Source organism: Homoserinibacter sp. GY 40078, assembly GCF_008017545.1.
Taxonomy (GTDB): Bacteria; Actinomycetota; Actinomycetes; order Actinomycetales; family Microbacteriaceae; genus Homoserinibacter.
Genome location: NZ_VRTZ01000002.1, coordinates 565,657 through 680,999 on the forward strand (window position 1 = coordinate 565,657; position 115,343 = coordinate 680,999).

At 67.8% G+C, this 115,343-nt stretch carries 99 protein-coding genes, 5 tRNA genes and 1 other RNA gene (2 of these 105 only partly in view); 67 read left to right on the forward strand and 38 right to left on the reverse strand.

The window, feature by feature from the left end; all coding sequences use genetic code 11:
- Both FVQ89_RS11475 and FVQ89_RS11480 read right to left on the reverse strand, forming a co-directional pair.
- Positions 1-513, reverse strand: partial view of a carbohydrate ABC transporter permease gene (locus tag FVQ89_RS11475; RefSeq protein WP_255513573.1) — the 5' portion only. 396 nt of this gene lie to the left of the window's left edge; only the first 513 of its 909 coding nucleotides appear in the window; it begins with the start codon at positions 511-513; its stop codon lies off the left edge, out of view.
- A 70-nt stretch (positions 514-583) separates the two neighbouring features.
- Positions 584-1,873 carry a sugar ABC transporter substrate-binding protein gene (locus tag FVQ89_RS11480; protein WP_147902072.1) on the reverse strand — a complete coding sequence of 430 codons (1,290 nt, stop codon included), beginning with the start codon at positions 1,871-1,873 and terminating at the stop codon, positions 584-586.
- 239 nt (positions 1,874-2,112) lie between these two features.
- Here FVQ89_RS11480 and FVQ89_RS11485 point away from each other — a divergent pair, with 239 nt between their 5' ends.
- Positions 2,113-2,937, forward strand: coding sequence for a DeoR/GlpR family DNA-binding transcription regulator (locus tag FVQ89_RS11485; RefSeq protein ID WP_147902073.1), 825 nt, complete (start codon positions 2,113-2,115; stop codon positions 2,935-2,937).
- On the opposite strand, the gene FVQ89_RS11490 is transcribed toward FVQ89_RS11485, so the two are convergent.
- Positions 2,906-4,084: a CdaR family transcriptional regulator gene (locus tag FVQ89_RS11490; RefSeq protein WP_147902074.1), complete on the reverse strand. Its 1,179-nt coding sequence runs from the start codon at positions 4,082-4,084 to the stop codon at positions 2,906-2,908. The genes FVQ89_RS11485 and FVQ89_RS11490 overlap by 32 nt on opposite strands.
- A gap of 12 nt (positions 4,085-4,096) precedes the next feature.
- Positions 4,097-6,823, reverse strand: coding sequence for a pyruvate dehydrogenase (acetyl-transferring), homodimeric type (aceE, locus tag FVQ89_RS11495; RefSeq protein ID WP_147902075.1), 2,727 nt, complete (start codon positions 6,821-6,823; stop codon positions 4,097-4,099).
- Between the two features lie 115 nt (positions 6,824-6,938).
- On the opposite strand from aceE, the gene FVQ89_RS11500 reads away from it, so the two are divergent.
- On the forward strand, positions 6,939-7,412 hold the full coding sequence (locus FVQ89_RS11500; RefSeq protein ID WP_147902076.1) for a peroxiredoxin: 474 nt from the start codon (positions 6,939-6,941) through the stop codon (positions 7,410-7,412).
- A 12-nt stretch (positions 7,413-7,424) separates the two neighbouring features.
- Here FVQ89_RS11500 and FVQ89_RS11505 read toward each other — a convergent pair whose 3' ends face one another.
- Complete coding sequence (locus tag FVQ89_RS11505; RefSeq protein WP_255513574.1) at positions 7,425-8,108, reverse strand: hypothetical protein; 684 nt, start codon at positions 8,106-8,108, stop codon at positions 7,425-7,427.
- A gap of 38 nt (positions 8,109-8,146) precedes the next feature.
- Here FVQ89_RS11505 and FVQ89_RS11510 point away from each other — a divergent pair.
- The 7 genes from FVQ89_RS11510 (at position 8,147) to rnpB (ending at position 14,268) form a co-directional block, all read left to right on the forward strand.
- A tRNA-Val gene (locus FVQ89_RS11510) sits at positions 8,147-8,219 on the forward strand.
- Positions 8,220-8,260: 41 nt separating this feature from the next.
- Positions 8,261-9,175, forward strand: coding sequence for a DMT family transporter (locus FVQ89_RS11515; protein ID WP_255513575.1), 915 nt, complete (start codon positions 8,261-8,263; stop codon positions 9,173-9,175).
- The gene (locus tag FVQ89_RS11520; RefSeq protein ID WP_147902077.1) at positions 9,172-11,847 is read left to right on the forward strand and encodes a cytosine permease; all 2,676 of its coding nucleotides are present in this window, start codon (positions 9,172-9,174) and stop codon (positions 11,845-11,847) included. Before FVQ89_RS11515 ends, FVQ89_RS11520 begins: the two co-directional genes overlap by 4 nt.
- Before the next feature lie 4 nt (positions 11,848-11,851).
- On the forward strand, positions 11,852-12,670 hold the full coding sequence (locus FVQ89_RS11525) for a Nif3-like dinuclear metal center hexameric protein (protein WP_147902078.1): 819 nt from the start codon (positions 11,852-11,854) through the stop codon (positions 12,668-12,670).
- A 36-nt stretch (positions 12,671-12,706) separates the two neighbouring features.
- Positions 12,707-13,447, forward strand: coding sequence for a zinc ribbon domain-containing protein (locus FVQ89_RS11530; protein ID WP_147902079.1), 741 nt, complete (start codon positions 12,707-12,709; stop codon positions 13,445-13,447).
- A complete protein-coding gene (locus FVQ89_RS11535) occupies positions 13,444-13,869 on the forward strand; it encodes a reverse transcriptase-like protein (protein ID WP_147902080.1) in 426 nt (141 codons plus the stop codon). The genes FVQ89_RS11530 and FVQ89_RS11535 overlap by 4 nt, the downstream gene beginning before the upstream one ends.
- A 21-nt stretch (positions 13,870-13,890) precedes the next feature.
- An RNA gene (rnpB, locus tag FVQ89_RS11540) (RNase P RNA component class A) lies at positions 13,891-14,268 on the forward strand.
- Between the two features lie 64 nt (positions 14,269-14,332).
- Here rnpB and FVQ89_RS11545 read toward each other — a convergent pair.
- The 3 genes from FVQ89_RS11545 to map all read right to left on the reverse strand — a co-directional run bounded on the left by FVQ89_RS11545 (position 14,333) and on the right by map (position 16,326).
- The gene (locus tag FVQ89_RS11545; protein WP_147902447.1) at positions 14,333-14,536 is read right to left on the reverse strand and encodes a cold-shock protein; all 204 of its coding nucleotides are present in this window, start codon (positions 14,534-14,536) and stop codon (positions 14,333-14,335) included.
- Positions 14,537-14,669: 133 nt separating this feature from the next.
- On the reverse strand, positions 14,670-15,419 hold the full coding sequence (gene ppgK, locus FVQ89_RS11550; protein ID WP_147902081.1) for a polyphosphate--glucose phosphotransferase: 750 nt from the start codon (positions 15,417-15,419) through the stop codon (positions 14,670-14,672).
- A 22-nt stretch (positions 15,420-15,441) separates the two neighbouring features.
- Positions 15,442-16,326, reverse strand: coding sequence for a type I methionyl aminopeptidase (map, locus tag FVQ89_RS11555; protein WP_147902082.1), 885 nt, complete (start codon positions 16,324-16,326; stop codon positions 15,442-15,444).
- 32 nt (positions 16,327-16,358) lie between these two features.
- Between map and FVQ89_RS11560 the strand changes: the two genes are divergently transcribed.
- From FVQ89_RS11560 to FVQ89_RS11575, 4 genes are read left to right on the forward strand one after another with little or no spacing between them, the layout of a single operon-like run.
- Positions 16,359-16,529, forward strand: a complete 171-nt coding sequence (locus FVQ89_RS11560) for a methionine aminopeptidase (protein WP_147902083.1) — start codon at positions 16,359-16,361, stop codon at positions 16,527-16,529.
- Between the two features lie 40 nt (positions 16,530-16,569).
- Positions 16,570-17,505, forward strand: coding sequence for a helix-turn-helix domain-containing protein (locus FVQ89_RS11565; RefSeq protein ID WP_147902084.1), 936 nt, complete (start codon positions 16,570-16,572; stop codon positions 17,503-17,505).
- Positions 17,506-17,553: 48 nt separating this feature from the next.
- On the forward strand, positions 17,554-18,270 hold the full coding sequence (locus FVQ89_RS11570) for an alpha/beta fold hydrolase (RefSeq protein ID WP_147902085.1): 717 nt from the start codon (positions 17,554-17,556) through the stop codon (positions 18,268-18,270).
- Positions 18,263-19,618 (forward strand): amidase, encoded by a 1,356-nt coding sequence (locus tag FVQ89_RS11575; RefSeq protein WP_187265018.1) that lies wholly within the window; start codon positions 18,263-18,265, stop codon positions 19,616-19,618. Before FVQ89_RS11570 ends, FVQ89_RS11575 begins: the two co-directional genes overlap by 8 nt.
- On the opposite strand, the gene FVQ89_RS11580 is transcribed toward FVQ89_RS11575, so the two are convergent.
- Genes FVQ89_RS11580 through FVQ89_RS11600 form a run of 5 tightly spaced genes read right to left on the reverse strand, consistent with a single transcriptional unit; the run spans position 19,534 to position 24,273 of the window.
- Positions 19,534-20,178, reverse strand: a complete 645-nt coding sequence (locus FVQ89_RS11580; protein WP_147902087.1) for a GNAT family N-acetyltransferase — start codon at positions 20,176-20,178, stop codon at positions 19,534-19,536. The two genes, FVQ89_RS11575 and FVQ89_RS11580, sit on opposite strands and share 85 nt — an antisense overlap.
- Positions 20,175-20,990: a DUF72 domain-containing protein gene (locus FVQ89_RS11585; RefSeq protein ID WP_147902088.1), complete on the reverse strand. Its 816-nt coding sequence runs from the start codon at positions 20,988-20,990 to the stop codon at positions 20,175-20,177. Before FVQ89_RS11585 ends, FVQ89_RS11580 begins: the two co-directional genes overlap by 4 nt.
- A gap of 38 nt (positions 20,991-21,028) precedes the next feature.
- On the reverse strand, positions 21,029-21,844 hold the full coding sequence (panB, locus tag FVQ89_RS11590; protein WP_147902089.1) for a 3-methyl-2-oxobutanoate hydroxymethyltransferase: 816 nt from the start codon (positions 21,842-21,844) through the stop codon (positions 21,029-21,031).
- Between the two features lie 9 nt (positions 21,845-21,853).
- Positions 21,854-22,543, reverse strand: a complete 690-nt coding sequence (locus FVQ89_RS11595; RefSeq protein WP_147902090.1) for a lysoplasmalogenase — start codon at positions 22,541-22,543, stop codon at positions 21,854-21,856.
- Positions 22,540-24,273: an NAD+ synthase gene (locus tag FVQ89_RS11600; protein ID WP_147902091.1), complete on the reverse strand. Its 1,734-nt coding sequence runs from the start codon at positions 24,271-24,273 to the stop codon at positions 22,540-22,542. Before FVQ89_RS11600 ends, FVQ89_RS11595 begins: the two co-directional genes overlap by 4 nt.
- 46 nt (positions 24,274-24,319) lie before the next feature.
- Between FVQ89_RS11600 and FVQ89_RS11605 the strand changes: the two genes are divergently transcribed.
- The 5 genes from FVQ89_RS11605 (at position 24,320) to FVQ89_RS11625 (ending at position 33,375) form a co-directional block, all read left to right on the forward strand.
- On the forward strand, positions 24,320-25,657 hold the full coding sequence (locus tag FVQ89_RS11605; RefSeq protein WP_147902092.1) for a glutamine synthetase family protein: 1,338 nt from the start codon (positions 24,320-24,322) through the stop codon (positions 25,655-25,657).
- Entirely contained in the window at positions 25,654-28,578 is a 2,925-nt protein-coding gene (locus FVQ89_RS11610; protein WP_147902448.1) for a bifunctional [glutamine synthetase] adenylyltransferase/[glutamine synthetase]-adenylyl-L-tyrosine phosphorylase, read from the forward strand. The genes FVQ89_RS11605 and FVQ89_RS11610 overlap by 4 nt, the downstream gene beginning before the upstream one ends.
- Positions 28,579-29,002: 424 nt before the next feature.
- The gene (locus tag FVQ89_RS11615) at positions 29,003-30,502 is read left to right on the forward strand and encodes a glycosyltransferase family 2 protein (protein ID WP_147902093.1); all 1,500 of its coding nucleotides are present in this window, start codon (positions 29,003-29,005) and stop codon (positions 30,500-30,502) included.
- Positions 30,495-31,937, forward strand: a complete 1,443-nt coding sequence (locus FVQ89_RS11620; RefSeq protein WP_147902094.1) for a glycoside hydrolase family 26 protein — start codon at positions 30,495-30,497, stop codon at positions 31,935-31,937. Before FVQ89_RS11615 ends, FVQ89_RS11620 begins: the two co-directional genes overlap by 8 nt.
- A gap of 22 nt (positions 31,938-31,959) precedes the next feature.
- Complete coding sequence (locus FVQ89_RS11625) at positions 31,960-33,375, forward strand: UDP-glucose/GDP-mannose dehydrogenase family protein (RefSeq protein ID WP_147902095.1); 1,416 nt, start codon at positions 31,960-31,962, stop codon at positions 33,373-33,375.
- An 87-nt stretch (positions 33,376-33,462) separates the two neighbouring features.
- Here FVQ89_RS11625 and glnA read toward each other — a convergent pair whose 3' ends face one another.
- Positions 33,463-34,887 (reverse strand): type I glutamate--ammonia ligase, encoded by a 1,425-nt coding sequence (glnA, locus tag FVQ89_RS11630; RefSeq protein WP_147902449.1) that lies wholly within the window; start codon positions 34,885-34,887, stop codon positions 33,463-33,465.
- Between the two features lie 144 nt (positions 34,888-35,031).
- On the opposite strand from glnA, the gene FVQ89_RS11635 reads away from it, so the two are divergent.
- Positions 35,032-35,454, forward strand: coding sequence for an RDD family protein (locus tag FVQ89_RS11635; protein WP_147902096.1), 423 nt, complete (start codon positions 35,032-35,034; stop codon positions 35,452-35,454).
- Between the two features lie 30 nt (positions 35,455-35,484).
- Here the strand turns inward: FVQ89_RS11635 and FVQ89_RS11640 are convergent, their stop codons facing one another.
- The 3 genes from FVQ89_RS11640 to lipB are packed head-to-tail and all read right to left on the reverse strand — an operon-like array spanning position 35,485 to position 37,852.
- The gene (locus tag FVQ89_RS11640; RefSeq protein WP_147902097.1) at positions 35,485-36,186 is read right to left on the reverse strand and encodes a DUF4191 domain-containing protein; all 702 of its coding nucleotides are present in this window, start codon (positions 36,184-36,186) and stop codon (positions 35,485-35,487) included.
- 20 nt (positions 36,187-36,206) lie between these two features.
- Entirely contained in the window at positions 36,207-37,196 is a 990-nt protein-coding gene (lipA, locus tag FVQ89_RS11645; protein WP_147902098.1) for a lipoyl synthase, read from the reverse strand.
- Complete coding sequence (lipB, locus tag FVQ89_RS11650) at positions 37,193-37,852, reverse strand: lipoyl(octanoyl) transferase LipB (RefSeq protein ID WP_147902099.1); 660 nt, start codon at positions 37,850-37,852, stop codon at positions 37,193-37,195. Before lipB ends, lipA begins: the two co-directional genes overlap by 4 nt.
- 216 nt (positions 37,853-38,068) lie before the next feature.
- On the opposite strand from lipB, the gene FVQ89_RS11655 reads away from it, so the two are divergent.
- Positions 38,069-39,304 carry a hypothetical protein gene (locus tag FVQ89_RS11655; RefSeq protein WP_147902100.1) on the forward strand — a complete coding sequence of 412 codons (1,236 nt, stop codon included), beginning with the start codon at positions 38,069-38,071 and terminating at the stop codon, positions 39,302-39,304.
- On the opposite strand, the gene sucB is transcribed toward FVQ89_RS11655, so the two are convergent.
- The 3 genes from sucB to FVQ89_RS11670 all read right to left on the reverse strand — a co-directional run bounded on the left by sucB (position 39,301) and on the right by FVQ89_RS11670 (position 43,752).
- A complete protein-coding gene (sucB, locus tag FVQ89_RS11660) occupies positions 39,301-40,731 on the reverse strand; it encodes a 2-oxoglutarate dehydrogenase, E2 component, dihydrolipoamide succinyltransferase (RefSeq protein WP_147902101.1) in 1,431 nt (476 codons plus the stop codon). The two genes, FVQ89_RS11655 and sucB, sit on opposite strands and share 4 nt — an antisense overlap.
- A 49-nt stretch (positions 40,732-40,780) precedes the next feature.
- Positions 40,781-42,151, reverse strand: a complete 1,371-nt coding sequence (gene lpdA / locus FVQ89_RS11665) for a dihydrolipoyl dehydrogenase (protein ID WP_147902102.1) — start codon at positions 42,149-42,151, stop codon at positions 40,781-40,783.
- Between the two features lie 107 nt (positions 42,152-42,258).
- Positions 42,259-43,752 (reverse strand): leucyl aminopeptidase, encoded by a 1,494-nt coding sequence (locus tag FVQ89_RS11670; protein WP_147902103.1) that lies wholly within the window; start codon positions 43,750-43,752, stop codon positions 42,259-42,261.
- Between the two features lie 102 nt (positions 43,753-43,854).
- Here FVQ89_RS11670 and FVQ89_RS11675 point away from each other — a divergent pair, with 102 nt between their 5' ends.
- The 4 genes from FVQ89_RS11675 (at position 43,855) to FVQ89_RS11690 (ending at position 48,382) form a co-directional block, all read left to right on the forward strand.
- Positions 43,855-44,769 carry a proteasome assembly chaperone family protein gene (locus FVQ89_RS11675; protein WP_147902104.1) on the forward strand — a complete coding sequence of 305 codons (915 nt, stop codon included), beginning with the start codon at positions 43,855-43,857 and terminating at the stop codon, positions 44,767-44,769.
- Positions 44,770-44,778: 9 nt separating this feature from the next.
- Entirely contained in the window at positions 44,779-46,119 is a 1,341-nt protein-coding gene (locus tag FVQ89_RS11680) for a nitrate/nitrite transporter (protein WP_147902105.1), read from the forward strand.
- 132 nt (positions 46,120-46,251) lie between these two features.
- A complete protein-coding gene (locus FVQ89_RS11685; RefSeq protein WP_147902106.1) occupies positions 46,252-47,658 on the forward strand; it encodes an RNA polymerase sigma factor in 1,407 nt (468 codons plus the stop codon).
- 7 nt (positions 47,659-47,665) lie between these two features.
- Positions 47,666-48,382: a coenzyme F420-0:L-glutamate ligase gene (locus FVQ89_RS11690; RefSeq protein ID WP_147902107.1), complete on the forward strand. Its 717-nt coding sequence runs from the start codon at positions 47,666-47,668 to the stop codon at positions 48,380-48,382.
- Between the two features lies 1 nt (position 48,383).
- Here the strand turns inward: FVQ89_RS11690 and FVQ89_RS11695 are convergent, their stop codons facing one another.
- From FVQ89_RS11695 to FVQ89_RS11705, 3 genes are read right to left on the reverse strand one after another with little or no spacing between them, the layout of a single operon-like run.
- Complete coding sequence (locus FVQ89_RS11695) at positions 48,384-49,451, reverse strand: alanine racemase (protein WP_147902108.1); 1,068 nt, start codon at positions 49,449-49,451, stop codon at positions 48,384-48,386.
- Positions 49,448-50,116, reverse strand: coding sequence for an alanine racemase (locus FVQ89_RS14730; protein WP_370454467.1), 669 nt, complete (start codon positions 50,114-50,116; stop codon positions 49,448-49,450). Before FVQ89_RS14730 ends, FVQ89_RS11695 begins: the two co-directional genes overlap by 4 nt.
- 25 nt (positions 50,117-50,141) lie before the next feature.
- A complete protein-coding gene (locus FVQ89_RS11705) occupies positions 50,142-50,369 on the reverse strand; it encodes a hypothetical protein (protein ID WP_147902109.1) in 228 nt (75 codons plus the stop codon).
- A 245-nt stretch (positions 50,370-50,614) separates the two neighbouring features.
- Between FVQ89_RS11705 and FVQ89_RS11710 the strand changes: the two genes are divergently transcribed.
- From FVQ89_RS11710 to FVQ89_RS11750, 9 genes are all read left to right on the forward strand, one after another.
- Positions 50,615-51,049, forward strand: coding sequence for a CAP domain-containing protein (locus tag FVQ89_RS11710; protein WP_255513620.1), 435 nt, complete (start codon positions 50,615-50,617; stop codon positions 51,047-51,049).
- A 64-nt stretch (positions 51,050-51,113) separates the two neighbouring features.
- Entirely contained in the window at positions 51,114-53,186 is a 2,073-nt protein-coding gene (locus tag FVQ89_RS11715; protein WP_147902111.1) for a type IIA DNA topoisomerase subunit B, read from the forward strand.
- Positions 53,187-53,361: 175 nt separating this feature from the next.
- Positions 53,362-54,954, forward strand: coding sequence for an ABC transporter substrate-binding protein (locus FVQ89_RS11720; protein WP_147902112.1), 1,593 nt, complete (start codon positions 53,362-53,364; stop codon positions 54,952-54,954).
- Between the two features lie 37 nt (positions 54,955-54,991).
- The gene (locus FVQ89_RS11725) at positions 54,992-56,365 is read left to right on the forward strand and encodes a M14 family zinc carboxypeptidase (protein ID WP_147902113.1); all 1,374 of its coding nucleotides are present in this window, start codon (positions 54,992-54,994) and stop codon (positions 56,363-56,365) included.
- Positions 56,362-57,288 carry an ABC transporter permease gene (locus FVQ89_RS11730; protein WP_147902114.1) on the forward strand — a complete coding sequence of 309 codons (927 nt, stop codon included), beginning with the start codon at positions 56,362-56,364 and terminating at the stop codon, positions 57,286-57,288. Before FVQ89_RS11725 ends, FVQ89_RS11730 begins: the two co-directional genes overlap by 4 nt.
- Before the next feature lie 58 nt (positions 57,289-57,346).
- On the forward strand, positions 57,347-58,168 hold the full coding sequence (locus tag FVQ89_RS11735; protein ID WP_255513578.1) for an ABC transporter permease: 822 nt from the start codon (positions 57,347-57,349) through the stop codon (positions 58,166-58,168).
- Between the two features lie 28 nt (positions 58,169-58,196).
- Positions 58,197-59,582 carry a serine hydrolase gene (locus FVQ89_RS11740; protein ID WP_222706087.1) on the forward strand — a complete coding sequence of 462 codons (1,386 nt, stop codon included), beginning with the start codon at positions 58,197-58,199 and terminating at the stop codon, positions 59,580-59,582.
- 74 nt (positions 59,583-59,656) lie between these two features.
- Positions 59,657-60,190, forward strand: coding sequence for a GbsR/MarR family transcriptional regulator (locus tag FVQ89_RS11745; protein WP_255513579.1), 534 nt, complete (start codon positions 59,657-59,659; stop codon positions 60,188-60,190).
- Positions 60,187-61,848: an ABC transporter ATP-binding protein gene (locus FVQ89_RS11750; RefSeq protein WP_147902116.1), complete on the forward strand. Its 1,662-nt coding sequence runs from the start codon at positions 60,187-60,189 to the stop codon at positions 61,846-61,848. Before FVQ89_RS11745 ends, FVQ89_RS11750 begins: the two co-directional genes overlap by 4 nt.
- A gap of 15 nt (positions 61,849-61,863) precedes the next feature.
- Here the strand turns inward: FVQ89_RS11750 and FVQ89_RS11755 are convergent, their stop codons facing one another.
- Positions 61,864-64,320, reverse strand: coding sequence for a DNA topoisomerase (ATP-hydrolyzing) subunit A (locus tag FVQ89_RS11755; protein WP_147902117.1), 2,457 nt, complete (start codon positions 64,318-64,320; stop codon positions 61,864-61,866).
- A gap of 12 nt (positions 64,321-64,332) precedes the next feature.
- Here FVQ89_RS11755 and FVQ89_RS11760 point away from each other — a divergent pair, with 12 nt between their 5' ends.
- A complete protein-coding gene (locus FVQ89_RS11760; protein WP_147902118.1) occupies positions 64,333-65,442 on the forward strand; it encodes an alkaline phosphatase family protein in 1,110 nt (369 codons plus the stop codon).
- Between the two features lie 10 nt (positions 65,443-65,452).
- Here FVQ89_RS11760 and sepH read toward each other — a convergent pair whose 3' ends face one another.
- The gene (gene sepH / locus FVQ89_RS11765; protein WP_147902119.1) at positions 65,453-66,484 is read right to left on the reverse strand and encodes a septation protein SepH; all 1,032 of its coding nucleotides are present in this window, start codon (positions 66,482-66,484) and stop codon (positions 65,453-65,455) included.
- 207 nt (positions 66,485-66,691) lie between these two features.
- Here sepH and FVQ89_RS11770 point away from each other — a divergent pair, with 207 nt between their 5' ends.
- Positions 66,692-66,982: a DUF4193 domain-containing protein gene (locus FVQ89_RS11770; protein ID WP_147902120.1), complete on the forward strand. Its 291-nt coding sequence runs from the start codon at positions 66,692-66,694 to the stop codon at positions 66,980-66,982.
- Between the two features lie 9 nt (positions 66,983-66,991).
- On the opposite strand, the gene FVQ89_RS11775 is transcribed toward FVQ89_RS11770, so the two are convergent.
- A complete protein-coding gene (locus tag FVQ89_RS11775; RefSeq protein ID WP_147902121.1) occupies positions 66,992-67,450 on the reverse strand; it encodes a DUF3093 domain-containing protein in 459 nt (152 codons plus the stop codon).
- Between the two features lie 33 nt (positions 67,451-67,483).
- Here FVQ89_RS11775 and dut point away from each other — a divergent pair, with 33 nt between their 5' ends.
- The 6 genes from dut (at position 67,484) to FVQ89_RS11805 (ending at position 75,844) form a co-directional block, all read left to right on the forward strand.
- A complete protein-coding gene (dut, locus tag FVQ89_RS11780; RefSeq protein ID WP_147902122.1) occupies positions 67,484-67,936 on the forward strand; it encodes a dUTP diphosphatase in 453 nt (150 codons plus the stop codon).
- Positions 67,933-68,553 (forward strand): DUF3710 domain-containing protein, encoded by a 621-nt coding sequence (locus FVQ89_RS11785; protein WP_147902123.1) that lies wholly within the window; start codon positions 67,933-67,935, stop codon positions 68,551-68,553. The genes dut and FVQ89_RS11785 overlap by 4 nt, the downstream gene beginning before the upstream one ends.
- Complete coding sequence (locus tag FVQ89_RS11790; RefSeq protein WP_147902124.1) at positions 68,550-69,281, forward strand: DUF3159 domain-containing protein; 732 nt, start codon at positions 68,550-68,552, stop codon at positions 69,279-69,281. Before FVQ89_RS11785 ends, FVQ89_RS11790 begins: the two co-directional genes overlap by 4 nt.
- Positions 69,282-69,374: 93 nt before the next feature.
- On the forward strand, positions 69,375-72,263 hold the full coding sequence (locus FVQ89_RS11795; RefSeq protein WP_147902125.1) for an aconitate hydratase: 2,889 nt from the start codon (positions 69,375-69,377) through the stop codon (positions 72,261-72,263).
- 35 nt (positions 72,264-72,298) lie between these two features.
- The gene (gene dxs, locus FVQ89_RS11800; RefSeq protein WP_147902126.1) at positions 72,299-74,242 is read left to right on the forward strand and encodes a 1-deoxy-D-xylulose-5-phosphate synthase; all 1,944 of its coding nucleotides are present in this window, start codon (positions 72,299-72,301) and stop codon (positions 74,240-74,242) included.
- Between the two features lie 114 nt (positions 74,243-74,356).
- A complete protein-coding gene (locus tag FVQ89_RS11805; RefSeq protein ID WP_147902127.1) occupies positions 74,357-75,844 on the forward strand; it encodes an MDR family MFS transporter in 1,488 nt (495 codons plus the stop codon).
- Between the two features lie 40 nt (positions 75,845-75,884).
- On the opposite strand, the gene FVQ89_RS11810 is transcribed toward FVQ89_RS11805, so the two are convergent.
- The 4 genes from FVQ89_RS11810 to FVQ89_RS11825 all read right to left on the reverse strand — a co-directional run bounded on the left by FVQ89_RS11810 (position 75,885) and on the right by FVQ89_RS11825 (position 81,177).
- Positions 75,885-78,041 (reverse strand): 3-hydroxyacyl-CoA dehydrogenase NAD-binding domain-containing protein, encoded by a 2,157-nt coding sequence (locus tag FVQ89_RS11810; protein WP_187265020.1) that lies wholly within the window; start codon positions 78,039-78,041, stop codon positions 75,885-75,887.
- A 2-nt stretch (positions 78,042-78,043) separates the two neighbouring features.
- Complete coding sequence (locus tag FVQ89_RS11815) at positions 78,044-79,297, reverse strand: thiolase family protein (protein ID WP_147902128.1); 1,254 nt, start codon at positions 79,295-79,297, stop codon at positions 78,044-78,046.
- A gap of 61 nt (positions 79,298-79,358) precedes the next feature.
- A complete protein-coding gene (locus tag FVQ89_RS11820; protein ID WP_255513581.1) occupies positions 79,359-80,588 on the reverse strand; it encodes an HRDC domain-containing protein in 1,230 nt (409 codons plus the stop codon).
- Positions 80,581-81,177, reverse strand: a complete 597-nt coding sequence (locus tag FVQ89_RS11825; protein ID WP_147902130.1) for a DUF3000 domain-containing protein — start codon at positions 81,175-81,177, stop codon at positions 80,581-80,583. The genes FVQ89_RS11820 and FVQ89_RS11825 overlap by 8 nt, the downstream gene beginning before the upstream one ends.
- A gap of 68 nt (positions 81,178-81,245) precedes the next feature.
- Between FVQ89_RS11825 and FVQ89_RS11830 the strand changes: the two genes are divergently transcribed.
- On the forward strand, positions 81,246-82,427 hold the full coding sequence (locus tag FVQ89_RS11830) for a S9 family peptidase (protein WP_255513582.1): 1,182 nt from the start codon (positions 81,246-81,248) through the stop codon (positions 82,425-82,427).
- On the opposite strand, the gene FVQ89_RS11835 is transcribed toward FVQ89_RS11830, so the two are convergent.
- From FVQ89_RS11835 to FVQ89_RS11845, 3 genes are read right to left on the reverse strand one after another with little or no spacing between them, the layout of a single operon-like run.
- Entirely contained in the window at positions 82,403-83,122 is a 720-nt protein-coding gene (locus FVQ89_RS11835; RefSeq protein ID WP_147902132.1) for a dihydrofolate reductase family protein, read from the reverse strand. The two genes, FVQ89_RS11830 and FVQ89_RS11835, sit on opposite strands and share 25 nt — an antisense overlap.
- Positions 83,119-83,553, reverse strand: a complete 435-nt coding sequence (locus tag FVQ89_RS11840; protein WP_147902133.1) for a SufE family protein — start codon at positions 83,551-83,553, stop codon at positions 83,119-83,121. The genes FVQ89_RS11835 and FVQ89_RS11840 overlap by 4 nt, the downstream gene beginning before the upstream one ends.
- 18 nt (positions 83,554-83,571) lie before the next feature.
- The gene (locus tag FVQ89_RS11845) at positions 83,572-84,471 is read right to left on the reverse strand and encodes a sulfurtransferase (RefSeq protein WP_147902134.1); all 900 of its coding nucleotides are present in this window, start codon (positions 84,469-84,471) and stop codon (positions 83,572-83,574) included.
- A 134-nt stretch (positions 84,472-84,605) separates the two neighbouring features.
- Between FVQ89_RS11845 and zapE the strand changes: the two genes are divergently transcribed.
- Positions 84,606-85,619, forward strand: coding sequence for a cell division protein ZapE (gene zapE, locus FVQ89_RS11850; protein ID WP_147902135.1), 1,014 nt, complete (start codon positions 84,606-84,608; stop codon positions 85,617-85,619).
- On the opposite strand, the gene FVQ89_RS11855 is transcribed toward zapE, so the two are convergent.
- Positions 85,609-86,751: a Na+/H+ antiporter NhaA gene (locus tag FVQ89_RS11855; protein ID WP_147902136.1), complete on the reverse strand. Its 1,143-nt coding sequence runs from the start codon at positions 86,749-86,751 to the stop codon at positions 85,609-85,611. The two genes, zapE and FVQ89_RS11855, sit on opposite strands and share 11 nt — an antisense overlap.
- 223 nt (positions 86,752-86,974) lie before the next feature.
- On the opposite strand from FVQ89_RS11855, the gene FVQ89_RS11860 reads away from it, so the two are divergent.
- Together FVQ89_RS11860 and FVQ89_RS11865 are read left to right on the forward strand one after the other, a co-directional pair.
- Entirely contained in the window at positions 86,975-88,234 is a 1,260-nt protein-coding gene (locus FVQ89_RS11860; RefSeq protein WP_147902137.1) for an ammonium transporter, read from the forward strand.
- A 95-nt stretch (positions 88,235-88,329) separates the two neighbouring features.
- Complete coding sequence (locus FVQ89_RS11865) at positions 88,330-89,358, forward strand: hypothetical protein (protein ID WP_147902138.1); 1,029 nt, start codon at positions 88,330-88,332, stop codon at positions 89,356-89,358.
- A 14-nt stretch (positions 89,359-89,372) separates the two neighbouring features.
- Here the strand turns inward: FVQ89_RS11865 and FVQ89_RS11870 are convergent.
- A tRNA-Val gene (locus tag FVQ89_RS11870) sits at positions 89,373-89,445 on the reverse strand.
- A 136-nt stretch (positions 89,446-89,581) separates the two neighbouring features.
- Between FVQ89_RS11870 and FVQ89_RS11875 the strand changes: the two genes are divergently transcribed.
- The 18 genes from FVQ89_RS11875 to FVQ89_RS11960 all read left to right on the forward strand — a co-directional run bounded on the left by FVQ89_RS11875 (position 89,582) and on the right by FVQ89_RS11960 (position 109,381).
- Positions 89,582-89,654 (forward strand) — tRNA-Gly (locus tag FVQ89_RS11875).
- 52 nt (positions 89,655-89,706) lie between these two features.
- Positions 89,707-89,777, forward strand: a tRNA-Cys gene (locus tag FVQ89_RS11880).
- A 32-nt stretch (positions 89,778-89,809) separates the two neighbouring features.
- Positions 89,810-89,884 (forward strand) — tRNA-Val (locus tag FVQ89_RS11885).
- A gap of 63 nt (positions 89,885-89,947) precedes the next feature.
- On the forward strand, positions 89,948-91,840 hold the full coding sequence (locus FVQ89_RS11890) for a glycosyltransferase (RefSeq protein WP_147902139.1): 1,893 nt from the start codon (positions 89,948-89,950) through the stop codon (positions 91,838-91,840).
- Between the two features lie 77 nt (positions 91,841-91,917).
- Complete coding sequence (locus tag FVQ89_RS11895; protein WP_147902140.1) at positions 91,918-93,018, forward strand: hypothetical protein; 1,101 nt, start codon at positions 91,918-91,920, stop codon at positions 93,016-93,018.
- Between the two features lie 29 nt (positions 93,019-93,047).
- Positions 93,048-95,006 carry a threonine--tRNA ligase gene (thrS, locus tag FVQ89_RS11900; protein WP_187265035.1) on the forward strand — a complete coding sequence of 653 codons (1,959 nt, stop codon included), beginning with the start codon at positions 93,048-93,050 and terminating at the stop codon, positions 95,004-95,006.
- A gap of 160 nt (positions 95,007-95,166) precedes the next feature.
- Entirely contained in the window at positions 95,167-98,571 is a 3,405-nt protein-coding gene (locus tag FVQ89_RS11905) for a S8 family serine peptidase (RefSeq protein ID WP_147902142.1), read from the forward strand.
- A gap of 59 nt (positions 98,572-98,630) precedes the next feature.
- The gene (locus tag FVQ89_RS11910) at positions 98,631-99,194 is read left to right on the forward strand and encodes an HIT domain-containing protein (protein WP_147902143.1); all 564 of its coding nucleotides are present in this window, start codon (positions 98,631-98,633) and stop codon (positions 99,192-99,194) included.
- 98 nt (positions 99,195-99,292) lie between these two features.
- Positions 99,293-100,207, forward strand: a complete 915-nt coding sequence (pdxS, locus tag FVQ89_RS11915) for a pyridoxal 5'-phosphate synthase lyase subunit PdxS (RefSeq protein WP_147902144.1) — start codon at positions 99,293-99,295, stop codon at positions 100,205-100,207.
- On the forward strand, positions 100,197-100,796 hold the full coding sequence (pdxT, locus tag FVQ89_RS11920) for a pyridoxal 5'-phosphate synthase glutaminase subunit PdxT (protein WP_147902145.1): 600 nt from the start codon (positions 100,197-100,199) through the stop codon (positions 100,794-100,796). The genes pdxS and pdxT overlap by 11 nt, the downstream gene beginning before the upstream one ends.
- Before the next feature lie 74 nt (positions 100,797-100,870).
- The gene (locus FVQ89_RS11925; protein WP_147902146.1) at positions 100,871-101,638 is read left to right on the forward strand and encodes a YebC/PmpR family DNA-binding transcriptional regulator; all 768 of its coding nucleotides are present in this window, start codon (positions 100,871-100,873) and stop codon (positions 101,636-101,638) included.
- A 9-nt stretch (positions 101,639-101,647) separates the two neighbouring features.
- Positions 101,648-102,217, forward strand: a complete 570-nt coding sequence (gene ruvC / locus FVQ89_RS11930; RefSeq protein WP_147902147.1) for a crossover junction endodeoxyribonuclease RuvC — start codon at positions 101,648-101,650, stop codon at positions 102,215-102,217.
- A gap of 3 nt (positions 102,218-102,220) precedes the next feature.
- Positions 102,221-102,829 (forward strand): Holliday junction branch migration protein RuvA, encoded by a 609-nt coding sequence (gene ruvA / locus FVQ89_RS11935; protein ID WP_147902148.1) that lies wholly within the window; start codon positions 102,221-102,223, stop codon positions 102,827-102,829.
- Positions 102,826-103,866, forward strand: coding sequence for a Holliday junction branch migration DNA helicase RuvB (gene ruvB, locus FVQ89_RS11940; protein WP_147902149.1), 1,041 nt, complete (start codon positions 102,826-102,828; stop codon positions 103,864-103,866). The genes ruvA and ruvB overlap by 4 nt, the downstream gene beginning before the upstream one ends.
- A 78-nt stretch (positions 103,867-103,944) precedes the next feature.
- A complete protein-coding gene (gene yajC / locus FVQ89_RS11945; RefSeq protein ID WP_147902150.1) occupies positions 103,945-104,343 on the forward strand; it encodes a preprotein translocase subunit YajC in 399 nt (132 codons plus the stop codon).
- 3 nt (positions 104,344-104,346) lie between these two features.
- A complete protein-coding gene (gene secD, locus FVQ89_RS11950) occupies positions 104,347-106,065 on the forward strand; it encodes a protein translocase subunit SecD (RefSeq protein ID WP_147902151.1) in 1,719 nt (572 codons plus the stop codon).
- Positions 106,065-107,078: a protein translocase subunit SecF gene (secF, locus tag FVQ89_RS11955; RefSeq protein WP_147902152.1), complete on the forward strand. Its 1,014-nt coding sequence runs from the start codon at positions 106,065-106,067 to the stop codon at positions 107,076-107,078. Before secD ends, secF begins: the two co-directional genes overlap by 1 nt.
- 53 nt (positions 107,079-107,131) lie before the next feature.
- The gene (locus FVQ89_RS11960; protein ID WP_147902153.1) at positions 107,132-109,381 is read left to right on the forward strand and encodes a bifunctional (p)ppGpp synthetase/guanosine-3',5'-bis(diphosphate) 3'-pyrophosphohydrolase; all 2,250 of its coding nucleotides are present in this window, start codon (positions 107,132-107,134) and stop codon (positions 109,379-109,381) included.
- Here the strand turns inward: FVQ89_RS11960 and FVQ89_RS11965 are convergent.
- The 3 genes from FVQ89_RS11965 to FVQ89_RS11975 form a co-directional block, all read right to left on the reverse strand.
- Positions 109,368-109,907, reverse strand: coding sequence for a hypothetical protein (locus FVQ89_RS11965; RefSeq protein ID WP_147902154.1), 540 nt, complete (start codon positions 109,905-109,907; stop codon positions 109,368-109,370). The two genes, FVQ89_RS11960 and FVQ89_RS11965, sit on opposite strands and share 14 nt — an antisense overlap.
- An 84-nt stretch (positions 109,908-109,991) precedes the next feature.
- Positions 109,992-111,221, reverse strand: coding sequence for a DUF349 domain-containing protein (locus FVQ89_RS11970; protein WP_187265021.1), 1,230 nt, complete (start codon positions 111,219-111,221; stop codon positions 109,992-109,994).
- 53 nt (positions 111,222-111,274) lie between these two features.
- On the reverse strand, positions 111,275-112,075 hold the full coding sequence (locus FVQ89_RS11975) for a peptidylprolyl isomerase (RefSeq protein WP_147902155.1): 801 nt from the start codon (positions 112,073-112,075) through the stop codon (positions 111,275-111,277).
- Between the two features lie 125 nt (positions 112,076-112,200).
- Here FVQ89_RS11975 and FVQ89_RS11980 point away from each other — a divergent pair, with 125 nt between their 5' ends.
- From FVQ89_RS11980 to alaS, 4 genes are all read left to right on the forward strand, one after another.
- On the forward strand, positions 112,201-113,565 hold the full coding sequence (locus FVQ89_RS11980) for a replication-associated recombination protein A (RefSeq protein ID WP_147902156.1): 1,365 nt from the start codon (positions 112,201-112,203) through the stop codon (positions 113,563-113,565).
- A gap of 148 nt (positions 113,566-113,713) precedes the next feature.
- Complete coding sequence (rpsD, locus tag FVQ89_RS11985; protein ID WP_147902157.1) at positions 113,714-114,343, forward strand: 30S ribosomal protein S4; 630 nt, start codon at positions 113,714-113,716, stop codon at positions 114,341-114,343.
- 120 nt (positions 114,344-114,463) lie between these two features.
- Entirely contained in the window at positions 114,464-114,694 is a 231-nt protein-coding gene (locus tag FVQ89_RS11990) for a hypothetical protein (RefSeq protein ID WP_147902158.1), read from the forward strand.
- A 64-nt stretch (positions 114,695-114,758) separates the two neighbouring features.
- Positions 114,759-115,343 carry the beginning of an alanine--tRNA ligase gene (gene alaS / locus FVQ89_RS11995; protein WP_147902159.1) on the forward strand. Its footprint extends 2,073 nt past the window's final position, so only the first 585 of its 2,658 coding nucleotides appear in the window; it begins with the start codon at positions 114,759-114,761; its stop codon lies beyond the right edge, outside the window.

The following is a 115,343-nucleotide window of genomic DNA, read 5'->3' on the forward strand; positions in this document are numbered from 1 at the left end:
CGACCCGAGGGCGAGACCTGGGTCGGAGAGCCACTCGGTCGTGCCGTCGCCGAAGCCGAGCGCCCCGAGCAGGTAGTTCACCACCCCGTTGGGCGACAGCAGCATGCGCCACAGAACGGCGACGATCGCCGCGGTGAAGAGCCACGGAAGGATGAAGATTCCCCGGAAGGCGGCGAGCACTCGCGGCCCGAGCAGCCGTGAGTTGAGCATCATCGCGAAGGCGAGCCCGATGAGCAGGTGGGCCGCGACGCTCGCGGTGACGAAGACGAGGGTGTTCGCGATGGCCGTCCCGAAGACCGGATCGGTGATCACCTCGATGTAGTTGTCGAGACCGACGACCTCGGGATCCTTGTTGAGGATCACGTTGTCGAGGAACGAGTAGCCGATGACCATCGCGATGGGCACGAGCATCAGCACGATCATGAGGGCGGCCGTCGGCGCCACGTAGGCGTAGGGCTCGAGCCGCCGTGCCGCTCCGATGCGGCGGGGCGTTCGGGGGAGCGTGGCGCTCACCGGGTACCTCCGAGTCGATGGGGAATGCGGGGTCGCGCCGCCTGCGGATGCGGCGCGACCCCGACGTGGGTCAGAACTCCGCGGTCCAGGAGTCCTGGACGGTCGAGAGCATCTCGTCGACCGATTCATCTCCGGAGAGGTACTTCTGCAACTCGGTGTCGAACTGGCGCATCAGCTCCTCAGAGACCGGGAGTCCCGTGAACTCGTTGGCCGGGTAGCCGCTCTGGTAGATCTCGAACGCCTTCTCGAACAGCTCCTTGCCGTCGCCGAACTCGGGAGTCGAGTCAACGTTGCCGGGGAAGGCGTTGGCGATCGTCGAGAGCTCCGAGTTCACATCGGCGCTCATGAGGTACTCGACGAGCTTGAGCGCCTCGGCCTGGTGGTCGCTGCCGTCGGCGACTCCGATTCCCCACGAGGCGTAGGGGATGCCCCGCGACCCGTCATATCCATCTTCCGCGGGGATCGCGGCGATGTCGAAGTTGAGGTCGGGGTTGTTCTCCTGGATGAGGTTGATGTGCGAGAGGGAGTCGATCATCATGCCGACACGGCCGTTGGTGAACTCCTCGACCTTGTCCTGCTCCTTCATCGTGAACGAGCCGGCGGCGATCACACCGTCGTCCCACAGGGACTTGACGTATTCGACTGTGCTCGCGACGTCCGCGTTGGTCACGTCGGGCTGGCCGCTGTCGGTCAGCATCGATCCGCCGGATGCCCAGTTCCACGACATGACGTCGTTCTGGATCCCGTTGGGCGCTTCGAGCGAGAGGGGGAGCACCCATCCGCTTGCGCCGCTGCCGAGGTCGGTGATGGCCTTCGCCGCGGTCTCGAACTCGGTCCGCGTGCTGGGGACCTGATCGATCCCGGCCTCGCTCAGGAGGTCGGTGTTGACGAAGAGCGGGTAGACGAAGTTGACGACGGGGATCATGTAGGTCGCGCCGTCGATCTGAATCTGGCTGGCGAGCTTGCTGTCGTCCATGCCCTGCTCGTTCATGAGCGAGGTGAGGTCGGCGATGGCGCCCTGCTTGGCGAAGTCGCTCACCCATGCGCCGTCGAGACCGACGACATCGGGCATCGTGCCGGATGCGGCACCGGCGAAGAGCTGCTCCTTGGTGGAGGCGTACGGGCCGCTGATGAGCTCCACCGTGATGCCGGGGTTGGCCGCCTCGAAGTCGTCCATGATGGACCGCAGCGCGCCCTCGGGCAGCTCGGGCTCCCACCACTGCGCGAATTCGATGGTCACGTCGCCGTCGGCGTCGCCCGAGTCGGCCGAGCAGCCAGCGGTCATCAGGACCGCGGCGGCAGCGGTCATCGCGCCGACCGCGGTGAGGGCGGTGCGACGCCCCCGTGTGGATCTGGACATCATGTCTCCTCTTTGAGAATGCTGTTTTACGCGCTTCGATGCGCGTTTCTGCAATGTCTTGTGATCGTATGCCGGGTTTTGCGGTCAGTCAACGACCCTGTGGGGAGAAATCCCGGCATTCGGGCCAGTGAATGCCGAGCTGTTACCCAATCGTGACCGTTTGCCGTTTTCTGCTGATTTCTCGTCATTCGGCTGAGGTGATGTCGCTTTCCTGCGGTTATGTGCTAGGCATGTCCAACATGAGCGAGTCCACTGAGAAGGGTCGGCGACTGCCCGCCGGGCGCAAAGCGGACCTCGCCGCGTACGTTGCGGCCGCGGGCCAGGTCACCGTCGGCGACCTCGCTGCACGGTTCGGAGTCTCCATCGACACGGTGCGCCGTGACCTCGATCAGCTCGACCGCGAGGGGGTTCTCGTCCGTACGCACGGCGGGGCCGTGAGCGTGCAGGAGGGTGAGCGCAACGACCGCGAGCTCGACGTGCGCCTCCGGATGCACCCCGCCGAGAAGGAGAAGATCGCGCGGGTCGCCGCGGGTCTCGTCGAGAACGGTTCCGTGATCATGCTGAACGGGGGCACCACGACCATCGCGGTCGCGCGGGCCCTTCGTGATCACCGGGATCTCACGATCGCCACGAACAATCTGCGGATCCCGTCCGAGGTGTCGCCCAAGGCGTTCCGTGATCTCTACATCTTCGGCGGCGCCGTACGCTCGATCACCCAGGCGACGACCGGACCTGTGGCGTTCACCATGACGCCGGGCGGCCTCGAGGTCGAGATCCGGTGCGACCTGGCGCTGATCGCCGTCGGAGGCGTTGCCGAGTCCGGATACTCTACGAGCAACCTCGGAGACGGGGCGATGATGTCGGAGATGATCCAGCGGGCCACTCGGACCGCGATCCTCGCCGACTCGAGCAAGTTCGGCCGTCGCCTCTTCGCACAGGTCGCTCCGCTCGACGGCGTGGATTATCTGATCAGCGACCTCATGCCGGAGCCCGATCTCGCCGCGGCCCTTCAACAGGCCGGGGTGACGATCCTCACCCCCGAGAGCGCGACGACGGCGCGATAGCACCCATGATCAGGGCCGACTGAAGGATCAGCGCCTCTCGCGCCCCGGTCGCATCCCAGCCGATGATCTCGCTGATGCGCTTGAGGCGATAGCGAACGGTGTTCGCGTGCACGAAGAGCTCCCGCGCCGTGGCCTCGAGCGAACGGCCGTTGTCGAGATAGGCCCACAACGTCTGCAGGAGTTCGTGCGAGTGGTTCTCGAGCGGGCTGTAGATCCGCTCGATCAGGGCGACGCGCGCGAGCGGATCGCCCGCGAGCGCACGTTCCGGAAGGAGGTCATCGGCGAGCACAGGTCGAGGCGCGTTCCGCCACGCCCGCGCGACGGCGAATCCGGCGAGCGCGGCCTTCGCACTTCGGGCGGCTTCGACGAGCGACGCCACCTCGTGCCCGAGCACGAGATGACCGGCACCGAACCCGGGCTCGAGCTGACGTGCGATCTCGATGAAGGGAAGCGGATCGTGGACCTCGCCCTCCTCGGGCGGATCGACCCGCCCGATCACGAGGACGAGACGCGATCCCTGCACTCCGATGAGCACATCCGCGTCGAGGTGCCGGGCGGTCCGGCGGAGCTGGTCGACGTCGAGCATCCGCGGCGCCGTGCCCACGAGCACCGAGACGGCGCCGTGTCCGTTCCAGCCGAGAGCCGCGACGCGGCTCGGGAGCTCGCTGTCGTACTCGCCCGTGAGGATGGAGTCGACCACGAGCGCCTCGAGCCGCGCATCCCACAGCCCGCGGGCCTCGGCAGCCCGGGCGTACACGTCGGCCGCCGCGAAGGCGATCTCGCGCGAGTACAGCAGAATCGCCTCGCGGAGGTCGTCACCGGCGTCGCGGACGCGATCCTCGACGACTTCGACCGTCACCCGGATGAGTTGCAGCGTCTGCTGGAGGCTCACCGAGCGCAGCAGCTCGCGAGGCGCGGCACCGAACACGTCGGCCGCGATCCACGGGGTCGAGCTCGGGTCGTCGTACCAGGAGATGAACGAGGTGATGCCCGCCTGGGCGACGAGGCCGACGGCGCTGCGGCGCCCAGGAGGCATCTCGCGATACCACGGAAGGGTCTCGTCGAGGCGCCGAAGCGTCGTCGTCGACAACTCACCCGACAGCGTTCGCAGCCAGGCGAGCGTCTGTGCCTTCGTCCTCTCCGCCACCGTGGACCCGGGTCAGCTCTCGCCGCCCGCCGATCCGGTCGTCCCGGCGGTGACGTCGTGCAGCTTGTACTTGTCGATCGCCTGCAGGACGTACGCCGGGTCGATCTGGCCGCGACGGGCGAGCGACTGCAGGGTGCGCACCACGAGCGACGGGCCGTCGATCTTGAAGTACCGGCGAGCGGCGGGTCGCGTGTCGCTGAAGCCGAAGTCGTCGGCGCCAAGCGTCGCGTACTCGCCGGGTACCCACGCGCGGATCTGGTCGGGAACCGCGTGCATGTAGTCGGTCACCGCGAGGAACGGACCCTCCGCGCCGCTCAGCTTCTGCCACACGTAGGGCACCTTCGGCTGCTCGGTGGGGTTCAGGAAGTTGTGCTCGTCTGCAGCGATGCCGTCGCGGCGCAGTTCGCTCCACGAGGTCACGCTCCATACGTCGGCAGCAACGCCCCAGTCCTTCGCGAGGAGCTCCTGGGCTTCCAGCGCCCACGGAACCGACACTCCGGATGCGAGCAGCTGGGCCTTCGGGCCGCGCACGGTGGCTTCCTTGAGCTTGTAGATGCCCTTGAGCAGGCCCTCCACGTCGAGCTCCTCGGGCTCGGCCGGCTGGAGGATCGGCTCGTTGTAGACCGTCAGGTAGTACATGACGTTCGGGCGATCGTGCTGCCCGCCGTACATGCGCTCGAGGCCGGCGCGGACGATGTGCCCGATCTCGTAGCCGTATGCGGGGTCGTAGCTCACGACCGCCGGGTTCGTCGAGGCGAGCAGCGGCGAGTGTCCGTCGGCGTGCTGCAGCCCCTCGCCCGTGAGCGTGGTGCGGCCGGCGGTCGCCCCGATGATGAAGCCGCGCGCCATCTGGTCGCCGGCTGCCCACATCGCGTCACCGGTGCGCTGGAAGCCGAACATCGAATAGAACACGTACACCGGGATGAGCGGCTGGCCGTGCGTCGAGTAGGAGGTGCCGATCGCCGTGAACGCGGAGAACGCGCCCGCCTCGTTGATCCCGACATGCACGATCTGCCCCTGCGGGCTCTCCTTGTAGGCCAGGAGCAGCTCGCGGTCGACCGAGGTGTAGTGCTGACCGTTGGGGTTGTAGATCTTGGCCGTCGGGAAGTAGGCGTCCATTCCGAAGGTGCGCGCCTCATCCGGGATGATCGGCACGATGCGCTCGCCGATGCCGGGAGCACGCAGCAGGTCCTTCAGGATGCGCGCGAACGCCATCGTGGTGGCGACCTCCTGCTTGCCCGACCCCTTCTTGGCGACGGCGTAGGCGGAGTCGTCCGGCAGCTGGATGTCCACGTGGCTGCTGCGCCGCTCGGGGAGGTAGCCGCCGAGCTCACGTCGGCGCTCCTGCAGGTACTGAACCGCCGGGTCGTCCTGACCCGGGTGGTAGTACGGCGGCAGGTAGGGGTTCTCTTCGAGTTGGGCGTCCGAGATGGGGATGCGCAGCTCGTCGCGGAACTGCTTGAGGTTGTCGAGCGTGAGCTTCTTCATCTGGTGGGTCGCGTTGCGTCCCTCGAAGCTCTTGCCGAGCCCGTAGCCCTTGATGGTCTTCGCGAGGATGACGGTCGGCTGACCCTCGTGCTCGACGGCAGCCTTGAAGGCCGCGTAGACCTTGCGGTAGTCGTGCCCACCGCGCTTGAGGTTCCAGATCTGCTCGTCGCTGTAGCCCTCGACGAGCTTGAGCGCCTCGGGGTCGCGGCCGAAGAAGTTCTCACGCACGTAGGCGCCATCTTCGGTCTTGTAGGTCTGGTAGTCGCCGTCGGGCGTGACGTTCATCAGGTTCACGAGAGCGCCCGTCGAGTCGCGCGAGAGCAGCTCGTCCCACTCACGACCCCAGACGACCTTGATGACGTTCCAACCTGCGCCGCGGAAGAAGCTCTCGAGCTCCTGGATGATCTTGCCGTTGCCGCGCACCGGACCGTCGAGCCGCTGCAGGTTGCAGTTGACGACGAACGTCAGGTTGTCGAGCTTCTCGTTCGCGGCCCACTGGAGCGCACCGCGGCTCTCGACCTCGTCCATCTCGCCGTCACCGAGGAACGCCCACACGCGGCTGTCGCTGCGGTCCACGATGCCGCGGTTGGTGAGGTACTTGTTGTTCTGCGCCTGCCAGATGGCGTTGATCGGCCCGAGGCCCATCGACACGGTCGGGAACTGCCAGAACTCGGGCATGAGGCGCGGGTGCGGGTACGAGCTGAGCCCGTGCGGCGCCTTGGACTTCTCCTGTCGGAAGCCGTCGAGGTCGTCTTCCGAGAGACGCCCCTCGAGGAACGCGCGCGCGTACATGCCGGGGGAGGCGTGGCCCTGGTAGAAGATCTGGTCACCGCCGGAGGGGTGATCCTGTCCCCGGAAGAACCAGTTGTGACCCACCTCGTAGAGCGACGAACTGGAGGCGTAGGTCGAGATGTGACCGCCCACGGCGATCTCCGGCCGCTGGGCTCGATGCACCGTGATGGCGGCGTTCCAGCGGATCCAGCGCCGGTACTGCCGCTCGAGGTCCTCATCTCCGGGGAAATCGGGCTCGTTCTCCGGCGCGATCGTGTTGATGTAGTCGGTGGTCGGCACCATGGGAACACCCAGGTGCAGTTCCTTCGATCGCTTCAGCAGGCTGAGCATGACCTCACGGCCACGCTGGTTGCCCTTCTCCTCGACGAGTGCGTCGAGGGACTCCTGCCATTCGGCGGTCTCTTCCGGATCCTGGTCGGTGTTGTTCACCGAGTACGGGTCCTGGTCGTTCACCGTCACCCTTGACCTCTTCCTGATCGTGTCTGGCCGTGGACGAGTCTATTCCGCTGCGCGAGCGACGGCCTGCACGGCACCGTCAGGCGGCGGCAGCAAACCCGGCGTATGATCCCTCCTCGTGGCTTTGGAGAACGACACGCAGGCACCCGACTTCGACCTGCCCAACCAATACGGCGAGCATGTGCGGCTGAGCGACTTCCGCGGACGGAAGCCGGTCGCGCTGGTCTTCTTCCCTCTCGCCTTCTCGAGCACCTGCACGGGTGAGCTGTGCGCCCTCCGCGACAACCTCGCGCTCTTCGCGGATCACGGGGTCGAGCTGCTCGGCATCTCGGTGGACTCGAAGGCGACGTTGCGTGCCTGGGCTGAAGAGGAAGGCTACGACTTCACGCTGCTGGCCGATTTCTGGCCGCACGGTGCGGTTGCCAAGGAGTACGGCGTGTTCCTGGAGGAGAAGGGCTTCGCCAACCGGGCGACCTTCGTGATCGACGAGACGGGCATCATCCGGGCCTCCTTCATCACGGCCCCCGGCGAAGCGCGCTCGCTCGAGGACTATCGCGCCGCGCTCGACCTCGTTCGCCCGGTCTCGGTCTGAGATCGGGGCGGGTCAGCCGATCACGCTGACCGCCCGCGCGATCACGAGCGCGAGGATCACGAATCCCGACAGCGCCTCCACGAGCATGAGCGACTTCGCCCTCGTGGTGAGGGGCATGGTGTCGGTCGGGCTGAACGCCATCGTGTTGGTGCTCGAGAAGTACAGGTAGTCGATGAATGCGGGCGTCCAGCCGCTGTTCTTGGACGACCCGGCCGCGACCTCGGCCACGGTGTCGTGGTCCTCGTCCTGCGGGAAGCGGAAGTCCGCGAGGGGCAGCGCGTCGCGCGGCTCGCGGCGTCGCACGACCGGCCCACCTCGATCGATCTCCCAATAGACGAATGCGTACGCGATCACGTTGGTGACCCATACCTGCACGGCTGCGAGCAGGATGCGGCCCGCATCCGAGGAATCCGAGTAGAGGAGGTCGATGATCAACTGGACGAGCGCGACCTGATTTGCGAGCAGCAGCAGCAGCGCGAGGCTCAGCCCGGCGACGCGCGACCATCGCGTCTCTCGATTGAGGCGGTGGGGGTTGAGGGTCACGAGCGCCGCGAGGATGCCGAGGCCGAGAGCGGCGACCACGACGCGGATCCAGATCAGCACGCCGGGCCCCGTGAGGTAGAGGGCGAGAGCGAGAGCCATCGCCGCCGCCACCGGCCAGCGGTGCTCTGGCTGGGTGCGGAAGCCGTGACTCACGCTCGGAGCCTAGCCCTCGGCGCTACGATCGGAGATCCGGGCCCTTAGCTCAGCTGGAAGAGCACCTCGTTTACACCGAGGGGGTCGGGGGATCGAAACCCTCAGGGCCCACGACAGGCGCAGTGGCGCGTACTCGGACGGAGAGGATCTCTGTGGAGGCAGGTCGTGCGCGCGCGACGAGTGCGATCGCAGTCGCTGCTCTGCTGTGGGGAACCACCGGGACGGCGGCGAGTTTCGTCGATGGCTCGGTGAGCCCGTTCGCCATCGGTGCCGCCACGATGGGGTTCGGTGGATTGCTCCTCGCCCTCACCGCTCCGCGAGCCACTGTGGCGGTGCTCCGCGACCCGGGATCGCGCCGGTGGGTCGCACTCGGGGCCCTCGGTGTCTTCGTCTACCCGCTCGCCTTCTATTCCGGCATGGATCTCGCGGGAGTCGCCATCGGCAATGTCGTCGCTCTGGGGACGGGACCGGTGGTCACGGCGGTGCTCGAGCGTGCGATCGACCGGCACCCGCTCTCGCGCGCGTGGGCGATTGCCACAGCGTTGGCGATCGCGGGGATGATCCTGCTCGCGACCGCCCGCCATCCGAGTGCGGGCGAAGACGTCGTCGCAGGCGTGCTCCTCGGCCTCACCGCGGGCATCGCGTACGCGCTTTACACGTTCGCGTCAGCGCGCGCGATCGGCGCCGGGCATGCGTCGCGCGGTGTGGTCGGGGCCGTTTTCGGATGCGGCGCTGTCGGCCTGGTCCTTGTCCTGATCGTCACGGGCGGGCCGTTGCTCGATGCGCCCGGCTCCTGGCCGATCGTCGGATATCTGGTGCTCGGTCCGATGTTCGTGGCATATCTCCTGGTGGGGTTCGCGCTGCGGACCCTTCGCTCGTCAGCCGTCGCGACCATCGCCCTCCTCGAGCCCGTGACGGCGACGGTGCTCGCTGTCGTCGTGGTGGGGGAGCGGCTGGAGCCACTCGCGTGGATCGGAGTCGCGTCGATCCTGATCGGCATCGTCCTCCTGGTCTCGGCCCGTCCTCCCCGGATGCGCGAAGGTGCGGGCCTAGACTCCGAGCCATGACCGACGTGCCATCGAGCGGGGCCGAACACCCGCCCGGGGAGGACCCGGACGCGGGGACGTCGCGGCCTGGAATCCCCCCATTCGCGCGCGGCTCGTATCCCGCTCCGTTCGGCAATGACGCACGGACGAGCGACGACGAGCTCGCTGCAGCTCTCGCGGCGCAAGCCGCTATGTACACCGGGCCGATCTCGCTCCCGGTGGTCAACGAGGAGCCGGCGATGCGGCCGAATCCCGCCGACGCCGTCGTGGGAATGCCCCCGCCCGCCTCGCTTCCTCCCGTGCCTGTTCCGCCGCCACCCGCGCCCGCCGAGTACGTGGCGCCGGATGACATCGCCGCTGATCCCGAGCCGGGCGCGCCCGCTACCGGCGTCGGTCTCGGCGACGACGAGTTGAGCCGCACCGTAGAGAACGAGGCGGCGTCATCGTCGACTCTCGACGCGATCCTGCTTCTCGAGAACGAGCTGAGGCGGAGGCAGGGGCTGGCCCCCGTGAGCCCATCGGATGAGCCTCCTCTGAGCGCGGGCGCGGCGATCAGCCAGAGCGAGGCGTTCCGGTCTCCCGTGAGCGCCCCTCCCGTGACGGCGTCGCCGGCTGTGAGTGCGGAGGAGTCCGGGCCGAGCACGGATGAGGGGCGGATCCCGGGCTGGACTCCGGCGCCCGATCCGGAGCGCGAGGGGATGTCGGGTGACGATCCGTCGGCCGACATCTACGCCCAACCGCTCGTGGTGGCCGGAGACGAGTTCCACGACGAGGCCGTGCCAGCCGCGCCCACCGAAGCCGACGACCTGCTGGACGACGCACCGTGGCGCAGCGCGCCGCCGCCCGTCTTCGAACCCACGCCGCTTGTGGAGCCGGAGGCGGCTGCGACCGGAGCACTGCCGACGGGTGCTCCTGTCGTCGCGGATCCGCCGAATCATCCGATCGGGACGGGTGAACAGGTAGACGTCTCGACGTTGCCGCCGCCGTCACCGGATACGGCGGTCGGCCAGGTCCCGCCGACATCGCTCGACACGCCCGCGAGCCCGGTGGATCTGCAGGATGCCCCGCCCCCCGTGGTTCCGGCAATGCCTCTCGCGCCGCCCGTCGTGGATGCCTCGGATGCCTCGGATGCCGCCGAGACGGCAGACGACGTTGCGCATGACGCGCCACCGCCTGCCGAGCCGATCTCGGATGCGGGCGCGGGTGGCGCGTCGACCGTCGAGGATTCGGACGACACCCTCTCCGTCGAAACGGCAGGGGCGGAGCCGACCCCGATCGAGCAGCGTGCAGGCGTCGCCGCGCGCATGTTCTGGATGTGGTTCGCCCCGAACTCCTCGTTCGTGATGATCGCGGTCGGTGCGACGCTCGTCACGCTGGGGATGAGCCTTCGGCAGGTGCTGGTCGCCATCGTCGTGGGCGTCGGCTTCTCGGCGTTGCCCCTTGGTCTCGGCACCCTCGCGGGGCGCTGGAGCGGGCTCCCGACCATGGTGATCTCGCGAGCGACGTTCGGCGTGCGGGGCAACCTCGTCCCGGCGCTGCTCGCGGTGCTCGGCCGCGTCTTCTGGGCCGCGGTCATGCTGTGGCTGCTGGCTGTGGCGGTTGCGGGGACGCTCGATCACGGCGAACCTCTCGCACAGGTGACGGTCATCGTCGTGGTCGCGGCGGGGACGGTCGTCGCCGGCCTCGTCGCGGTCGTCGGCTATGGGGTGCTGTACCGGCTGCAACGCATCCTCACCCTCCTGGCCGCCGTGCTTCTCGCTGTCACCATCGCCGCGACCTGGGAACGCCTCGATCTCGCGACCGCCATCGCCAAGGATGACGGCTCGTGGGTGCTCGTGATCGGCGGGGCGGCCCTCGTGTTCAGCGTCGTCGGGTTGGCGTGGGCGCAGTCGAGTTCCGATGTCGCCCGCTACCAGCGGCCCACGAGCTCGGGCGGGGCCAACATGATCTGGGCTGCCGTGGGAGCCATGCTCCCGGCGCTGGGGGTGCTCGCCTGGGGTGGGCTCCTCGCCGCCTCCGATCCGGAGCTCGCGGCGGCATTCGCCGCGGCGCCTGTGTCGACGGTGTTGGGTATGGCTCCCGGATGGCTCACTGTGCCGCTCCTCGCGGCAGCCGGACTCGGTCTGCTGTCGGCCGCAACGCTCGCCATCTATTCGGCGGGTCTCGCGGTGGTCTCGACGGGGGCCAAGCTGCCACGACCCGCGGCGGCTGCTGTCGGGGCGCTGGCGGCGGGTGTGCTGGCTGCCACCTTCGTCGGATTCGGCACGGGGATGGGCGGGGTGCTCCGCGACCTCGCAACGACGCTCGCTGTGCCCGTCGCGGCATGGACGGGAATCTTCGCCGCTGAGATGATGCTGCGCGAGCGTCGGTTCCACACGCCATCGCTGCTCGCGACGGGTGGCGTCTACGCGTCGGTGCGCTGGGTGAACGTCGTGGGGCTCGTCCTCGTGTCGGTCGTCGGATTCGGCCTCACGAGTGCGACCGTGTCGGGACTCGACTGGCAGGGCTATCTGTTCCGCGCGATCGATGCTAACGAGCCCTGGATGTCGAGCGACCTCGGCGTGTTCGTGGCACTCGGCCTGGGGCTGCTGCTTCCGGTCGTCGCAGGCATCCCGGCCATCCGTCGCCAGGAGCGTCCTCTCGAGCGGACTCCCGCCGGCGGGATGCCGACCGTGGACGCGCTCGTAGACTGAGGACGTGACCCCCACCCTGTCCCACGTGGTCGACGTGGCCCACGAGCTGTGGCCGCTCGACGGCGCGGAGCCGTGGGACGCGCCCGGGCTGGTCGTCGGCGACCCCGCTGCCGAGGTGCTGCGGATCCATCTCGCCGTCGATGCGGTCGCAGAGACCGTCGATGAGGCGCTCGAGGTGGGCGCGCAGCTGCTGCTCGTGCATCATCCGCTTCTGTTGCGGGGCGTGACGAGCGTCGCTGAGGACCGCTACAAGGGCAGCGTGGTCGCACGACTCATCCGGGGCGGATGCGGCCTGCTCGCCGCGCACACCAACGCGGACATCGTCGAAGACGGCACGTCGGCGGTGCTCGCCCGAGCTCTCGGCATGCTCGATGCGCGACCGATCGTTCCGTCGTCCTGGAATGCCGCGCGGGGGCTCGGGCGCGTCGGAGAGCTGGAGACTCCGATGGCGCTCGGCGATCTGGCTCGCAAGCTGATGGATGTGCTTCCCCCGACGGCCCAGGGCATCCGCGGTGCCGGTGACTTCTCGACGCCCATCCGGCGGGTGGCGCTGTGCGCGGGTGCGGGCGACTCCTTGATCGAGAACCCCGCCGTGTCGGGAGCCGACGTCTACATCACGAGCGACCTGCGCCATCACCCTGCCTCCGAGGCGCGCGAGAACGCCCGCGTCGCTGGTGGTCCGGCGCTGCTCGACATCTCGCACTGGGCCGCCGAGTGGCTCTGGCTCGAACCCGCAGCTGCGGCGCTTCGCGACGCCCTGCCCGGCGTCGAGGTGACGGTGAGCGAGCTGCGCACCGACCCCTGGGATTTCGCCCTCATCTGACTGCGGCCTCGCCGCTCGAACGAAACGGATTTGCTGATGGGCCTCAAGGCCGCCCCCGCCGACCAGGCGCTCCTTCTCGACCTGCAGGAGTTCGACACGCGTCTCCAGCGTCTCGGCAATGTCGCCCGATCCCTGCCCGAGGCGGCAGCCCTGGCGGCACTGGAGGCCGAGCTCGAGGCGGCGCGGCGTCTGGCGTCGGAGCGCTTGGGGATCGAAGAGGACATTCAGGCCGAGCTCGGCCGTGTCGACTCGGATGTGAAGGTCGTCGAGGCGCGAATCGAACGCGACCGGGGGCGTCTGCAGGGCACGAGCTCGGTGAAGGACGTACAGGCGCTCGAACAGGAGCTCGCCGCGCTGGCGAAGAGGCAGGACGAGCTGGAAGAGATCGAGCTCGTGGTGATGGAGCGCCTCGAGGAGGCCCAGACCGCCCTTTCCTCCGCGCGCGCCGAGGTCACCGAACTCGAGAGTCGCGTGGGCGAGACCGCGGAGAACCGCGACCTCGCCGTGACCGCGCTCGAGACCGAGCGCCGAGCCGTCGAAGAGAGCCGGGAGGCACTGGCCGCGCGCATCCCCGCGGATCTCCTCGCGCTGTACGAGAAGCAGCGCGCGCGGTACGGCGTGGGCGCGTCGCTTCTCCGCGGCGGGGTGTCCGCGGCCAGCGGAGTCGCGCTTACTGCGACCGACCTGGGAGCTGTACGGACAGCGGCCCCAGACGACGTGCTGCTGTGCCCTGACTCGAGCGCGATCCTCGTGCGCACCGCGGAGTCCGGCCTGTGAGCCCGCGCGAGCTGATCGTCGAGGCCGACGGGGGCTCTCGTGGGAATCCCGGTCAGGCGGGATCCGGTGCCGTCGTGATCGATGCGACGAGTGGGGAGATCCTCGCCGAGATCGGCGTTTACGTGGGGGTGGCGAGCAACAACGTTGCCGAGTACCGCGGGATGCTCGCGGGCGTCGGGCGCGCGATCGCCCTCGACCCGGAGGCGGTTCTCCGAGTGCGAATGGACTCGAAGCTCGTTGTGGAGCAGATGTCCGGCCGCTGGAAGATCAAGCACCCGGCGATGGCGGAGCTCGCGGCCGAGGCGCGGGAGCTGTTGACGGGGACGCCGGTGCGGTTCGAGTGGGTGCCGCGCCTCGAGAACGCCCGCGCCGACCGCCTCGCGAACGAGGCGATGGACCGCCGCGAGAGCTTCGAGCGCTGACCGGTATCCTGGGGGCGCGAACGGGTCGGCCAGACGGTCGCGTCGTGCGCCTTCGGGCGTACGCCGAGGAACGTCCGGGCTCCACAGAGCAGGGCGGTGGGTAACGCCCACCCGGAGTGATCCGCGAGAAAGTGCAACAGAGAGTAGACCGCCTCCGTCGTCCTTCGGGATGGCGGCGGTAAGGGTGAAACGGTGGTGTAAGAGACCACCAGGGGTCCGAGCGATCGGATCCGCTGGGTAAACCTCGCCTGGAGCAAGGTCAGACAGACGCCGATGAGGCTGCTCGCCGAGGCGTCGGGTAGACCGCTGGAGGGCTGCGGCAACGCATCCCCGAGAGAGATGGCCGTCCGGTCGGAGAGATCCGACCGACAGAACCCGGCGTATCGGCCGGCCCGTTCGCATCCATCTCGCCCCGGACATGACGACGCCCCCGGAACGGATTCCGGGGGCGTCGATACAGGGGTCAGGCGACGCGGATGTTTGCGGCCTGCGGCCCCTTGTCGCCCTGTGCGACCTCGAACTCAACCCGCTGACCCTCTTCGAGAGTCTTGTAACCCCGGCCGTCGATGGCCGAGTAGTGCGCGAAGAGGTCCTGAGGGCCATCGTCGGGGGTGATGAAGCCGAAACCCTTTTCGGCATTGAACCATTTGACGGTTCCAGTGGGCATGTGACTGCTTTCGTCGAACTGCATGCCCCTTATGGGGCATTCGCCCACCGTAGTGCACCTCCGCGTGGTTTGGTCAACGGCTGACGACAGATGTCATCGAACCGAAACCCGTCGGCAACCTGGGCAGCAGGCGTCAGTGACGTGCCGCAAGCCACGCCGCGCCGAGGATGCCGGCGTTGTTCCGCAGCACCGCGGGGACGATCGGCGTCTGGATGTCGAGGAGGGGGAGGAACTCTTCGTGATGCTTCGAAACCCCGCCGCCGACGATGAGAAGCTCCGGCGAGAACAGGTATTCCACGTGTCCGTAGAAGCGCTGGAGCCGCGCCGCCCAGTCGGGCCAGTCGAGCTCCTCGCGCTCCTTGGCCGCGTAGGAGGCACGATGCTCGGCGTCGGTGCCGTCGATCTCCAGGTGACCGAGTTCTGAGTTCGGGATGAGCACCCCGTCATGAAGGAATGCGCTCCCGATGCCGGTCCCAAGCGTCGTCATGATCACGAGTCCGTCGGTGTCGCGGGCTGCCCCGAAGCGCACTTCGGCCACCCCCGCGGCATCCGCGTCGTTGACGAAGTGGATGCCCCGGCCGAGCTTCTTCTCGAACAGCGCTTCGGCCTCGAGTCCGATCCAGCGATCCGAGACGTTGGCGGCCGAGAGTGTCCTGCCGTGGCGCACGATCGCGGGGAAGCACACGCCCACCGGAAGACCGCTCGCCTCCTCGCCGAGTCCGTCGACCATCTCGGCGACCGCATCGAGTACCGCATCCGGGTCCCCGCCCTCTGGCGTCGGGACCTTCACGCGCTCGCTCGCCAGCTCACCCGCCGAGACATCGACGAGTGCCCCCTTGATGCCGGTTCCTCCGATGTCGATGCCGACGGCGAGCGTGCTCATGGGGTTACCTCCGGGGTGCGGGTCACGGCAGGGTCAGGATGTCGGCACCGTTCTCGGTGACGACGAGGGTGTGCTCGAACTGTGCGGTGAGGCTGAGGTCGCGCGTGGTGATCGTCCAGTCGTCGTCCCAGGCGTCCCACTCGGCGGTGCCCGGGGTGTCGGGGGTGCCGAGGGTCAGCATCGGCTCAATCGTGAACACCATGCCCACCCGCATCTCGGTGGCGTAGCGGGGGGCCGCGTCGTAGTGCGGGATGATGAGGCCGGTGTGGAACGCACTGCCCACACCGTGGCCGGTGTAGTCGCGCACGACGCCGTAGCCGAAGCGGCGCGCGTAGCTCTCGATCGTGCGCCCGATGACGTTCACGGCGCGGCCGGGCGCGACCGCCCGGATGCCCCGCCGGAGCGCCTCCTCGGTGCGCTCGACGAGATCGCGGGCTTCGGGTGCGACGTCACCCACCAGGAAGGTGCGGTTGAGATCGCCGTGCATGCCGTCGTGGAACGCGGTGATGTCGATGTTGACGATGTCGCCGTTCCGCAGGGTGGTGTCGTCGGGGATGCCGTGGCAGATCACCTCGTTGAGCGAGGTGCACGACGACTTCGGGAAGCCCCGATAGCCGAGAGTCGACGGATAGGCGTCGTGCGCGATGAGGAACTCGTGGGCGATCTGATCGAGCTCGTCGGTCGTGATGCCGGGCCGGATCGCCGCGCCGACCGCCTCGACCGCCTGAGCCGCGATCCGGCCGCTGACGCGGATGCGCTCGATCTCCTCCGGGGTGTACACATCAGAGCCGGTGAAGGGCCGCGGTCCCGGGCGCCCGACGTACTCGGGTCGGGGAATCGATGTGGGGACGGCACGCAACGGAGAGATCCGGCCCGCGACGAGGTGACCGGCAGCGTCGCGAGGCATAGGCTCAAGAATACCGAGCGGAAGGCGGCCAGATGTCCGAGTGGTGGTACAACCACAAGACCGGCGAGGTCGAAGAGGGCCCGCAATCTCTTGGATCGGACCGGGACGGCCCCTTCGCGACACGCGAGGAGGCGGCACGCGCACCGGAGATCGCCCGAGAGCGTGCTCGCGCCTGGGCCGCCGAGGAGGAGGGCGACCGCTGACGTAACGCGATCGTCACGAGCGTCGGCGTACTCTGACGACGTGACGCCCGCGGCGGTCCGTTCGTTCGCCGGCGAGCAGGGCCTGCTCGCCTTCAATGACGCGCTCGTCGACACCCTCGTCGCACAGCGTGTCGAGGGCATCCGGGATTCCGCATCGTTCGGCGCTCGGCTGATGGCATCCGAGGTCGCCGGCGTGGGGCTCGTCGACGCGCGTGTGTCGGCGGTCCGGTCGACGAGGCGAGCCTCGACAGATGACGACGACGGGAGCGTCTTCGTGCTGCTCAGCCGTCACGCCGACGGCTGGATCGAGCACCGCCGAGGGCGCGAGCGGATCGCGCGCGACAGGATCGTGGTGGTTCCGGCGGGGGAGTCGTTCGAGGTGGCATACGCCGGGACGGCCGAGGTCACCTTCGTCGTTCTGCCCCCGGGGGTCGTGGGGGGCCGCTACGACGGTCTCAGGGGTCCGATCCGATCGCGCCCGCTGACCTCGGTGGGGCTCGCAGTGGCGAGTGTCGTCCGCTCTGTCGTCGCGGGCGCGGGCGATGCCGGAGAACATACGGACGAGGCCCTAGGGCGCATCCTCGTGGGTGCTCTCGATGCTCTCGCGGGTGACGGGCTCGTCGATGAGAGCTCCCGCCTGCGTCTCGCCATCGAGCGGATGATCGACGACGACCTCGAGAATCCCCGACTGGGCGTGCCGTGGCTTGCGAGGCGCCTCGCGGTCTCGCCCCGGACCCTGCAGCGGGCGTTCTCGGCGTACGGCGAGAGCATCTCGACTCGGATCCGCGAGCGTCGCCTCGATCGGGCGGCAGAACTGTTGCGGTCGCGTCCGGATCTCACCGCGACGGAGGTGGGTGCTCTCCTCGGGTTCGCGACGCCGTCGCAGTTCGGCGCCGCCTTCCGCGCGCGCTTCGGGGCGCCGCCCTCCGCGTGGCGCGCATCCGAGATCGACCTGTCGTCGCCTCGACAGTCCTGAACGCCCGGGTTTCCTACGGTGGTCGCCATCGACCCCAAGGAGGCTCACATGCGTTTCGTTCTGATTCACGGTTCCTGGCACGACGGCTCGGGCTGGGACGGCGTGCGCGCCGCTCTCGAACGTGACGGTCACGAGGTCCACACGCCCACACTTCCGGGCAATGGGGCGGGTGGGGATCCGACCGTCACCATGAGCGAGACCGTGCAGGCGGTGGTCGACCTCTTCGAGAACCTCGACCTGCGCGACGTTGTTCTCGTCGGCCACAGCTTCGGCGGCGCGGTCGTGCAGCTCGCGGCGCTCCGGGTTGCGGATCGCCTCCGCCGCATGGTCTTCCACAACGCCTACGTCATCGCCGATGGGCAGGCGGTGTTCTCGTATGTGCCCGAGTCGATCGCGGGAGCCTTCACCGCCCTCGCCTCGCCCGACGGCACGCTGTCGCTGCCGTATGCGTACTTCCGTGACCACCTCATCAACGATGCGGACGCCGAGACGGCCACAGCCGCCTTCGCGCAGATGTCGCCCGAGCCTCTCGGGCGCTCGGCCGAGCCGCTCGACCTCGCGGGCTTCGCCGAGCTGCCCGTGCCGCGCTCCTACCTCTACGCGACCGACGACAACGTCTTCCCCGCGCACGAGTTCAGCTGGCACCCCGGCATGTCGCAGCGTCTGGGGGACTTCCGGCTGGTGCAGCTGCCCGGATCCCACGAGTTGCTCTTCTCGGATCCCGAGGCTCTCGCCGTCGGTATCGTGGCCGCCGGCCGTGACTGAGCCGGGGATCCTCGAGCTCTCGCTCGCCGAGATCGCGGCGGCGGTTCGCGCCGGGGAGGCGGATGGGCGCGAGCTGGCATCCGTCGCGCGCGAGCGCATCGCACGCAGCCGGACCGGAGCCGTGGTCGGACGGCTGGTCGAGCCCGTCGTGTCCTCGTCGGGCCCGCTCGCCGGGATCCCCACGCTGTTGAAGGATCTCCAGGCCGATGCCGCGGATCTCCCGCTCGTCCGAGGCAGTCGTGCGTTCGCCGAGGCGACCCCGCGTGGCGACTCCACGCTCGTCGCCCGACTGCGATCGGCGGGGGCGTCGATCCTGGGGCGCACCAACACCCCCGAGTTCGGTCTGAACCTGACGACCGAGCCGCTCCAGTGGGGGCCGACCCGCAATCCGGTGGATCCGCAGCGATCCGCCGGTGGATCGAGCGGAGGCGCCGCGGCCGCCGTCGCCGAGGGGCTCGTGCCTTTTGCTCACGCGACCGACTCGGGAGGATCGATCCGCATCCCCTCGGCGTGGTGCGGCGTCGTCGGCTTCAAGCCGTCCCGCGGGGCTATCCCTGCGGGGCCCTATCGGCTGGATGACTGGCAGGGGATGAGCCACGAGTTCGCGATCACGCGCACGGTCGCAGACGCGGCGTATCTGTTCCGCGTGGTCCGCGGGCCGGCGCCCGGGGAGTGGCAGCCGCCGGTCGCGGAGCTTCCCGGGAGCATGAGGTCCCGGGTCGGCGTCGTCGTTTCCTCACCGGTCGGCGAGGTCGACCCGGTCTGGGCAGGCGCGGCTGCGGCCGCCGCGACGACGCTGCGCGATCGGGGCCACGAGATCGTTGAGCTGGGGCCGGTCGGCTGCGCGACGCGCATCGGGCCGGTCTTCGGTCGGGTCGTGGCGGCGCATCTTGCCCGGCTGCTTCCGGATCCGAGCCGCGATCGGCTGCTGGAACCGGCGGTCGCTGAGGTGGTCCAGCTCGGGCGGTCGATGTCGGCGGCGCAGTTCATCGAGACCGTCGACGAACTCCACGACCTGGGACGAGAGCTGGCGGACGGCTTCGCCGACGTCGATCTCGTGCTCAGCCCGACGACCGCCGTGGGGGCACCGGCGATCGGCGAGGTCCGCACGGACCGTCCGTCGGTCGAGCTGTTCCGCGACATCTTCCGGATCTCGCCGTTCGCGGCCATGTTCAACGTGACGGGTGGGCCCGCGATCAGCGTGCCGTGGGGGAGAGGCCCGGATGGCATGCCCGTCGGCGTGCAGCTCGGGGCCGCGCCGGGTCAGGACGCGCGCGTGCTGTCGGTTGCCTTGGAGATCGAAGACGCCGCGGCGGCGGCCGGCCACTCGCGCGCGAGCAGGCCATAGTCGAGCTCGTCGCCCCAGCGGCCCGCGAACCAGGTGTTCTCAACCAGGTGGGCCTCCAGGCGCATGCCCACGCGCTCGGCGAGCTGGGCGGACGCGCGGTTCTCGGCGTCGATGCGCGCGACGACGCGACGGATGCCGTAGATCCGGAATGCCGCGTCGACGAGCGCTGTCACCGCCTCGGTGGCGTACCCCTGGCCAGTGGCGCCGGGATGCAGCACCCATCCGATCTCGACGCTGCCGTTCTGCTCGTCGAGATGGAAGAGCACCAGGTCACCGATCAGCTGGTCGTCCGATGCGCGGAAGATCCCCACCGGGATGCCTCCGTTCTCGCCGAGGAGAGTCGACGATCCGAGAATGTGGCCGATGCGCGCCCGGATGTCGTCTGCGCTCTGCGGCGGGAACGGCAGGTACCGGCACACTTCCGGGTCCCCGCGGTATGCGACCATCCGGTCCACGTCATCGTCGATGAGCGGGCGCAGGACAAGGCGCTCGGTCTCGATGCGCAGCTGCTGCGGAGCGGGCGGCAGGGCGAACGGCGACGGCGGGTGTGGGGAGCTCATCGTGCGAGCCTTTCGTTGAGAGCCATCGCGTCGTACGGTGCGCGGACCTTCTGATCGTTGTCGAAGTAGACGTACACATCGCGATCGCGGTCGAGATTATCGCGCACCCACTCCTCCCATTCGGCGAGGGAGGGCTCGTCGTAGCCGGAGGTGTAGATCTCTTCGTCGCCGTGCAGCCGCGCATAGACGAAGTCGGCCGTGATCCAGTCGAGTCGTGGCCAGCGGCCGGCATTGTCGCCGAGCACCACCGCGACCCGCGCCTCGGCCGCCTGGTCGGCGAACTGCTGGTCGTCGAAGCTGAACGCCCGGGGCTCGAGCGCGTGCCGGACCGGCCGATTCGCGTCGATCTCGAGATGTTCGCGACCCGACATGCGCTCGCTCCTGCCCTTCGCGATCTCAAGCGCGGTCGCCGTGTCGTGTGGCAGCAGGTCGAGGAAGCGGCCGACGACCTCCGGGTCGTATTCGAGGCTGGGTGGCAGCTGCCAGAGGATCGGCCCGAGCTTGGGTCCGAGCGCGAGGATCCCGGATGCCAGGAAGTTCGCGAGGGGCTCCTCGACATCCTGCAGGCGGCGGATGTGCGTCATGAACCGGGGCGCCTTGACCGCGAAGACGAATCCGTCGGGCGTCTCGTCGCGCCACTTCGTCCAACTGCTGGGCTTCTGTAGTGAGTAGAACGATCCGTTCAGCTCGATCGAGGTCACCTTCTCGGCCGCGTAACGCAGTTCATCGGCCTGTCGAAGGCCACGTGGATAGAACTCGCCGCGCCACGGGGCGTAGGTCCACCCCGACATCCCCACGCGTGCCTCCGGCATCGGATCGTCCTCCCGTGGCAGCGTCGCGGCCCTGCGCGTCAGTCGTCGTAGGAGTGCTCGGGGCCGGGATAGGCACCGGCGGCGACGTCCGCGGTCCAGGCGCGCGCTGCGGCGTCGAGGACCCCGGCGAGGTCGGCGTACTTCTTGACGAACTTGGGGATACGGCCGGTGGTGAGTCCCGCCCAGTCGGTCCAGACGAGCAGCTGCCCGTCTGTGTGGGGGCCGGCACCGACCGAGATCGTCGGGATCGTGAGCTGCTCGGTCACCTGCTTCGCGGCCTCGGCGGGCACCATCTCGAGGACCACCGCGAAGGCACCCGCATCTTGGACGGCACGGGCGTCCGCGAGGAGCTGCTCTACCCGCTCGCCCCGCCCCTGGATGACGTGGCCGCCGAGCTGATGCTCGCTCTGCGGCGTGAAGCCGATATGTGCCATCACGGGAATACCTGCGGATACGATCCTGCGGATCTGCTCCGCCGACCGCACGCCGCCTTCGAGCTTGACGGCGTGGGCTCCTGTCTCCTTCATGAACCGGAATGCGGTGTGGAGCGCCTCATCGGGGCCTGTCTCGTAGGAGCCGAACGGCATGTCGGCGACCACGAACGCACGCTGGACTGCACCCGCGACCGCGCGCGTGAGCGGGATGAGTTCGTCGATCGTGACCGGGATCGTCGTGTCGTAGCCCAGCACGTTGTTGCCCGCGGAGTCGCCGACGAGGAGGAAGTCGATGCCTGCACGGTCGAAGATCGCGGCCGTCAGCTGGTCGTAACTCGTGAGGCCGGTGATCTTGATCCCATTGGCCTTGGCGTTCTGGAAATGCCGGGTGCGGACTCGCTTGACGACCTCGACTGCCATTGCGTCAGTCTAGGCCGGTGCCCCGACCGCTGCTCGGCGGGGTACCCGCGGGACGCTCGTGCGCATCACGCCGAGAGCGATACAGAACTGCGCGCCCAGGTAGAGACCCATGATGATGACGTCCTCGGGGGGCGTCTGGAACAGCGGCGTGAAGAGTCGGAAGGCGAGAAGCGAGTCGCTCGCGACGAAGAGCGCGCCGCCGATCGTCGTGAGCGCGTTGCCGCGAGATGCCGAAGTGGCCATATATCCGAGCACCGCGCCGTAGATCCCGACGATCGGTGCGAGCTCGCCGAGGTAGGGCCAGAGCGCGAGGAGCAGGCCGGCGAACCAGGGGATGAGACCGACGGTCCACCACGACGGACGACGGAGGAAAGCGAGGTGGAACAGGACGATGTAGGCGACATGCGCAGCCAGGAAGAAGCTGAGCCCGAGCACGAAGAAGGGCAGCATGACGTCTCCCAGCCAGGAGAGCGCGAGTGCCGCGACGAGCAGGGCGAGCACGGGCCCACTGATGCGCCGACGGGTCACGATCAACCACAGCACGACGCCGAGCAGCAGGGCGGGCATCGTGAGTCCCTTGGTCCAGCGGTCCAGCTCCACGATGCCCATGAGCTTGACCGTGAGATGGAACACCGAGACGGCGACGAATGGAAGGAAGGCGATGGCGGCGATGGCGGGTCGTGCGCCGACGCGGCTCATCCGATCGTCCGAGACGTGATGGGGAGGCGGCGGTCGCGGCCGAAGGCCATCCCCGAGATCTTCGGTCCGATCGCCCCCTGGCGACGCTTCCACTCCGAGCGATCGACCAGCCCGGCGACGAAGTCCACGACCTCAGCGTCATAGCCGCGGGCGGTGATGTCGGCGCGGCCGAGACGCTCGGTGATGTAGAGCTCGAGGATCGCGTCGAGCAGCGGATACGGCGGAAGCGTGTCCTGATCGGTCTGATCGGGTCTCAGCTCGGCACTCGGCGGCTTGCTGATGGAGTTCTCCGGAATCGGGGGAGTCTCGCCGTGTGAGGCGGCGTACTCATTGCGCCAGCGCGCGAGCTCCCAGACGAGCATCTTCGGAACGTCCTTGATGGGTGCGAAGCCGCCAGCGGAGTCGCCGTAGATCGTCGAATAGCCGACCGCGAGCTCCGTCTTGTTCCCTGTGGTGAGCACCAGGTGACCGTGTGAGTTGGACGCGGCCATCAGGATGATGCCGCGGATGCGCGCCTGCAGGTTCTCCGCGGCGACCCCCGCGAGCCCGAGCTGCTCTTCGATCGGGGCGACGAGACCGGCGATCGGCTCCACGGTGTAGTGGAGCCCGATCCTCTCGGCGAGCTCGTCGGCGTCCGTCTTCGACCCCTCGGAACTCCACCGGCTCGGCATGCTCACGCCGTGCACGCGATCTGCGCCGATTGCATCGGCGGCGAGCGCCGCGCACACGGACGAGTCGATTCCTCCCGAGAGTCCGAGTACGACGCTCGGGAACCGGTTCTTCTCGACGTAGTCGCGAAGGCCCAGCACGAGCGCATCCCAGAGCTGTTGGCGATCGTCCGGAAGCTCGACGATGTCCGGAGCGAGCCGACGGGGACCTGTGGGTTCGTGGGTGTCGATGCGGACCCGGCGGACCGCGGGCAGCTCGAGCTCGCCCTCCGCGGCGTCCGGATCGACGTCGACGATGAGCAGGTGCTCGCGGAATTGGGGTGCGCGCGCAAGGATCCGGCCGTCTTCGTCGACGACGACGCTGTCGCCGTCGAACACGAGGTCGTCCTGCCCGCCCACGATGTTGACGTAGGCCACGATCGTGCTGGTCTCGGTGGCGCGCCGCGTCACGAGCGGGAGTCGCACCTCGTCCTTGTCGCGCTCGAACGGCGACGCGTTGATCACGAGCAGCAGGCCGGCCTCCGCGTCGAGCACCCGGCCCACCGGTCCGCCGTCACGCCACAGGTCCTCGCAGATGATGAGTGCGACATCCGCACCGCGCATGCGCAGCACGAGCAGCTCGTCACCGGGGATGAAGACGCGGTACTCGTCGAACACCGAGTAGTTCGGCAGGTGGTGCTTCGCGTACCGCGCGACCACTTCGCCACGATGGAGAACGGATGCGCAATTCTGTGCGATCGCGGTGGGCGCGTTGCTCGTACCGAGGAGGCGCGGTTCGAACGGGCCGTCGGCATGTCCGACGACCACGACGAGTTCGCCGAGGCCTTCCTCCTGAAGCTGCCTCGCCAGCTCCGGCACCGCATCCGCGGATGCGCGCAGGAAGCTGGGCTGCGCGGCGAGATCCTCGATCGGGTAGCCCGTGAGCGCCATCTCACCGGTGGCGAGCAGGTCCGCACCGGCGAGGTGCGCCTCCCGCGCCGCAGCGACGATGAGGGCGGCGTTTCCCGGGAGGTCGCCGACGACCGGGTTGGACTGGGCCAGTGCCAATCGCAGACGAGGCATGGCGATAGCCTAGGACGAGCGCGGATGCGTCGAGGAGGAGACCCGTATGGACAAGCAGCGAGACTTCGTTCTTCGCACCATCGAGGAGCGCGGAGTGAAGTTCGTGCGGCTGTGGTTCACGGACGTCGTGGGCACGCTGAAGTCCGTGGCCCTCGCTCCCGCCGAGGTCGAGGGTGCCTTCTCCGAAGGCGTCGGCATCGACGGCTCGGCCATCGAGGGACTGACGCGCGCGTCGGAGGCCGACGTGCTCGCGCATCCCGATCCCACCACGTTCCAGATTCTGCCCTGGCGGGGCGAGGTCGACCCGACCGCGCGCATGTTCTGCGACATCACGACCCCTGATGGTCAGCCGGCGGTCGCCGACCCGAGGAACGTGCTGAAGCGCACCCTCGCGAAGGCCGCCGATCGCGGGTTCACGTTCTACACGCATCCGGAGATCGAGTTCTACCTGCTGCAGTCGAGCAAGCTGAAGAACGGTCGGCCTGTGCCTGTCGACTCCGCGGGCTACTTCGACAACGTTCCCGGCGGGACCGCACACGACTTCCGGCGCCGAAGCGTGCGCATGCTGGAGGACCTCGGCATCTCGGTCGAGTTCAGCCATCACGAGGCCGGGCCGGGTCAGAACGAGATCGATCTGCGCTACGCGGACGCGCTCACGACTGCCGACAACATCATGACCTTCCGCACCGTCGTGAAGGAGGTCGCGATCGAGCAGGGCTCGTACGCGACGTTCATGCCGAAGCCGTTCTCGGAGCACCCCGGATCGGGCATGCACACGCACGTGTCGCTCTTCGAGGGCGACGCCAACGCCTTCTTCGACGCGGGCAACGAGTACCAGCTGTCGCAGATCGGTCGTCAGTTCGTCGCCGGACTGCTCCGCCACGCGCCGGAGATCACGGCGGTGACGAACCAGTTCGTGAACTCGTACAAGCGGCTCTGGGGCGGTGACGAGGCCCCGAGCTACGTCACCTGGGGGCACAACAACCGTTCCGCGCTCGTTCGTGTGCCGCTCTACAAGCCCGGCAAGGGGCAGAGCGCGCGTGTCGAGTACCGCGCCATCGACTCGGCGGCGAACCCGTACCTCAGCTTCTCGCTCATCCTCGCCGCCGGCCTCAAGGGCATCGAAGAGGGCTACGAGCTGCCCGCCGAGGCTGACGCCGATGTGTTCGACATGTCGGGTGCCGAGCGCCGCGCGCTCGGGTACGGCGCACTTCCGTCGAGCCTCGATCGCGCGCTGCTCATCATGGAGGAGAGCGAGCTCGTCGCCGAGACCCTCGGCGAGCAGGTGTTCAACTACGTCCTGCTCAACAAGCGGCGCGAGTGGGCGGGCTACCGCTCGCAGGTGACGCCGTTCGAGCTGGAAGCGAACCTGGAGGCGCTCTGACCCGCAGCGCGGTCACCCTGACGGAACTCGCCCGTCTGGGATTCATGGATCTGGGCGGCGCCGCCGAGGCCCTCCCCGAGGTGCCCGCTGACCTCGTCCCGTTGTTCTCGGGCGCGGCGGATCCGGATCAGGCGCTGCGGCTGCTGCTCGCGCTCCTGGAGCGCTCATCCGAGGTCCGATCGGAGCTGGACGATCCGCACGTCGCGCGCTGCCTCATCGCCGTGCTCGGAGCATCGGAGGGCCTCGGCGAGTTCCTCCTGCGGCACCCGGAAGAGGTCGGTGCCCTGCGCGACGCGCTGGATGGTCCCGAGTCCGCGAGCACCTACCGCGAGACACTCGCAGCGGCGGTCGACGGGGCGGAGGGCGAGCACGCACGCAATCGGCTGCGGATCGCGTACCGCCGCGAGCTCCTGCGACTCGCGTCGTGGGATCTCGACCACCCTCAACCTCTCGACATCGTGCCCCGGGTCGCCGCCGCGCTGGCCGACCTCGCGGCGGCGGCGCTCGACGCCGCCCTGATCGTGGCGCGACGCGCATCCCGGTTCCCCGCGGCAGAGGTCGACGCGACGCGTCTCGCGATCATCGGGATGGGCAAGGCCGGAGCGCGCGAGCTCAACTACGTGAGCGATGTCGACGTCATCTTCGTCGGTGCGGGCGACGGCGGGGAGCTCTCCGACGGCCGCGCGATCGAGATTGCGACTCGGCTCGCGATCGATACGATGCACGCGATCCACGACCTCGCGGTCGAGCCGCCGCTGTGGGAGGTCGACGCCAACCTGCGACCCGAGGGTAAGGATGGCGCACTCGTGCGCACTCTCGAGTCGCATCTCGCGTACTACGACCGGTGGGCGAAGGGCTGGGAGTTCCAGGCCCTCCTCAAGGCTCGGGCGATGGCGGGCGATCGAGAGCTGGGGGAGGGATTCGTCGCCGGCGTGGCCCCGAAGGTGTGGGCGGCATCCGGCCGGGAGGGATTTGTCGAGTCCGTCCAGCGGATGCGCGAACGCGTGATGGCGCACATCCCGTCCGACGAGGTCGACGTGCAGTTGAAGCTCGGCCCCGGGGGTCTGCGCGACGTCGAGTTCACGATCCAGCTCCTCCAGCTCGTCCACGGCCAAGCCGACGACGGCATCCATCAGCGGGGAACTCTCGAAGCCCTGGCGGCACTCGCCGATCGCGGATACATCGGCCGGGTGGAGGCCGCGGAATTCGGGCTCGACTACCGCTTCCTGCGGACGATCGAGCACCGGCTGCAGCTCGGGCGGTTGCGCCGAACGCACCTGATGCCGCGTGACGAGTCCGAGTTGAGGGTGCTCGCACGCAGCACGCGTATCTCGACGACCGCGGATGGCCTCGTCACGGCGTGGCGCGAGGTGCAGCAGAAGGTCCGGGGACTCCACGAGCGCCTGTTCTACCGGCCGCTGCTCTCGGCGGTCGCCGCTCTTCCGGAGGACGGCTACGCCCTGACGAGCGAGCAGGCCGAGGTGCGCCTCGCGGCGATCGGGTTCCAGGATCCGCGCGGCGCGCTCCACCACATCGCGGCGCTCACGGGTGGCGTCTCGCGTCGGGCGGCGATCCAGCGGACTCTCGTGCCGGTCATGCTGCAGTGGTTCGCCGATGGCGCCGACCCGGATCACGGACTGCTCGCGTTCCGCAGACTCTCCGACGATCTCGGCGAGGCCTACTGGTTCCTGCGGATGCTGCGCGACTCCTCGGGCGCCGCGTACCGACTCAGTCAGGTGCTCGCGGGCTCGCGTTACGTCGGAGGTCTGCTCGAGCTTCTGCCGGAGGCGGTCGCCTGGCTTGAAAGCGATGCCGATCTTCGCCCTCGCAGCATCGACGAGTTGCTCGCCGAGACGACGGCGACCGTCGCGCGACATGCCGACGACATCGAGCAGGCGGCGAAGGCGCTGCGTACCGCGCGCAGGCGGGAGGTGCTCCGGCTGTCGCTCGCGGGCATCGTGGGGGTCATCGGGATCGAGCAGCTGGGCCCCGCGCTGACCGCGGTCACCACCGCGATCCTCACCGGCGCGGTGACGCTCGCACGACTCGGTGACGACCCGGGCGACATCGAGTTCGGCGTGATCGCCATGGGGCGGTACGGGGGTGCCGAGCTCGGATTCGGCAGCGACGCGGACATCATGTACGTCTATCGTGCGGGCACGGCCCATCCGGAGGATGCTCAGCGTCGGGCGGAGCGGATCGTCCATGAGGTCAAGCGGCTCACCGAAGACCTCCGCCTGCCGTTCGACCTCGACCTGGGGCTGCGCCCCGAGGGCAAGAATGGCGCGGTTGTGCGTTCGCTCGACTCCTATCGGGCGTACTACGACCGATGGTCGCTCACGTGGGAGGCGCAGGCCCTGTTGCGCGCCCGCGGGGCGGTGGGCGACCCGGAGCTGCTGGCAGACTTCGAGGCGATGGCCGACGCTATCCGCTACCCGGAGCGGATCACCGCGGATGCCGTCCGTGAGGTGAAGCGCATCAAAGCGCGGGTGGAGTCGGAGCGGTTGCCGCAGGGGGCCGACCCCGCCCGCCACCTGAAGCTCGGGCGCGGGTCGCTCTCGGACGTGGAGTGGTTCGTTCAGCTCCTTCAGCTCGAGCATGCTCATCGGGTACCCGCGCTGCGGACCACGTCGACCTTGAGCGCGCTGGAGGCGGCGGTCGAGGCCGAGCTCGTCACCGCAGGGGACGGAACCCGACTGCGTGCCGCGTGGATCATCGCGTCCCGTGCGCGTTCTGCGCTCACCCTGTGGTCGGCCAAGACGACCGACGTCCTTCCCACCGAACGCCGTGCACTCGAGGGTGTTGCGCGGCTGCTGGAGTACCCGCCGCACTCGGCGACGCAGTTCGAAGAGGACTATCTGCGGACCACGCGCATCGCGCGACAGGTCTTCGAGAGGGGCTTCTACGGCGCTCGTGTCTGACCGCGACACGCCGATGGCGCGCGTGACGGCAGATTAATTTCCGCGCGACATTCTGCGCGGTTGTGCCTGTACCCCGAATGGGGGAGACAGCTCGGTCCACTCCGCGAGCATCCCCCGGACGGCGGAGCCGCATATGCCCGTTGCAGGCGGCGAGATATGGCTCCGGACCGGCCATTTTTCTTTCGCCGGCGGGAGTCCTCCGCGTGCCTCGGTCGGCCGACCTGATGTGTCGGCGCTTCGGCGGACACCCCGCGCTTCCCTAAATCTGAGCATCCTACGTCTATGAGAGCGCATGGGCTCAGCGCGTGCCGATGGGTCTTGCAGGCCCTCCGAAGGCTCTCCAGAATCGACCCATCCGATCAGTCAGGAAGTCCCCAGCGTCGCGGATGCACCACTTGGTGCGACACGAGGAGGGGGATCCCGGATGTTCATCTTTCTGCTGCAGCTGCGGCACATGGTGGAGGGCCACCCAGAGCTGTACCTGTTCGCCGTCTACTCGGCGCTCATCTGGGGCTTGTGGGTCCTGAAGGTCGTGATCTCGTGGCGGTATCGACCGTTCACGGGGCGGTTCCGGGGCACGACCAGCGTCGTCGTTCCGGTGGTCGACGAGCCGCTTGACCTCTTCCGTGACGTGATCGGACGCATGGTCGAGCAGCGCCCGGACGAGATCATCGTCGTCATCAACGGAGCCCCGAACCCGGGACTCGTGGAGGTGTGCGAAGAGTTCGCACCGCTGGTCCGCTGGGTGCATACACCGGTGCCGGGTAAGCGGAATGCGGTGAGGATCGGAACGGAACTGTCGACCGGCGACATCACGGTGCTCGTCGACTCCGACACGGTCTGGACGGACGGGACGCTCGCTGAACTCGTGAAGCCGTTCGCCGATCCGAGCATCGGGGGCGTGACCACACGGCAACGGATCCTGCAGCCCGAGCGCAGCTGGATCACCCGGTGGGCCGACTGGCTGGAGAACTCGCGCGCGCTGTACTCCATGCCGGCGCAGAGTGTCCTCGGCCAGGTGGGGTGCTTGCCGGGACGCACGATCGCATTCCGCCGCCACATCCTGATGCGGGTGATGCCCGACTTCATGACCCAGCGCTTCTTGGGGGTGTTCCTCGAGGTGTCCGACGACCGCACGCTGACGAACCTGACCCTGAAAGCCGGCTATCGGACGGTGTACCAATACACGAGCCTCGTCTACACGGACGCTCCACTGAAGGTGAAGAAGCTCTTCAAGCAGCAGCTTCGGTGGGCGCGCGGAAGCCAGTACAACACCCTCCGGATGCTCCCGTGGATGCTGGGGCACGCGCCGGTACTCGCGCTCTTCTTCGTGATGGACATCATCCTGCCGTTCCTGCTCTGGGGCGTCATCGCGGGATGGACCTACCGGGCGTTCACGGGTCAGGGCTACAACTTCTACGCGGGTTTCCTCGAGGAGTACGGTCTGCAGTCCGGCGTCATCTTCGTGGCGTGTCTCATGGTCGCCTCGTCGGTCATCAGCATGGCCATCCGCCAGCTGCGCCACCTCTCCGAGAAGCCGAGCGACTTCTTCCGCCTGCCCGCGTTCATCCTCGTCTCGACCTTCTTCCTCATGCCCGTCCGGCTCTTGGGATTCTTCCGCCTGGCGCACGCGAGCGGGTGGGGAACTCGTGACGGGGCATACGCCGGAGGAGACGCGCCCGTCGAGGGTTCGGCCCTGCCCGGGCCGCACGAGTCCTCCGCCGGAGAGATCCAGCCAGCGCCGATCGGCGCCGGGGGAACCGCGACGCTCACCCGGCCTGCGCCATCCGCGGTTCGCGCGACGGCGCTCCACGGGCTCGCCCCGACGCCTCGACCGCGACGGCGCAGGCTCAATCCGCTTGCCGCGATCCCGTATCTGATCGGAACTGCCGTGTTCGTCCTGGAGGCGATGCTCCTTGTCTAGTCTGACCGCAACCGGGTCCTGGTGGGCCGGCTCCCGAACGCGATCACGCGCGACCGCTGTCGCCGCCGGCGGACTGGTCGCCGTGCTCGCCGCACTGAGCGTGATCGTGTGGACCTCACCCGACATCTCGCCGGTCGAGCAGACCATCCGTGCAGCCGAGAACCTCGACAAGGCCGCGCGAGCGGCGGAAGAGCGCGAGCAGCTTCTGGCGCGCATCGACGCACTGGAAGCCGAAGTCGATGCCGCGACCGATGCGCAGTCGGTTGCCGAGGCGCAGTTGTCGACCGCTCATGACGACCTCGCGGACTCAGACGGTGCGCTCCAGGCGGCGCTTCGCGAGCTCGCGGTGCTGCAGCAGGTGCGCACTGCATCGTCGGAGGAGTCGTCCTCGAGCACGCCAGTGTCAAGTGGTGGCGCCGCTGCTCCCGTGGCCCCGGCGCCGACTCCTGTCACCGCGCCCTCTCGCGCGTCGCTCCTGAACCCCGACGCGATGTACTACGGGATGTACACCGAGCAGGCGCCCCACAACTGGGCGACGCTCGATGCGACATCGCTGAAGGCCGGAGGGCTGCCCTCCCTCGTCGGCTACTTCGGCGGATGGGATGAGGACTTCCGTTCCTCCGCGGTCACGCGGGCGTGGTCGCGCGGGATGCTGCCCATGCTCACCTGGGAGTCGCGGCCGATCGGCGCACAGAACGATGTGGTCGACGAGCCCGAGTACTCGCTGCCCAAGATCATCGACGGCGAGTTCGACAGCTATCTGCGCAAGTACGCACGCGACATCGTCGCCACCGGACTGTCTCTCGCGATCCGGCTCGATCACGAGATGAACGGCACCTGGTATCCGTGGTCCGAGACCCGGAGCGACGGCACCTCGATCAACGGCAACGGGCCGGGGGACTACGTGAAGATGTGGCAGCACGTGCATGACATCTTCGAAGCCGAGGGCGCGGGCGACCTGGTCATCTGGGTCTGGGCTCCGAACCGTATAGACCGCCTGCCCTCGTCGCTCAGTTCTCTCGAGCGGATGCAGAGTCTCTACCCGGGTGACGACTACGTCGACTGGATCGGCATGTCCGGTTACCTGCGACCGCCCTACGACGAGGGCAGCATCGGCTTCGATACGACCTTCGGGGCGACGCTCAGCCAGCTGCGTCAGGTGGCCGACAAGCCGATCATCCTCGCGGAGGTGGGAGCCTCCGAGATCGAGGGGCACAAGCCGGAATGGGTGACGAGCTTCTTCGAGGGGCTCGCCGATCCGGCGAACGACGACATCGTCGGCTTCGCCTGGTTCAGCCTCGCCATCACGACCTACGTGCAGGGGGAGCGGGCCACGAACGACTGGCGGATCGACTCGCGGGCGGATTCGCTCGCCGCGTTCCGCGAGGGCCTCGCGTCGCTCGGCGACGGGGTGCAGGTGCAGGACGTCGGCTGACGTCCGGAAGAAGGGGGACACCATGGACGAGATCATCGAGGGGATCAGCGACGAGTCGGAGCGCCCGCCGATCCGACCGCGGATCAGTGTGATCGGCACCGGATACCTGGGAGCCACTCATGCGGCGGCGATGGCGGAGCTCGGCTTCGACGTCGTGGGCGTGGACGCGGATCCTGCGAAGGTCGCGCTCCTGCAGGCCGGCCGCCTGCCGTTCAGTGAACCGGGGCTCGACGAGCTTGTGCAGACGCATCTCGCCTCGGGGCGCCTCCGGTTCACGACCGACCTCGCGGAGGCCGTGGCGGTGAGCGACATCCACTTCGTCTGCGTCGGCACGCCGCAGCAGTCCACGAGCCACGCCGCCGACCTGCGGTTCGTGGAGGGCGCGGTGGCGGGGATCGCGCGGGCTCTCAGCCACGACGGGATCGTGGTCGGCAAGTCGACCGTGCCCGTCGGCACCGCGGCACGCCTGCGCGAGCTGCTGGGGGCGCTCGCGCCGGAGGGCGTCTCCGCGGAGTTGATCTGGAATCCGGAGTTCCTTCGCGAGGGCAAGGCGGTCGACGACACCCTGCATCCCGACCGGGTGGTGATCGGCGGAGCGTCGGCCGAAGCGGAGGCCGTGATGCGCGAGGTCTACGCGCGCCCGATCTCCGAGGGGGCGCCGTTCCTCTCGGTCGATCTCCCGACGGCAGAGCTCGTGAAGGTGAGCGCGAACGCATTCCTCGCGACGAAGATCTCGTTCATCAACGCGATCGCGGAACTCTGCACGGCGGCGGGCGCCGACGTCGGTGTGCTCGCGGACGCGATCGGCGTCGACGCGAGAATCGGCAGGCGGTTCCTGGATGCGGGCCTCGGCTTCGGCGGAGGCTGCCTTCCGAAGGACATCCGGGCTCTCATGCACCGTGCCGGTGAGCTGGGCGCAGTGGATGTGGTCGGGCTGATGCAGCAGGTGGATGAGATCAACATGCGCCAGCGCCAGCGCGTCATCCAGCTCGCGATCGATGCGTGCGGCGGGTCGGTACTGAACGCGCGCATCGGGGTGCTCGGCGCTGCGTTCAAGCCGCTCACCGATGACGTGCGCGACTCTCCGGCGCTCAACGTCGCGGCAGCCCTGCACCTCCAGGGCGCTCAGGTGACCGTCTGCGACCCGGAGGCGACGGAACCCGGACGCCGCATGTTCCCGACGCTGACGTTCGCCGAGGATGCCACCGAGGCGGTCGCGGGTGCGCACGTCGTGCTGCTGCTCACCGAGTGGGAGCAGTTCCTCGGCCTCGACCCGGTGGATCTGGCCCGCCGTGTGCGGGCCCGGATCATCATCGACGCACGCAACAAGCTCGACACGGAGCTGTGGTCCGCCGCCGGGTGGACGGTCATCGGACTCGGCACCGGTGTGACGCCGGCGTCGGCCGACACGTCGCTCCTGCAGCTCGCGGGAGCCTAGCCCGCGACATCGATCCGCAACGCCAGGCGGGCCGCCTCCCGAAGGAGACGGCCCGCCTGTGTGTATGCGTAGATCAGACCGCGTGGATCAGACCCCGAAGTACAGCTCGTACTCGAAGGGGTGCGGACGCTGCGCGAAGGGGAGGAGCTCCTTCTCGCGCTTGTACGAGATCCAGGTCTCGACGAGGTCCTCGGTGAAGACGCCACCCTCGAGCAGGAAGTCGTGGTCCGCCTCGAGCGCCTTGAGCGCCTCGTCGAGCGAGCCCGGCAGCTGCGGGATGTTCTTGGCCTCCTCGGGCGGCAGCTCGTAGAGGTCCTTGTCGACCGGCTCGTGCGGCTCGATCTTGTTCTTGATCCCGTCGATGCCCGCCATCAGGATGGCCGCGAACGCGAGGTACGGGTTGCCCGACGAGTCGGGGGCCCGGAACTCGATGCGCTTGGCCTTCGGGTTGGTGCCCGTGATCGGGATGCGGATCGACGCCGAACGGTTACCGGCCGAGTAGACCAGGTTGACCGGAGCCTCGAAGCCCGGGATCAGACGGTGGTACGAGTTGACCGTCGGGTTGGTGAACGCGGCGACAGCAGCGGCGTGCTTGAGGATGCCGCCGATGTACCAACGCGCAACGTCCGACAGACCGCCGTAGCCCTGCTCGTCGTAGAACAGCGGCTTGCCGCCTTCCCACAGCGAGGAGTGCACGTGCATGCCCGAGCCGTTGTCGCCCATGAGCGGCTTCGGCATGAAGGTCGCCGTCTTGCCCCACTCGAGCGCGGTGTTCTTGACGATGTACTTGAACTTCAGGATGTCGTCCGCAGCGTGGACCATCGTGTCGAACTTGTAGTTGATCTCGTTCTGGCCGGCGGTTCCCACCTCGTGGTGCGAGCGCTCGACCTCGAGGCCCACATCGGTGAGCTTCAGGACGATGTCGTCACGCAGGTCGGCCATCTGGTCGACGGGAGTGACGGGGAAGTATCCGCCCTTGTACGGCGTCTTGTTGGAGAGGTTGCCCCCCTCTTCCACACGACCCGAGTTCCAGGCAGCCTCGGAGGAGTCGACCTCGTAGAAGCTCTTGTTCTGCTTCACCTCGAAACGCACGTCGTCGAAGATGAAGAACTCCGCCTCGGGTGCGAAGTAGGCGGTGTCGGCGATGCCGGTCGACTCGAGGTACTTCTCGGCCTTCTTGGCCACCTGACGCGGGTCGCGGGTGTAGATCTCGCCGTTGCGCGGGTTGTAGATGTCGAACACGATCACGAGCGTGCGCTCGGTGCGGAACGGGTCCACGAACGCGGTCGAGATGTCGGGGATGAGCTGCAGGTCGGACTCGTGAATCGACTGGAAGCCACGGATGGACGACCCGTCGAAGAGCTGCCCCACCGTGAAGAACTCCTCGTCGACGGTCGACGCGGGGATGTTGAAGTGCTGCTGGATACCCGGAAGGTCAGTGAAGCGGATGTCGAGGAACTTGACGTCCGTATCCTTGATGAACTTCAGGACTTCGGACGAGTCGCTGAACAGAGGCTTGGACATAGGGCATTTCTCCAAGGGCGTGGAACGTTGGTTGGCTGCGGGTGCAGCCGCTCCGAGGCTAGGCCGACGGCATTTCCCGACCATGACCGAATTGTTTCGGGCATGTTACGAGCGGCTCCCTAGAGTGGTCGAGTGAGCAGTGAATCCGGCGCCTCGTCCACCGGCGAGTGGCCGGGGGAGCGCCTGGGACTTCCCGAACAGGGGCCGCGGTCGATCGCCCGAGTCGGTCGGCGGATCGTCGCACTCGTGATCGACTGGGCTGTCGCCTACTTCTTGTCGTGGGCGTTGTTCCCCACACCCGAGGGAGCCGCGCCGTTCGTGACGCTCGGGATCTTCGCGCTCCTGCAGTACCTGTTCCTGCTGGTCGTGAACGGGGGACTCGGGCACCTCATCCTCGGTATCAGGCTCGTGCCGATCCGCGGTGGGTATCTGGGGCTTTGGCGTCCGCTCGTGCGCACCGTGCTGCTGTGCCTCGTGATCCCCGCCGTGATCTGGGATCGCGATCAGCGCGGCCTTCACGACAAGGCTGCGGGAACGGTCCTCGTTCGCATCTGAACGCAACGTGCCCGCGGGGCGACCGGAAGGTCAGCGCGGACGCGGAGCCCGCAGACGCTGGGGGTCGATCCCAGCCGGGATGCCGAAGCCCTTGGTCTTGCCGACCGACGTGAGGCGCTTGTCGACCTGGATGACCTCGGCCTTGGTGAGCTTGCGGGGGAACTTGCGCAGCGCCGTCGGGATGCGGTGCAGGGCGAGCGATTCCGCATCCGGCCCCACGTGCAGCTGGTGCACGGGCACGTTCGGCAGCAGGCGCGCGACGTTGGCCCGCTCCTTGTCGAGCATGGGCTGGGTGCGTGAGCGCGGGCCCTCACCGATGAGCACCACCCCGGGGCGGCCGATCGCACGGTAGACGGCGTCCTTGGTGCGCGGGCTGAAGGCGATCGGCTCCTCCGAGCCGATCCAGCTGCGACGCAGGCCATTCTTGAGCACGGCACCGACCGCGCCGGGCTGACCGCTGATCTGCGTGTAGGCGGCCCGCTCCGCACGGCGGCCGAGGATCACGAGGGCCAGCAGAAGTCCGCCGAGCACACCCGAGACGACCCACAGGATGATCCCGATGACGTTGCCCGGCGAGAAGATCACCGAGACGACGACCGCGACCGCGATCGGCAGGATGAACGCCAGGATGAGGTACCACGTGATGCCCGGGTCGGAGCGCCGGGTCATCTGGAAGACCTGCCACATCTGACGGATGCGGCCGGGCTCCTTCTCGGGGGTGCTGCGTGCCATGCCTTCCAGCCTACGGTGTGTCAGCCCACCGCTTGCGCGAAGCCCATTTCGCTGTCCGCGAGATGCCGCAGCTGCTCCGGCAGCTCCCGACCGTGCGCCGCCATCGATCGTGCCCACAGCCGCCCCGCGCGGTAACTGGACCGCACGAGCGGTCCGGCGAGGACCCCCAGGAAGCCGAGCGCCTCGGCCTCCTCCTTGATCTCGACGAACTCTTCCGGCCGCACCCAGCGGGCCACGGGGAGGTGACGGGCGCTCGGCCGCAGGTACTGGGTGACCGTGATGATGTCGCATCCCGCTGCACGGAGATCGCTCAGAGCCTGGCTGATCTCCGCGCGCTCTTCGCCCATTCCGAGGATCAGGTTCGACTTCGTGATGAGTCCCGCGTCGCGGGCGGCCGTGATGACGCCGAGCGAGCGGTCGTAGCGGAACGCGGGGCGGATCCGCTTGAAGATCCGCGGGACGGTTTCGACGTTGTGCGCGAAGACCTCGGGGCGCGAGTCGAACACCTCCGCGAGCAGGGTGAGATTCCCCGAGAAGTCGGTGGCGAGAATCTCGACGCCGGTGCCCGGGCTCGCCGCGTGGATGGCGCGGACGGTCTCGGCGTGCAGCCACGCCCCCTCGTCGGGCAGGTCGTCGCGGGCGACTCCCGTCACTGTCGCGTACCGCAGCCCCATCTGCACGACCGACTCGGCGACGCGACGCGGCTCGTCGGTGTCGTAATCGGCGGGGCGACCCGTGTCGATCTGGCAGAAGTCGCACCGACGCGTGCACTGCGAGCCGCCGATGAGGAAGGTCGCTTCGCGGTCCTCCCAGCACTCGTAGATGTTGGGGCAGCCGGCCTCCTGGCAGACCGTGTGCAGGTTCTCGGACGACACCAGCGAGCGAAGCGCCGTGTATTCGGGGCCCATCTTCGCAGTGGTTCGGATCCACGAGGGCTTGCGCTCGATCGGCGTCTCGGCGTTGCGGACCTCGAGGCGGAGCATCTTTCGCCCCTCCGGTGCCGCGGTCATGCGAGCACCTCCACGGGGGCGAGGCTCTCGGCCAGGAAGCTCTCGAACCTCTCGATCACGAGCGGCGCGACGTCGGAGGGCGTGACCTCCCGGCCGAGCTCGCGCGAGATCGTCGTGACACCCGCATCACGGATCCCGCACGCGATGATCGAGCGATAGGGCTCCAGGTCGTTGCTGCAGTTGAGGGCGAAGCCGTGCATGGTGACCCCGTCCGCGACCCGGATGCCGATGGCCGCGATCTTGTCGGCAGGAGCACCGGGGCGCTCGATCCAGACTCCGCTCCGGCCCTCGATCCGGACACCGCGGACGCCGACCGCCGAGAGCACATCGATCAGCATGCTCTCAAGGCGACGCACGTACGCCACGACATCAATCGGATCGGCGAGGCGCAGGATCGGGTATCCCACGAGTTGGCCGGGGCCGTGCCAGGTGATCTTGCCCCCTCGATCGACGTCGATCACGGGCGTGCCGTCGACGGGCCGTTCGTGCGGCTCCGTGCGCTTGCCTGCGGTGTAGACGGAGGGATGCTCCAGAAGGAGCACGGTATCGGGCGCCCGGCCGCTGGCGACCGCGGCGTGCACCGCACGCTGCTGTTCCAGGGCCGTCGAATACGACACGGAGTTGGCGCTTAGCCCCGTGACGACGTAGTCGACCACGCGATCAGCCTAGTCGGCTCCTCCCCGTGGCGCGTGACGCCCGATGCTTCCTCTCTTGCGTTCAAGAGGAGCTGATCGACCCGTGCGGGAGCCGATCATGCCGTTGTGACTTCTCTTGCTGACACTCTCCCCGCGGGGATCCGTCCTGTCCGGATGCTCGGCCGTGGCGCCCACGTCGATCGGCACCTCGTTCACGTCGGTGGAGAGGAGGGTTCGATGCCCGCAGTGCTCGTGCGCGCAACGAGCACGGAGGGTGTGGCGACAGTGCTCGGGGAGATGGCGGCCCTGGAACGGGCGGCGGGCGCGGGTGTTGTGAAGATCATCGATGTCATCGATGACGGAGCGAGACCGGCCCTGCTCATCGAGCACGTTCGCGGAGTCGGCCTCGGAACGCTCATGGGGTTGCGGGATCGGTGGACCGCGGGAGAGGCGGTCGGGGTACTCGGGCCTCTCGCGGGCGCCGTCGCCCGGATGCACAGGGCGGGCGTCGCGTGCGGAGGTCTCCGCGGCAGCGAGGTGCTGCTGAGCGATGGAGGACCCGTGATCGTGGACATGGCGCGGGCCGATTTGATCACTGCGGGCCTGCCCGAAGTCGAACTGGCGCGTGTGGAGTCGGTCGGGGCGGACCGCGATGCCCTTCGAGCCGTATCGCTCGACGTGCTGGCGCGGGTCTCCGGCGGGCGAGCAGCTGCGGCCTCAGCACTCGCCGAGTCCGTGATGGCTGTCGATCCCTGGCGGCTCTGCGCTGCTCTGGAAAGTGGACTCTCCGAGCTCGCCGCCCCGATGCGAATCGTGGAGCCGGCTCCTTCGCGGGACACCGACACGTCCGACGCGGCGACGCCGCGTCCGGCGCCGGGGGATGATGCCCTGAACCGCCCGAGGGCTCTGGTTCGGCGCCTCTGGGCGGTGCTTGCGATCGACCGACTGCGCGACATCGTCCCACGCATTGCACCGCGACGGCGTCGCCTCGTCGTCGGGGGTGCGGCGGCAGTGGCCGTCGCCGCCTTCCTCATGTCGGTGCTTCCGGATCCGGAGTCGCGGGTGGAGCCGGGGTTCGATCCGCCTGCGACGCCCGGCGGCGAGCACCCGGCGGCCGTCGCAGAAGGCGATCTGGAGAGTCCGGATCCTGTGATGGACGAGGATCCGATCGTCGCCGCTGTGGCGCTGCTCGACCAGCGGGAGGAGTGCTTCCGCGAGCTCTCGATGCTGTGTCTGGAGACGGTCGACCAGGCGGGTTCAGCGGCGCTTGGCGCAGATCGTGCGGCGATCAGCGGCATGATCGCGGGGGATGAGTCGAGTGCGATCCCACGGCCCGCCGGTGAGGTGCGGGTGGTGGAGCGGCTCGGTGACGCCGCTCTGCTCGCTTTCGGGCCGGAGACGGCCCCGGCCTCGCTCCTGCTGATGAGGAGCGAGGCCGGGTGGCGGATCCGCGACTGGGTCGCGGAGCCTTAGATGCCGAGCGAGCCGCGGAAGTCGCCCGCCTCGAGTCGCGCCTTGATGGCGCCGAGGAAGCGAGCCGCGTCGGCTCCGTCGATGATCCGGTGGTCGTACGAGAGCGCGAGGTACACCGTCGAGCGGATGGCGATCGCGTCGGAACCGCTGTCGCTCACGACCACGGGCTTCTTCGCGACGACGCCGGTGCCCAGGATCGCGACCTGAGGCAGGAACACGACAGGCGTGTCGAACAGCGCGCCGCGCGAGCCGGTGTTCGTGAGCGTGAACGTGCCACCCGCGAGCTCATCGGGCTTCAGGCGGTTGTCGCGCGTGCGCTCTGCGAGATCGGCGATCTGTGCCGCGAGGCCCGCGATGTCGAGGTCGCCCGCATTGCGGATCACCGGAGTGAGCAGACCCCGCTCAGTGTCGACTGCGATCGAGATGTTCTCGGTCTCGGGATAGACGATGTTGTCGCCGTCCACGGTCGAATTGATGATCGGGAACGCACGAAGCGCCTCGGCCGCGGCAAGGGCGAAGAACGGCATGAACGAGAGCTTGTTGCCCGTCTTCGCCAGGAAGTCGCCCTTCACCTCGTCGCGCAAGGCGGCGATACGCGTGACGTCTGCCTCGACCACGGTCGTGAGCTGTGCGGTGGAGTTCATGGACACCACGGCGCGCTCGGCGACCACCTTGCGCAGGCGAGTCATCGGCTGAGTGGTACCGCGCAGCGGCGAGACCTCGAGAGCCGGAGCCGCGGGGGCCGCAGCGGCGGGCGCGGCGGACGAACCCGCGTCGGCGGCGGCCAGCACGTCCTGCTTGCGGATTCGACCGCCGACGCCGGTGCCGGTGAGCTCGTCGAGCGCGATGCCCTTTTCGTTGGCGAGCTTGCGGACGATGGGCGTGACGTACCCGGCGTGCGACGACGGGGCGGCAGCCTCGGTGACCGCCGCTGCGGGAGCGGGCTCCGGCGCAGCAGCGGGCTCCGGCGCAGGCGCAACAGCAGGCTCAGGTTCGGGCGCAGCTGTATCGGCGGCGGGAGCAGCTGGTTCAGGCTCGGGCGCAGGGGCGACCTCAGCCTCGGGCTCCGAAGCGGCCGGCGCGGGCTCAGGCTGCGGTTCTGGCTCGGGAGCCGGAGCCTCCGGCTCGGCAGGTGCTTCGGGGGCTGGCTCCTCGGCGGGCGCGGCGGGTGCCGCATCTCCACCACCGGTGCCGTCGCCGATCCGCACGAGCGGCGCGCCGACCTCGACGGTCTCGTCTTCGGCGACGAGGATCTCCTCCACGACGCCCGCGATGGGCGACGGGATCTCAGTGTCGACCTTGTCGGTGGAAACCTCGAGCAGAGGCTCGTCGACCTCCACGCGGTCGCCGACCTTCTTCAGCCAGCGGGTCACCGTACCTTCCGTGACGCTCTCGCCAAGCGCCGGAAGGCTTACGGATTCGCTCATCGGTGATGCTCCTTATTCAGCCGTGTCGTTCTAGCTTATGCCGCTGCGATCAGACGTGGAGGGACTTGCCCGCGAGAGCCAGGAAGGTCTCGCCGAGGGCCTCGTTCTGAGTCGGGTGCGCGTGGATGTAGGGCGCGATGTCCTCGGGGTAGGCCTCCCAATCGACGACAAGCTGCGCTTCACCGATCAGCTCGCCCACGCGCGCGCCGATCATGTGCACGCCGACCACGGGGCCGTCCTTCACTCGGACGGCCTTCACGATGCCGGCGGTTCCGATGATGTGGCTCTTGCCGTTGCCCGCGAGGTTGTACTCGAAGGCGGTCACGTTGTCGGCCCCGTACTGCTCTACGGCCTTCGCTTCGGTAAGACCGACAGAGGCGACCTCGGGGTCGGAGTAGGTCACCTTCGGGATGTTGACGTCCTCGACGCGGATGGGGTCGAGCCCCGCGAGGACCTCGGCGACGAAGATTCCCTGCTGGAAGCCGCGGTGCGCGAGCTGCAGGCCCGGGACGATGTCGCCGACCGCGTAGACGCCCGGCACGGTGGTCTGGAGCTTGTCGTCGACGACGACGAAGCCGCGGTCGAGCTGAACGCCGACCTCTTCGTATCCGATGTTGGCCGTCAGCGGGCCGCGGCCCACCGCGACGAGCAGGATGTCGGCCTCGACGGTCTCACCGTTCTCGAGGGTGACCACAACACCGGACTCGTTCTGCGTCACGCCCGAGAAGCGAACTCCGAGCTTGTAGTCGATCCCGCGACGGCGGAACGCGCGCTCGAAGTGCTTGGAGATCGTCTCGTCCTCGTTGGGAACCAGGTGGGGGAGTGCCTCGATGATGGTCACGTCCGCACCCCAGCTCTTCCAGACACTGGAGAACTCGACGCCGATGACACCGCCGCCGAGGACGGCGACCTTCTTCGGCACGAAGTCGAGCGAGAGCGCCTGCTCGGAGGTGATGACTCGACCGCCGATCTCGAGACCGGGCAGCGTCCGCGAGTACGAGCCGGTCGCGAGGATGACGTTGGTTCCCGTGATCGTCTGGTCGCCGACCTGGACGGTCGTGGGGGAGGTCAGTCGGCCGGCGCCCTCGATGGTGGTGATGCCGCGCCCCTTGAGGTGCGCCTGAAGGCCCTTGTACTTGCCCGACACGATGCCCTCGCGGTACGCCGTGACCGCGGCGATGTCGACGCCGGTGAACTCGGCGGTCACGCCGTACTTCGCGGCGTCGCGGGTCGCGTCGGCGATCTCGGCCGAGTGGAGCAGCGCCTTCGTCGGGATGCAACCGACGTGGAGGCAGGTGCCTCCGACCTTGTCCTTCTCGATGAGGGCCACGGACTTGCCGAGCTGGGCGTATCGGAGGGCGGCGGCGTATCCGCCGCTTCCCGCTCCCAGGACGACGAGGTCGAAGTTCTGCTCGGACACCGGAGAAACTCCCTTGCGCTTCACGTGTCGGAACCCCGCGAGATCGGTGGTGTCGCGAGGAGGGGAAGATGGGGCAAGATTTGTTCTTTGCCGCCCCGACGACCCTACTACGCGGTCGCGAGTTCCGCGGCCAGAGCGACGAGCGTCCGGACCGCGACACCGGTGGGTCCGCGACCGACGCCGCCATAGGGCGAGCCTGAATTGAAGGCGGGTCCCGCGATGTCCAGATGAGCCCATCCTGTCCGCGCTCCGGGGCCGTCGCCGCCCGCGGTGCCGACGAATCCTCGAAGGAAGTGGCCCGCCACGAGCATGCCGCCGGCGGTGTGGCCCGGCTTCGCGTTCGCGATGTCCGCGACGTCGCTGTCGAGCACGCTCCGCAGCTCGGGCGGCAGGGGCATCGGCCACATCGGTTCGTCGGCTCGGGATGCAGCGGCGAGCACCGCCTGCACGGCCTCGTCATCGCCCATGACGGCGGTGGTGCGGTCGCCCATCGCCACCCGAGCGGCGCCTGTCAACGTCGCGACGTCCACGAGGAGATCGGGACGCTCGGCGGCGGCGGACGCCAGGCCGTCGGCGAGCACGAGCCGACCCTCGGCATCCGTGTTCGTCACTTCGACGGTCGTGCCGTTCCACATGTGCAGGACGTCGCCGGGGCGGATCGCGGTGCCGGACGGCATGTTCTCGGCGAGGCACAGCCAGGCGGTGATCTGCACGTCGAGCCGCTGTCGCGCCGCGGCGAGCAGCACGGCCAGAGCCGTCGCGGCGCCCGTCATGTCGTACTTCATGGTGGGCATGGAGGCGGGAGGCTTGAGCGAGAGCCCGCCTGAATCGAAGGTGATGCCCTTGCCGACGAGTGCGAGGTGTTGGCGTGCGTTCCCCGGGGTGTATCGAGCGACGAGAAGTCGCGGGGGTCGCGCGGACCCGGAACCCACTCCGAGGATGCCCCCGTAGCCGCCGTCGGCGAGAGCCGTCTCGTCCAGCTCCTCGAAGGTGATCGGCAGCTCGCGTGCGAGCGAGCGTGCGCGCTCGACGAAGGTCGCCGGGTAGAGGTCGGACGCGGGCTCGTTCACGAGATTCCGGACGGCGTGCATCGCCTCGCAGGTCGCGGTCGCTCGTTCGGCGATTCCCGTGATCTCGAGAGGACCCGATACGTGCAGCACGATCTCCTCCGGCGGACGCTTCGTGTCGGCACTGCCCGTCTTGTAGGCCAGATACGCGTAGGCCCCGCTACCCGCTGCCTCGAGGACCGCCTCGGCCTGCTCCGCATCATCGACAGGGAGGAAGAGCGCCAGGCGCTGGATGCCTGCGGACTGACGGGCGGCCGCACCCGCCGCGCGTCGGAGAGAATCCCTCCTCACCTCGGGGCCGACTCCGATGAGCGCCACCGGCACGGCCAGCCCGTCGACCGCGGGCAGACGCCGGTACTCGTCCGCGGCACCCGTCACGCCGAGTTGACCGAGCATGCCCTGCAACTCGGAGAAGGCTCCCGCGGGAGCGAGCAGTGTCGGCCCATCGTCTCCGCGAGCGACGCCCAGGACGAGCACGTCGGCATCGATGTCGGAGAGAGGGTCGGTCGTGATGCGGAGCGCGGGAGCAGACATGAGGTCAGGCTATCCGCGACGGGCGGCGTTGTTCGCTGTGAGCGCCATGCGGCACACCCCCGGTCTCCGGCAGCGTCCAGCGGCGGCTCGTAGACTCGCTGCATGCGAGATCCCGGTGCCCTGTACGAGCTGGTGGGCGATTCCGATGATGTGCCCGCGGGCCTGCATCTCGTCGCCGGGCTCACGGGATTCACGGATTCCGGTTCTGCGGTCTCGCAGCTGATCGACTATCTCGGCGAGACCATCGAGACACGCGACATCGCTGTGTTCGAGAACGACGCGCTGCTCGATTACCGGGCGCGCCGACCGTCGATGTATTTCGATGGTGATCACCTTTCCGAGTACCGTCCCGCGCGCCTCGTGCTGCAGCTCGCGCACGACGAGCTGCACCGACCGTTCCTGCTGTTGACGGGCTACGAACCCGACTTCCAGTGGGAGGCGTTCACTCAGGCGGTCGTGGACCTCGTCGACCGCTTCCAGGTCGCCGACACGACGTGGATCCACTCCATCCCGATGCCGACACCGCACACACGACCGATCGGCGTGACGGTGAGCGGCAACCGGACGGACCTCACCGACGCCTACTCGATCTGGCGCCCTCGCACCCAGGTGCCTGGGAACGCGCTGCATCTCGTGGAGTACCGACTGCAACAGAAGGGCCATCTGACAGCGGGGTTCGTCCTGCTGATCCCGCACTACCTGGCCGACACGGAGTATCCGGCTGCCGCCGTGGCCGCTCTCGAGAGCATCAGCGCGGCCACGGGTCTCATCTTCCCGACGGACGACCTCCGCGAGCAGAGCAGGGAGTTCATGCAGAAGGTGGAGGAGCAGGTCGGAGGCAACGCCGAGCTCGAGCGCCTCGTGGCGACGCTGGAGGCGCGGCACGACAGCTACATGGAGGAGAACCCCATTCCGTCGCCCCTCGTCGACGAGTCCGGGGAGCTGCCCAACGCCGAGACGATCGCGGCGGAGCTGGAGCGTTTCCTCGCGTCACGGCGTGAGGATCCGCGCGCGTAGCCTGGGAGCGTGAACTCCGCGAAGTCCTGGATCGTCTTCGCGGGCGCCTCGCTCGCCTATCTCGTGGCGGTGGTGCAGCGCACCTCGTTCGGGGTGGCGAGCGTCGAGGCGACCGACCGCTTCGCGGTCAACGCCGCAGCGATCTCGATGGTCGCTGTGGTCCAGATCGTCGTGTACGCGGCCCTGCAGATCCCGGTCGGAGTGCTCGCGGACCGGGTCGGCCCGTCGCTGCTCATCCTCGTTGGAGCGATCGTCATCGCGGGAGGCCAGGTGATGCTCGCGTTCGCGGGCGGAGTCGGCTGGGCGATCGTCGCGCGGATCCTTGTCGGCGCGGGTGACGCCGCGACGTTCGTGAGCGTCATCCGGCTGCTCCCGGGATGGTTCAGGGGCCCGATCGTCCCGCAGCTATCGCAATGGGTCGGGATGACGGGTCAGCTCGGGCAGGTCGTGTCCACCGTGCCGTTCGCGCTGCTCCTCCACTCTGTGGGATGGACGCCCGCGTTCCTCGTCGCGGCGATCGGCTCGGGTGTGGCCGCGCTCGTGGCGGCGGTGGCCATCCGCAATGGCGCGCGGCTCACGACGACCGCAGAACTGATCGTGATCGATCCCGCCGAGATGGGGCTGCGTGCAAGTCTCGGACGCGCTGGGACGCGCCTGGGTTTCTGGGCTCACCTGCTCGGTGGCACGACGCCCGCGATGCTCGGGATCCTCTGGGGATACCCCTTCCTGACAGCAGGGCTCGGATACGAACCCGCACTGGCCTCGGTGATCTTCTCGCTGATGGTCGTCGGAACGCTCGTGTCGGGTCCGATTGTCGGACTCGTGGTGTCGCGGGTGCCGACGCGGCGCAGCGATCTCGTGCTGGGCATCACGTGGACGATGGTCGCGATCTGGACGGCCGTCCTGCTCTGGCCGTCGGCGCCGCCGGTGCCGCTCGTCATGCTGCTGTTCGTCGCGGTGGGAGTCTGCAGTCCGGCCTCGCTGATCGGTCTCGACGTCGCGCGCACGCTCAACCCCCACCATGCCCATGGCTCGGCGACGGGTGTTGCGAATTCGGGCGGTTTCGTCGGCGGGTTCCTGGGCATGTTGATCGTCGGAGTCGTGCTCGACCTCGTCGACGAATTGCGCGTCGCAGGGGGAGCGCCCTCGCAGCTCTACAGCCTCGACGGCTTCCGCGTCGCATTCTTCGCGAGCTTCCTCATCTTCGTCGTGGGGACCGTCGGTGTGGTCTGGACCCGCACGCACACCCGGCGCCGTCTTCTCGAGGAGGAGGGAATACAGATAGCCCCTCTGTGGGTTGTACTGTTCCGTGCGCGCGGCCGGAGACGTCGTCCGGATGTGCGACAATGAAGGACGAAGACCCGGTCGGGTCTCCGCGCCAGTGATTCCCACTCACCCCCGTGAGCAGGAAGGAGCGCGGGGGACTTGACACGGGTCTACGTACTGCCCAGACGTACGTTTCCACCCGAGAAAGGGGTCAGCATGGCCACCGCCTCGAAGTCCGCGACGAGCGCCACCCCGGAGGGCGCCACCAAGACCCGTGCGAAGACTGCGGCCGGCGCCAAGTCGGCCGGTACCAAGTCGTCGGCATCAGAGAAGCCCGCATCAGAGAAGACGGCCGCCGCGACCAAGACGCCTGCGAAGACGAAGGCGTCGAGCCGTTCCGCCGCGAAGAAGCCGACCTCGAAGGCTGGCCCTGCGACTGCCTCCGACGATGAGGAGGTCGACGAGGAGCTCGAAGCGGAGCCCGCGGAGATCGCCGAAGACGAGGACAGCGACGACCAGAGCGATTCGGACGACACGGACGCAGACGACGAGTCGCCGTCGGACGAGAAGGAAGACGACGACAAGGACGACGACAAGGACGACTCCGGTCCGATCACTATCACCGAGCCGCTGCCGACGGGCGCTCTTCGCCTGTCGATGGCTGAGGACGACGACGAGGTCCCGGTCTACTCCGCGACGATCACCGGTGCCACCGCCGACCCCGTCAAGGACTACCTGAAGCAGATCGGTAAGGTCGCGCTGCTCAACGCTGAGCAGGAGGTCGAGCTCGCGATGCGCATCGAGGCCGGCCTGTTCGCCGAAGAGAAGCTGTCGCAGATGTCGGACACCGAGAAGCGCTCTCAGCTGGGGCGTGAGCTTGCCTGGGTCGCTCGGGACGGCCAGCGCGCCAAGAGCCACCTGCTCGGTGCGAACCTGCGTCTCGTGGTTTCGTTGGCGAAGCGCTACACGGGTCGCGGTATGCAGTTCCTCGACCTGATCCAGGAAGGCAACCTCGGTCTGATCCGTGCGGTCGAGAAGTTCGACTACACCAAGGGCTTCAAGTTCTCGACGTACGCGACGTGGTGGATCCGCCAGGCGATCACGCGAGCCATGGCCGACCAGGCACGCACGATCCGTATCCCGGTTCACATGGTCGAGGTCATCAACAAGCTCGCGCGCGTCCAGCGGCAGATGCTGCAGGATCTGGGCCGCGAGCCCACTCCGGAAGAGCTCTCGCGCGAGCTCGACATGACCCCCGAGAAGGTCATCGAGGTGCAGAAGTACGGCCGCGAGCCGATCTCGCTGCACACGCCTCTCGGAGAGGACGGCGACAGCGAGTTCGGTGACCTGATCGAGGACACCGAGGCGGTCGTGCCGGCGGACGCGGTCGGGTTCACGATGCTGCAGAAGCAGCTCGAATCGCTCCTGGACTCGCTGTCCGAGCGCGAGGCGGGCGTGATCCGTATGCGCTTCGGACTGGGCGACGGCATGCCGAAGACGCTCGATCAGATCGGCGACACGTTCGGTGTCACGCGCGAGCGCATCCGTCAGATCGAGTCGAAGACGATGGCGAAGCTGCGTCACCCGTCGCGGTCGCAGTCGCTCCGCGACTACCTGGAGTAAGAACCGGATGGCCCACCGCCCCTATCAGGAGCGCAACCGCCCGCGCGTCGTCGAGATCGACGGCGTCTCGTTCGAGCGCATTCCGATCAAGACGCACGTCGTTCTTCCTGGCGAGCCGCTGGAGCCGGTGGTCGAGACCTACGGGCTCGAGCACCTGCGCGACGGCGATTGGTTCTTCATGACCGAGAAGATGGTGGCCGCCTCCCAGGGGCGCGCATACCCCGTCTCGGAGGTCGCGGCGCGTCCGTTGGCGACGTGGCTGTCGAAGCACGTGGTGAAGACTCCGTGGGGTGTCGGCCTCGGCATCCCGGAGACGATGGAGATGGCGATCCGCGAAGTCGGGACGCCTCGGATCCTCGTCGCTGCCGCGGTCTCGGTCGTCTCGAAGCTGTTCGGCCGCACCGGCGACTTCTACCGTGTGGCGGGAAAGAAGGCCCGGGGAATCGACGGCCCGGGCTACCCCACGATTCCTCCCTACGACGAGATGGTCGTGCTGACGGCGGCGGAGCCGTATCGCGTGAGCGAGCGCATTCGCGAGCTTCTCGCCGGTCACGGGCTCGACGTGCAGGTGCTGCTCGTCGACATCAACGACCTCGGCGGGAACATCCTCGGATCCACGGTGAGTGCCGACGACGAGAAGCTCGCGGTCCGCGTGCTGAAGGACAATCCGATCGGTCAAGGGCACGAATCCACGCCGCTCGGCGTCATCCGCCGCGTCGGCTGACTCAGCCCGTGTAGTGCCGGGGGAGTCGGCGCGACGATCGGGCGAGGATCTCGTCGCCGATCGTTGCGGCCCAGTGCGCCCAGTCCTCCACGGACGGTGCGCCGGCGTGCGGGCCGTACACGACGGCCTCGTCGCCCAGCGCGACGGTCGTGCCTTCGGGGATCCGGACGCGGAGAGTGTCGAGTCCGACCTCGAGCACTGCGGCGCGTGACCCTGCGAGCAAGATCTCCGCGCCACGCCCACTCGCACCCAGCACGGACGGGGGGATGCCGTCCGCTGACCCCACCTCGAGCACCGCGACGTCGCCGTCGACGCCGATGACATCGGCGAACATACTGAGCGTGCCGCGCATGCCGAGGCCTGGCGCATCGACATCGTCGAACGGCGAGACACCATATGCGGCGATCCCGAAGCGAACGAGGTCGAGTCGCGCCTCCGGGAAGCGGATGCCCGCGGAACTCGCCGCGAGATGCAGGACCGGGCGACGTTCACCCTCGAGCGGCACGCCCATCTCCCCAGCGATGTCGACGGCAGCCCGGAAGCGGTCGAGAGCGGCTCGGTCATCGGCGGGCGACGCATCCGCGAGGTGCGACCAGATCCCCGCGATGCGCACGCGCCCGTGACGTTCCAGATCCAGTGCGGCGCCGACGAGCGCCGGCCAATCCTTCGGGTCGGCGCCGTTGCGGTGAAGCCCGGTGTCGATCTTCAGATGTACCTCAGCCGCACGCTCCGCACCTGCAGTTGCGATCCGTTCGAGTTCGCGGAGGGACGACACACCGAGGTCGACGCGGGAATCGATGGCGGGCCGAAACTCGGTGTCCGCTCCGTGCAGCCAGGCGAACAGCGGCACCTCGATTCCTGCGTCGCGCACGGCCAGGGCTGCCGGGACATCCAGGACGGCGAGCGAGTCGGCTCCCGCATCGAGACCCGCACGTGCCACGGGCAGAAGCCCATGACCGTAGGCGTCCGCCTTCACGGCGAACATCGTCCGGGCGGGCGCCGCGAGCGCCGCGAGAGCACTCACGTTCTCCCGGATGGCGTCGAGGTGTACGACGATCCGCGACGTCATGCGGCCTCCCGCGAGACGCGTTCGGCGATACCCGAGGTGAGGGCAGGGGCCGAGCGCTCGGTCCACGCGCCCCATTCGAGCGCGGAGGGCGCTCCACGGGTGGTGTCGCCGAATACCGTGACCTCGTCGCCGACCGTCACCTCTGCGTCGTGACAGTCGAGGACGAACTGATCCATCGCGATCCGGCCGACGAGCGGATGTCTGTGCCCGCCGATGAACGCCTCTCCGCGGTTGGACGCGAGGCGGGGCACGCCGTCTGCGTATCCGAGACCGACGAGTGCGAGTGTCGTCTCCGAGGCCGTGCGATACGTGTAGCCGTAGGAGACACCCTCGCCGCCGTTGACCCGCCGAACGGCGATGACCTCACCGACGAGTGTCATCAGAGGGCTGAAGCCCTCGCGGAGCCCGTAGGTCGCCTCTCCCCACTGGGGGTCGACCGCGATACTGCGGTCGCTGAGGACCTCGCGGAAACCCCACTCTCGGGACCGCGCGGCTGCAGCCTCGTCACTCACGACAATGCTCGTGACACCATGCGCGAGAGCGATGGGCGCGACGAGCGCGAGGCCGTGACCGTAGGCGTCGGCACGGCCGTCGAGAAACGGTGGATCGAGCCGGTCGAGATTCTGGATCAGAGCATCGAGATCGATGCGTGCCAGGCGGAGCAAGCCGGATCGCGCCGCCGACGGTCGTTCACTCAGCGACAGGCTCCTGGAGCCGGCTGGACTCGTCGTGCCAGTCGAGGGCGGTCTCGATGAGCTTCGGCTTGTACTCCGTGCCGTGGTGCGCGCAGAACAGCAGCTCGCCCGAGGCCAGGGTCACACGGACGTAGGCCTGGGCTCCACACATGTCGCACCGGTCGAGGGCACTGAGCGCGGGACGCTCCAGCTCGACGGTGCCATCACTCGCGATCTGGGACATGGGTCCTGCTCCTTCCCTCGGGTGCGGTTGCGGTGCGTTGGTCCATGTAAGCACGAGCGGTGCGGAGATTCTGGATGTGGCGGGGTATTTCGCCCGTGGCGTAGCTGTGCTGACGCCGTGCAGAACCTGGGAAGGCTTGGATGCTGGCGCGGGAATACGTAGTCTCGCTCGTCATGGGGGAAATCAACTTGACTACATCTGTGCGCCCGAATCGTCGTCAACGACGCACACTGGCATCCGTGGCCATGGCGGCCGTTCTCGTTTCCACGGTCGTGGCCGGAGGTCCGGCGGTGGCCGCGTCAGAGACTCGAGCGGCCAGTGGATCGGTGGTCAAGGTGGTGAAGGCGGGCAAGCTCTTGTCCATCACGAACACGCAGCGAGTCGCGCGGGGGCTGAAGCCGCTGAAGGACAGCCCGGCGCTCACACGCGCCGCGTGCGCCTGGGCGCAGAAGCTCGCCGCGAAGCGAACCCTCAAGCACAGCACGAACGTCACGTCCTATCGCCTCTGGGGTGAGAACGTCGCGTACGGCTACTCGACGTCGGCGTCGGTGACGAACGCCTGGATGAAGTCGCCCGGGCACCGTGCGAACATCCTCGAGCCTCGCTACACACGCATGGGGGCGTGCTGGGCGAAGTCCTCGAACGGAACAGTTCACTGGGTTCAGCAGTTCGGCGGCTGAGCGTCACTGCGGTGGCGCGGTGTGCCGCACGGCCGGCCGCGGTGGTGCCGGATAGTCTCGGTCGGTGACCGACTACAACGCCCGACATCTCTCCGTTCTCGAGGGTCTCGAGGCCGTCCGGAAACGACCGGGGATGTACATCGGGTCGACCGATTCCCGGGGTCTGATGCACTGCCTCTGGGAGATCATCGACAACTCGGTCGATGAGGCCCTCGCCGGGCACGGCGACAACATCGAGGTCATCCTGCACCCCGACTCGTCGGTGGAGGTGCGCGACCGAGCGCGCGGCATCCCGGTCGACATCGAGCCGAAGACGGGACTCTCGGGCGTCGAGGTGGTCTTCACCAAGCTTCACGCGGGCGGCAAGTTCGGCTCCGGATCGTATGCAGCGTCCGGTGGTCTTCATGGCGTCGGCGCATCCGTCGTCAATGCTCTCTCGGAGCGGCTCGACGTCGAGGTCGACAGGGACGGCAAGACATGGGCCATGTCGTTCCACCGAGGCGAGCCGGGCATCTTCGCCGACGCGGGGGAGCCGACCCCGGACGCCCCGTTCAGCCCGTTCGTCTCGGGGAGCGAACTGCGCGTCGTCGGCAAGGTGGCCAAGGGCGTCACCGGCACGCGCATCCGTTATTGGTCCGACCGTCAGATCTTCACCAAGGGTGCGGGTTTCCAGGCGGAGGAACTCATCGGTCGCGCCCGGCAGACGGCCTTCCTCGTTCCCGGACTCGGCCTCGAAATCCGCGACGAGCGGGGCGAGGAGTCGACGGTCGAGAGCTTCCGCTTCGACGGGGGCATCAGCGAGTTCGTGGAGCACCTTGCGCCGGATTCCGGGGTCACCGACATCTGGCGGATCCAGGGCACGGGTTCTTACACCGAGACGGTCCCGGTTCTTCAAGAGAACGGCCACATGGTTCCGACCGAGTTGTCACGCGAGTGCGAGGTCGATCTCGCCCTGCGCTGGGGGACCGGATACGACACCGTCTTCAAGAGCTTCGTGAACATCATCGCGACGCCCAAGGGGGGAACTCACCAGACCGGGTTCGAGCAGGGCCTTCTGAAGTTCCTGCGCGCCGAGGTGGAGCGCAATGCTCGCCGGTTGAAGGCCGGTAACGACAAGCTCGAGAAGGATGACGCCCTCGCGGGCCTCACGGCGGTCCTCACCGTCCGGTTGCCCGAGCCTCAGTTCGAGGGGCAGACGAAGGAGGTACTGGGCACGCCCGCTGTGCGAGCGATCGTGTCGAGCGCCGTCGTCAAGGGCCTGCAGGAGCGGTTCGCGAGTACCAAGCGCGATGACAAGGCGCAGACCTCGCTCGTGCTCGACAAGGTCGTCGCCGAGATGAAGTCCCGAATCTCGGCACGCGCGCACAAGGAGACGCAGCGCCGGAAGAACGCCCTCGAGAGCTCGTCGCTGCCGGCGAAGCTCGTCGACTGTCGATCGACGGATGTCGCGGACACCGAGCTGTTCATCGTCGAGGGTGATTCGGCACTCGGAACGGCGAAGCTCGCTCGCGACAGCGAACATCAGGCGCTGCTGCCGATCCGGGGGAAGATCCTCAACGTTCAGAAGGCCTCGGTGGCCGACATGCTGGGCAACGCGGAGTGCGCCTCGATCATCCAGGTGGTCGGAGCGGGATCGGGGCGTAGCTTCGACATCGACGCCGCACGCTACGGCAAGGTCATCATCATGAGCGACGCGGACGTCGACGGTGCCCACATCCGGACGCTCCTGCTCACTCTCTTCTTCCGCTACATGCGTCCGATGATCGAGGAAGGTCGGGTCTTCGCGGCTGTCCCTCCGCTCCACCGGGTGGTCGTCACGAACCCCGGCTCAAAGCCGAACGAGGTGATCTACACCTACTCCGAGCAGGAGCTCACGAATGTCCTCGCGACCATCAAACGGCAGGGTAAGCGGTACCAGGATCCGATCCAGCGGTACAAGGGCCTCGGTGAGATGGATGCCGATCAGCTGGCGGAGACCACGATGAGCAGAGCGCATCGGACCTTGCGGCGGGTGCGGATCGAGGATGCCGACGCGGCGAACCGGGTGTTCGAACTGCTCATGGGCAACGATGTCGCCCCCCGCAAGGAGTTCATCGTGGCCGGTCAGGGGCTCGACCGGTCGCGCGTGGACGTCTGACGAGCGCGAACCTATGTGGGATGTTTCGGCTCTGTAAAAGGTTCATTGCGTATTGAATCTTCGCGAGGTTCAGCACACATCGCTCCCATAATCTGTTGCTGCACCTTGAGATCCCCATTTCGGTGATCCCGAATCCGACGACGGCCGAGGCGTGCCGTCGGCCAAGGGAGGCACTATGCAAAAGCCCCGTACCGTGCGCGCTCTCGTGATCGCGTCCGTTGCACTGATCGGCCTGACCGCCTGTGCCACAGGCGGTTCCGAGCCCGAGACGAGCGACGACATCCTCATCTTCGCCGGCGGCGAGCCGGACCACCTGACGCCCGGGCGTCAGACGGTCGCATTCGATCAGGTGATGAGTGTGTTCTCGCCGCTGGTCGATCTCGACGCGGAGGGAAACACCTCGATGCTCGCGGCCGAGTCGGTCGAGAGCGATGACGCGACGACGTGGACCATCACGTTGAAGGACGGTTGGACGTTCCACAACGGTGAGCCGGTCACCGCGCAGAGCTACGTCGACGCCTGGAATTTCACGGCCTACGGACCCAACGCCTGGGAGAACAGCTGGGAGCTCGCGTCGATCGTCGGCTACGACGACCTGAACCCCGCCGAGGGCGACCCGACGACCGACGCCATGTCGGGGCTCACGGTCGTCGACGACCTGACGTTCACCGTCGAGCTCGTCGGGCCGGACAGCCAGTTCCCTCTCCAGCTCACGGGCGCACAGACGGGCTTCTACCCGATGCCCGAGGCCGCCTACGACGACCTGGATGCCTATGACCGCGAGCCCATCGGCAACGGTCCGTTCGAGATGACGGAGCCCTGGAAGGACACCGAGGAGTACACGGTCACCGCGTACGAGGACTACGCCGGCCCTGCGCCGACCATCGCCGGGATCACCTTCCGTCCGTACACCGACAACCTCACGGGATATAACGATGTGCTCGCGGGCAACGCTGATCTCGAATACCTCCCGACCGCGAAGATGACGAGTGCGATCGCCGACTTCGGCGAGGACCACGTCTACTCCCTCCAGGCACCGGGCGTCGACTACATCGGGTTCCCGCTCTGGGATGAGAAGTGGCAGAACAAGGAGCTCCGAGAGGCCATCTCGATGGCGATCGACCGCGACGCGATCAACGAGGCGATCTACGGAGGCCTCTACGCCCCGGCCAACTCGCTGACCGCACCCAACATGAACGGTGACCCCGCCGGGATCTGCGCGGAGCTCTGCGAGTTCGATGTGGACGCGGCGCAGGCGAAGCTCGCGGAGGCGGGCGGCTACGAGGGCACGATGACCATCGTGTACCCGGGCGGAAGCGGTCTCGACGAGCTGTTCGAGGCGTACGCGAACCAGATCCGTCAGAACCTCGGGATCGACGCGGTCGCGTCGCCGACGACCGACTGGGCCGAGTACTGGCAGTCGCTCGTCGACCACACGGTGGCCGGACCTCACTTCGGTCACTGGGGCGCGCTCTACCCGAGCCAGCAGAGCACCCTTCGTGCGCTGTTCACCGAGGGCGGCGGCTGCTACCTCTGCACCGGGTACTCCTCTCCGGAGGTCGACGAGCTGCTTCTCGAGGCGGACGCCTCGCAGACTCTCGACGACTCCTACGAGGGCTACGCCGCGGTGCAGGAGTTCGTGCTCGACGCGTTCCCGACAGTCCCCACGTTCTCCGCCACGTACAACTACGTGACCTCGGATCGCGTGGTCGAGCTGCCCGCCGTGTCCGGCAGCCCGGTCCTGTCGAAGATCGTGCTGGCCGACTGAGATCGTGATCCACAGCTCCACCGCATCGGAGCACCCGATGCCCGGCTCGCCGGAGGACATCCTCCGGCGAGCCGGCCGGGTGCCTCGCGCCGACGGCTTTCCCGAGATCGACACGTTGCTCGCCGAGTTCGATCGCCTCGCATCAGAGCATCCCGCCCTCATGACGGGTCGCCGCATCGGCACCAGCAGGCGTGGCGAGCCGATCCCCGGATACACCATCGGGAGTGGACAGCGCTCGTTCCTCATCGTGGGGGGAGTCCATCCCAATGAGCCGATCGGATTCCGCACTGCGCTCCACCTCGTCGGCGAACTCCTCGCCGACCCTGAGCTGCTCCGTGCGAGCGACGCCACCTGGCACATCGTGCCGTGCATCGACCCGGACGGAGCGCGACTGAACGAGGAGTGGTATCCGACGCCGGAGGACCGCATCTTCTACGCCCGACGCTTCTACCGGCCCGAGCCCGACCAGCAGGTCGAGTGGACCTTCCCGACCTCCTACAAGCGCGCCTATTTCGACCGGATGATGCCCGAGACTCAGGCGCTCGCCCGCGAGATCGATCGCGTGCGACCGGATCTCTACGTGGCACTCCACAACGGTGAGATGGGCGGCGTCTACTACTACCTGTCTCGACCCGTTCCGGAGTTGTACGGACTCCTGCACGAGCTCCCCGCATCGCTCGGGCTGCCCCTCGACACGGGCGAGCCGGAAGCCCCCTACCTCGAGACCTACGCTCCCGCGATCTTCGGGACCGGGTCGATCACGGACGCCTACGACTATCTCGAGGCGCTCGGGCTCGACCCGACCACGATGGTCGGAGGGTCGAGCTCGAGCGAGTACGCGGCTCGGTACGGCACGCTCTCGCTCGTCGCGGAGCTGCCGTACTGGTCCCACCCGGACGCGAACGACCCGTCTCCAGCGGGGGAGTCGTACGCCGAGCTTCTGAACCGCACGAGCGGTCAACTCATCGAGGCGTCCGAGGTCCTCGGCGACGTGCTGGCGTCGGCGTCCGAGCATCTGAGCATCCGATCGCCCTTCCTGAGCGCGTCGGAGGTATTCGTCCCCATGCTCGCGGACATCGGCCGCGTCGACCGGGCGCGAGCATCAGAGCCCGCTTCGCAGCGGGCGGCCACCGTCGCCGAGCGATTCGGATGCGAGGACCTGGTCCACTGCTTCCGCCTCCGCTACGGCGGGATGCTGCTTCGGGCGCTCGACGCGGAGAGCGTCGCGGGGGTCGCACCCGCTCCGCTTCGACGACTGCGTTCGCGTCTGGAGTCGATCTATTCCGAGTGGCAGGACGCCGCGGCGGCTGCGAGCACAGCTGCGGTCATCCCGGTGTCCGACCTCGTCGGGGTGCAGTACGGTGCGGTGCTCGCGGCGGCGTTCCACGGCCTCGGGGAGGGCGCATCATGATCCGATCACTGAGCCAGAGGCTCCTTGGACTGGTCATCGTCTTCTTCGGTGTGACCTTCATAATCTACGCGATGGTGTTCGCGCTTCCCGGCGACCCGATTCGTGCGCTCGGAGGCGAGCGTCCGATCTCGGATACGACGGTGGCGGCTCTCCGCGCGGCCTACCACCTCGATGATCCGCTGATCGTGCAGTACTTGCGCTACATCGGCGGACTTCTGACGGGAGACTTCGGCACCGACTTCTTGGGTCGGTCCGTGGGTGAGCAGATGCTTCGCGCGCTGCCCGTCACGATCGTGCTCGGCCTGAGCGCGTGGGCGCTCGAGATCATCGTCGGGCTCGGACTGGGGATCATCGCAGCTCTCCGACGCGATACCTGGATCGATCGGGGCATCCTGATCACGACGATCCTCGCGACGTCGATCCCGGTGTTCGTCGTGGGAGTGTCCGCGCAGCTGCTGTTCGGGGTGCGGTGGGGCATTCTCCCCGTCGCGGGAGACAAAGCGGGCTGGCCCGTCGCGTTCATCCTCCCGGCCGCCGTCATCGCCATCTACGGGTTGGCGGTCGTCTCTCGGCTCATCCGCACCTCGATGATCGACAACCTCGGCATGGATTACGTCCGAACGGCTCGGGCGAAGGGTCTGGCGCCCTCGCGAATCGTCGGTGTCCATGTGCTCCGGAACTCCGCCATTCCCGCCGTGACCTTCTTGGCGACGGACCTCGGGTACCTCCTCGGGGGAGCCGTCGTGGTCGAGGGGATCTTCAACCTCCCGGGCATCGGCAATCTGCTGTTCAGCGCGATCCGAGCTCATGAAGGTCCCACCGTGGTGGGCATCTCGACCGCACTGATCCTGGTGTTCCTCCTGACGAGCGCTCTCGTCGACTTCCTGCACACCCTCCTCGACCCGAGGATCCGCCATGACTGATGCACTTTTCCAGACCCCAGCTGTGACGAGACCGAGCAGAGGTCGGTGGAGGCGGGCGGTGCGTCGCCCCGGAGTGGTGGTCCCTGCAGCGATCCTGCTGGTACTGCTCATCATCTCCGCGTTCCCCGCTTTCTTCGCGGGGCTGTTCGGCAACGGCGACCCCCGCGTGTGCGACCTGACACGGAGCATCGATGGACCCGAGGCCGGGCACCCCTTCGGGTTCGACGTGCAGGGGTGCGACGTCTATGCGAACGTCATCTTCGGAACCCAGTCGTCCATCACCGTGGGCGTCCTCACGACCGGGTTGGCACTGTTGGTCGCGGTCGCCCTCGGAGTCATCGCCGGTACCCGGGGCGGTTGGGCCGACATGGTCATCTCACGGTTGACGGACGTCTTCCTCGGCTTCCCGTTCCTCCTCGGAGCGATCATCGCGCTGAACAGCGTCGCCGAGCGGAACGTCTGGTCAGTCTCGATCGTGCTCGCGCTGTTCTCCTGGCCGACGCTCGCGCGTCTCGTGCGAAGTTCGGTTCGCGGGGTGGCGAACTCGGAGTACGTTCTCGCCGCGCGCACGATGGGCCTCAGCTCCGCGCGGGTGATCGGCCGCTACATCCTTCCGAACGCGATGGGCGCCGTCATCGTGGTCTCGACGATCATGATCGGCTCGGTGATCGTCGCGGAATCCACGCTGACGTACCTCGGGATCGGACTCGAAGCGCCTGCGATCTCCTGGGGCCTGCAGCTTGCGAGCGCCCAGTCGAAGTTCCAGATGGCCCCGCACCTGTTGATCTTCCCCTCGCTTTTCCTCGCCGTCACGGTGTTCTGCGTCATCGTGCTCGGCGACTCGCTCCGCGCGGCATTCGATCCCCGCCGCACCGCGTGACACCGACCTGCACCATAGAGAGGTACCAATGACGACGTCCGCCCCGTATACGGCCGACCAGCTGACCAGCATGCGTGCTGCGATTCCCTATCTGCGATCGTGGGTGGACTATCGCCGCTGGGCCCTGCGGACCCCGGGAGTTCAATACGCAGTCAGATTCGACGGAGAGCTGCAGCTCTCGGGTGCTTCCGGCGTCGCGAACATCGAGACCGGCGAAGTTCTCACGACCGACCACCTCTTCCGGATCGCGTCCCACTCCAAGACCTTCACCGCGACCGCGATCCTTCAGCTGGCCGAGGCCGGTGCACTCCGCCTGGATGACACGGCCGTGTCCTTCGTCCCGTCTCTGGCGGGCAGTGCGGTCGCGGAGGTGACCGTTCGAGAGCTCCTCGGGCACTCGGGCGGAATCATCCGCGACGGGCTCGACGGCGACTACTGGCAGCACTCGCGACCGTTCCCCGATGAAGCTGAACTCCTGGAGATCTTGATCCGTGAGGGCAAGGTGCTCGATCGCAACGAGAAGTTCAAGTACACCAACATCGGGTACTCGCTTCTGGGTTTGATCATCGCGGCGGCGTCGGGTCGCAGCTACAACGCCTACGTCGCCCAGGAGATCTGCGCGCGACTGGGACTCGGCAACACCGGACCCGAATGGGACGACGCGCGCGCGTCCGAGTTCGCCGCCGCCCACACCGGCCTGCATCTCTCACGCACGCGCCGGAGGGTCGACCACGTGGACACGCGTGCCATGGCTGCGGCCACCGGGTTCTTCTCCACGGCGGAGGATCTCACGCATTACTTCTCTGCGCACTCCTTCGGGGACGAGCGGATGCTCTCCGACGCGAGCAAGAGGCTCCAGCAGCGGCACGAGTGGATCTCCGATCCCGACGATGCGGCAGCTGCGCACTACGGTCTCGGGATGATCTCCGAGAAGGTGGGCTCCCACGAGGTGTTCGGGCACAGCGGAGGCTACCCCGGGCACATCACTCGGAGCGTCTTCGATCCTCACACGGGCCTGGTGGTCAGCGTCCTCACGAACTCGGTCGACGGCCCGGCTGCCGAGCTCTCTCAGGGAATCCTCGCGCTCCTCGACTACGCGGCGGAGAAGCCTGCCACCGCGAGCACGCCGGACGCGTCGCGGTTCACCGGTCGGTTCGCGAACATGTGGGGTCCGGCCGATGTGGTGCAGCTGGGTGAACGGATTGTGATGGTGCACCCCAGCGCAGCGTCTCCGGTGTCCTCGGTCGAGGTCATGGAGGTGGCAGGTCCCGACTCGCTGCGGATCGTGAGCGGTACGGGGTTCGGCTCTCCGGGCGAGCTGCTGCGGTACCGGTTCGAGGGCGATCGGGTGGTGTCGGTGTCGGGTGGCGGTGGCATGACGATGTGGCCGCACGGTGACATCGATGATGAGTGAGTCACGACCGTGCTCCGGCTGAGCTGCTCCTATGCTGAAACTTCGAACTTTCGTGAATTTCGATCGGAGTTGACGTGACGACGAAGGTGGACGCAGACGTGACGGATTCAGAGATCGATCGCAGAGAGGCTGCACGCCGCGCCTTCGCCGAGGACTTCGGGCTCCAATGGGAGTCCTCCGGGTCGCCTCGGATGGAGGGCCGGATTCTGGGCTACCTGATGGTGATGGAGAGCCCCTACATCTCTTCGGCTGACCTAGCGGAGGCGCTGAACGCGAGCGCGGGATCGGTGTCGATGACGACGAGGCGCCTCGTGGAGGCGGGGTTCGTCCGTCGGCACGCGGTGCCGGGAGACCGGAGTCACTACTTCCGCATGGAGAGCGACGTCTGGGGCGGATGGCTCGCGGGGGAGCGCAAGTTCCTCGAGCGGATGCGCGAACTCATGACGCGAGGCCTCGAGCTGGGCATCGACGATCAACACGCGCGCGAGCGTCTCGTGAACGGTCGCGACTACATGTCGTGGGTGATCTCGTATCACCGGAAGATGCTCGGCGACTGGGAAGCGGCGAAAGCCGAACGCGACGCTCGTGCGAATCAGGAGACCACATGACACAGCCACTACTCACGATCGACGACCTCGCGATCGATTTCACCGTCGACGGGATCACGGCCCGCGCGGTCGAAGCCGTCTCGTTGGAAGTCGCCGCCGGCGAAGTCGTCGCTCTGGTGGGGGAGTCGGGCTCGGGCAAGACGGCCACCGCGATGGCCGTCCTCGGGCTGCTGCCGAGCAACGCGCGCGTATCGGGCAGCGTCCGCCTCGGTGAGGACGAACTGATCGGCGCGGATGAGGCGGTGCTGCGCGAGGTGCGCGGCAAGCGCGCGGCGATGGTCTTCCAAGACCCGCAGGGTGCGCTGAACCCGGTCTTCTCGATCGGCTTCCAGGTCATGGAGTCGGTCCGCCGCCAGGACCCATCGCTGAGTCGACGGGAGCTTCGCGCCCGCACGATCGAGCTGCTGGAGCGCGTCGAGATTCCGGAGCCCGAGAAGCGGCTCGGCTACTACCCGCACCAGCTGAGCGGCGGGCAGTGCCAGCGAGTGGTGATCGCCATGGCGCTGGCGAGCGAGCCGGAGCTGCTGATCGCGGACGAGCCGACGACGGCTCTCGACGTCACCGTTCAGGCGGAGATCCTCGATGTGCTCCGCGGTCTTCGTGAGCGGCTCTCCTGCGGAATCCTTCTCATCACCCACGACATGGGTGTCGTTGCCGACCTCGCCGATCGGGTGGTCGTCATGCGGAACGGGCGCGTGGTCGAGAGCGGCGGAGCCGTCGCGGTGTTTTCGCGACCGGAGGCGCCCTACACCCAGGAATTGCTGGCATCGGTACCTCGCATCGGGGGACGAGAGGCGACTGAGGTGGATCACGCGAAGCCCGCCGTGCTCGAAGTGTCCGACCTCGTCGTCGACTTCCATTCCCGTCGTCGCGGTGTCTTCCGCGCCGTCGATGGAGTGACGTTCTCCGTGCAGCCGTCTGAGATCCTCGCCTTGGTGGGCGAGTCCGGTTCCGGTAAGACCACGATCGGACGATCGGCGATCGGGCTGTCGCCCGTTACCCAGGGGAGCGTTCGCGTCGCGGGTCACGACGTCGTGCACGCGGGTCGTGCCGAACGCCGAGAGATGCGCAGGAAGGTCGGGGTCGTCTTTCAGAATCCGGCAGCGTCATTGAACCCCCGATACACCGTGGAGCAGACCGTGTCGGAGCCGCTGCGGGTCGTACTCGGCCTGCGCGGCAGGGAGCTGCGGGAACGCACCGTCTCCGTGTTGGAGTCGGTGGGCTTCTCGGGTGATTGGCTCACCCGTTACGGTCATCAGCTCTCCGGCGGTCAGCGTCAGCGGGTGTCGATCGCCCGGGCCGTCGCGCTCGATCCGGTGCTGCTCATCGCGGACGAGCCCACCAGCGCGCTCGATGTGTCCGTTCAGGCGCGCGTGCTCGATGTGTTCCGAGAGCTGCAGGCCTCGCTCGGCTTTGCCTGTCTGTTCATCAGTCACGATCTCGCCGTGGTCGACTCGCTGTGTGATCGTGTGGCCGTGCTGCGTCGGGGCCGTCTCATCGAGCATGGTGAGCGGTCGAGTGTGCTCTCGAATCCGCAGCAGGAGTACACCCGCGAGCTCGTCGCCGCGGTGCCGGTTCCGGACCCCGCTCTCCAGGCAGAGCAGCGTCGTCGTCGGTTGGCCGAGCTGGAAGCCTCGCGCGGGACCGCTGTGGCCTAGTCGCGCGAGCACCGCTCAGAGCGGTCGACCGACGGAGCCGATCACGGCGTCGAGAGGGGTGCCCGAGGCGTCTCGCTTCGCGCCCGGTTCCGGGAGCGCACGAGCGGCTCCGTCCGCGGAGATCGCGCGCGCGGGTGCCGGACCGGCCCAGGCGAGCGCGAGCGACGACTCACCCTTGAGGAACGAGTGGGAGCGCACGCCACCCGTCGCGCGTCCCTTGCCCGGGAATTCCGCGAAGTGCGACACCTTGCCTCGTCCCGCATCGGTGCCGGCGAGCGTCTCCGCGGGTGTGGAGATGGTCACGACGACGGCATCCGCAGGATCGACCGCACCGAAGAAGAGCACCTCGGATCCCGTGGCGAGGTTGATGCCCGCCATGCCTCCCGCGGCCACGCCCTGCGGCCGCACCTGCGATGCGGAGAAGTGCAGGAGTTGGCTGTCGGACGCGATGAACACGAGTTCATCGGAATCGGTACCCTGCGCCGCGCCGACGAGCTCGTCGCCGGGTTTCAAGCTGATGATCTCGAAGTCGGGTCGGTTCGGGTAGCCCCCGGCTGCGACGCGCTTCACGACACCGGATCGGGTGCCGAGAGCGATCGGAAGGTCCGAGGTGAGCGAGACGAGCCCGAGCACGCGCTCCTTCTTGTCGGTGATGCCCAGATAGTCGGCTATCCGCGCGCCGGCACCGAGCTGGACGGAGTTCGCCGGGACCGATGGCAGGTCGACAGGCGTGAATCGGATCAACCGCCCACGGGAGGTGACCGCGCCGAGTTCGCCCCGCGTCGTCCCACGAACCGTCGACAGGATTGCATCGTGCTTCGAGCGACGGGTCGCGGCGGCCGGTCCATCGATCCCGTCTGCCAGATCCACGCGTACGGCTCGGCCCGTGGTCGACAAGAGCACGAGGGTCGGCGCGTCGGGGATCTCGAGGGACGGCGCTGACGACTTCCGCGAGGACGCCGAAGCGGCGACGTTCACGCCGGCCTCGGTGAGGAGTGTTCGGCGCGGGGTGCCGAACCGTTCGGCGACCTCATCGAGCTCGTCGCCGACCTGGGTTCGAATCCGGCCGGGATCGGAGAGCAACGCCTCGAGCTCGGCGATCTCAGCGCGGAGGCGGTCGCGTTCCGTCTCGAGCTCGATCCGGCTGAAGCGCGTGAGGCGTCGGAGCTGGAGCTCCAGGATGTAATCCGCCTGCAGTTGTGAGAGGTCGAAGACCTCCATGAGGCGCGTGCGCGCCTGCGCGGTGTCATCGCTCGAGCGCACGACCTGAATCACTTCGTCGATGTCGAGGATCGCGATGAGGAGGCCGTCCACGAGGTGCAGGCGCTCCTGCCGACGGGCCAGGCGGTACTGCGAGCGTCGCGTGACCACCCGGATGCGGTGGTCGAGGTAGACCCTCAGCATCTCGCGCAGCCCGAGGGTCTGCGGCCGACCCTCGACGAGTGCGACGTTGTTGATCGAGAAGCCATCTTCGAGCGGGGTCAGACGATACAGCTGCTCGAGGACGGCCTGCGGCGAGAACCCCGTCTTGATGCCGATGACCAGCCGCAGGCCGTTCTTGCGGTCGGTCAAGTCGGTGACGTCGGCGATTCCCGTGATCTTCTTCGACTGGACCCCGTCCTTGATCTTCTCGATGACCTTCTCGGGGCCGACGAGGTAGGGAAGCTCGGTGACCACGAGCCCCGCCCGCCGAGCCGAGAGCTGTTCGATCGAGACCTTGGCGCGTGTCTTGAAGCTGCCACGACCTGCTCGATAGGCGTCGCGGATGCCGTCGAGGCCCACGATGGTTCCCCCGGTGGGCAGGTCGGGCCCGGGCACGTAAGCCATCAGCTCTTCGAGGGTGGCCTCCGGATTCTCGAGCAAGTGCCGCGCCGCCGCCGCCACCTCGATCAGGTTGTGCGGGGCCATGTTGGTCGCCATGCCCACCGCGATACCGCTTGCACCATTGACGAGGAGGTTCGGGAAGGCCGCGGGGAGCACTTCGGGCTGCGTGAGCTGGTTGTCGTAGTTGGGGACGAAGTCGACGACGTCCTCATCGAGTGACTCGACCAGCGCGAGCGCCGCAGCCTGCATCCGCGCCTCTGTATAGCGCGGGGCGGCCGGACCGTCGTCGAGCGACCCGAAGTTGCCGTGGCCGTCCACGAGCGGCACACGCATCGTGAAGTCCTGCGCGAGGCGCACGAGAGCGTCGTAGATCGCCCCGTCGCCGTGCGGGTGCAGGCGTCCCATGACGTCGCCCACCACACGGGCTGACTTCACGTGGCCACGGTCCGGTCGAAGCCCCATCTCGTTCATCTGATAGAGGATCCGGCGCTGCACGGGCTTCAGACCATCCCGGGCATCGGGAAGCGCACGGGAATAGATGACCGAGTAGGCATACTCGAGGAAGGAGCCCTGCATCTCGGTCGACACATCGACGTCTTCGATGCGTTCGCCGGCGGGGAGTGCGGTAGGGGAGTCGGGCGGAGTCATAAGATCGTCGCCATGCTACCGGGGGGGAATTCGCATCGGCGTCGGCTTGCCGAGGTCATCCCGAATTGCCTCGATGCGGTTCGGGGTCGTCGAGGAGCGTGGGGACTTCCGTCCGTCGAGAAGGCGGTCGTCGTCCTGGTGGACGGGCTCGGTCACGAGGCGCTCGTCGCCGCTCGGGGCCACGCGAGGACCCTCGCCACCGGGGCTGGCGCGGACACCGCCATCGGCTCCGGATTCCCCTCGACGACGGCTGCGGCACTGGCCACGCTCACCACGGGTGAGCCGAGCGGTCGGCACGGGCTGGTCGCGTATCGCGGATACGATCCGGCCCGCGACGTGCTCGTCAACCAACTCTCGGGGTGGGAGGGGCTGGACCCCGCGACGTGGCAGCGGATGCCGACGCTCTTCGAGCGGGCATCCGCCGAGGGAATCCCCTCCGCAGCGATCGCACATGCTCGCTACCGGGAATCCGCATTCACTCACGCCGTGCTGCGGGGTGCGGAGTTCCTGGGCGCCGCTCAGCCGTCGGGCAGGCTGGACCTACTCGGGAACGCGCTCTCCGCGCCCGGACCGGCGCTCATCTACTACTACGTTCCCGAACTCGACATGACAGCTCACGCCCGGGGCGCATCATCAGACGCCTGGCTGGCAGCGCTCGAGGAGTTCGATGCCGAGCTCTCGGCGATGATCCGCATGCTGGGACGGCGGGACGGCCTCGTCGTGACCGCAGACCATGGAATCGTCGACGTCCCTGAGCAGGCGCACCGCATCCCCGAGCAGAACCTGCTCGATGACGTCGCCCATGTCGCGGGAGAGCCGCGCTGCCTCCAGCTCCACCTCCAGGAGGGGACGGATCCGCACGCCGTGGCGGAACGCTGGCGATCGTCGGAGGGACGACGTGCCTGGGTCGCCACGCGCGACGAGGCGATCGAGGCCGGATGGTTCGGGACCGTCGACCCTGAGGTGGCTCCTCGTATCGGTGACGTCCTGATCGCGGCTCGAGGCACGTCTGCGTACTACGTCGACCCGGACGATCGCGCGCGCGCCATGATCGGGCAGCACGGCTCGCTGACGCCGTCGGAGACCGGCATCCCGTTCGTCCGCTTCGGCGCCTTCGCCTGACCCGGGCGGGTCAGAGGTCGTCGTCGCTGCGGGCTCCGAAGACGATCTCATCCCAGCTGGGCATCGACGCGCGCCCGCGACGCTTGCCCAGCGGGCCCGTCGCCCCGGATGAGCCTGAGGCCTTGGCGGTGGGCTGCGACGATGCCTCGGGAACCTCCGGAAGGTCGTCGAGCGGCACGTCCACGAGCTTCACCACGCCCGTCGACGGATGCGCCGCCAGGCCTTGCTCGGCCTCATCGAGGTCGAGCGGCTCGCGCTCTCCGCGACGACGCCGCAGCGCTTCCAGTAGATCCGCGGTGTGGTGTGTGCCCGATGGCTCCTCAGCGGGGGCGGGGCGTGCGCCGATCTCGAACTGCGCGAACTCCACTGCCGTGATGACCGTGCCGTCCTGATCGGTGTCGACTTCGAACGCACCGCTGTCGAAGCGTGCATCGTCGCGCTCGTCGAGCGGAACGGCACGAAGACGGGGGATGAGGCTCTGCGGGAGCTCGCCCTGCTGCGAGAGCGTCACCGCCTCCTGGTTCGCGGGGGTCAGCGACTGCTTCTTCGGGTCGAACCCCCACCGGGCGTCGCGCTCGACATCGTGTGCCGTGAAGGTGAGCTTCACGATCCACCCGCCGCCCTGCTCCTTCCAGCTGGACCAGCGCTCACCGCTCGCGCCCGCCTCGCCGAGGCGCTCACGGATCACCGACCCGAAGGTCGCACCGGAGGCCAGCGGATCGGTCTCGACCGCGGTGTGGACGGGCACGTTGAGAGCCGACTCGACCACGTATTCACGCTCCGCGAGAACCGGTCCCTCAAATCGCTTCACGTAATCAAGAGATGCGCCGGTCACCCGCGAGACGTCTTCGGCGGTCATTCCCGCGCGGATCTGCGCCTGGATCTCGCGTGGTGCGAGCCGTCGCCCGGTTCCGGGGTCGGGCGTCGAGGCGCGCAGGCGCGACTGAAGGGTGTCGTCGACGGCAACCCGGTACTGGGCTCCCTCATCCGAGGCGAGCAGAAGGGAGCCGTTCTCGACTCCGATCACCTTGAGCTCTTGCATGCCGAACCGTCCTCCCGGGCGTCAGGATCCAGCGCAAGGATGCCACGTGCAAGGACCGGAACCGGGGAATACACCGGGCGTGCCGCGAGTTGCACAGACCGCGGTTCCCGAGGTTTCTGGGAGCCGACTGGGAAGGTTTGCGCTTCCGCATCCGATGATGCAGACTGACGCCGCTTCACCAGCACGAACCGACCTGGATGGATGGGAATGGCAACCGATTACGACGCCCCTCGGAAGACCGACGACGACACCGAGTCGATCCAGGCCCTCCAGGAGCGTGTCCCCGACAAGATGTCGGGAGTGGTCGACGTCGATGACGCCGACAACCCGGGATTCGAGCTCGCAGGTCAGGACCTGTCGGACCTGGACCTCGACGTCGTCGTGCTTCCGCCGCAGGAGGATGAGTTCACCTGCATGAGCTGCTTCCTGGTGAAGCACCAGTCGCAGTTCGATCACCAGAGCGACCTCGGGCCGATCTGCGCGGAGTGCTCGGCCTGAGCTCGCGTCTCACCTTCGGGTGAGGTGCGCGGCGATCGTCGCTGCCAGCCGATCCGCGGATCTGCTGGAGATGATCCAGTAGGGCGTCGGATCCTGCGGGTCGTCCAGTTCGATACGGACGACGTCGGGGATCCAGCCGCGGATGAGCAGCCATGCGTCGGCGTGCAGGCGCACGCCGCGCTCGGCGACCGCCTCCGCCCCATGCACGCTACGCACCTCCGACACCACGTCGAGGGGCAGGCGGGCGCGTCCCGCACGGAGCATGCCGTTTGCGACCTCGATGGTGGGCGTCGTCAGGATCAGAACGGCGACGATCCCGCCGTACAGCAGGGCGGCGACCGCTGCACCGGCCCAGATCGAGATGGGCAGGAACACGAGCAGAGCCGCAGGGATCACGAGCGCCGTCGCGAGGAAGATCCATACCGACGGCGACAGGCGCTCTCGGTACACAGGCTGGTTCGTCGACATCACTGCTATTCGACCATGGACTAGCCTCGTGGGGTGACCGAGACCGTCGAGGTGTTGTTGCGCGGAGACACCGTGCCCACGTACTCGCACCCGGGCGACGCCGGCGCCGACCTCACGTCGACCGACGACGTCGTGCTCGGGCCGGGGGAGCGCGCCACCCTGGGTACGGGGACCGCGATCGCGCTTCCCGACGGCTATGTCGCCTTCGTCGTTCCCCGCAGCGGTCTGGCGGCACGTCACGGCATCACGATCGTGAACAGCCCGGGCACGGTGGACGCCGGGTACCGGGGCGAGATCCGCGTGACGTTGCTGAACACCGACCGCAGCGAGCCCTACACCGTACGTGCGGGCGACCGGATCGCCCAGTTGATCGTCATGCCCGTCAGCCGGGCCGAATTCATCCCCGTCGAGCGACTCCCCGGTTCCGACCGCGGTGAGGGCGGGTTCGGCTCGACGGGATATGCGACCCGAGGAGGAACCGCGTGACTGACGCATCCGACGGCGACGCCGTCGTCGACCACCCGAAGTCGGCTCCGGCCGATCGTGAGGAGAGCGGTCCGCTCGACGTGAGCGAGGCGAACTCTGTGCGACCGTACGTCGATCTCGGCGGTGTGAAGATCCTTCCGCGGCCCGAGCTGGCCCTGCGACTCGAGATCGAGGAGGGGAGCAAGCGCGTGGTCGCGGTCGCGCTCGACTATGCGGGCTCGACCCTGCAGGTCCAGCCGTTCGCGGCGCCCCGGACGTCGGGTCTCTGGCACGAGATCCGTGAGCAGATCATCGAACAGGTGACGAGGCAGGGTGGCCGCAGTCAGACCGTTGACGGTCCGTTCGGCCCGGAGATTCGGGCCGAGATCCCGGTCGCCGAGGGCTCCGCTCCTGGCGTGCGAATGGCGCGTTTCGTCGGGGTCGACGGTCCGCGCTGGTTCCTGCGCGGCGTGATCAGCGGTCAGGGCGCTGTCGATGCCGAGGCTGCCGCACAGGTCGAAGACCTCTTCCGAAGCATCGTGGTGGTGCGAGGCACGACGCCGATGCCCCCGCGTGACCTCATCCCTCTTCACGTGCCGGCGAACGTGCAGGCCGGTTCCGGCTCGTCCGCCGAATGAGCGAACCATCGAGGCCGGAGCGCGAAGGCACATCGGAACCGTCGTTCGCGGATGCGGTCGCGGCTGCGGCGCGCCGTTCGGGACTCGGGCGGGTCGAGCCGGGGCAGGCTCCGACGGCCAGCGCGCTGCTCTCGGCGATCGGCGGCGTCCGTGGGCTCATCGAGTCGATCCTCCCGGGCCTCGTTTTCCTGACCGTCTACACGATCACCCAAGACGTGCTGCCGTCGGTGCTCGCGCCTCTCGGGATCGCCATCGTGTTCATCGTCGTCCGGCTCGTGATGAGGCAGCCGGTGACCTCGGCCGTCGCCGGAGCGCTGGGAATCGGCATCTCGGCGGCACTAGCGCTCTTGAGCGGACGTGCGGAGGACAACTTCGTCCCGGGCTTCATCATCAATGTGGTCACGGTGGTCGCGATGCTCGTGTCGGTGCTGGTGCGCCGGCCGTTGGTCGGGGTCATCGTCGGGGTTCTCACGGGCGACGCGGAGTGGCGCGCTGACCCGGCGAAGGTCCGCGTCTCGCTGGTCGCGACGATTCTGTGGGCCGCGCTTCCGGCTCTCCGCCTCGCGGTCCAGGTGCCGTTCTACCTCGCCGAGCGGCCCGACCTGCTCGCGGCGACGAAGCTCGTGATGGGTGTGCCGCTCTACGCGATCCTGCTGTGGATCACCTGGCTGCTGATCCGAAGTGCGTGGTCAGCGAAGCCTCCGGCGGAGGCGAAGAACGAGGCGTAAGATATCTTGATGTCAAGATAAATCGGCGCGGCTGCCGGACTCCGAGAGGCTTAGGCTTGCCTTGCTGGAACCGCGCCCGCGTCGGCCGCCAGGATGGCCGGGGTGGCATCAGCCCGCAGCCAGAGGGGAACGACAGTGTCGATCAACAGTTTTTCCGCACGTGACACCTTGAGCGTCGACGGTACCGACTACGAGGTCTTCCGCATCGATGCGGTCCCGGGCTACGAGAAGCTCCCCTTCTCGCTCAAGGTGCTGCTCGAGAACCTGCTCCGGACGGAGGATGGCGCAAACGTCACGCGCGCCCAGATCGAGGCTCTCGGATCGTGGGATCCTACGGCGGAGCCCGACACCGAGATCCAGTTCACGCCGGCTCGTGTGGTCATGCAGGACTTCACCGGCGTCCCCTGCATCGTCGACCTCGCCACGATGCGCGAGGCGGTGACCGCGCTCGGTGGCGACCCGAAGCGCATCAACCCGCTCTCTCCCGCGGAGATGGTCATCGACCACTCGGTCATCGCCGATCTGTTCGGTACCGAGAACGCTCTCGAGCGCAACGTCGAGATCGAGTACGAGCGCAACGGTGAGCGCTACCAGTTCCTGCGCTGGGGCCAGACGGCCTTCGATGACTTCAAGGTGGTCCCGCCCGGCACGGGGATCGTCCACCAGGTCAACATCGAGCACCTCGCCAAGGTGATCTACGACCGGGAGGTCGCTGACGGCGATGGCGGGCGCGTGCTCCGCGCTTACCCCGATACCTGCGTCGGCACGGATTCGCACACGACGATGGTCAACGGCCTGGGTGTCCTGGGATGGGGTGTCGGCGGTATCGAGGCGGAGGCCGCGATGCTCGGTCAGCCCGTCTCGATGTTGATCCCGCGAGTCGTGGGCTTCAAGCTCACGGGCGAGATCCCCGCGGGCGTGACCGCGACCGACGTCGTGCTCACCATCACCGACATGCTCCGCAAGCACGGCGTGGTCGGCAAGTTCGTCGAGTTCTACGGCGAGGGTGTCGCGTCGGTGCCGCTCGCGAACCGAGCGACGATCGGCAACATGAGCCCCGAGTTCGGCTCCACGGCGGCGATCTTCCCGATCGACGACGTGACGATCGACTACCTGCGTCTCACGGGACGCGACGAGCAGGCCGTCGCCCTCGTCGAGGCTTACGCGAAGCAGCAGTCGCTCTGGCACGACGCATCGCGCGAGCCCGTCTACAGCGAGTACATGGAACTCGACCTCGGCACCGTCGTGCCCTCCATCGCCGGACCGAAGCGCCCGCAGGACCGCATTCTGCTCTCGGAGGCGAAGGCCCAGTTCGAGAAGGACATCCTCGGGTACGCCGCGCCGTCCATCTCCCACGACATCGTCGACCTCGAGTCGAAGCACTCGTTCCCGGCGTCCGACCCGGGTGCCGCCCCCGGTGACGAGGATCACGACACCCGCGAGGTCCACATCAACTCCGGCCGGCCGCACGCCGCCTCGAATCCTGTCCCGGTGACGACTCCGGACGGCTCCCGCTACATGCTCGACAACGGCGCCGTCACGCTCGCGGCGATCACCTCGTGCACGAACACCTCGAACCCGTCGGTGATGATCGCGGCGGGACTCCTCGCCAAGAAGGCACTCGAGAAGGGCCTCACGCGTAAGCCCTGGGTGAAGACCACCCTCGGGCCCGGCTCGAAGGTCGTGACCGATTACTACGAGAAGTCGGGCCTCGACAAGGCGCTTGAAGGTCTCGACTTCTACACCGTCGGTTACGGCTGCACTATCTGCATCGGGAACTCCGGACCGCTCATCGAAGAGGTCTCCGCAGCGATCAACGAGAACGACCTCGCCGTCACCGCGGTGCTCTCCGGCAACCGCAACTTCGAGGGGCGGATCAGCCCGGACGTGAAGATGAACTACCTCGCGTCCCCTCCGCTCGTCGTCGCCTACGCTCTCGCCGGAACGATGAACTTCGACTTCGAGACCGATCCGCTCGGTCGCGACCAGGCGGGTGACGACGTCTTCCTCAAGGACATCTGGCCTTCGCCGGACGAGGTCCAGGACATCATCGATTCCTCGATCTCTCGTGAGCAGTTCATCAAGCAGTACGCGACCGTCTTCGACGGCGACGAGCGGTGGAAGAACCTGCCGACCCCGACCGGACCGGTCTTCGAGTGGGACGCAGATTCGACCTACGTCCGCAAGGCCCCGTACTTCGATGGCATGACCATGGAGTTGACCCCGGTCACCGACATCCGCGGGGCTCGCGTCATGGCCACCCTCGGCGACTCCGTGACCACGGATCACATCAGCCCGGCTGGTTCGATCAAGGCCGGCACTCCGGCCGCCGAGTACCTCGAGGCGCACGGAGTCGCCCGCAAGGACTACAACTCCTACGGTTCGCGACGCGGCAACCACGAGGTGATGATCCGCGGCACCTTCGCGAACATCCGCCTGAAGAACCAGCTCGTTGCGGCCGTCAACGACGGACAGGTCGTGGAGGGCGGGTACACACGTGACTTCACGCGCGAGGGCGGACCCCAGTCGTACATCTACGACGCGAGCATGAACTACCAGGAGCAGGGAACGCCTCTCGTCATCTTCGGCGGCAAGGAGTACGGCTCGGGATCCTCGCGCGACTGGGCAGCCAAGGGCACGAGCCTCCTGGGCGTTCGCGCGGTCATCACTGAGAGCTTCGAGCGCATCCACCGCTCGAACCTCATCGGGATGGGCGTCGTGCCGCTTCAGTTCCCGGCAGGGGAGAGCTGGTCGTCCCTCGGGCTCGACGGCACCGAGATCGTCTCGATCGAGGGCCTCGAGGAGCTGAACGAAGGACGCACCCCGAAGACCGTGCGAGTGACCGCGGAGCCGAGCGAGTTCTCGCCCGAGGGCAAGAGCGCCGTCTCGTTCGACGCGGTCGTGCGGATCGACACCCCCGGGGAGGCGGAGTACTACCGCAACGGCGGCATCCTCCAGTTCGTGCTGCGGTCGCTCGTCTAACGGTCGTCGCACGACGACGGGCGTAGGCTCACTCTATGTCGGTTCTCGAGACGATTCGTGGTCCCCGCGATCTGGATCGACTCAGCCGCGAGGAACTCGAGCAGCTCACCGTCGAGATCCGCGAGTTCCTCGTGCGCGAGGTGTCGCAGACCGGGGGGCACCTGGGGCCCAACCTCGGTGTCGTCGAGCTGACCGTGGCGATGCACCGGGTCTTCGACTCGCCGCACGACGCGATCGTGTTCGACACCGGGCATCAGAGCTACGTGCACAAGCTGCTGACGGGTCGGCAGGACTTCACCGGGCTGCGGAGCAGCGGTGGTCTCGCCGGGTACCCGCAGAGGTCCGAATCGGTGCATGACATCGTCGAGAGCTCCCACGCATCGAGCTCTCTCAGTTGGGCGGACGGCATCTCGCGATCGTTCGCGATGACGGGCCAAGGGGACCGCTATGTCGTCGCCGTCGTCGGAGACGGAGCGCTGACGGGGGGAATGACCTGGGAGGCGCTCAACAACATCTCGGACGACAATTCTCGGCGTCTCGTGATGATCGTGAACGACAACGGGCGCTCCTACGCGCCGACCATCGGCGGGATGGCGCGCTTCCTCAACACCGTCCGCACGCGGCGCGCCTATCGTTCGCTGTATCGCTCGAGCCGCCGGTTCTTCGACCGGCTCGGCACTCCCGGGCGAGCTTTCTACCGAGGAACGCGTGGCGCGATCCACGGGTTCCTGTCGCGCTTCTCGAACAACGAGGCTCTCTACTCCAACCTCGACATCAAGTACCTGGGGCCGATCGACGGCCACGACCTGGGGTCGCTCGAGGAGGCGCTGCGTCAGGCGAAGGATTTCGACGCGCCCGTCATCGTGCATGTCATCACCCAGAAGGGCCGGGGTTACGAGCCCGCTCTCGCGGACGTCGCCGATCAGTTCCACGCGGTCGGGCAGATCGATGCCGAGACGGGCGAGCCGCGCGAGGTGTCGAGCCGCCCGTCGTGGACGTCGGTGTTCGCCGACGAGATCCAGGAACTGGCCGCGCGGGACCCGAAGCTCGTGGGGATCACCGCGGCGATGCTGCGACCTACCGGACTTCACCTGTTCGCCGAGCGCTTTCCGGATCGGGTCTTCGATGTCGGCATCGCCGAGCAGCACGCCGTCACGAGTGCCGCTGGGCTCGCGTACGGCGGGCTGCATCCCGTCGTCGCGCTCTACGCGACCTTCATGAACCGGGCGTTCGACCAGGTGCTCATGGACGTGGCCCTGCACCGTGCGGGGGTCACCTTCGTCCTCGACCGGGCGGGCGTGACCGGCCCCGACGGGCCGAGCCACCACGGGATGTGGGATCTCGCGATTCTGCAGGTGGTGCCCGGCATCCGCATCGCGGCCCCGCGGGATGCGACGCGGCTGCGTGAGGAGCTGGCCGAGGCCGTGGCCGTCGACGACGCACCGACCGTGCTCCGCTTCTCGAAGGGGTCGGTCGGCAACGAGTTCGATGCCGTCCGCCGCACGGCAGACGGCGTCGATGTGCTCCGCGAGGCGCCGCACCGGGATGTCCTGCTCGTCGCAGTCGGTCCGATGGCGGCGCTCGCGATGCGCGTCGCGGATCGGCTCAGCGCGCAGGGAATCGGTGCGACGGTGGTCGATCCCCGATGGGTCATCCCTGTCCCCGACAGCATCGTGGAGCTCGCCCGGTCGCACCGACTGGTCGTGACCATCGAGGACGGGATCCGGGTCGGCGGCGTCGGGACGCGCATTCGGCAGGACCTGCGCGCCGCAGGTGTCGACACAGCCGTCGACGAACTCGGTCTGCCGGACGAGTTCCTGGATCACGCGTCGCGGGATGAGATCCTCGAGCTCGTGGGGCTCACAGATCAGCGGATCGCCCGCGACATCGTGTCGCAGGTCCTCGGGACCCGCATCCCCGTGGCACGACCGCTTCCGGATGAGCCGGCGCGGGAATACGACTCCGAGAACGAGCGTTAGTCCGCCCGTACACGTCACCGATGTCGGTGGCTTGTTGTAATGTGAACGCCGTCCACATCATCGGACATTCGGGCGTCGTCAGCCCAGCACCGCCACCACACCCCAGGGAGCACCGTGACGAACAACGCTGTCCAGAATTCCGCCACGGCGGCTCTGTCGGAAGACATCGCGCGTCGCAACCGCGTCGCGATCGTGCTCTTGCTGGCAGCGGTCTTCGTCGTGTTCCTCAACGAGACCACCATGAGCGTGGCGGTTCCGAAGATCATGGACGATCTCGGCATCACGCCGAGTCAGGGTCAGTGGCTCACGACCGGATTCGCTTTGACCATGGCGGTCGTGATCCCGGTGACGGGCTTCCTCCTGCAACGCCTCAACACGCGGCCGGTGTTCATCACGGCGATGTCGCTCTTCACGGTGGGGACGTTCATCGCGGCGACCGCCCCCGGATTCGGGGTGCTGATCCTCGGTCGGGTCGTCCAGGCCAGCGGCACCGCGATCATGATGCCGCTGCTGATGACGACCGTCCTGACCCTCGTTCCGATGTCGGATCGCGGTCGGATGATGGGTCGGATCTCCATCGTGATGTCGGTCGCACCGGCGATCGGACCGGCGGTCTCGGGTCTCATCCTGCAGTTCCTCGCCTGGCGCGGCCTGTTCTGGGTGATGCTCCCGATCTCGGCCGCGATGCTGGTCATCGGGATCGCGCGCGTTCCGAACGTCTCGGAACCGCGCAAGGTGCCGCTCGATGTCCTCTCGGTGATCCTCTCGGCGTTCGCTTTCTCAGGAATCGTGTTCGGGCTGAGCAACCTGGGTCTGGCGGCCGAGGGCAACGCGATGACGCCGTCGTGGATCCCGTTGGTGGTTGGCGGCGTCGCGCTCGCCCTCTTCATCTGGCGCCAGATCGTGCTGCAGCGTGTTGACGCGGCATTCCTCGACCTCCGCACGTTCCGCGCCCGCACGTTCGCGGTGTCGGTCGGGTTCCTCGTGATCCTGATGGGAGTTCTCTTCGGCGTCGTCATCCTGCTGCCGATCTACCTCGAGCGCGGACTCCAGGTCGACGTCCTGCTGATCGGGCTCACGCTTCTTCCCGGTGGACTGGCGATGGGTCTCCTCGGCCCGCTGGTCGGGCGGCTGTACGACCGCTTCGGTCCGGCTCCGTTGGTGGTTCCGGGTTCGATCGTGATGAGCGCGGCGATCTGGGCCATGACGTTCTTCGGTCCCGAAACGCAGCTGTGGTTCGTGTTGGCGACGCACGTGGTGCTGAGCCTGGCGCTCGGTTTCCTGTTCACTCCGGTGTTCACCGCAGCGACGGGGGCGCTTCCGCGCCACCTCTACTCGCACGGGTCGGCGACGATCGCGACGATCCAGCAGGTGGCCGGTGCAGCAGGCACCGCGGTGTTCATCGCGCTGCTCGCCATCGGGACGGCGAATGCCGGAGCGGCGAGCCCCGAGGCGGCGAGCCCCGAGCAGCTGATCGATGGTGTGCACCTCGCATTCCTGGGAGGCGCGATTCTTTCGCCGCTCGCGATCGTGGCGGCCTTCTTCGTCCGGAAGCCGGTTGAGCCGGAGATCACCGACGAGGAACTCGCCGCCGGCCACTGACGCGTGTGGGCCCGGCGCTCACGTTGCCGAGCCCACACGGTCACACCACGCCGCGGACAGGCGGATGGTGGAACGTGTCGCCGAACGCGCGCTCGCTCGCACCGACCCGATCGAGGTACGGCGTCGCTCCGCCCATCTGGAACGGCCACCCCGCCCCGAGGATCATGCAGAGGTCGATGTCTTCGGGACCCGCGACTACGCCGTCCTCGAGCATGCGATGAATCTCGTCTGCCAGACCGAGCTGCAGCCTTTCACGTAGCTGCTCGAGTGAGAGCGGAACGGCGTCCGCGGGCCGGTGCGCAGCGACGATCGCGATGGCCTTCTTGTCGTAGCCGGTGATCTTGCCCTTGGCGTCCTTCTCGAAGATCGCTCCGTACTCCGCGAGTTCATGGAGCGCTGGGCTGTCGAAGAAGCGCTCAGGGAACGCCGAGTGGTGAGTATCGAGCACATGGGCGCCGACTTTGAGGCCCACGAGGTCGAGGAGCACGAACGGATCCATCGGCAGGCCGAACGGCCGCGCCGCCTCGACGACATCCTCGAATGAGGCTCCCTGCTCGACCGCATGCATCGCCTCGCCGAGAACCTTCGCGAGGACGCGGTTGACGACGAATCCGGGGGAGTCGGTGGTGATCACCGCATTCTTCCGAAGCTTCGCCGCGGTCGCCATCGCGGTCGCCAGAGCGACATCTGTGGTCTGCGGAGTCTTCACCACCTCGATGAGCGGCATCACCGCGACCGGGTTGAAGAAGTGGAAGCCCACGAGACGCTCCGGGTGCGCGAGCTTCGCCCCGATCTGCTCGACCGACAGCGACGAGGTGTTCGTCGCGAGGATCGCTTCCGCGGAGATGTGCTTCTCGACATCCGCGAAGACCTCCTGCTTGACTCCCAGCTCTTCGAAGACCGCCTCGATCACCCAATCGCAATCGGCGAAGTCGGCCTTGTCGGTGGTGCCGCTCACGAGCGCCTTCAGCCGGTTCGCCTCATCCGACACGATGCGCCCCTTCGACAGGAGCTGATCGATCTCGTCGTGGATGTAGGCGATGCCCTTGTCGACGCGCCCCTGATCGAGGTCGGTGATGACCACCGGGACCTGCAGGCGCCGCACGAAGAGCAGGGCGAATTGGCTGGCCATGAGTCCGGCGCCGATCACGCCGACCTTCGTCACCTTCTGCGCGAGGTCGCCATCGGGCGCACCGGCCGGCCGCTTCGCACGCTTCTGGACGAGGTTGAACGCGTAGATGGACGCACGGAACTGATCGCCCGAGATCAGGTCGGCGAGGGCCGCGTCCTCCGCGAGGAAGCCGGTCTTCTTGTCGGTGTTCTTCGCTGCCTTGAGCAGCTCGACAGCGCGATACGGACTCTTCGCCACCTGTCCGATGCGGCTCTTCAGGGTCTTCTCGGCGATGCCGATGGCGATGTCCCACTTCGCGAGACGCTCGAGCTTGCCGGGGGAGTTCTTCCGCTTGACCTTGATCTCGCCGCCGAGCACGCCGTCCGCCCACCGGAGGGAGTCCTCGAGGAAGTTCGCCGGACCGAACATCGCGTCCGCGATCCCCAAGTCGTATGCCTGGGGTCCCTTCAGCATCCGGTTGTTCTTCAGCGGGTTCGAGATGATCACCTCGAGGGCGTTCTCGATGCCGATGAGGTTCGGAAGCAGCCACGCCCCGCCCCATCCGGGGATCAGGCCGAGGAAGACCTCGGGGAGCGCGAACGCCGGAACCGAGGAGTCGATTGTGCGGTAGTCGGCGTTGAGCGCGATCTCGACGCCTCCGCCGAGTGCGAGACCGTTGACGAACACGAATGAGGGCACGCCGAGCTCGCCCAGCTTGCCGAGCGTGCGGTGACCCAGCTGCGCCATGAGCAAGCCGGTCTCCCGATCGGGGATCGCGCCGACCTTGGAAAGGTCGGCACCGGCGGCCAGGATGAACTGTTTGCCGATGATGGCGACGCCGTCGATCTCCTTCGCTGCAGCACGCGCCGCCAGCTCATCGAGGCGGTCTCCGAGTTCGAGCAGCGTCGCGGGGCCCAAGGTGTTGGGACGCGTGTGGTCACGGCCGTTGTCGAGCGTCAGCAGGGCGATCGTGCGTCCGCTCGGCAGAGCGACATCGCGCACATAAGAGTGCGTGACGATCTCATCCGGGTCGAGCGCGGCGAGCTTCGCGAAGTCGCTGGAGCTGTAGTCGGGCAACGAGGTCATCGTCACTTCCCTCCTCGGTAGTGCGGGTTCTCCCAGATGACGCTGCCACCCTGCCCGAGGCCGACGCACATCGCGGTGAGGCCGTACCGCACATCCGGACGCTCTTCGAACTGTCGCGCCAGCTGGATCATGAGACGCACACCCGATGAGGCGAGCGGATGACCGATGGCGATCGCTCCGCCCCAGGGATTGACGCGCGGATCCTCGTCGTCGACACCGAAGTGGTCGAGGAACGAGAGCACCTGCACGGCGAAGGCCTCATTGAGCTCGAAGAGGCCGATGTCGTCGATCGTGAGACCCGCCTTGCGCAGCGCCTTCTCGGTCGAGGGGATCGGTCCGATGCCCATCACCTCGGGCTCCACGCCCGCGAACCCGAACGAGACCATCCGCATCTTGGTCGGGAGTCCTAGCTCCGCCGCGGCGTCGGCCGAGGCGATGAGCGACACGGTCGCCCCGTCGGTCAGCGGCGAGGCGTTTCCGGCCGTCACCCGTCCGTGCGGACGGAACGGGGTCTTGAGGTTCGCGAGACCCTCCATCGTGGTCTCCGGGCGCATGCCCTCGTCCTTCGTCGCGAGACCCCAGCCCTCTTCGCTTCGAATCGCCACCGGGATCAGATCCGGCTGGATCTTGCCCGCCTCATAGGCGGCCGCGACCTTCTGCTGGCTGAGCATCGAGAAGCGGTCGCTGCGCTCCTTCGTGAGCGAGGGGAAGCGGTCGTGCAGTCGCTCCGCCGTATTGCCCATGTTGAGCGAATCGGGTGAGACGAGCTTCTCTGCGAGGAACCGGGGGTTGGGGTCGGCATTGAATCCCATCGGGTGACGGCCCATGTGCTCCACACCGCCGGCGATCCCGATGTCGTAGGCGCCGAACGCGATCGCACCGGCGATCGTCGTGACGCTCGTCATCGCGCCCGCGCACATCCGGTCGATCGCGTAGCCCGGGACCGACAGCGGAAGCCCCGCGAGAATCGCGGAGGTGCGACCGAGCGTGAGGCCCTGGTCTCCCTGCTGGGTCGTCGCGGCGATCGCCACGTCGTCGACCCGGTCCTTCGGGAGGCTCGGGTTGCGCTCGAGGAGACCGATCATCGCTTTCACGATGAGGTCATCCGCGCGGGTGTTCCAGTACTGGCCCTTCTCTCCGGCGCGTCCGAACGGGGTGCGTACCCCGTCCACGAAGACGACGTCAGAACGATGAGCCGAGGGCGCTTGGGCCACGATGCCTCCAAGATCGACGGGTGGGATGCGCACATGAGGCATCCCGGGTCCTCCAGCATCCTAGGCAGGCACCGTCGCCGTGGTTCGAATCGTTCGACGGAATCTACGAAGGGTCGGGGGCCGGGTCGGCGGGCGGTTGGAGCGCCTCGACAAAGGCTGTCGCGATCAATCCGGACAGCTCATCGACCTGCCACTGTCGCGCACCGTGAGAGCGCAGAGCCTCGGCGATCGTCGTCTCGTCGAGCCGGCTCGGCGGGGTCCACGCCACACGTCGCAGCACCTCGGGGGTGAGCACGTTCTCCATCGGGATCGAGAGCTCCTCGGCGCGCGCCATGACCGCCGTGCGTGCAAGACGCAGGCGACGATCCGCCTCCGGATTGCGGTCCGCCCACATGCGTGGTGCCGGCACCCCGTCGCCCGTACCCCGCATCGACGGCGGGGTCGGATCGGCGGTTCCCGCCTCGACGGCGGCCCACCAGCGGTCGAGCTCGCGTCGGCTCGCGCGACCCGTGAACTCCTTGAGTCCTGCAAGCTCCCGCTTGCTCTGAGGTTGCGCCTTCGCCACCGCGACGAGCGACGCATCCGGCACCAGGCGACCAGGCGCGACGTCCTGATCCTGGGCGAACGCGTCGCGCGCGTTCCAGAGCGCGCGGGCGATGGCGAGCTGGCGCGGTGAGCGGAGCGCGTGCATCCCCGAGAGGCGGCGCCATGGCTCCTGCCTGACCGGAACGGTCTTCTCGAGTACCGCGGCGAACTCCTGCTGCGCGAACTCGCTCTTGCCGCCGTCTTCGAGCAGCGCAGCGATCTTGTCGCGGAGGTCGGGAAGCAACTCCACGTCGAGTGCGGCGTAGACCAGCCATTCCTGGGGGAGCGGGCGCGTCGACCAGTCGGCGGCAGAGTGCGCCTTGGCGAGATGCACGCCGAGCAACTCTTCCGCGACGGTAGCGAGGCCGACTCGGGGGAGACCTGCGAGGCGGGCACCGAGCTCGGTGTCGAAGATCGTCTCGGGGTCGAGCCCGACCTCACGCAAACACGCAAGATCCTGACTCGCCGCGTGGAGGACCCACTCCTCACCGTGCATCACCGCGTCCAGCTCCGAGAAGTCGCCGATCGCCGGCGGGTCGAAGAGGAACGCCCCGGATTCGCGACGGAAGACCTGGATCAGATACGCCCGCTGGGAGTACCGGAAGCCGGATGCGCGTTCGGCGTCGACGGCGAAGGGTCCTGTTCCGCGTGCGAGCGCGTCGACCGCGAGCAGGTAACCCTCTCGGGTATCGATGACCTCGACCTCGGGGTGCTCGGCATCTGCGGTGATCACTGGTTCGTCAGTCACGTGCGACCTGTCGTCGGGGAAGCAAGGCCACAGCATCCGAACTCGGGGGGAGACCCGCGAGCATGCACAAGAGTTCGCACCACGCCTCGACCTGCGGGCCGATGTCGGCCCCGGCGGGAGACCAGGACGCGCGAAGCTCGAGCTGAGACGCATCCCCCTGGCCCGCGAGCTCGCCGAACCCGGTCGAGAGCACCTTCGTCGCAGTGCCCGACGGGGAGGAGTACTCGGCACCTCGGGCGTCGAGCGCATCCACGAGCCAGGACCACGCGACCTGCGCGATGAACGGATCCACACCGATCTCGTTCTCGAGAGGAGCCTGCGCGTACGCGACGACGCGGAACGGACCGCCCCACGCGTCGGGCTCCTCCGGGTCGTAGAGCAGCACGAAGCGTCCCGTCCCGAGCAGCGAGTCGATGCCGTGCGTCGTCGGGCGTACATCTGCGGCCAACGCGATGGCATAGGGCGCGAGGCCCGTGGGGGCCGTGATCTCCACGAGTTCCATCTCTTCCCGGGTGCTCGCGGCGCGAACCGACTCCACCGCACGCACGAAGGGCGCGGGGGCAGACAGCTCTGACGGAGATGCGGTCACGACGGAAGCCTAGGATTCGGGATGAGAGCCGCACAGGTGCCACGCCGATGCGGAGAGCGGAGGAGCACGTGAGACGCGCTGACAGAGGGTCCCGCGCTGCGCGGATCGCCACCGGCGTCGTGCTCGGAGCGGCGGTCGCTGCCGCCACCGCGATCGGCGTCCTGAGCGCCGTCGTCGCCCGAACAGTGCTCGTTCCGCCGTCGCGTCGCGACGACGACATCCGGATTCTCGGCTACGACCCGCAGACGCGCCGCATCACGCTCTCGCCGACCGCCGACTCGACGCTGCCGGGTCAGTACAGCTTCTGGTTCTCGGGCGATACGGGGCATGCGCGGATCGGGGAGATCATCGAGATCGATCGGCTCGGCGTCGTGAGGGAGTTGCTCGCCGTCGACTTCGGCGACCTCGCCTCGGCGCGGAGGGGCCGGTTCAGCGGATGGTTCTGGCTCTCGCCTCGTCAGCTCGAGGTGCCCTACGAGAACGTGACGGTCTCCACCCCGCTCGGGCCCGCTCCGGCCTGGTTGATCCCGGCTGCGGGAGAGTCCGAGCGGTGGGTGATCGGTGTCCATGGGCGGGCTGTTCGGCGCGCCGAGACTCTCAGGGGTGTCGCACCCTTCCGTGCGGCGGGCTACCACAGCCTGCTGGTGTCCTATCGGAACGACGGCGAGGCGCCGCCCAGCCCCGACCGGCGCTATGCGCTCGGTGAGCGGGAGTGGATCGATGTCGATGCCGCTGTGGCGTACGCGATCGCACGTGGTGCGCGAGAGATCGTGCTGATGGGGTGGTCGATGGGTGGTGCGACTGTCCTGCAGGCGCTCACCCGGTCGCCACGTTCGCCGCTCGTCACCGGTGTGGTGCTCGAGTCCCCGGTGGTCGACTGGATCGCGACTCTCGAGTTCCAGGCGCGCATGCGCCGACTGCCGGCCGTCGTGCGCTGGGGCGTCTTCCAACTCATCCGATCGAGATGGGGTCGTGTGGTGACGGGTCTTGCCGAGCCGCTCGATCTCGACCGCATGGATTTCGTGACCCGGGCGGCGGAGCTCGACAGGCCCGTGCTGCTCCTGCACAGCGTCGACGACGGATTCGTACCCGCGACGGCATCCAGCGCCCTAGCGGCCGCGCGCCCCGACATCGTCACCTTCGAGCAGTTCACGATCGCGCGCCACACGAAGTTGTGGAACTACGACCGCACGCGTTGGGAGGACGCGATCACCAACTGGCTCGCTCAGTTCACCGACCAACGGGCGTAGAGCCCGCCGGCGTCGTCGGCCATGAGAGCCAGGAGCCGTAGATCGATCGCGTGATGCGGTTCCGAGCCGAGGACGGGAAGCCCGCCTCCGACGAGGCGCGGGCTGGTCGAGAGGCACAGCTCGCCGACCAGGCCTGCCGCGAGCAGCTGAGACGCGAGCACCGGGCCGCCCTCGCAGACGATTCGGCCCAGCCCGTCGGCGATCAGCGACGCGATGATCGACTCCGGGGCGAGGCGACCGTGAGAGTCGGCCTCCAACTCGATGAATCGATGTGGGGCGTCGAGGGACGCGGCTGTCCGTTCGCGGGCGATCACCGGGCCGAACACGAGGATCGGCTCGGCGTCGCCGGATGGTGCGGGCGAGGCTCCCGCGAAGTCGCCCGACGTCGTCACCACGGCAAGACGCGCGGTTCTCGGCATGAGGTACCCCTCGGCGCGCAGGCTCGCTGCGCCGATCAGCACGACGTCGCTCTCGGCCCGGATGGCGCCGAGCACGGCCCGATCCGGACGGCTCGACAGCGACTCCGAGGTCCCGTCGTCGCCACGCGCGCTGCCGTCGACGCTCGCGATCAGGTTGATCCGGATCCCGGCTGCGTCATGATCTCGACCGTACAGAGCCCGCAGGCGATCCCGGCTTCCCGGCTCTCCCACCGGGATCGGAGCGCCCGGCTCGGGGAGCAGCGGTCGCAGCGTCACGCCGTGCGTTCCCGCACCTGTCGCTGGACGCGACCGAGCATCCCGGACATCCCGCGGATGCGCAGCGGGCTCACGGCCTCGGTGAGTCCGAGGGTCAACGGGAAGTCCGCCGGAACCGCGAGAACCTCCTCCGCCGCGAGGCCGGTCAGCCCCTGCACGAGGATCGACGCGAAGCCACGCGTCGTGGGCGACTGAGGAGGAGCGGTGGCGTACATCCGCACAACGTTCTCGCTGTCGACCTCGACGAAGATGTACACCGGGGACTGGCACTCCTCGACCCGCTCCAAGAGGTCCGGATGCTCCGCGAATCGCGGAGGCAGCTCCGGCAGCTCCTGAGAGAACTCGAGTAGCAGTTGCAACCGGTCGGCTTGGCCGAGGGCCAGGAAGTCGTCTCGGATCGCGGCGAGTGAGTCGGGAAGCGGGGCCGTCATCAGATCAGTGTTGCGCGTTCAGCGCCCGGGCGCTTCGCCGGGCTCCGCTCCCGTCGCGATCGGCACGCGGACGGCGCTGCCCCACTCGGTCCACGAGCCGTCGTAGTTGCGGACGCCCTCGAAGCCGAGAAGATGCGTGAGGACGAACCAGGTGTGGCTCGAGCGCTCACCGATCCGGCAGTAGGCGATGACGCTGTCACCTTCGCGGAGACCGGCTCCGTCGCGGTAGATCCCATCGAGCTCAGCGCGCGACTTGAAGGTGCCGTCCTCTGCGACCGCCTTGGCCCACGGCACGCTCTGCGCCGACGGGATGTGGCCGCCGCGCAGCGCGCCCTCCTCCGGATAGGCGGGCATGTGCGTGCGCTCGCCCGTGTACTCCTCCGGGGAGCGCACGTCGATCAGCGGGTTGCCGAAGTGTGCGAGCACGTCCTCCTTGAAGGCCCGGACGGCGCTGTCGTTGCGCTCCACGACCGGGTACTCGGTCGCCGGACGACTCGTCGCATCGGTCGTGTAAGCGCGGCCCTCGGCCTCCCACTTCGCGCGCCCGCCGTCGAGCAGACGCACGTCGGGGTGCCCGAAGAGAGTGAACACCCAGAGCGCGTATGCCGCCCACCAGTTGTTCTTGTCGCCGTAGATGACGACCGTGTCGTCCCGTGAAATGCCCTTCGCCGACAGCAGAGCCGCGAAGCCCTCGCCGTCCAGGTAGTCGCGCACGACCGGGTCGTTCAGCTCGGTGTGCCAGTCGATCTTGACCGCGCCGTCGATATGCCCGGTCTCGTAGAGCAGTACGTCCTCGTCGGACTCCACCACCACGAGCCCCTCCTCGCCCAGGTGCTCGGCGAGCCACTCGGAGCTGACGAGTCGCTCCGGATGCGCGAATGCGCTGAAGGTGGGGTTCGGATCGGGGGCAACCGACATGTGCTGAATCTCCTTGCGAGTAGGCTTGGTGCTCGTCCAAGGGTAGGCAGTCGGCGCCGGAAAGCGCAGGCGAATCCGTAAGAGAACGACACACGCCACCCGATTCAGGCGCTCATCTCGACCGGAAGACCCGCATGCCGCATCCGACCCCCGTGTCGCTTCTCACTCGTGCTCCGGAGATGACGGGCGCGGAGATGGCGGCGTCGCTCGTCCCCCCGCGGCAGTTCGCCGGGGCCACCCTCGAGAGCTATCGACCCGATCCGGACTTCCCTTCGCAGACGGAGGCCGTCGAGCGTGTGCGTGCGTTCGCAGAGGCCATGCGCGGCGGGGGCGGCGGGGGGCGCGGCCTTTTCGGTCGCCGGAAGTCGCCGGAGACGAAGGCCGGCATCTACCTGGACGGCGGCTTCGGCGTCGGCAAGACCCACCTTCTCGCGGCCCTCTGGCACCTCGCGCCCGGCCGCACGTACTTCGGCACGTTCATCGAGTACACGGCTCTCGTCGGCGCACTCGGCTACGCGCAGGCGGTCGAACTGCTCCGGGGGTCGACCTTCGTCGCGATCGACGAATTCGAGCTCGACGATCCGGGCGACACGATGGTGATGACACGACTGCTCGGCGAGCTCGCGTCCACCGGTACCCGGATCGCCGCCACCTCGAACACCCCGCCGAACGCTCTGGGGGAGGGGCGCTTCGCCGCCGCTGACTTCCTCCGGGAGATCCAGGCGCTCTCGGATCGCTTCGAGATCCTTCGAATCGATGGGCTCGACTACCGCCGCCGCGACGTGGAAGGGCACGCGGTCGTCACAGACGACGCGGACCTCGAGACGAAGCTGTCGATCGTCGAGGGCGAGACGGCCCTCGACGACTTCGACGGACTGCTGCGCCATCTCGCGAAGGTGCACCCGTCGCGATACATCCGCATCGTCGAGGGCCTCGCCGCCGTCGGATTGCGCGGAGTGCATACTCTGACGGATCAGGCCGACGCACTTCGGTTCGTCGCCTTCATCGACAGGCTGTACGACGAGCAGGTGCGCGTGGTCGCATCCGGAACTCCCCTGGATGAGGTGTTCGGCGACGAGATGCTCGCAGGCGGCTATCGCAAGAAGTATCTGCGGGCGGTGTCGCGCCTCATCGCGCTCACGAACTGAAGCGCGACCGGCGCGCGACCGTGGCGGTGGTCACTCCACCGACGACGAGCGCCACCAGCGAACCCGCGAGCACCGCGAGCGTGGCCGAGGCCACGAGTGTCTCGTCACCTCGGAACGCGAGTTCGGCCATCAGCAACGAAATCGTGAAGCCGACCCCTCCGAGGGTTGCGACGACGAGGATCTCCGGCAGTCTCAACGCCGCGCGGCGCTCGGATGCAGGCACCAGTTGGCGAGCGATCAGGCCGCCGGCGGAGATGCCGATGAGCTTCCCCGCGGGGAGCGCGATGAAGACCCCCCAGAAGAGCGGGCCGAGACCGCCGTCGCGGATCTCCGGCACGACCACCATTGAGGCGCTCAGCGCGAACAGGGGCAGGACGAGACCATTCACCCAGGGTTCCAGGGCGTGCCGGAGGCGCTCGCCCGGCTTCGACGCGAAGACGAGGCCCAGCGCGACGCCGGCGATCGTCGCATGCACACCGGATGAGAACACCAGCACCCAGGTCGCCACACCGAGCACGATCAGGACAGCGGTGCGCACTCCCGCGGGCCACGTGCTTCGGGCGGAAATCCATCCGAACGCGGCGATGAGTGGGACGGCGACGAGAAGGGGGATGGGGGCAAGCTCGCGCGTGAAGAACGCCGCGATGATCGCGATGGCGATCAGGTCGTCGAGTACCGCGAGTGCCAGAAGGAACGCGCGAACGCGTCGCGGCAGCCCACGGCCGAGGAGCGCTAGCACACCCAGGGCGAAGGCGATGTCCGTCGCGGTCGGGATCGGCCATCCGACCAGTTCGGTGGGATCGCGAACGAGCACCAGGAAGAGAAGCGCGGGCACGATCACGCCGCCCGTCGCGGCGACGGCGGGCGCGAGTGCCTTCCGGGGACTGTCGAGCTCGCCGTGCGTCAGTTCGTGACGGAGTTCGATCGCGACCACGAAGAAGAAGAGGGCGAGCAGGCCGTCGGCGATCCAGTGGCCGAGGGAGAGGTCGAGGATCGACACCCCGGTGTCGGGGTGCGCGTCGCGCACACCCACGACGGCGGTGCCGATGGGCGAGTTGGCGATCACGAGACCCGCGACGGCGGCGAGGGCAAGAACAACAGCGGCGGCTCGCTCGGAGCGGAAGATCGTCACGGCACCACTCTTGCATGGTCAGTGGGGCTGATTCTCGGTCAAGTGTGAGGCCGACGAAACGTGATGTTTACATTCGCGGTGGGGCCGTAACACTGGCGAAACGTGGTGCGCGCGGAAACGAAACCTCCCCTCCCCAGACTGGGGCGCGTACCCGAGGAGCACGGTCCGTGTGCGATCTGCGCCAAACGGTTCACGTGTTCCACACCAATGAGAGAGGCAAGAAATGGATCAGGGCAACACCGCCTTCCTTCTTATCGCCGCCGCACTCGTCCTGCTCATGACTCCGGGCCTGGCGTTCTTCTACGGAGGACTCGTCAAGGCCAAGAGCGTCATCAGCATGATGATGATGAGCTTCGGCGCCATCGGCTTGATCGCGGTCCTCTGGGCGATCTACGGCTACGCGATTGCGTTCCCGGGCGCCGAGGGAACGATCTTCCCCTGGTCGATCGACTCGAGCGCGATCGGCCTGAACAGCCTCCTTGAGGTTCCTGAGGATGCGGCCTTCCCGCCGCTGGCTTTCGTCGCCTTCCAGGCAACGTTCGCCATCATCACCGTCGCACTGATCTCGGGCGCAATCGCGGACCGTGCGAAGTTCGGCTCGTGGATGATCTTTGCCGGCATTTGGGCGACTGTCGTGTACTTCCCGGTCGCGAGCTGGGTGTTCAACTTCGGCCTCGCTGAGGACGGATCCTTCGCCTACGGCGGATGGATCACTCATGGTCTGCAGGAGGCCTTCGGTCTCGGCGTGATCGACTTCGCGGGAGGTACCGCGGTCCACATCAACGCTGGTGCCGCCGCACTCGCACTCGCTATCGTGCTTGGCCGTCGCGTGGGATTCGCCAAGGGCGCCCACGCCCCGCACAACCCGCCCTTCGTCCTTCTGGGTGCGGGCCTCCTGTGGTTCGGCTGGTTCGGTTTCAACGCGGGCTCTGAGCTCGCCGCCGATGGCACTGCCGCGCTCGCGTTCGTCAACACGATCATCGCCCCGGCTGCGGCGCTGCTCGCCTGGCTCGTGGTCGAGAAGATCCGGGACGGCAAGCCGACCTCGATCGGCGCGGCGTCCGGTGCTGTCGCAGGTCTTGTGGCGATCACTCCGGCGTGTGCATCCCTGGATCCGATCTGGGCGATCGTGCTGGGCCTCGTCGCTGGCGTGCTCTGCGCACTCGCTGTCGACCTGAAGTTCAAGCTCGGATTCGATGACTCGCTCGACGTGGTGGGCGTCCACCTCGTCGGCGGCCTCATCGGAACGCTGTACCTCGGATTCTTCGCGAACGGAACCGGCCTCTTCATGGGTGGTGACGGCACGCAGCTGCTCGTCCAGACCATCGCCGCGTTCTCGGTGATGATCTACTCGTTCGTTCTCGCCTTCCTGATCGGATTCGTGATCGAGAAGACGATCGGCTTCCGTGTCAAGAACGAGGACGAGATCGCCGGCATCGACAAGGTCGTGCACGGCGAAGAGGGCTACGTCCTGGCCGAGTAATCGGCTTTCGCAATCCGACGCGGGGCGCCGTCTCATCCGAGGCGGCGCCCCGTATCGTTGTCCCGCCCCCGTCCCGTGCTCATCCCGGAGCCCGCATGCCCGCTCTCGTGGTCGTTTCCTACCTCGCCTGCCTGGCGATGGCGGTCGGCGTCGTCCTCATGCTGCGCTCGAGGCTGACGGTCGCACGCGTCACGCGGCTGCTGCTCGCTACGGTCGTCGGCGCGGCCGTCTCGACCGGAGCTGCGGCGATGACCGGTGCAGAGAGCCCGGTCTTCCTCCTCGGCGCTGCGGCCGCCGTACTGCCGATCGCCCTGCTTCTCGACGCTGCATGTGAGGAAGCGGCCCCAGGCGAGCAGCGGGTCGCGTGGGTGTTGATCGCCCTGTGGGCGGCAGTGATCTTCCCCACATCCGCGATCGTGCCGCTCAAGCTGTTCGCGATGTGTCCGGCGCCCGAGTGCCGCATCGAGGACTTCGGTGGCGCTCTACCCCTTCTGGTGTCGTCCGCCGCGTCGGTGCTGCTCGCGTGGCGAGTGAGGTTCGCGGAACCCGCCGAGCAGGGCGCGCGCTTCCTCGGAGGTGTGCTGACGTTGTGGTTGTCCACCGCCTGCTGGCTCGCGAGCCTCGAAGCGGCGATAGACCCGTACACCCCGCGCATCCTGCTGGCGGCGATCGTGTCACCAGTGGGTGGAGCCGCGGCGTGGTTGCTCGTCGATCTCCTGCGTCAGTCGGGTCGGCACCCGCTTCGTTCGGCGGCGGATGGCGTCATCGCGGGCCTCGTTGCCATCATCCCGGGTGCCGCGACGATCTCGTTCCCGTGGTCGCTCGCCGTCGGCGCCCTCGCCGGTGGTGCGGCAGCACTCGTCTACGGTTCCCGTCGGACAGCGTCGGGGGGGCGAGCGGCTCACGCGGCCCTCGTCGTTCTGACCTCGACCGCCATCGGATACCTCGCGCCGGCCGTCTCGGGCGACACGATCGGTCTGGTGTTCTCGGGGAGGATCGCTGCGGTCGTGCCGCCGGTTGCGGCGTTCGCGGCCGTCACCGCCTTCGGCATCGTCGCGAGTGTGCCCGCATGGATGCTCCGTCGCCGGACGACCGTGGCCACAGACGACGAAACCCCCGGCTGACCGGGGGTTCTCGGTGGGCGATACCAGACTCGAACTGATGACCTCTTCCGTGTGAAGGAAGCGCGCTACCAACTGCGCCAATCGCCCGCGACGACCATCTTGCCACATGCGACGGGGCCCGCCGCGCCACCCGCGCGAAGCGGTGTCACACGCCGTGTGCCGGTTTTGACCTCCGAGCTTCATGGGCTACAGTCGAAGACGCACGCCCCCGGGCGAGCGAAATGCGGATGTAGCGCAGTTGGTAGCGCATCACCTTGCCAAGGTGAGGGTCGCGAGTTCGAGTCTCGTCATCCGCTCGAGTGGAGTCTCACGGTCCACCGGACTTCCGGTCCATTGGGCCGCACACCTGGTGGCGTGGCCGAGAGGCGAGGCAGCGGCCTGCAAAGCCGTCCACACGGGTTCGAATCCCGTCGCCACCTCACTCACCGCACCGAGAGCATGCTCTCGGAGCGGGCGATTGGCGCAGCGGTAGCGCGCTTCCCTGACACGGAAGAGGTCACTGGTTCGATCCCAGTATCGCCCACCACCAACTGACTGGCACCGGTACGGGGGCCTTGCGCGCTCGCACTCCTGCATTGACCATGAACACATGGCATGGGGGGATGCCGTCCTCGACGATGAGGCCTTCGCGCAGGTTCTCGTGACGACGGGCGCACTGACACCGCAACAGTTGGAATCGGCTCGAGCGGCGCGTGATTCGTCGCCACGCACTCTCGATGAGGTGCTCGTGGATCTCGGGATGGCCTCGGAGATCGCCGTGCGGCACGCCATGGCTGAGGCCTGGCAGGTGCCCGCGTTCGACCCCGAGCGCGTGGTCCGGGATCCGGAAGTCCTCCGCGAGTACGCCGACCGGCGGTACCTCCGCGACGGCTGGATGCCCTTGTGCCGCGAAGACGACGGCACCATCCTGGTGGCGACGGCGTGCGCTCCCACCCCCGCGCTGATCTACCGTCTCGAGAGTGAGCTCGAGGGCCGCGTGCGCCCCATCGCGGCGTCGCGGAGCGACCTCAGGCATCTGGCTCTCCTGATGTTCTCCGACGAGATCGCAGACGAGGCGGCGGACGGGCTCTACCGACGCAACCCGTTGCTCTCAGCACGTCATGTCCTGTGGCGCAGCCAGCGCATCGGACTCGTGCTCATCTGCGCGGTACTCCTCGCCGGGCTGGTGTTCTGGACGGCGCCAACGGTGACGACCTTGCTGACCGTCTTCGCGGCGCTGTTCCTCGTCGGCACAGGATTCAAGTTCTTCGTGTCGTTGAAGGGAGCACGCTTCGACATCCTCGAACGTGTCCCCCTCCGCGCGGTCGCCGCGCTGACCGATGCGGAGCTACCGGTGTACACAGTGCTCGTTCCCGTCTTCCGGGAGGAGAACATCGTGGGGCGGCTGGTCGAGAACCTTGGCCGGATCGACTACCCGACTCACAAGCTCGAGGTGCTCGTGCTCATCGAGGAGGAGGACACCCTCACCCGCGAGGCGTTCGACCGGGCGGATCCGCCGCCGAACTTCCGGGTGATCACGATCCCCGCAGGATCCCCTCAGACGAAGCCGCGCGCGTGCAACGTGGGTCTCTTCTTCGCGTCGGGGGAGTACCTCGTGATCTTCGACGCCGAGGACACCCCCGATCCGGACCAACTCAAGAAGGCGTTCGTCGCGTTCCGGCGCGGGGGCCCGCGCACGGTGTGCATCCAGGCCGCACTGAGCTATTTCAACTCCCGCGAAAACGTCCTCACCCGGATGTTCTCCCTCGAGTACAGCTACTGGTTCGACTACATGCTGGCCGGCCTCGACGCGTGGAATCTGCCCATTCCTCTCGGGGGTACCTCCAATCACTTCCGTACACGCGCGCTGATCGAGCTCGGCGGGTGGGACCCCTACAACGTCACGGAGGACGCCGACCTGGGGGTCCGCGCGAGCGCCCTCGGCTACCGGGTGGGGGTGATCGACTCCACGACGCTCGAGGAGGCGAACACGTCGGTGCCGAACTTCATCCGGCAGCGCAGTCGCTGGATCAAGGGATACATGCAGACGTCGCTCGTGCACGCGCGGCAGCCCTTTCGACTCCTCATGCGGATCGGTGCTCGACGCACGCTGGCGTTCGCTCTGCTCATCGCCGGTACCCCCGCCATCTTCCTCGCCATGCTTCCGCTGTGCGTGCTTGCGGTGGTGAGTGTGGCGCTGCCCGCCGCATGGCTGGCAGAGGTGTTTCCGCCGTGGCTGCTCTGGTTGACGCTCGTGAACTTCGTCGTGGGCAACGCGATGATGGTCTACCTGTCGATGATGGGGCCGTACAAGCGCGGCGCCTTCGCCCTCATCGGGTGGGCCCTGCTCAACCCTCTGTACTGGATCCTCCACTCCGTCGCGGCGTACAAGGCCCTGTGGCAGCTCATCACGAAACCGCACTACTGGGAGAAGACCGCGCATGGTCTGAGCCGCGAAGACGTCGCTGAGCACCTTGCCACCGAAGGGGGAGTGTCGCTGTGACGGCCGCAGTCGTCTCCCGCCGGGACCTACCTCGTACGCGACCGCGTCGTACCCGGCTCGATCCGCACCCACGATCCGTGGGCGGTCGGTGGGTGATGCGGATCGCCTTCGCTGCTCCGACCGCGTTGGCGGCGGTGCTCGCGGAGATCGGCGGGGTGAGATCGCGCAAGACCCCGAACGACGAGCTCCTCGATCGCGTGTCGTCCATTTCGTGGAGCGAGGGCGGCGTCGACTGGATCGGCGAACTGTTCCCGCCTCTGACAGCCGGAATCGCCGTGCTGATCGGCTGGACCGGCCCCCTGGGTCTCGCCATGGTGGGGGCGGCGATCGGGGGACTCCTGCTGCAGCAGATGTCTCAGATCATGGTGCAACGACGCTTCCGGATCGCCCTCAGAATTCCGCTTCTGGCGGCCGTGGGCCTGAACCCCTTGTTCCCCTACAACGCGACGGAGAACTTGGGAGCGTTTCTCGGGATCGCGTTCTTCGGGGTCGGGATCGCGAACGCGGCCAGATTCTTGCTCTGGGGGCATACGCGCGGCGGATTCACCGCCGGGATCCTCTTCATGCTCGCAGTGCTCAGCGACCGCGCTGCGATCCTCTACGTGCTCTCAGCGCTTATCGCGGCTCCGTTCCTGTCCGAGAGCCGTCGGTTCGGCGCCAGAGCACGCTGGGCGAACGTGGTCGTCCTGGCGTATCCCTCGGCCGCCGCCATCGGGTCGGTGGTAGCGCTCCACACGATCTTCCTCGGCAGTCCGGTGCCCCCGCAGGTGGAGCGGGCGATCATCGGCGCGGGGGGTGTGCCGGCGTCCGTGGGGATTTCGGGGACGACAGAGGGCTACCTCCTGATCGCGACCGTGATCCTCGCCTGGGCGGCATCGTTGGTGCTGCGCCGACCGAGCGGAATCCTCGTCTCCAGCCTGATCTTCGTGGCGGTTGAAGTCGGACTCGTCATCGGGTTGATTCCACCGAACTCGGTCGGCAACACCTATCTGCTGCTCGTCCTCATGATGATCGCGCTCGTGCCGACCGCGAAGACGCGGACGACGGGCGTGCTGCTCGGCGTCCTCGGGATCGTGCTGAATGCGGTCGCCTGGATCACCGCGTTCGCGAATCCGATCAGCCGCGACTGGCTGATGGCGATCGTCGAAGGAGCGTCCCAGCTCGTCGGCGGAGGCTGAGCCGCACCTTCGGATCGCTCTAGGATCGTCTGGTGAGCGCACAGACCGGATTCGACCTCTTCCCCGATCGCGCCGTCATCGCCATCCGCGTGAACGGCGAGCTGAAGGACAAGGCGACCACGGTCACGGAGACGGATTCGGTGGAGCCTGTCGAGGCCTCGTCCGCCGATGGGTTGTCGATCCTGCGCCACTCGACCGCGCACGTGCTCGCACAGGCGGTGCAGCGCATCAACCCCGAGGCCAAGCTCGGCATCGGACCGCCCGTGCAGGACGGCTTCTACTACGACTTCGACGTCGAGCAGGCCTTCGCTCCCGACGATCTGTCGGCCATCTCCAAGGAGATGGATCGCATCATCCGCTCGGGCCAGCGCTTCGTGCGTCGTGCGGTGACGGACGACGAGGCTCGCGCAGAGCTTGCGGGCGAGCCGTACAAGCTCGAGCTGATCGGCCTGAAGGGCGGCGCCGAGTCGGGATCCGACGGCGAGAGCGTCGAGGTCGGAGCGGGCGAGCTCACGATCTACGACAACGTCGACCGCGACGGCAACGTCGTGTGGAAAGACCTCTGCCGCGGCCCCCACGTGCCCAACACGGGCGCTCTCGGCCACTACCGACTGATGCGTGTCGCCGCGGCGTACTGGCGCGGCTCCGAGAAGAACCCGCAGCTGCAGCGCATCTACGGGACGGCGTGGCCGAGTAAGGATGAGCTGCGCGCCTACCTGGAGCGGCTCGAAGAGGCGGCCAAGCGAGACCACCGCAAGCTCGGCCGAGAGCTCGATCTCTTCTCGTTCCCGGACGAGCTCGGATCCGGGCTCTCGGTGTGGCACCCGCGTGGCGGGATCGTCCGGATGGAGATGGAGCAGCACGCTCGTCGGCGCCACGTCGACGCTGGCTACACCTACGTCTATACGCCCCACATCACGAAGGAAGACCTCTTCATCACCTCGAACCACCTCGTCACCTACAAGGACGGCATGTTCCCGCCGATCCGGATGGACGAGGAGCGCGACGCCGAGGGCAACATCACGAAGGCCGGCCAGGACTACTACCTGAAGCCGATGAACTGCCCGATGCACATCCTCATCTACAAGGAGCGCGCGCGCAGCTACCGCGATCTGCCGATGCGGCTCGCCGAGAACGGCACCGTGTACCGCAACGAGCTCTCCGGCGCGCTCCACGGACTCACCCGCGTGCGCGGCTTCACTCAGGACGACTCGCACCTCTTCGTCACCCCCGATCAGCTCGAAGAGGAGGCGACCAAGGTCCTCGAGTTCGTGATCTCGATGCTGCGCGACTTCGGCCTCGACGACTTCGAGCTCGAGCTCTCGATGCGCGACGACGAGAAGTCGAAGTGGATCGGATCGGACGAGTTCTGGGAGTACTCGACCCAGGCGCTCCGGAACGTGGCGCAGGCGAGTGGGCTGAAGCTCACGGAGATGCCGGGGGAGGCCGCGTTCTACGGCCCGAAGATCGACCTGAAGACCCGCGACGCCATCGGGCGCACGTGGCAGCTCTCGACGGTCCAGGTCGACCCGAACCTCCCGGAGCGCTTCGAGTTGGAGTTCACCGACCGTGACGGCCAGAAGAAGCGGCCGATCATGATCCACCGCGCGCTGTTCGGCTCGATCGAGCGGTTCTTCGCAATCCTGCTCGAGCACTACGCCGGCGCCTTCCCGGTGTGGCTCGCTCCCGTCCAGGTGGTCGGCGTGCCGGTGGCAGAGGAGTTCGCCGACTACCTCGGCGAGGTGATCGATCGACTCCGCGCCGCGGGCGTCCGTGCCGAGCTCGACGCGAGCGATGAGCGGATGCAGAAGAAGATCCGCACCCATACCCTCATGAAGGTGCCGTTCCAGCTGATCGCCGGTGGCAACGACCGCGATGCGGGCACGGTGAGCTTCCGCTTCCGCGACGGCACGCAGGAGAACGGGGTTCCGATCGACGATGCGATCGATCGCATCCGAGAGGCCATCGAGACCCACGCGCAGGTCTGAAGCAACGATCCTGCGCATGACGCAGTGATCTTGCGCGGCAAGCTCTAGCGAAGCGCGAGGAACGCGGGATACGCTCACGATCGGGCACCGGTGGACGAGCTGTTCTACCACCAAAAGGGGGGTGCCCGTTTCGCGGCACCACCATCCCGGAAGGTCGGCCATGCGCTCTCGTGGATTCGTTCTCGCCACTGTTCTCACCGCGTCTGCACTCGCGGCAGGACTCGTCGTCACACCGGCGTACGCCGCCGATCCGCGCGACTTCACCGCTGCACCGCTGGTAGCAGCGGATCCGCCGCAGGACAGCGCACGCACGGTGAGCGGCCAGCTGGCCGAAAGCGATGCGAAGCTGCTCGCACGTTCCGACGCGACGCTCGTGCCGATCATGGTGAAGGTCGACGTGGACCCGGTCGCCTCCTACGCGGGCGGACTCGAGGGTTTCGCCGCCACGAGCCCCGAGGTCACGGGACGTCAGCTATCGCTCAAAGACCCCGCGGTCGCCCGGTACCTGGAGCATGTGAAGGCGGTACTCGCGAAGACCCAGGCCGACATCACCTCGAGAATCTCGTCGGCGAGCACGCTCAGCACGTTCCCCGTCGCATACGGCGGGCTCGCCATGATGGTGCGCGCACGGGACGCGAAGTCTGTGCTCGCGGTCCCGGGCGTTGCGGCGGTCCAGCAGAACTCGCTGCGTCACCTGCCCACCTCCGACACCGGCTCGTCGAGCAGCTGGGGTGCGTCCGTCTCCACCGCGGCGACCGGCTCGCACGGATCCAGTGGTCTCGACAATGACGCCAGCACCTTCATCGGCGCGGATGCCGTGTGGCCGTCGCTCGGCGGACGGGACAAGGCAGGCAAGGGAGTCATCGTCGGTGTCATCGACAGCGGCATCTGGCCGGAGCACCCCATGCTCGTCGACAACGGCATCCCGCACCCCGCGGGTGGCCCCTGGGCGTGCGACTTCGGCGAGGGCGGCGACCCGTCGTTCACCTGCAACGACAAGCTGGTCGGCGCCTACGCGTTCCTCGACACCTACGCCGCACTGAACGAGGTCGGCACCGAGGACTTCTGCTCCGACGCCGGGTGCTCCGCACGAGACTCGGACGGACACGGCACCCACACCGCGACGACCGCCGCGGGCAGCTACGTCGCATCTGCGCCGATCTTCGGGGTCGACCGCGGTCCCGTGAGTGGCATCGCTCCGGGTGCGTCGATCATCGCCTACCGCGCGCTGGGGCCGGAGGGCGGCTACACCTCCGACCTCCTGGCCGCCGTGCAGCAGACGATCCTCGACGGCGTGGACGTCATCAACTACTCCGTGAGCGGAAGCGGCTCGGTGTACACCGATGCGGTGGAACTCGCCTTCCTCGACGCCTACGCGGCCGGGATCACGGTGAACGCATCCGCTGGAAACGACGGCCCAGGTGCATCCACCGCGAACCACGCCGGGCCCTGGGTCACGACAGTCGCAGCGTCCACGTTCGACCGCGCCTTCTCCTCGACGCTCACTCTCACCGCGGCCGACGGCGCGACCTTCACCAAGTCGGGTGCGACACTCACGCAGGGCGTCGACGACGCCCCGGTCGTGCTCGCCCAGAACGTTCCCGGATACACGGGTGGGGCCACCTGCCTCACGCCGTTCACCGCGGGTTCGTTGACCGGACTGGTGGTGCTCTGCCAGCGCGGCACGAACGGTCGCGTCGAGAAGGGCTACAACGCGGTCCAGGGCGGCGCCGCGGGGATGGTGCTGTACAACCCGACCGCGAGTGACGTCGAGACCGACAACCACTTCCTGCCGGCAATCCACCTCGAGGGACCGAACGACGAGATGCTCGCGTTCCTCGGCGCCCACTCCGACGTCTCCGCCACCTGGGCGGCAGGCGCTCCGACCCGCGCGCAGGGCGACGTCATGGCGGGCTTCAGCTCGCGTGGACCGATCGGCGAGTTCCTGAAGCCCGACGTCACCGCGCCGGGCGTGCAGATCCTCGCCGGCCACACTCCCGCCTCCACGGATCTCGCGACCGGTCCTCAGGGCGAGCTGTACCAGGCGATCGCAGGGACATCGATGTCGTCGCCACACGCTGCGGGCGTGTCCACGCTCGTGATCGCGGCTCACCCCTCGTGGAAGCCGGGACAGGTGAAGTCGGCCCTCATGACCTCGTCGTTGCAGGATGTGGTCAACGCCGACGGAAGCGATGCCGGGGTCTTCGACCGCGGTTCCGGCAGCATCCGCGCGAACCGTGCGATCTCGCCGACCCTGACCATCAGCGAGTCGGCCGCCGACTTCGCCGCCAGCGCGGCGAACCCGCTGGGGCGGCATGATCTGAACATCCCGAGCGTCTACATCGATCCGCTGCCTGGTGCCGCGGTGGTCACGCGCACATTGACCAACGTCTCGGGACGTACCCAGACGTTCTCCACCCGCACCTCCGCGGAGGGTGGCGTGAAGATCATCGTGACGCCGTCGAAGTTCACCATCCCGGCAGGCAAGTCGCGGACGGTGAAGATCGTGCTGAGCGGCGTGGATGCATCCGAGGGCTGGAACGAAGGCTCGATCACGTTCCGGCCGACACGGTCGGGAGTGACGCCCGTCGTGATGCCCGTCGCGGTGAACGTCGGCGAGGCGGACATTAGCCTCGCGCAGTCGTGCGCTCCCACCGAGATCACCCGCGGCGCGGCGAGCACGTGCACGGTGACCGCATCCAGCGGGCTCCCGGTTGATGTTCAGGCGAAGATCGACGTGGTGGCCAGCCCCTTGCTGAAGGTCACCTCGGTCACAGCGCCCGCGACCAAGAAGCCTCTGGGTGCGACGTGGACCGGCACGCTGAGCGCGGCGCTCCCACCGACCGTCGATGCCGTCGACGCTGTGGATCCGGCGTCGACTCCGGGCGGCGGGTTCCTGCCGCTGTCCGACTTCGGGATCACCCCTGTGGCAGGCGTGGGCGATGAGAGCATCGTCAACTTCACGGTGCCGAGCTTCGTGTTCGGCGGCGAGGTCTACGACAGCATCGGCATCGTCTCGAACGGATACCTGGTGGTCGGAGGCGGCACGTCCGGCGATGTCGAGTACACGCCCCCGGCGTCGTTCCCTGATCCCGCGACCCCGAACAACGTGCTCGCTCCGTTCTGGACGGATCTCAACCCCGATGCGGGCGGCGCGCTTCGTGTCGCGACGCTGAGCGACGGCGTCGACGACTACCTCGTCGCCGAGTGGCAGGATGTGCCGTCGTGGAGCGACGGAGGTACCAACTCCTTCCAGGTTTGGATCCTCTTGGGTGCGACCGAGAGCACGTGGTTCACCTACGGCGGGCCGTTGACGCCCGACTCCTCCGTCGGGTCCTTGACGGGCGCGGAGAACCGCACCGGAACGAGCGGCGTGACCGTCGACCCAGTCGACCCCGACCAGGCCTACACGGTGCTCACGAGCCCGCCCCAGGCGGGGGGAGCCGTCACGTTCGACTACACCGTCAAGGGCCTGCTCCGAGGGACGCATTCGACCGTCGCGACGCTGCGCTCGGACGCGCTCGACACAGTTCCGATCGAGCGGACCCGAATCCGGGTGAAGTGACGTGAGAGGGGCGTGCGGCCCGCATCGCTCGCCCCTCTCACGCCGGTAACCTGAGAACGATGGAGCAGGACTACGACGGCACGGTCTACCCCGATGCAGAGCCCGCGAGCCGGTTCGCGGGGGTTCCCGACGGTTTCGCCCGTCTCTGGACGCCGCATCGGATCGCGTACATCGAGCGCGGTGCCGCTTCGAGTGATGGATGCGTGTTCTGCACCGCGCCGACGCTGAGCGACGAGGAAGCGCTCATCGTCCACCGCGGGCGCTCGGCATACGCGCTTCTCAATCTGTTCCCCTACAACTCCGGCCACCTTCTCGTGGTGCCGTATCGACACATCGCGACCTACGACGAGGCGAGCGCCGACGAGGTCGCCGAGATCGGTGAGATCACCCAGACGGCCATGCGGGTCGTGCGACGCACCTCGCGCTCCGATGGGTTCAACATCGGCATGAACCAGGGGGCGATCGCAGGAGCAGGCATCGCGGCGCACCTGCATCAGCACGTCGTGCCCCGGTGGGCAGCGGACGCGAACTTCTTCCCGATCATCGCGCAGACCAAGGCGCTTCCGAGACTTCTGGGCGAAGTGCGCGAAGAGATCGCCGCCGGGTGGCCCAGCGCCGTCTGAATCCGTCGGATCGGAGAGCGAGCCACCGCGAGATCCGTGGCGTCACGCGGCGTCGCCGGGGAGCTCGCGGCACGCCCTGCGGCCTAAGATGGTCGATCATGAGCGACACCTCGACCTCCGCTTCCCCAGCACCCTCGATCGGCACCGATCGCGTCAAGCGCGGCCTCGCCGAGATGCTCAAGGGCGGGGTGATCATGGACGTCGTGACCGCGGAGCAGGCGCGGATCGCGGAAGACGCCGGTGCGGTGGCCGTGATGGCGTTGGAGCGCGTGCCCGCCGACATCCGCGCCCAGGGTGGCGTGGCCCGCATGAGCGACCCCGACCTGATCGACGAGATCATCGCGTCGGTCTCGATCCCCGTGATGGCGAAGGCGCGGATCGGGCACTTCGTCGAGGCGCAGGTGCTTCAGGCCCTCGGCGTCGACTACATCGACGAGTCCGAGGTGCTCTCTCCCGCGGACTACGTCAACCACATCGACAAGTGGGACTTCACGACCCCGTTCGTCTGCGGCGCGACGAACCTGGGTGAGGCCCTTCGCCGCATCACCGAGGGCGCAGCGATGATCCGCTCGAAGGGTGAGGCGGGAACCGGCGACGTGTCGGAGGCCACCAAGCACATCCGCACGATCACGTCCGAAATCAACGTGCTCCGTTCGAAGACCAAGGACGAGCTCTACGTGGCGGCCAAGGAGCTCCAAGCGCCCTACGAGCTCGTGGCTGAGATCGCCGAGACCGGCAAGCTTCCCGTGGTGTTGTTCACCGCCGGAGGCGTCGCGACGCCCGCCGACGCGGCCCTCATGATGCAGTTGGGCGCCGACGGGGTGTTCGTCGGATCCGGCATCTTCAAGTCGGGCGAACCCGCGAAGCGCGCCGCCGCGATCGTCAAGGCGACGACGTTCTTCGACGACCCGGCCGTCATCGCCCACGCCTCGCGCGGGCTGGGTGAGGCGATGGTCGGCATCAACGTCGCCGATCTGGCCGCACCCCACCGCCTCGCCGAGCGTGGCTGGTAGCGGCCCTCGGGTCGGAGTCCTCGCGCTCCAGGGCGACGTGCGCGAGCACCTCGCCGTGCTCGGTTCGCTGGGTGCGGACGCGCGTGCAATACGGCGCCCCGCGGAGCTGGCGGAGGTCGACGGTCTCGTGATCCCGGGTGGCGAGTCGAGCGTCATCGACAAGCTGAGCCGGCTGTTCGGAATGGCCGAGCCGCTCCGTGAGCGCATCGCCGAAGGTATGCCCGTCTACGGCACGTGCGCGGGCCTCATCATGCTGGCCGACGCGGTGGTCGACGGGATCGCAGGGCAACAGAGCCTCGGCGGGCTCGACGTCGTGGTGCGACGGAACGCCTTCGGCAATCAGAACGACTCCTTCGAAACCGATATCGCAATTCCCGAACTCGGCGAGCCGTCGGTCCACGCGGTGTTCATCCGTGCTCCCGTGGTCGAGAGCGTCGGAGAGCGAGCGACGGTTCTTGCGGCGCTCGACGACGGTCGCATCGTCGCGGTGGAGCAGGGCAACCTGATGGGAACCTCGTTCCACCCGGAGGTCACGGGCGAGCACCGCTTCCACGAGCGGTTCCTCGATCGGGTCCGCGCGCGCCGCTGACCGCGGTTCGGTTCCACGCCCTCGAATCCAGGGGCCCGTTAGACTGGCCGACGGATTTCTTCGAGAGGAGCACCGTGAGCGGGCATTCCAAGTGGGCGACGACCAAGCACAAGAAGGCGGTCATCGACGCACGCCGTGCGAAGTCGTTCGCCAAGCTCATCAAGAACATCGAGGTGGCCGCGAAGCTCGGCGGGGCGGATCTCGCGGGTAACCCGACCCTGTACGACGCCGTGCAGAAGGCGAAGAAGACGTCCGTCCCGAACGACAACATCGACCGCGCGATCAAGCGTGGCGCGGGCATCTCGGGCGACTCGGTCGAGTACCAGAACATCATGTACGAGGCGTACGGTCCGAACGGCGTCGCCCTGTTGGTCGAATGTCTCACCGACAACCGAAACCGGGCGGCCGCAGAGGTGCGCACCGCACTCAGCCGCAACGGCGGCACGCTCGCCGACCCCGGTTCGGTGTCCTACAACTTCAGCCGCAAGGGCGTCATCTCGATCACGAAGGCCGACGGCATCAACGAGGACGCCATCCTCGAGGCCGTCATGGAGTCGGGCGTCGAAGACGTCGTCGATCAGGGTGGCGGGTTCGAGGTCATCACCGACCCGAGCGAGCTGGTCGCCGCCCGGACCGCACTTCAGGACGCGGGACTCGACTACGACTCCGCGGAGGCGGAGTTCGTGCCGAATCTCCGGATCGAGGTCGATGCCGACGTCGCGCGCAAGGTCTTCCGGCTGATCGACGCGCTGGAGGACAGCGACGATGTGCAGAACGTCTTCAGCAACGTGGACATCTCCGCCGATGTCCAGGCCGAGCTCGACTCCGACTCCGAGGACTGAGCGGCGCGCATGCTGCGCGTCCTGGGTATCGACCCCGGGTTGACCCGGTGCGGCGTCGGCGTGGTCGACATCCGCGCCGACCGGACGGCGTCACTCGTGCACGTCGGTGTGATCAGGACACCGGCCGACCAGGAGCTTTCGGTGCGTCTGCTCGCCGTCTCCATAGGGATCGGTGATGTCATCGCCGAGTTCGAGCCGGACGCGGTCGCCGTCGAGAGGGTCTTCGCACAGCACAATCTCCGCACGGTGATGGGTACAGCGCAGGCAAGCGGCATCGCCTTGGCGAAGGCCGCCGAGGCGCAGCTCCCGGTGGCTCTGCACACACCGAGCGAGGTGAAGGCCGCGATCACCGGATACGGCGGAGCCGACAAGGCCCAGGTGGGCACGATGGTGGCGCGCATCCTCGGCCTCGCGGAAGCGCCGCGGCCGGCGGATGCCGCCGACGCGCTGGCACTCGCGATCTGCCACGGATGGCGTGGGGGAGCGACCGCTGCCGACGCGGGGGCGTCGGGAGGTCTCACCCCGGCGCAACGGGCGTGGCGCGCCGCCGAGAAGTCGGTGCGCGCCCGTAGGCTTTAGAACATGATTTCGAGTGTTCGCGGCACGGTTCTTCACGCGGGCGCTGGTCACGTCGTCATCGAGGTAGGCGGAGTGGGGATGGCCGTGGCTCTCACCCCTGAGCACGCGCTGGGTCTCCGGGTCGGCTCGGAGGCATTCGTCCACACGGTGCTGATCGTCCGCGAGGACGAGTTGAGCCTCTACGGGTTCGCCACCCGCGAGGAACTCGAGCTGTTCGACCTCTTGCGAGGCGTGTCGGGCGTGGGACCCAAGTCGGCGCTGGGAGTACTCGCGCAGTTGAGCCCCGACGAGGTCGCTCGCGCCGTGACGGATGAAGACGACGCACCGTTCCGACGCGTGTCGGGCATCGGCCCGAAGACCGCGAAGCTCATCACGGTGTCGTTGTCCGGCAAGCTCCTGCCCCCGTCTCCTCAGCGTCGCGCGGCCGGTGTCGCCGCTCCGGGTGCGGATGTCGTACAGGCGCTCGTCGGCCTCGGGTGGCCCGAGCGCACCGCGGGGCAGGTCGTCGACGAGGTGATCGCCGACTCGGCTGGCGCCGAAGAAGGAACCCAGGCCCTCCTGCGTCTCGCCCTCGCGAGGCTCGGTCCGCAACGCACGGGGGGTACGCGATGAGCGACCCCGTGATCCAGGGCGGAGCCGAGTCGGAGGCAGAGCTCGCCTTCGAGGGCGCACTGCGTCCGCGGTCGCTCGCCGAGTTCGTGGGCCAGTCGAAGGTACGTGGTCAGCTCGAGCTCCTGCTTCGTGCAGCAGAGCTTCAGGCGCGGGCGCCCGATCACATCCTGCTCGCAGGGCCTCCGGGTCTCGGCAAGACGACGCTCGCGATGATCGTCGCGCACGAGGGTTCGCGCCCGCTTCGGATGTCGAGCGGTCCCGCGATCCAGCACGCAGGCGATCTCGCGGCGCTCTTGTCGAGTCTCACGCCGGGCGAGGTGCTGTTCATCGACGAGATCCATCGGATGGCGCGATCGGCAGAAGAGATGCTGTACCTCGCCATGGAGGACTTCCGGATCGACATCATGGTCGGCAAGGGAGCCGGGGCGACGAGCATCCCGCTCGACCTCGCGCCTTTCACCCTCGTCGGGGCGACGACCCGCTCGGGTCTGCTCCCGAATCCGCTCCGAGACCGATTCGGCTTCACCGCGCACCTCGAGTTCTACGACGACCCCGAGCTCGACCTCGTGCTCGAGCGTGCCGCTCGCCTCCTCGGGCTCGAGTTGCACGCAGATGCACGAGCGGAGATCGCGTCGAGGAGCCGCGGCACCCCACGCATCGCGAACCGCCTCCTGAGGCGAGTGCGTGACTACTCCCTCGTCCATGAGCGTCCCGCAGACCACGCGGCGGTCCACGCAGCTCTCGAGCTGTACGACGTCGACCCATTGGGCCTCGATCGTCTGGACCGTGCGGTGCTCGAGGCAATCCTGACGCGATTCGACGGCGGCCCCGTGGGCCTCTCGACGCTCGCCGTGTCCGTGGGGGAGGAGGCCGAGACCATCGAGTCGGTCGTCGAGCCATTCCTCGTGCGGATCGGGATGATCCATCGGACCCCGCGTGGCCGCGTCGCCACGGCGAGTGCATGGCGACACCTCGGTCATACCCGTCCGCCGAAGGGAGCATCGGTCGCGGGGATGCTGTTCGACGATGACGTATGATCGTCGGGAACCATCCAGCCTGCACTCCTAGGCTGCGCGAGGTTCCCCACAATCATCTCGGAAGGCTCTGTTCCTCTCATGCCCGACATCACGCTGATCCTGCTCGCCGGCCTTCTGGTGGTGATGATCTTCTTCACTTGGCGCAGCTCCCGCAAGCGTCGGGCCGACGCCGAGGAGATGCAGACCAAGCTCGTCCCCGGTGCCGAGGTCATGACCCAGCACGGCATCTACGGCACGCTGATCTCTCTCGATGAGGAGAAGAACGAGGCGATCCTCGAGACGACGCCGGGAACGCTGCTTCGCCTCCACCGCCAGACCATCGCGCGAGTCGTCGACCCGATCGAGGCGGAGCCCGCCGACGAGGCTGACGACGACGCCGCGGAGCTGGATTCCGACATCGCGCCCGAGTTCGGTGAGCGTGTCGAGAAGCCGAGCGCGAGCGAGAAGAAGTCGTCCGACCCCTCCGAGACCGAGTAGGCCGTGGCGGCACGCTCCACGCCGGTCCGCAAGGCCTGGCGCTCTCTCAGCTGGCTGGGTGTTCTCATCGCCCTGCTCTTGGCGCTCCAGACTGCGGGTGCCCTGTTCTGGGGTTGGGGATGGACCCCGAAGCTTGCGCTCGACCTCGACGGTGGCACGCAGATCATCCTGAGCCCCACGCTCGAAGACGATGAGACCGTCACCGAGGAGCAGCTGCAGCAGTCGGTCGAGATCATCCGCAACCGCATCGACGCGGCCGGGGTCTCGGAATCCGAGATCACCACCCAGGGCGGCAACAAGATCGTCGTGTCGATCCCGGGAACGACTCCGGATCAGCAGACTCTCGACCGCATCCAGCAGTCCGCGAAGATGGAGTTCCGCGCAGTGCTCATCGCGGGTACTCCGAGCACGTCGACCGCTGAACCGACCGACTCGGCGACCGATGACGCGACGGCGACTCCAGAGCCCGAGGACACCCCGACGATCGCGCCGACCGACGGCTCCGATCTCAACTGGGTGACCCCGGCACTGCAAGAGGAGTTCGACGCGTTCTCGTGCGACGATGTGCAGGACTCGGGAAACAACGTCGCCCCTGCCGACGAGCCGCTCGTCACGTGTGACACGAGCGGAACCGCGAAGTACCTGCTCGGGCCGGTCGAGGTCGAGGGCGCCTCGATCTCCGACGCACAGGCGGGGATGGGTACGACCTCCACGGGCGCGACCACTGGGGAGTGGGTCGTCAATCTGACGTTCGACTCCACCGGAACCGAGCAGTTCGCCGATGTGACGACGCGTCTGGTCGCCCTCGAGGGTGATCGCAACCGCTTCGCGGTCGTGCTCGACGGCAGCGTCATCATCGCGCCGTCCGCGAATGCGGCCATCGTCGACGGCCGCGCGCAGATCTCGGGCGGCTTCACTCAGGAGTCGGCGAAGGCATTGGCCGACCAGCTCAAGTTCGGTGCACTTCCCGTCGGTTTCACCGTCGAGAGCCGCGACACCATCTCGGCGACGCTGGGAACCAGTCAGCTGCAGAGCGGACTGATCGCCGGCCTCATCGGCCTCCTGCTGGTGTTCGTGTACTCGCTGTTCCAATACCGATTGCTCGGCACGGTCACGATCCTGTCGCTCATCGTGGCAGGCATCATCACGTACTTCGTGGTCAACATCATGTCCTGGCGCGAGGGATACCGCCTCTCGCTCGCCGGCGTCGCGGGTCTCATCGTCGCGATCGGATTCACCGCAGACTCGTTCATCGTGTACTTCGAGCGCATCCGCGATGAGCTGCGCGACGGGCGCGGCCTCGTCGGGGCCGTCGAGGCAGGCTGGAAGCGCGCATTGCGCACCGTGCTCGCGGCGAAGAGCGTCAACCTGCTCTCGGCGATCATCCTGTTCATCCTCGCCATCGGTTCCGTGCGCGGATTCGCCCTCACGCTCGGCGTGACCACGATCATCGACGTCATCATCGTCGTCTTGTTCACCCATCCGGTGCTGCAGCTGCTGGCATCCACGAGATTCTTCTCGAGCGGTCATCCGATCACCGGCCTCGACCCCACAGCGCTCGGTGCCGTGTATCGCGGCCGAGCCGAGTTCCGACTGTCGACGGATGCGCGCCGATCGGGCGCGAGTCGAGAGGCTCAGCGTCGTCAGACGATCGCCGAGAGGAAGGCAGCCGAACGAGCAGGCTCCGGCGGCTCGAACAGCGAGAAGGAGGAGGCCCGCTGATGGCCGGTCCGTTCCAGCGTCTCGGCAACGACCTCTACACCGGAGCTCGCAGCGTCGACTTCATCGGGCGCCGCCGGGTGTGGTTCACGATCGCGGCCGTGCTCATGGCCCTCTCGGTCGCGGTGCCCTTCATCCGCGGCGGTGGAGACTTCCTCGCCGGCTTCAACTTCGGCATCGAGTTCCGCGGCGGGTCGCAGTTCCTCGTGGCAGATGTGGCGGACGACAAGCTCCCGGTCGATACCTCGGCTGCGGAGGACGCCGTGCACGAGGTCCTGCCCGACGCGGTCGTCCGCGTGAGCGTCGTCGGCGACGACGGCGTGCGCGTGCAGACCGATCAGCTCACCGATCCGCAGACCGCCGAGGTCACGCAGAACCTGACCGACGCCTACGGCACCGACTCGGTTTCGTCGTCGTTCATCGGCGCGACCTGGGGAGCGGACATCACGCAGAGCGCCTTGCGGGCTCTCGTCGTGTTCATCGTGCTGGCCCTAGCCTTCATGGCGCTCTACTTCCGCACGTGGAAGATGTCGGTCGCCGCGATCCTCAAGCTGCTTCACGACCTCGTGCTCACGGTCGGCATCTATGCGGCCACCGGCTGGGAGATCACTCCCGCGGCGGTCATCGGCTTCCTCACGATCCTCGGATACTCGCTCTACGACACCGTCGTGGTGTTCGACAAGGTGCGCGAGAACACCGCCGAACTCGCCGACGGAGGCACGCGGACCTTCGGCGAGGCGGTCAACCTCGCCGTGAACCAGACGCTCATCCGGTCGATCAACACCGGTGTCGTCGCCGCGTTGCCGGTCGCCGCGATCCTCGTGATCGGTGCGTTCGTGCTCGGTGCCGACACCCTGCGGGACATCTCGCTCGCACTCCTCGTGGGCACGGTCGCCGGCACCTACTCGACGCCGGCATTCGGAGCGCCGCTGTATTCGCTCTTCCGCGAGCGGGAGCCGGAGATCGCCAAGCGCGACAAGCGCACGCTTCAGCTGCGAGAGAAGGCCACCGCCTGATGCAGGCCGCGCGCACGGGTTCCTTCTAGAATCATCGGGGAAGGACGCGCGCGATGAGTACCGAGACGCAAGGGATCGCGTCCCGTCGCGCCCTGCTTCCGAGGCTCTTCTCGCGTGCTCAGCCCGCCGGCGCGGTCGATCGACTGATCAAGACGGTGCGATCGCACCATCCGAAGGCCGATCTCGCTCTCGTCGATCGTGCGTACTCGGCGGCGGAGCGAGCCCACGAAGGACAGAAGCGCCGCAGTGGCGAGCCGTACATCACGCACCCCGTCGCCGTGGCCCAGATTCTCGCGGACCTCGGGATCGGTCCGAAGACGATCGCTGCCGCACTCCTGCACGACACCGTCGAGGACACCGACTACACCCTCGAGATGGTGCGAGCCGACTTCGGCGACGAGATCGCCATGCTCGTCGACGGCGTCACGAAGCTCGACAAGCTGAAGTACGGTGACTCCGCACAGGCCGAGACGGTCCGCAAGATGGTCGTGGCGATGTCGAAGGACATCCGCGTGCTCATCATCAAGCTCGCGGATCGACTCCACAACGCCCGCACCTGGGGCTTCGTGCCGCAGGAGTCCGCTGCACGCAAGGCGCAGGAGACCCTCGAGATCTACGCGCCGCTCGCGCATCGCCTCGGCATCCAGACCATCAAATGGGAGCTCGAAGATCTTTCGTTCGCGGTGCTCTACCCGAAGCTCTACGTCGAGATCGAAAGCCTCGTGCGTGACCGCACGCCGCAGCGCGAAGAGTTCGTGCAGCAAGTGATCGACGCGGTTGGTGAAGACCTCCGGTCTGCCAAGATCAAGGGCCAGGTTGTCGGCCGCCCCAAGCAGTACTACTCGATCTACCAGAAGATGGTGCTGCGCGGCCGCGAGTTCGACGAGATCTATGACCTCGTCGGCATCCGAGTGCTCGTCGGGTCGATCCGCGACTGCTACGCCGTGCTGGGTGCGATCCACGCCCGCTGGAACCCCATCCCCGGCCGTTTCAAGGACTACATCGCCACCCCGAAGTTCAACCTCTACCAGTCGCTGCACACGACCGTGATCGGCCCGAAGGGCCGTGCGGTCGAGATCCAGATCCGCACCCACGAGATGCATCAGCGCGCTGAGTTCGGTGTCGCGGCGCACTGGAAGTACAAGGAGCGGATGGCCTCCGGCCGAAGCGACGACCGCGGCCAGGCCGGCACGGAGATGGCGTGGCTCGCTCACATCAGCGACTGGCAGGCCGAGACGTCGGACCCGGGGGAGTTCCTCGACAATCTCCGCTTCGAGATCGGGGCGAAGGAGGTCTACGTCTTCACGCCTCAGGGCAAGGTGATCGGACTCCCCGCAGGCGCCACACCGGTCGACTTCGCATATGCGGTTCACACCGAGATCGGGCACCGGACCATGGGGGCGAAGGTCAACGGCCGCCTCGTTCCGCTCGAGAGTTCCCTCGGATCGGGCGATGTCGTCGAGATCTTCACCTCGAAGAACCCGGACGCAGGACCCAGCCAGGACTGGCTGAACTTCGTGAAGTCGGCCCGCGCGCGCAACAAGATCCGCGGCTGGTTCACCAAGGAGCGCCGCGAAGAGGCGATCGAGCAGGGCAAGGACTCCATCGCGCGCGCGATGCGCAAGCAGAACCTTCCGCTGCAGAAGCTCATGAGCCAGGACGTCGTCACCGGTGTTGCGGCTCTCATGCGCTACGACAGCGTGGAGGCGCTGTACGCAGCTGTCGGTGAGGGACACGTCTCGACGCAGTCGGTAATCGAGAAGGTGCTCGCATCGGTACAGAGCGAGACGGAGGTCGAAGAAGAGACCCTCGCGTTCACGCCGCGGTCCCGCGGCCGCGCCCTGCGGCCGAGCGACTCGGGAGTGCTCGTGCGCGGCGCACCCGACATCCTCGTCAAGCTCGCGAAGTGCTGCACGCCCGTTCCGGGCGACGAGATCGTCGGATTCGTGACCCGCGGTTCGGGAGTCTCCGTGCACCGGACGGACTGCGTGAACGTGACGGCGCTGCTCGGCGAGCCGGAGCGGATGATCGACGTCCAGTGGGCACCTACTTCGTCGAGCCTCTTCCTGGTCCAGATCCAGATCGAAGCGCTCGACCGAGCCGGGCTCCTTTCCGATGTGACACGCGTTCTCTCGGAACACCACGTCAACATCTTGTCGGCCACCGTGTCGACATCGAGCGAACGTCTCGCCGTCAGCCGGTTCGTGTTCGAGATGGGCGACACGGTCCACCTCGACCGGTTGCTGAATGCGGTGCGACGGATCGACGCGGTGTACGACGTCTACCGGGTCAACTCCGGCTGAGCGCATCGCGGATCCGGTCGAGCGCGCGATGTTTGCCCGCAAGGTTTCGTGTGCGGTCGAGTGCGCGGGACGCGGCCTCCGCGTCGAACCCCCCGACCTCTGCGAGCCGCCGTACGATCTCAGCGTCGTCGCGACCGAACACCTCCGGGAACCGGGCGAGGTCCAGCGCCGTTCGCAGCGGCGAAGTGACGCGGGCACCGCCCAGCCGGACCGCATCGCCGGGCCGCACAACGCTCTCCACGACGGCCGACGTGCCGTCGGCAATCGACCGCCAGCGCGCATCGAGATCGGCGATGAACTCCGCGGGTCGAGGTGGCGTCGATACGGCGCCCCACACCCAAGCCGCCGTACGCCGGGCCGCGATCAGTCGGGAGCTTCGGCCTCGGAGGGCGACCCCGGCCCGCAGCTCCGGGGTGTCGGGCACGCCGACCGGGACCAACACCTCGCCGACCGCATACAGCTCGCCGTCCAGCCTCATGGCTTGGCGTTCTGGGTAGGGAAGCTCGACGAAGGGGAAGGGCGGCATGCGTCCAGGGTGCGTCACCCCGGCTGCGCGTGCGACTCGGCCGAGCTCATCCGTGGATGAGCATCGGTTGTGGAGAACCCCGGCTCAGCCGATCGCGTCGAGCCAGGCGCGCTGTGCTGCCAGCGAGTCCTCCGCCTGCGAGATCCGGGCTGCGTCCCCAGCGGCCTTCGCGGCCGTGAGTTCGTCCTCGGCGCGCGTGATCGCGGCATGCAGCTGGGCCGCGAACCCCTCCGAGCGGGCCTGCTTCTCGGGGTCGGTCCGGTTCCAGTGGTCGTCCTCGAGCTTGCGCACGGCCGACTCGATGCGTCGCATGCGGTCCTCGACGACCCGGATCTGATCGCGGGGTACCTTGCCGACCGCATCCCATCGGCGCTGAATCTCCGTCAGACGGCTGCGCGCCTGGACTCGATCCGTCGACGTCGCAAGAGGCTCGGCCTCCTCGAGCAAGGCGAGCTTCGCCTGCAAGTTCGCCTGGAACTCCTCGTTCTCTACGGCGTCTGCCTCCGCCTTCGCTCCGTAGAGCACGTCGCCAGCCGCCTTGAATCGAGCCCAGAGGGCGTCGTCCACCTTCTTGCCGGCGCGTCCGGCTGCCTTCCACTCATCGAGGAGTCGACGGTAGTCCGGGATGCCCGCGGCGCCCTTGGGGGCGAGCCCCTCCGCACGCTCGACAAGAGCCTGCTTGCGACCACGAGCATCACGATGAGCGTGATCCAGGTCGGCGAAGAAGGCCCTCCGCGCGGTCTCGATCGTGCTGCGTGCAGCACGGAATCGCTTCCAGAGCTCGTCGGCGTCCTTCTTGGGGATCCTGGGGCCACCGTGCTGGCCCGCCTGCCACTGCGCGAACAGCTCATCGAGCTGCGAGCTCACCTGCTTCCACTGGACCTTCTCGAGGTCCTGGGCCGCAAGCTCCTCCGCCTGCGCGACGATCCGCTCGCGCTCTGCAAGAGCCTCGGAGACAGCCTGGCGCGCCTCCTCGCTCTCGCGCTCAGCGGCAACCCCCAACGCCCCCGAGAGACGATCGAGACGATCCGACAGCTCCTTCAGATCGCCGACGGCGTTCGCCCCGGGAATCGTCGGGGCCAGCGCGCGGACGGCCTTCGCGACATCCTGTGCAGGCGCTCCCGCCCGCTGACGCTGCTCGAGAAGGCTCACCTGACCCTCGAGTTCCGAATACTTGCGCTCGTAATACGCGAGCGCCTCGGCAGGAGTCGCGTCCGGGTACTGCCCGACTGCGCGCTCTCCCGACTCCTCGCGGACGTACACCGTGCCGTCGTCGTCGACGCGACCCCACGGGGTCGGCTGGTCGTCGCTCACTGGTCTCCCCACCTCTGTCGCGGCCGGCTGCCTCTCGCCGGACCCGTGACAGCCTATTGCAGGGTGAGGCTCGTGATGGTGGTCGGAACCAGAGGCGACCCGGTCCCGTCCTCACCGACCGTATCGGGGTCGACGCCCTTCGACGTGATCTCTGAGATCAGGTCGTCCAAGCCGCTCGTCACCTGGCCGACCACGGAATATCCGCCAGCCGCGTCTGCGGGCAGGGTGGTGTCCGCGGTGATGATGAAGAACTGGTGACCGTTGCTGTAGGCGTCGTTCCCGCTGCGCGCCATCGCGATGGTGCCGGCGGGGTAGACGCCGTCGGCCGGGGCGTTCTCGATGGGCCCGTACGAGTAGTCGGGGTCGCCCGAACCCGCACCGTCGATCGAGCCGCACTGGATGAATGCGAACGACTCCGCGTCAGCGAGACGGTGGCACGTGGTGCCGGGGTAGTAGTCCGCCATGACGTCCGCGACCCATCCCGATACGGCCTGCGGTGCCGCTGCACCATCGAGCTCGATACCCAGCGTGACGTCGTCGTTGAACACGAGCTCGCCCGTCCAGGTGCGCCCCTCGGCAAGAGACGAATCGGGGGCGCCGACGTTCAGCTCGTCGCCGGCCGCCGCGGAAGGGCTCGCGCTCGGCGACGCCTCCGGTGCGCCCGGACCGGCCGTGAAGTAGACGATCTGGGTCGTGATCGCCAGCGCCGTCACCACGACAGCTCCGAGGATTCCGATGACGTTGTCGCGGCGTCGGCGGCGGTTCCGGATCTCGTGGACCTCCTGGCGGGCCTGATAGGCGCGCAGTCGTTCACGGGCCTCGCGCTGCTCGCGCTGCTGACGGTTCGATGCCACTCGCGATGATCCTTCCCGATGGGGCGCGGATGCCGTCGCAGCCCGCAGTGAACTCTAGTCAGCACGCCTGTGAGCACCCAAACCGTCGGGGGCAGAGGGTCGGAGCCCGCGGATAGCATTGCCGCATGGCCGACCAGCAGGGACTCTTCTCGGGGTCGACCCCGCTGGCCGTGCGGATGCGGCCCGCCTCCCTCGACGAAGTGGCGGGGCAGCGTCATCTGCTCACGCCCGGCTCACCCCTCGTCGCCTTGGCTCGCGATGCGAGCGGCACCTCGGGAGCCGTCTCCGTGATCCTCTGGGGGCCTCCTGGAACCGGCAAGACCACGCTCGCCCAGGCGATCGCTCGTAGTTCCGGTCGCCGCTTCGTGGAGCTCTCGGCCGTCACGGCGGGCGTGAAAGATGTCCGGCAGGTCATCGACGAGGCTCGATCCAGCCGCGATCTCTACGGCGTCTCGACGGTGCTCTTCCTCGACGAGATCCATCGGTTCTCCAAGGCCCAGCAAGACGCGCTGCTCCCGGGGGTCGAGAACGGATGGGTGGTGCTCGTCGCCGCGACGACCGAGAACCCGTCGTTCTCCGTCGTCGCGCCGCTTCTCTCGCGGTCGCTGCTGCTGACGCTCGAACAGCTCTCGGATGACGACCTCGGCGTTCTGATCGATCGCGCGGTAGCCGACCCTCGTGGGCTCAAGGGTGCGGTCGAGCTCGAGGACGAGGCGCGTTCCGCGATCATTCGCCTCGCATCCGGCGACGCGAGACGCGCCTTGACGGCCCTCGAGGCGGCCGCGGTGATCGCCTCCGCCGGGCCAGAGCCCGTCGTGACCGCGGAGATCGTGGCCTCTGCCGTCGATCGCGCGCTCCTGCGGTACGACCGGCAGGGCGATGAGCACTACGACGTGATCAGCGCGTTCATCAAGTCGGTACGCGGATCCGACGTCGACGCGTCATTGCACTACCTGGCACGGATGATCGAGGCGGGGGAGGACCCGCGGTTCATCGCCCGACGAATCATGATCCTCGCCGCGGAAGACATCGGCATGGCAGACCCGCAGGCGCTCACGCTGGCCGTATCCGCCGCCGAGGGCGTTCAACTGATCGGCATGCCCGAGGGTCGCATCCTGCTGGCCGAGGCAGTCGTGTATCTCGCGACCGCGCCGAAGTCGAACGCCTCCTACCTCGCGCTGGATCGAGCGATCGCCGACGTGCGCGCTGGCCGCATCGGCCGTGTGCCCATTCACCTCCGCGACGCCCACTATCCGGGCGCCAAGCGTCTCGGACACGGCAAGGGATACCGATACGCGCACGACGCTCCCTACAGCGTGGCGGAGCAGACCTACCTTCCCGACGAGCTCGTCGGCACCCGTTATTACGAGCCGGTGGGAAACGGATACGAACGCGAGGTCGGCCCCCGTCTCGAGCGCCTCCGCGCGCTGCTCGAAGGGCGTCCCATGCCGCAGAAGGCCGAGCCGGACGACACCACCTCGGGTTCCTGAGGCCGTCTGATAGACTTCTACGGCTCGACTTCCGAGCACATCCCACACTCAGATCCGCCGGTCGCGTCGACGTGCGCCCGGAGCAGCGGATGGCGGGATGCACGTCTGTGAGCCGCGAAAGTCGCGGCCATGTGTTGGAAGGTCATCCATGCCCACCAAGTCCCAGGACCGCCGCAAGGTCCGTCTGTCTCGTGCGCTCGGCATCCCGCTGACGCCGAAGGCTGCCCGCTACCTCGAGAAGCGTCCCTACGCTCCCGGCGAGCACGGCCGCACCAAGCGCAAGGCCGACAGCGACTACGCCGTCCGTCTGCGCGAGAAGCAGCGTCTCCGCGAGCAGTACGGCATCCGCGAGAAGCAGCTGCGCATCGTCTTCAACGAGGCCCGCCGCACCCAGGGCCTCACCGGTGAGAACCTCGTCGAGCTCCTCGAGATGCGTCTCGACGCGCTCGTCGTCCGCGCCGGCCTCGCCCGCACGACCGCTCAGGCGCGCCAGTTCGTCGTGCACCGCCACATCCTCGTCGACGGCAAGATCGTCGACCGTCCCTCGTTCCGCGTGAAGCCGGGCCAGCTTGTCCACGTGAAGGAGCGCTCCGAGTCGCTCGAGCCGTTCCAGGTCGCCGCGGCCGGTGGCCACGTCGACGTCCTGCCCAAGACCCCGGGCTACCTGGAGGTGGAGATCGACAAGCTGCAGGCGCGTCTCGTGCGTCGCCCCAAGCGCGCCGAGGTGCCCGTCACCTGTGACGTCCAGCTCGTCGTCGAGTATTACGCCGCTCGCTGATCGGCGATATCGACGAAGGCCCTCGGAGCGATCCGGGGGCCTTCGCTCGTTCTCGAATGCGCATAGGCTAGAACGGTTGACGGCATTCGCCGCCCACGCCGCGAACGAAGGAGGAACACGATGAAGGGTGCACTGCTTCTGATCGCCGGAGTCGCCATCGGCTTCGTGGTCGCGCACGAGGTCGCCAAGACCGAGAAGGGCAAGCAGTTCTTCGACGAGGTCGACGGCAAGGCCAAGGAGTTCGGCGACGCCGTCGTGCAGGGCTATAAGGCTCGCGAGGCGGAACTGCGTACGGCGGTCGCGAACGCTCAGGACGCGATCGACGACCTCGCGAAGCGCGCCAAGGCCTGACCCACGCCGCCGGGCCGGCGGCCCGCATCCACCGCCCCGTCGGGGCATCGTCCAAGGAACACCTGTGCAGACCGCTGAGATCCAACGTCGCTGGCTCACCTTCTTCGGAGACCGCGGCCACACCGTCGTCCCCTCCGCGTCGCTCGTCACCGACGACCCGACACTGCTGTTCACCGTGGCCGGCATGGTGCCGTTCATCCCGTACTTCACGGGTGTCGTTCCGGCGCCGTTCCCGCGCGCGACGAGCGTGCAGAAGTGCATTCGCACCCTCGACATCGAAGAGGTCGGCAAGACCACTCGCCACGGCACCTTCTTCCAGATGAACGGCAACTTCTCGTTCGGCGACTACTTCAAAGAGGGGGCGATCTCGTACGCGTGGGAGCTCCTCACGAGCTCCGAGTCGGACGGCGGACTCGGCTTCGCCGAGCGCGACCTCTGGGTGACGGTCTACGAAGACGACGACGAGGCGATCGAGCTCTGGAAGAAGGTCGCGGGACTCCCCGAGAGCCGCATCCAGCGGCTCGGCAAGGCCGACAACTACTGGCACACCGGGCAGCCGGGTCCCGGCGGCCCGTGCTCGGAGATCTATTTCGACCGCGGTCCCGCCTACGGCGCCGAAGGGGGACCGGCTGCCGACGACAACCGGTAT

Coding starts and splice junctions, on each gene's coding strand:
- FVQ89_RS11480 (WP_147902072.1), bottom strand. CDS start 1,873: ATGTCCAGATCCACACGGGGGCGTCGCACCGCCCTCACCGCGGTCGGC.
- FVQ89_RS11485 (WP_147902073.1), top strand. CDS start 2,113: ATGAGCGAGTCCACTGAGAAGGGTCGGCGACTGCCCGCCGGGCGCAAA.
- FVQ89_RS11520 (WP_147902077.1), top strand. CDS start 9,172: ATGACCGACGTGCCATCGAGCGGGGCCGAACACCCGCCCGGGGAGGAC.
- FVQ89_RS11530 (WP_147902079.1), top strand. CDS start 12,707: ATGGGCCTCAAGGCCGCCCCCGCCGACCAGGCGCTCCTTCTCGACCTG.
- FVQ89_RS11545 (WP_147902447.1), bottom strand. CDS start 14,536: ATGCCCACTGGAACCGTCAAATGGTTCAATGCCGAAAAGGGTTTCGGC.
- ppgK (WP_147902081.1), bottom strand. CDS start 15,419: ATGAGCACGCTCGCCGTCGGCATCGACATCGGAGGAACCGGCATCAAG.
- map (WP_147902082.1), bottom strand. CDS start 16,326: ATGCCTCGCGACGCTGCCGGTCACCTCGTCGCGGGCCGGATCTCTCCG.
- FVQ89_RS11560 (WP_147902083.1), top strand. CDS start 16,359: ATGTCCGAGTGGTGGTACAACCACAAGACCGGCGAGGTCGAAGAGGGC.
- FVQ89_RS11570 (WP_147902085.1), top strand. CDS start 17,554: ATGCGTTTCGTTCTGATTCACGGTTCCTGGCACGACGGCTCGGGCTGG.
- FVQ89_RS11580 (WP_147902087.1), bottom strand. CDS start 20,178: ATGAGCTCCCCACACCCGCCGTCGCCGTTCGCCCTGCCGCCCGCTCCG.
- FVQ89_RS11585 (WP_147902088.1), bottom strand. CDS start 20,990: ATGCCGGAGGCACGCGTGGGGATGTCGGGGTGGACCTACGCCCCGTGG.
- panB (WP_147902089.1), bottom strand. CDS start 21,844: ATGGCAGTCGAGGTCGTCAAGCGAGTCCGCACCCGGCATTTCCAGAAC.
- FVQ89_RS11595 (WP_147902090.1), bottom strand. CDS start 22,543: ATGAGCCGCGTCGGCGCACGACCCGCCATCGCCGCCATCGCCTTCCTT.
- FVQ89_RS11600 (WP_147902091.1), bottom strand. CDS start 24,273: ATGCCTCGTCTGCGATTGGCACTGGCCCAGTCCAACCCGGTCGTCGGC.
- FVQ89_RS11605 (WP_147902092.1), top strand. CDS start 24,320: ATGGACAAGCAGCGAGACTTCGTTCTTCGCACCATCGAGGAGCGCGGA.
- FVQ89_RS11615 (WP_147902093.1), top strand. CDS start 29,003: ATGTTCATCTTTCTGCTGCAGCTGCGGCACATGGTGGAGGGCCACCCA.
- FVQ89_RS11625 (WP_147902095.1), top strand. CDS start 31,960: ATGGACGAGATCATCGAGGGGATCAGCGACGAGTCGGAGCGCCCGCCG.
- FVQ89_RS11640 (WP_147902097.1), bottom strand. CDS start 36,186: ATGGCACGCAGCACCCCCGAGAAGGAGCCCGGCCGCATCCGTCAGATG.
- lipA (WP_147902098.1), bottom strand. CDS start 37,196: ATGACCGCGGCACCGGAGGGGCGAAAGATGCTCCGCCTCGAGGTCCGC.
- FVQ89_RS11655 (WP_147902100.1), top strand. CDS start 38,069: ATGCCCGCAGTGCTCGTGCGCGCAACGAGCACGGAGGGTGTGGCGACA.
- sucB (WP_147902101.1), bottom strand. CDS start 40,731: ATGAGCGAATCCGTAAGCCTTCCGGCGCTTGGCGAGAGCGTCACGGAA.
- FVQ89_RS11670 (WP_147902103.1), bottom strand. CDS start 43,752: ATGTCTGCTCCCGCGCTCCGCATCACGACCGACCCTCTCTCCGACATC.
- FVQ89_RS11675 (WP_147902104.1), top strand. CDS start 43,855: ATGCGAGATCCCGGTGCCCTGTACGAGCTGGTGGGCGATTCCGATGAT.
- FVQ89_RS11685 (WP_147902106.1), top strand. CDS start 46,252: ATGGCCACCGCCTCGAAGTCCGCGACGAGCGCCACCCCGGAGGGCGCC.
- FVQ89_RS11690 (WP_147902107.1), top strand. CDS start 47,666: ATGGCCCACCGCCCCTATCAGGAGCGCAACCGCCCGCGCGTCGTCGAG.
- FVQ89_RS11695 (WP_147902108.1), bottom strand. CDS start 49,451: ATGACGTCGCGGATCGTCGTACACCTCGACGCCATCCGGGAGAACGTG.
- FVQ89_RS11705 (WP_147902109.1), bottom strand. CDS start 50,369: ATGTCCCAGATCGCGAGTGATGGCACCGTCGAGCTGGAGCGTCCCGCG.
- FVQ89_RS11710 (WP_255513620.1), top strand. CDS start 50,615: ATGGCGGCCGTTCTCGTTTCCACGGTCGTGGCCGGAGGTCCGGCGGTG.
- FVQ89_RS11720 (WP_147902112.1), top strand. CDS start 53,362: ATGCAAAAGCCCCGTACCGTGCGCGCTCTCGTGATCGCGTCCGTTGCA.
- FVQ89_RS11725 (WP_147902113.1), top strand. CDS start 54,992: ATGCCCGGCTCGCCGGAGGACATCCTCCGGCGAGCCGGCCGGGTGCCT.
- FVQ89_RS11730 (WP_147902114.1), top strand. CDS start 56,362: ATGATCCGATCACTGAGCCAGAGGCTCCTTGGACTGGTCATCGTCTTC.
- FVQ89_RS11740 (WP_222706087.1), top strand. CDS start 58,197: ATGACGACGTCCGCCCCGTATACGGCCGACCAGCTGACCAGCATGCGT.
- FVQ89_RS11750 (WP_147902116.1), top strand. CDS start 60,187: ATGACACAGCCACTACTCACGATCGACGACCTCGCGATCGATTTCACC.
- FVQ89_RS11755 (WP_147902117.1), bottom strand. CDS start 64,320: ATGACTCCGCCCGACTCCCCTACCGCACTCCCCGCCGGCGAACGCATC.
- FVQ89_RS11760 (WP_147902118.1), top strand. CDS start 64,333: ATGCTACCGGGGGGGAATTCGCATCGGCGTCGGCTTGCCGAGGTCATC.
- sepH (WP_147902119.1), bottom strand. CDS start 66,484: ATGCAAGAGCTCAAGGTGATCGGAGTCGAGAACGGCTCCCTTCTGCTC.
- FVQ89_RS11770 (WP_147902120.1), top strand. CDS start 66,692: ATGGCAACCGATTACGACGCCCCTCGGAAGACCGACGACGACACCGAG.
- FVQ89_RS11775 (WP_147902121.1), bottom strand. CDS start 67,450: ATGTCGACGAACCAGCCTGTGTACCGAGAGCGCCTGTCGCCGTCGGTA.
- FVQ89_RS11790 (WP_147902124.1), top strand. CDS start 68,550: ATGAGCGAACCATCGAGGCCGGAGCGCGAAGGCACATCGGAACCGTCG.
- FVQ89_RS11795 (WP_147902125.1), top strand. CDS start 69,375: ATGGCCGGGGTGGCATCAGCCCGCAGCCAGAGGGGAACGACAGTGTCG.
- dxs (WP_147902126.1), top strand. CDS start 72,299: ATGTCGGTTCTCGAGACGATTCGTGGTCCCCGCGATCTGGATCGACTC.
- FVQ89_RS11810 (WP_187265020.1), bottom strand. CDS start 78,041: ATGACCTCGTTGCCCGACTACAGCTCCAGCGACTTCGCGAAGCTCGCC.
- FVQ89_RS11815 (WP_147902128.1), bottom strand. CDS start 79,297: ATGCCTCATGTGCGCATCCCACCCGTCGATCTTGGAGGCATCGTGGCC.
- FVQ89_RS11840 (WP_147902133.1), bottom strand. CDS start 83,553: ATGACGGCCCCGCTTCCCGACTCACTCGCCGCGATCCGAGACGACTTC.
- FVQ89_RS11845 (WP_147902134.1), bottom strand. CDS start 84,471: ATGTCGGTTGCCCCCGATCCGAACCCCACCTTCAGCGCATTCGCGCAT.
- zapE (WP_147902135.1), top strand. CDS start 84,606: ATGCCGCATCCGACCCCCGTGTCGCTTCTCACTCGTGCTCCGGAGATG.
- FVQ89_RS11860 (WP_147902137.1), top strand. CDS start 86,975: ATGGATCAGGGCAACACCGCCTTCCTTCTTATCGCCGCCGCACTCGTC.
- FVQ89_RS11865 (WP_147902138.1), top strand. CDS start 88,330: ATGCCCGCTCTCGTGGTCGTTTCCTACCTCGCCTGCCTGGCGATGGCG.
- FVQ89_RS11890 (WP_147902139.1), top strand. CDS start 89,948: ATGGCATGGGGGGATGCCGTCCTCGACGATGAGGCCTTCGCGCAGGTT.
- FVQ89_RS11905 (WP_147902142.1), top strand. CDS start 95,167: ATGCGCTCTCGTGGATTCGTTCTCGCCACTGTTCTCACCGCGTCTGCA.
- FVQ89_RS11910 (WP_147902143.1), top strand. CDS start 98,631: ATGGAGCAGGACTACGACGGCACGGTCTACCCCGATGCAGAGCCCGCG.
- pdxS (WP_147902144.1), top strand. CDS start 99,293: ATGAGCGACACCTCGACCTCCGCTTCCCCAGCACCCTCGATCGGCACC.
- ruvC (WP_147902147.1), top strand. CDS start 101,648: ATGCTGCGCGTCCTGGGTATCGACCCCGGGTTGACCCGGTGCGGCGTC.
- ruvA (WP_147902148.1), top strand. CDS start 102,221: ATGATTTCGAGTGTTCGCGGCACGGTTCTTCACGCGGGCGCTGGTCAC.
- ruvB (WP_147902149.1), top strand. CDS start 102,826: ATGAGCGACCCCGTGATCCAGGGCGGAGCCGAGTCGGAGGCAGAGCTC.
- yajC (WP_147902150.1), top strand. CDS start 103,945: ATGCCCGACATCACGCTGATCCTGCTCGCCGGCCTTCTGGTGGTGATG.
- secF (WP_147902152.1), top strand. CDS start 106,065: ATGGCCGGTCCGTTCCAGCGTCTCGGCAACGACCTCTACACCGGAGCT.
- FVQ89_RS11960 (WP_147902153.1), top strand. CDS start 107,132: ATGAGTACCGAGACGCAAGGGATCGCGTCCCGTCGCGCCCTGCTTCCG.
- FVQ89_RS11965 (WP_147902154.1), bottom strand. CDS start 109,907: ATGCCGCCCTTCCCCTTCGTCGAGCTTCCCTACCCAGAACGCCAAGCC.
- FVQ89_RS11980 (WP_147902156.1), top strand. CDS start 112,201: ATGGCCGACCAGCAGGGACTCTTCTCGGGGTCGACCCCGCTGGCCGTG.
- rpsD (WP_147902157.1), top strand. CDS start 113,714: ATGCCCACCAAGTCCCAGGACCGCCGCAAGGTCCGTCTGTCTCGTGCG.
- FVQ89_RS11990 (WP_147902158.1), top strand. CDS start 114,464: ATGAAGGGTGCACTGCTTCTGATCGCCGGAGTCGCCATCGGCTTCGTG.